The organism is Nodosilinea sp. P-1105 (genome assembly GCF_012911975.1).
GTDB lineage: Bacteria > Cyanobacteriota > Cyanobacteriia > Phormidesmidales > Phormidesmidaceae > Nodosilinea.
This window is the reverse complement of sequence record NZ_SMDQ01000008.1, coordinates 1-115,343: the sequence shown is the minus strand read 5'-3', so window position 1 is coordinate 115,343 and position 115,343 is coordinate 1. Positions and strand designations below refer to the sequence as shown.

The following is a 115,343-nucleotide window of genomic DNA, read 5'->3' as shown; positions in this document are numbered from 1 at the left end:
CGAGATGGAGGTGTAGGCGATCGCCCGGATCAGCGCCCCCTCCAGTTCACGAATGTTGGAGGTGTAGTTAGCGGCGATGTACTCGATCGCCTCTCGGGGCAATTGCACATGCTCGTACTCTGCCTTTTTTTGCAAAATGGCCATGCGGGTCTCATAGTCGGGCGGCTGGATATCGGCAATCAATCCCATGGAAAATCGAGAGATCAACCGGTCTTGCAATCGCTGAATTTGATTGGGCGGCCGGTCTGACGCCAGCACAATTTGTTTGCCCGCTTCGTGCAGGGTATTGAAGGTGTGAAAAAACTCTTCTTGGGTGTATTCTTTGCCTTCAATAAACTGAATATCATCCACCAGCAGAATATCCACATCCCGATAGTGGGAGCGGAAATGTTGCATGCTGTCTTTGCGAATGGCAGCAATCAGGTCATTCGTGAACTGTTCGGTGGACACATAGGCCACCCGCGCCTGGGCAGAAATTTCCTGCCGGTAGTGACCGATGGCTTGCATCAGGTGGGTTTTGCCCAGACCCACACCGCCACAGAGAAACAGCGGGTTAAACTCCCGCCCCGGCGACTCGGCTACCGCCAGGGCGGCGGCATGGGCCATGCGGTTGTTGGCCCCCACCACAAACCGGGAAAAGACCGCCTTGGGGTTAAGGGCGTTGTAAGCGTCCTGCTGGGGGTCTGGGGCAGGTCGGTGGATGGGGGTTGGGCGAGGAACCGGCTTTGGCCAGGCCTGATCAGCCACCGTCGGAGATGGCATCGGGTCGGCGACGGTGTCCGCTACGGTGACTTGCACATCCACCGGCTTACCTAAAATATCCTGCACCACCCGACTAATGGTATCGACATAGTGCTTTTGCACCCAATTGCGGGCAAAGGGGTTGGGGGTAGAAATTACCAGGGCCTGATCGCTCAAGGCCTGGGCCTGGGCTGGCTTGATCCAGGTTTCAAAGGTGGGGCGACTCAGCTGTAATTGCAGCTGTTGCAGCACTTCTTCCCACAATCGATTCAGCGCCTGATCCACAGCCCACCTCTGAACAACGTTGACAAACTGGTGCAGCCCCTGCGGGGATGCCGAGTGCCTGACCCCTACCCAGGGGACACACCCCCCAGGGATCTATAGGGTACTAGATATGGTTACATAAAGTGTCTTTTGGTCTACATATGGTGCCAGTGAGCGGGTGCGCAGCGTTGACCCATCCCCCAAGGGATACCAAAGGTTGATCCATTGGTTTGATGATCCATTGGTGATAGACAGGGAGATCATGGCTTGATATCCCTGTTGGTCTATTCAAGCACGCTAACCTGGAGGTTAGACGAGGATGTTTCAATGGCCTCAACAATGGCCTCAACTTTTTGATCTATGGATCCATCGACACCGTTAATTACCCTCGGGAATCCGATTTTGCGGCGGCGATCGCGCCCTGTGTCCAACCTGGCCGATCCCCAGGTGCAGGGACACATTGACCAACTGCTCACCACTGTAGAAGCTGCCCATGGGGTGGGTATTGCGGCCCCCCAGTTGGGTTGGTCACAGCAGATTGTGGTTGTGGCTTCTCGACCGAACCTGCGCTATCCCCAGGCCCCAGCGATGGACCCCACCGTGCTGATCAACCCCTGGATAGTCGCCCACAGCCCAGACCAGGTGAAAGGCTGGGAAGGTTGCCTGAGTGTGCCCGGTCTGCGGGGGCAGGTGCGGCGCTACCAAACTGTAGCGGTCGCCTATTTAGATCGTTGGGGGCAGCCCCAGCACCAGATCTGGTCAGACTTTGTGGCCCGGATTGTGCAGCATGAGCTGGACCATCTGGCCGGTCACGTTTTCCTGGACCGGGTGGCGTCATCGGCCGATGTGCTGTCAGAACAGGATTACCAGGCCATGGTAATCGACACATTTGGCTCGGTGATATTACAGGATGCAACAACCCCAGCCAGTTCCTGAAAAATATCCAACAGAACTGAGGCATCTCGAAAATCTGCCCTATCCTGGAGTCCAGATTAATCGTCTGACCTGATCACGGGTGTTCAGTCAAAACCTCATGCCGGGAGATGCGGCCTGAGGTTTACGGTTTAAGGTGCAAGGTCTACGGCTGACCGTGAACCGCATACCGTGAACCGTAGCCCCGTTATCTCTGGCTTGACAAACCACTAGCTCACGAGAGAATCACCTTAAAGCCATGGTGCGCTGAAGCAAAGGAGGCAGTTTGAGTTTTAATCAACAGCCCAACATCATCCGGCTCAACATACTAGACACCGACTACGCCAAAATGGCTGCTGGGGAAACTATCCCTGAAGAGAAGAAGCAACGCCTAGCCCAAGACAGCTATGACTTTGACAAGCTAGGGCAGTACATCGCTCGATATCGCTACGGCGGGCTTGATCAGCAGGGCAAGGACGATATTCTCTGCACCATTGCCACCACAGCGGGGCTGTTTACCCTGGCTGATGTTGAAGACATCAACGATCGCCTTCGTTACCAGGGCCGGTTCTACCTCACCCCTGGGGAGCGGCAGCAGGTGGTGAACTGGCTAATAGACGAGCTGGGAATTAGCCTATAATCACTCTCATGTTCCGCTACTGATGTCCCGCTACTGAAGTGTGACGGGTTTGAGCAAGGGTATCAGGCCTTAGGTATCAGGTGTCAGACAGAAACTGTCTGATCGTAGGGGCTGGCAGTTAACCGGAAGGACCCATGGAACGTTTGCTATTGAATGCTCGCCATCTAATTAGTTTGGCGGTTGCTTCAGCTTTGGTAAGCTCAGGCGCTATTTTGGTTTTTGGGGCCATTGTCACTGTCAGAAATGTTGGTAGTATGTTTTTGGCAGCAGAGTTTACCACAGAAGCCTCAAAAAAAGTCGCCCTAGAAGCTATTGAAGTTCTAGACCTTTTGTTTTTAGGCGTGGTCTTGTACATTACTGCGATCGGGCTGTATCACTTATTTATCAGTTCATCCCTACGGTTGCCTCGCTGGTTTGCCATCGAGGAATTTGAGGATCTCAAGGTCACCTTGATCAGTGTGGTAATGGTATTGCTGGTGATTAATTTTGCCAGTAGCGTATTAGAGTTGACGAGTGCTGCAGATGTGTTTAATCTCGGGGCTGGCATTAGCCTGGTCATTGCTTCGATCGCGCTAATTCTCTATGTGCGCAGTAATAGCAGTAATAAAAGTAAAAGAGATTACCTCAATCCGCCTAATCCGCCAAGATTAGGTGGCGATGCCCGATCTGACGCTGATGGTGAAGGGTAGTCTTTGCTCTAAGCTAGGTGTGAGCCGTCACGGTTAAAGCCGAAGATAGCGATGGGTGGGTAGAAGACACAGCTTGTCTGGCAAGCTTCTCACGTTAAATTAAAGTTAAGCTCCTGTTCTAGGAGGTGCATAATAGTGGGTTACATCTCCAATGGTGTGCCACTCGTGATCTATATGCGATGCAGAATCCACTTAATCGGTTTCCTGGATCAGTTGTGAAGCGTCAGCTATGGCTTACTTTTAGGCGTTTTACTCATCGACAGAAGCGGCGGCGTTGGGGCAGATTGCGATCCAGGTCGGGGTTAATGGTTGGGGTGGTGACGGGGGTAGTTTGTGTACTTCTGCTGGCGATCGCTCCAGCCCATCCTCAACCAGAATTAGACTTACCCGGTGCTATGTCTGAAGAATCCGCTGCCCCACCTCCGCTGCGCATTGCCACGCACCTGATGCGCCCCGACGCCTTTGAGCAAGATGGAGAGTTGGTGGGTTTTAGCGTAGATATCGGTCGGGCGGTGGCTGAGCATCTTCACTGGGAGCAAACCCCGGTCGCTATCACTACCCATACCAAAGTGCACGACGTGCTGGCGGCGCTGCGGACGGGCGAAGCCGATTTGGCGGTGGCGGCCATCCCCATTACCAGCCAGTATGAGCGGGAGTTCGACTTTTCTCACCCGATTTTGGCAGCGGGCCTGCAAATTATGGTGCCAGAGCCCTCTCAGCAACGCCGCTCGGCTGAGCAAGAGATTTTGCAGCGCATCACTAGGCCCAATTTGCTGCGGTTATCGGCTGTGGTGGCGTTACTGATGGTGATACCCGCCCATGTGGTCTGGTACTTTGAGCGCAAAAGCCAGAACAGTGTGATTGAGCATACTGCCTACTTCCCAGGGATTTTTGAGGCGTTGTGGTGGACGGTCCTGGCCCTGGTAGGGCAGGCGGAAGAAATGCCCGATGCCCCGGTGGGCAGGCTGGTGGCTCTATTTTGGGTGTTTGTCGGGATTGTTTACCTGACCTATTTCACGGCGGGGCTCACCGCCGAGATGACCCTGCAAGAGCTGCGGGGCGGTATTCATGGTCTGGAGGATCTGCAAAATCGCCCTGTGGCCCTGGTGGCCGACGATACGGTGGTGGAGTATCTGGAGGGGCACAACCTTCGCCGGGTGATTAAGTTTGACCAGCCCGAGCAAGCCTACCAAGCCCTGGCGGATCAGGAGGTGGACGCTATTATTGCCCCGCGACCGATCTTGCTGCACTTTGCGACCTTTGAGCCCGAGGTCAGGTTTGAGGTAGTGGGTACGCCATTTTTGGAAAAATTCTATGCGATCGCCATGCCCGAGGGCAGCCCTTACCGTACTCCGGTCAACCTAGCTATTCTCGCCCTGCGAGAAGATGACACCTATGCTCAGATCTATCGCAAATGGTTTGGGGTGGCTCCCTAGCACTGGAAGGCAGAAGACAGTAGGGCGTAGCCCGTGCGCAGAAGGCTGAAGGCTGAAAGGAAATCCCTTGTGTTTCAAAGCTTTCCAGACGTATAGATAGGGGGTTCATGTCCGATTCTGACCGCTAGGACGGGGCTTTACATACGTTAATGCTGGTTTGCCCGAGCAGAAGACTGCTGGTACCCTGCTGAGGGCTCTAGTCAGGGATAGTTCTTTCCCTCCCAGTGTTAATTCTTCCCTTGGCTAAGAACCCAACCCTTAATTCAACCAAATTATTTCTATGTCTATGCGATCGCGCTACATTGCCCTGGCCCTAGGCGTTTTGCTGCTAGGGCTGATCGGTTTCATGTCTCCATTGACCTTTGCTCAGAGCCCAGCGCCCCAAACGTCCCAGCCCACCGCCGTTCTATTTGAAAACGTGCGGATATTTGACGGCACTGCCGAGCAACTGTCGGCACCCTCCAACGTCCTGGTGGTGGGCAACCAGATTGAAACCATCGATACCCGACCGTTTCCGATTCCGGCGGGCAGTGACCTGACTCGAATCAATGGCGAGGGGCGGGTGCTGATGCCGGGGCTGATCGATGCCCACACCCACCTGTTTATGGAGACCAGCACCCAGGAAGAACTGGAGGCGGGGGCGGGCTCACCGGAGCTGCTGTTTCGCAAAGCGGAAGAAAATGCCACAGCCATGCTGCTGCGCGGGTTCACCAGCGTCCGCGATGTGGCCGGGCCGGTGTTTGAACTGAAGCGATCGATTGATCGGGGCGATGTGGTGGGGCCGCGCATCTGGCCGTCAGGGGCGATGATTTCCCAGACCAGTGGCCACGGCGATTTTCGAGAAGTCGAAGAGCTACCTAGGACGCCGATGTCGCCGCTGAGCCCAGCGGAAGAGATCGGGGTGAGTGCGATCGCCGATGGAGTGCCCGAGGTGCTGCGCCGTTCCCGTGAGCAGCTAATGCGGGGGGCCAGCCAGATTAAGCTGGCGGCGGGGGGCGGGGTGGCCTCAGCCCACGACCCGATCGACGTCAGCGAATACACCGAAGCCGAGTTTAAAGCGGCGGTGGATGTGGCGGAAAACTGGAACACTTATGTGGCCGTCCATGCCTATACCGACAAAGCCATTCAGACAGCGCTGCGGGCAGGAGTTAAAAGCATTGAGCACGGTCAGTTGATGGGTGAGGAAACCGCGCAGATGATTGCAGAGAAAGGCGCCTGGCTGAGTATGCAGCCCTTCCTCGACGATGAAGACCGCAACCCTTACCCAGAGGGATCGGCCAACCGGGCCAGGCAGCTGATGGTGGCTGAGGGTACCGATAGGGCCTATAACCTGGCCAAGAAGTACAACATTAAAACTGCCTGGGGTACAGACACGCTATTCAACCCTCAAGGATCTCCGCGTCAGGGAGCCAAGCTGGCCAAGATGGTGCGGTGGTACACCCCGGCGGAAGTGCTGAAGATGGCCACCAGCACCAATGCCGATTTACTGGCGATGTCTGGGCCGCGCAACCCCTACGACGGCAAGCTCGGGGTTGTAGAAGAGGGTGCTCTGGCAGATTTGCTGCTGGTGAATGGGGATCCGCTGGAGAATATTCAGCTGATTGAGGATCCGGCAGCGAACTTTTTGGTGATTATGAAAGACGGGATCATGTACAAAAACCGTCTGGGCTAATTACTAAAGGTTGACGGGGCCTTACTTTCTCCCTAAAGTACTGGCGGTGGATCGGATATTTTTACTAATACTCCCAGATCCCTAAATCGTTCCAAGTTTGCATGGTCGTTGGTCTTTCTCTAGATATAGGGTTGTTACCTAGGTGACTGTCGTAACAACCCAGGTTTTTATGCAGACTTGTTAGGTGTGAGGATGAAAAAGTTAATGTACCTGATCATGGCTGCGACCCTGGCTGTGGTTTTAATTTGGGCTAATGGTCTTCTGGGGTCGGCTTTTGCTGTTGCCAATGATCCATTGCCCCACTGGAATGACGGCAAGGTCAAGCAAGGCATTATCGAGTTTGTGGCTCGGGTGACTGACCCCGACAGCCCCGATTTTGTCGCCCCAGAGGATCGCATTGCCACCTTTGACAACGACGGCACTCTCTGGGCCGAGCAACCCTACCCTCAACTGCTGTTTACCATGGCAGAGGTGGATGCTCTGGTGGCGGCAAACCCGGAGTTGCGATCGCAGCAGCCCTACAAAGCGCTGTTAGACCAAGACTTTGACTACTTCAAAACGGCCGAAGAAGAGACTCTAACCGAGCTTTTGGCCGCGGTCTATGCTGATCGCACCCAGGCAGAGTACGAAGCCGAGGTGCAGCAGTTCTTTGCCACTGCCGAGTATCCCACCTTGGGGGTGCCTGTGACCGAAGTCACCTATCTGCCCATGGTCGAATTGCTCGACTACTTGCGAGACAACGGCTTCCAAACCTGGATCTGCTCTGGCGGCGGCATCGATTTAATGCGGCAAATCAGTGAGCCTTTCTATGGTGTGCCACCCCAGCAGGTGATTGGCACCCACATCCAAAAAGATTGGCGGGAGCACGATGGCGAAATGGTGATTTGGCGCTTGCCAGAGCTTGTCCTGGTCACCGACAAAGAGGGCAAGCCCATTGGTATGGATCTCCACATCGGTAAGCCCCCGATCTTCTCCGCTGGCAATGTGCGCTCTGGGGGCGACATTCCTCATCTGACCTATTCCCAGCAGCAGCAGCCCTCCATGCAGTTGATGATCAACCACGACGATGCCGAGCGGGAATTTGCCTATGCCGAGCCTGACAATGCTTCCCTAAATGCTTCGGCGGAGAATGGCTGGACGGTGGTCAGCATGAAAGATGACTGGAAAACTATTTTCGCTTTTCAGCAATAGAGCTAGGGATTGGTTCAAATTAGCCGTAGGTTGGGTGGCGCGCTAGCAGAACCCAACAAGCCCTAAATCCTCGACGAGTGTTGGGTTTTCTCCCCTGGAGAGGAGACGCTGAGGGCAAAACACACGCTACGCGAACGCTGCGCTGCACCCAATCGACCCAACCTACAGTAGAGACGTGTCAGGCAATCAGCCTCACGTTTCTTGGCAGCTTGTTTTTCGGGCGTATTCTTTAAGCTGGTAAGCTATGTCCGTCATAGTATTCAGGGGTCAGGATTCAGAATACAAGAAGGGCCTAGATTCTGGCTTCTGGCCTATCTACTAGAATTTACCGACTTAAGTTTAGTTTCACGTTTCTTTATTGTGGTGGAGTGACGACATGGGATTAGATATTAGCCAGAAAGTTAGATCCATATTCGCCGGGGTTGTCTGCCTGGCTACTGCTTTAGTGAGTTCTGAACCTGTCCAGGCTCAAGCCTATGGGCCACGCCAGTTTCTGCCAGCCCCAACTGACACAAATGCTGCTCTCTTTCAGATCAAAAACTTCCAGACTAACACCTCTTTTGATATCAGCGAACCCTTGCCAGAACTGGATATTGATGTCAATACCACGGCTTTTGTATTTACCTATATTCGCAATTTCTCCATTGCTGATACTTCAACTCAGATTGTCCTAACTCAACCCGTCGTCACTGTAGATGCTGGTGCAAGTGCAGGGGAGCTACGTGCCTCTCGTCAGAATACTGGACTAGCTGATGCCCAGGCTGAGCTCCGAATTGGCATTCTTGGTGCCCCTGTGGTTGATATTCCAGAATATGTGCAGTACTACTTTTCCGAAGAAAATCCCAATGTCGTCATGAAAGGGTTATTAAACGTAACCCTCCCTACCGGAAACTACCGCACTGATCAGGTGATCAACATTGGGTCGAACCGCTTTGCTTTTCGGGCAGGGTTACCTACCACCATTAATCTGGGGCCAAACTGGGCACCTGGTAATCGCACGCTGCTGGAGATCATCCCCTCAGTAGATGTTTTCACCAACAATAATTCGCCTTCATTCTCGAGTTTTAATTTCAGACCTAATGTCACGTCTCAAGCGCCCATATTTAGGTTAGAAAGCCAGCTCTCAACAGATTTAGGAGAAAAATATTTTGCTGCACTAGGTGCCTACTACATTGGCGGCGGGGCCACCTCCAGCGATGGTGTTGACAATAACAATGCTCAGTCTTGGCTGGGGGTAGGGGGCACGTTAGGGGGGGCTCTTTGGGAGGGAGGTCTGCTGACAGTTGGCTACGGCGGGGTCGTTCTCCGGAATGACAACAGCCCGAGGGGCACCCTGTTCAATTTATATCTTCGGCAGTCGTTTTAGGGTAAAGGTGTTTGAAAGACAACAATAACTAGAGTCTAACTATGCTCTTTAAACAGTATCGTCATGGGTTAACCATTGCGTTTATATCGGGGCTGGTGGGGTTGGTCAATATCTCACCCTCAGCAGCCTCTACTCAGTTTGCCCAATCAACTTCCCCTGAGTTTGCCTACCGTTGGCATAGGGCGATGTTAGAGGCAGACTTGCCTAAAAATTTTGCCGACCGATTGGCAAAGCCTACTTTTAAGTCAAATTCTGGTGTTTGGAGATTGACAATGTTTTCTAGAGCCCGTTTGCGTGAATCGATGATTGCTATTGCCCTGGGACTGGTGGGGTTGGCCAATGTGGCACCGGTCATGGCCTGCACCAAGCTCACCTATCTCGATGCCAACGGCAACGCCTATCATGGGCGAACAATGGAGCTGGGGGGAGATTTACCCTGGTTGTTGACCTACTTTCCGGCAGGGCAAACTTTTGAATCGGATGTGGACGGCGTTCCACCGTTGACCTACACCGCCCAGTACGCCATGTTTGCGGTGACGATTCCCAACCGTGCGCCCACCGACACCTCTCCCCTGACAGCGAATGAACTCAAGGTGGTCGAAGGGATCAACGAGCAAGGGCTTTCGATCAGCATCCTGGCTTATCCCTCGGCGGCGGGGACTCAGCGACAGCTGGATGTAACCCAGTCGCTGCTCTCGGTTAACGACATGGGGTCTTGGGCGCTGGGGCAGTTTCAGACTGTTGAGGAAGTCAAGGCTGCCCTGGCCGACCAGGCCGTGGTGTTTACCCCGGCGGCCGCGATTGGTGGGGCAGAGGCTCCGGTGCACTTTGTGCTGAACGATCGCACCGGGGCCACCATCGTGGTCGAATTTCACGAAGGTGAGATGGTAATCTACGACAACCCGGTGGGGGTGATGACCAACGGCCCCCAGTTTGACTGGCACCTGACCAACCTCAATAACTACACCCACCTGAGCAATGTGGATCAGTCAACGGGTACGTTTGGCACTTTGCCGGTGAATCAGCCCGACTCGGGCATTGCCACCGCCAGCTTGCCCAGCTCAAATACTTCTGTTGGCCGGTTCGTGCGGGCGGTTTACTATGCCCAGTTTGCCGAGAAAGCGTCTGACCCCGATGGGGCGATTCTCACCCTGGCCCGGGTGATGAATAACTTTGATCGGCCTAAAGATATCACCTACGATCCCCCTGGCAGCGGAGGTGGGGAAGGGGATGCCCTGGCCATGGGGGACACCGAATATACCCCCTGGACGATTCTGGCGGATCTCAGTCAAGCGCGGGTGTTTCTCCGCACCTATTACGGGTTGAACTACACCATGTTTGACCTTAGCCAGCTGGCTGATACCGATGAGCTTAAGGTGATGCCAATCTCTGCCATCGATGGTTTAGGTTCCGATGGCACATCGGCCCTGCTCAGTGTTGACATGCCGCAGTAGGCAAAGGGGGGAGGATCTGTGCCTCCCCCAAGCCCTCTGGGCAGGCTACGCCAACAATCCCCCTCTCCCCAAAATGGACGTAGCTTGCTTCCCGTAGGATGGGGAAGGCCAGACAAGGGTTTCAAAATGGGCAAAAGTAAGACCAGATAAGAGTTTCCGGCTCCCCTACCTCCCGCCCTGGGAGGAAGGGGCTGGGGGATGGAGGGAAAGCCCAAACGGGAGAAACTCGCTCTCGGCTGAGGTCTTCCCTCTCCCCAAACCCCTCTCCCAGAAGGGCGAGGGGCTTTGAAAGCTCTACTCCCCTACCTCCCGCCCTGGGAGGAAGGGGCTGGGGGATGGAGGGAAAGCCCTGCCCACAAGGGTCTCAGGACTTATGTGTACTTAGCAGCGCTCTTCCAGCGATTTTGATGATCCCAAACTGAGGGTTTGGGGTTGTTAAAGGTCAGAGTTTCTATAAACATTTTGTGAGGGTGAACTCATGCGCTTAAATCATGGATTTTTGAAACGAATGTTCTTGGGTGGGGGAGTGTTGGCGATCGCCTTTGCCTCAGCCCAGTCCCCAGCCTCAGCATCCCCTGCCCCAACGATTGAATCCGCTACCGGCGAAGCCCATGGGGATGACCTGGTGCTTGATGTGGGCATCACTGAAACCCCAGAGATCTCTGGGAACCTGGCCGAAATGTTTGCTGAGAGCCTCACGGTTGAATCAGACCTGGGGTCAGCTGACCCCACGGCTATGCAAGCCTTACCCTTGTCCTTTGCTGAGCTACCCGAAAACTACGACAACCCTGACACTTGGGTGGCAACAGCGGAGAGTCTAATCCCCCTAGACCCAGGGTCGACGGTCGAGGAAACGGCGTTGCCCAGTTCCCAGCCTGGGCCTGCCCTGGCCCAGGTGAGACCCGCTAACCGGGGGGATGACTGGGAATTTGTGCTGGAGCCCTATATCTTTGTACCCTTTAGTGTAAATACCGATGTGACGGTGGGGGGCTTCACCCAGTCGGTTTCAACGGGTTTGGGCGACATTCTCAGCCTCGACAAAGTCTTTTCCGGTGCCCTGCGCTTCGAAGCTCGCAATCCCCAGTACGGCTTTTTTGCCGATTTGTCCCACATTTTTGTGCGGGATGGGCGCACTATTATTGACTTTCCCCTGCCTCCTCTAGTTGCAGAGTTAGCCTCGCTGCGGACGGGCCAGCCGATTCCACCGGGCATTCCCTTAGACGTGGATGTGACGGCCACCGGGCGGACGACCACATTCAACCTGGGCGGTTATTATCGAGTCGTCGATCAGTTCTTGGGCACCACTACCACCAATGCCCCGACCTATCCGCGGCTGTTGGTCGATCCCTACCTGGGTCTGAGTCTGGTAGCGCTCAGTAGCTCCCTCGAATTTGACGTTGACCTCGGTCCTGTCGTGCTGAGAGAGCTCAGCCGCAGCGACTCTACGGTGCTGGTGAAGCCGATGGTGGGAGCCAAACTCAGCCTTGAACTGTCTGACCGGTGGGGTCTGGGCCTCCAGGGCGGCATCTCTGGGTTGGCGATTGGGGCCGACGAAGCATTTGCCTGGAACCTGCTGGCTGGTGCTCGCTACCGCTTTACCAACACGTTGGCCCTACAGTTGGCCTATCAGTATAAATACTCCAGGTACCTGATTGGCGAGGGCATCAGCCAATTTGGCTTGGATCAGTCCCAAAGCGGTCTATTGCTTGGGCTGGACATCACCTTCTAACTGGCTCTGGGGCATCGGCAGACCCACCAGCCAGAAATTTTCTGTCAGCCGTGCTGTAAATGCCGCCTGGGGTGCCACACTAAAAGTAATCTTGTTTTCTGATTACGTTAATAAGGACTGCCTATGACCGGCGCTACTATGTCACCCCTAAATTTATCGGCCCTGGAGGACGGGTTGCCCCCCATCGCCGGCTGGGAGGCAGAGATCGCCGCTGCCATGGGGTCTCAGCAGTCGGTGTTTTTGCCCCATACCAATCTATCCCTGGACCAGATTCAGGCCGGGTTTGCGATCGCTCTCCACATGCACCAGCCCACCATCCCGGCGGGGAGTCAGGGGGAATTGATCAACCACCTGCAGTACATGTTTGAGCATCCCTACGATGGGGATAATCACAACGCTGGCCCCTTTGCCTACTGCTATGCCCGCCTGGGGGACTTCATTCCTGAGTTGGTCAACCAGGGCTGTAATCCTCGGGTGATGCTTGACTACTCGGGCACCCTGCTGTGGGGACTACAGCAAATGGGGCGCCACGACATTCTCGATAAGCTGCGACGAATTACCCACGACCCCGCTTACCAGCCCCATGTGGAATGGTTGGGTACCTGCTGGGGCCACGCCGTGGTGCCCTCCACTCCCATCCCCGATTTGAAGTTGCACATTCGCGCCTGGCAGCATCACTTTGCCGCGATTTTTGGCCTGGATGCCCTGGCCCGGGTGCGGGGGTTTTCGCCGCCGGAAATGCACCTGCCTAACCACCCTGACGTGCTTTACGCTTTTGTCAGCATGCTCAAGCAGTGCGGCTATCAGTGGTTGCTGGTGCAAGAACACACGGTGGAATCCCTGGGGGGGCATCCCCTGGCCCAACCTCACCTGCCCCACCAGCTGGTGGCGAAAAATTCTGCGGGCCAGGTGGCCGATATCACGGTATTGATTAAAACCCAGGGCTCGGACACCAAACTGGTGGGCCAAATGCAGCCCTACTGGGAAGCTAAAACCCTGCACCCTGTAACCCTGGGGGATGGCGTTGTACCGCCCCTGGTCAGCCAAATCAGCGACGGCGAAAATGGCGGCGTGATGATGAACGAGTTCCCTAGCGCCTTTATGCGGTCCTGGTACGAGATGCGGGATCAGGGGGGTGGCCGCAGGGGCGTCGTTGGCTTCAATGGCACCGAGTATTTGGAACTGCTGGCCGAGGCGGGCTATGGTCCTGAGGTCTTCCCCAGCTGCCAGGCAATTGGTCAAAGTCGTCTGTGGGCCGAACTGGGCGATCGCACTGGTGCAGAGGCCGTCGCTGCAGCCATTGCTGCGATCCAGCTCCAGGACAGCAACTTTCATATGCAGGGGGGCTCTTGGACCAGCGATCGCAGTTGGGTTGATGGCTATGACAACGTCATGGTGCCCCTAGAGCGGCTGAGTGCCCAGTTTCACCAGACCATGACCCGCCAACCTGAACAGGGGGAAGCCCTAGAGCGACAACCCCGCTACCGCAATGCCCTGCTGCATAATTTGCTGCTGCAAACCAGTTGTTTCCGCTACTGGGGCCAGGGCACCTGGACCGACTACGCCAAGGAAATCTATCAGCGGGGGCAAGCGATCTTGACCCACGATTTTGATTAGGGAGAACGTTTCCCAGAAGTCACCTAACGGCTTCCTCGCCTAGAGGAAGCCACCCCTACTTCTCCCAGGAGGGGATGATTAGGTTGAAAGCTCTTTTTTACTGGAAATCTGTGTCGCCGACATCTATCTAGTACTCTGACGCGGAAGCCCTTGTGTGTCCTGGAAGTCCTTTTCGTTCTTCGTTCTTCTGCCTTGCGGTACTAAGGAGCCTCGGGTTGGGGCTGGTGCATACTGGCCTCAATATCATCCAGCGTTTGCACCACCAGGCGCTTGGCTTGCAGTTCCCAGCCCCACTTTTGGATTTGGAAGGCCAGGTAAAAGCCCACGCCAGTGGCGATAAAATCCAGGGGCTGTCGCCCGGAAATGCCTAGCAGTAGCCCCAGGCCGCCAATGCCCCAAAAGGGTAAGGCGATGGTTTGGCGGTTGCCCTCGGCTAGCTTGGCCACAACGTTGGTTGGCAGGCTGGCGGCCACCTGGTCCCGCACCGCCTTTTGCTTGGGGTAAGGCACAGCAAAGCTAAACTTGCGGCGGAGCTTTTCAATTTTGCGGGCATCGGTACTGTACTCGGTCAGCTCGTCTTCGGCCATCCGAATCAGCTGCTCAGCGATGGTCATAGGGGCGTTCTCGGTCGAGGTCAAGGGTGGCTAAAGCCTAGCCACTGGGTTAATTATCTCACTGTAATGCCACTCCCCTCTATGCCGATCTGGCGATCGCCAAGTAAGTGACGCCCCCCAAGCCACTGTCGCTTGCCATCGGCCGTTGACAAAGACACCTGATCTAGACAATGGGGCCGGGGCGACTGGTTTATGCTGTACCTAGGCCGCCTTCCCCAGGCCACGACGCCACCAGCTTATGGTTGGGGCTGTTCCCTAACCTCAAGCCTCTATCCCTGATTCATCCCTGTACCCTATGTTTGCCACCACCGCCCCGCCCAGTCCCGTCGACCATTCGCGCATTCGCCCAGCCATTCAAGGGTTGCAACCCCAATTGGTGGAATGGCGGCGGCGGATTCACCAGCGGCCAGAGTTGGGGTTTAAGGAGTGGCTGACGGCAGACTTTATTCGTACCCAACTGGACCAATGGGGCATCCCTTACCGGGATGCGGTCGCTGAAACCGGTCTGGTGGCGGTGATTGAAGGTACTTCCCCTGGCCCAGTGCTGGGCATTCGGGCGGATATGGATGCTCTGCCCATCCAAGAAGAGAACCAGGTGCCCTATCGTTCCCAGCACGATGGCATTATGCATGCCTGTGGCCATGACGGCCATGTGGCGATCGCCCTGGGCACCGCCTACTACCTGTCCCAGCATCGCCACAGCTTCAAGGGCACCATCAAGCTGATCTTTCAGCCCGCCGAAGAGGGGCCGGGGGGGGCCAAACCGATGATCGAAGCCGGGGCGCTCAAAAACCCCGATGTGGAAGCTATCATTGGCCTGCACCTGTGGAACAACCTGCCCCTGGGCACCGTAGGCGTCCGTACCGGTGCCCTGATGGCGGCTTCAGAATTTTTCAGCTGCACCATCCAGGGCAAAGGGGGGCACGGAGCCCTGCCCCACCAGACGGTGGATTCGATTGTGGTGGGGGCCCAGGTGGTGAATGCCCTGCAAACTATCGTGGCCCGTAATGTGGATCCGACTAAGTCCGCTGTGGTCACCGTGGGCCAGTTCCATGGGGGCAAAGCACCCAACGTGATTGCCGATAGCGTCACTTTTGGCGGCACCGTGCGCTATTTCGATCAGGCCTACAGCGACTATTTTGCCCAGCGCCTAGAGCAGGTGATTGGCGGGGTTTGCCAGAGCCACGGGGCCAGCTACAGCTTTGACTACAAAGCCCTGTACCCACCGGTGATTAACGATGCTGCCATGGCTGATTTGGTGCGATCGGTGGCCTTGTCGGTGGTGGAAACCCCGGCTGGGGTCGTGCCCGAGTGCCACACCATGGGCGGCGAAGACATGGCCTTCTTCCTTCAGGAGGTGCCGGGCTGCTACTTTTTCCTGGGCTCTGCCAACACTGAAAAATCCCTGGCCTATCCCCACCACCATCCCCGCTTTGACTTCGATGAAACCGCCCTGGGCCTGGGGGTAGAAATGTTTGCCCGCTGTGTGGAAGCCTATTGCCCCTGCTAGCCAGACTGTATCGCTGTACTTGTCGGGGTTAAACCTAGGGAATTACCAGGCTGTAGGCTGAAAAGCGGCATTATTGGCAATGGTGACCGTATCTCCCGTTTGTTTAATCACAAATAGCCCCCGCTGGTAGGCATAGCGGTCGACTCCCTCGTCGATTTCAATGCCCGCCACTGCCCCATAAATTTGGTAGTCCTGGTAGTGGGGAAAGGCCTGCCGAAACCGGGCCATCCGAGCCAAAAAATCCTCGATATCCTGGCGAGACAGCCGAGATTTTACCTCAATCGCCACCGCCACATCCCCATTGACGGCAAAGATGTCAATTTCCATTTCAGCCCCCGGTCGCTGCGATCGCATCCGTCGAGCCGTTTCCTGCACCTCAATCCCCCGCTCTCGAAACAGACGCACCACCGCTGGTTCGACCAGATTTTCCACAAACTGACCCCAGCGGGTGGTTAACCCCGCCACCTCGCGGCTGGTGTTGGCCGCAATTCGCTCTAACCGCTGCAAGCGACGATCAGCCTCAGCATTGAGCTCTGCTATCCGACGATCGGCCTCAGCGGCCCGGCGATCGGCCTCAACGGCCCGGCGATCGGCCTCAACGGCCCGGCGATCGGCCTCAGCCTGGGAGGTTTGAAACAGGGCATAGATATCTTCGAGGGTGACGGGGTCGGCCATAGTCTGAGGGGTAATGCTACGCGATTAGTTCCATTATGAAGCGATTTGATACAAGGGGTGCCAGTCAGCCTAGGGGCTTGCTATGCTTGGCGTTGATCAGATTAGGGCATCACCATGAAACGGTTATTACGGCGATCGCGGCTCCTGATTTTAGTTGGCTTGGCGGTGGTCATTAGCTTAACCATGGGACCTTTGATGCTGTCGTCTAATCAGACTGCTGCCAGGGGTTCTGGGTCAGTTGTAGCCCAGGGCAATCCGCCGCCGCCCACCCTGGCCCCCACCTTGCCCATGGTTAGCGGTCAATACGAAGATCCTCAGGGGCGCTTTCAAGTGGGCATTTTAGACGGCTATCAGGTGAGCACGGTGGCCAACGCCCCCCTGTTGCAAGCCCCCGATGGCAGCCTGGCTTACACCGTGGCTGTTTCCCCTCTCCCCCCCGATCGCGCCGCCCTCTCAGAAGCAGAATTGGTCGCCATGGCTGAGCAAACTTTCCGCCATGGGGAGGGGTTTTTGCTGGGTCCACCGCAACCGATTGCCGGCAATGGGGTCCAAATCAGCTGGACTGGCCGCCTCACCCAGGGCAATGCCCCGCCGCAGCCGATCGCAGGCCAGATCTATGCCCGCCAGCGGGGAGACTCAATATTTTTACTGCTGGTGGCCGCCACTGACGCCGCCCAGGCCCAGGTCAATGATGCGATCGCCGCCTTGGGCAGCACTCTAACTGTTCCTTAAATCGGACATTTAATCGGTTTGTTTTTGGCTCAGAAAGGCGTCTTTCATCACCCGTGATTTAATCGGCTGGGCCGGATTGCCAGCATAAATGGTCATCGCCGCCAGCGACTGACCCGCCACCCCCCCCAGGGCCAAAATCGCCCCCGCCTCCACCGTCACCCCTGGCCCCACCACCGCCTTTGCCCCCAGCCAGCACCCCGCTTGCAGGTGAATCGGGGCGGTGCCCAGGGCAAAGTGGGGATGGCTCCAATCGTGGTTGCCAGTACAGAGGTAAACCCCCTGGGAGATACAGCTGTGGCTATCGATGGTGACCGGGGCCAGGTTGTCTATCCAGGCGTCTTCGCCAATCCACACATGGTCCCCTACGGTCAACCGCCAGGGAAACTTCACCCGCACCCCCGGCTTGATCCGCACCCCCTGGCCAAGGGTGGCCCCAAAGGCCCGCAGCAAGGCCACCTTTAGCCCCGACATCGGTAACCAGTGGGCCTGCACCAGGGGCTGGCCGACAAAGTACCACAACACCTGCCGCCAGAGGGGAGCCCCAGGGCTATAGGTGCCGTTGGTGTAGCGATCGAGCTGGACTGGGGAGGAGGGGGACATGGCAAAAATTGGGCACAACAAATTGGGGCCATCCCCAAGGATGGCCCCATGATCGTATCGATTGTTGGTTGAAAAATATCGGTTTAGAGAGTTCCAACTAAATACTTATCTGGAGTCTCACCGCAACCGGCCCGTTGGGCCAAGTTCGCATCTTTGGAAGGGATGTTTTTTTAGTTGGGATATTCTTAAGCCTGATCTGATTGGTCTTTAGCTTCGTCGGCTGGCCCTTGCCGCTTTTTGCGGATCGCCGCTGTACCCAGACCAATCAACCCTGGCAAAACCGCCCCAGGGGTGCACCCTCAGGGCACGCAAAAAATAGTCGTCATCGGTACCCAAGGCGGGCACCGAAAAGTCAAAAATTTTCCCAGTGCGTTGGTCGGTGACAATGCCCGCTTGCTCAAAGTCAAACTCGGGATTGGGAGTGTCCATTTGCTCTCGGGTTTTAGCCTGAATGATTTCAGACCCGTCCCCATGGTTGAGGGTGAAGGAGGAGTTGTCTTTGGTGGACCCAAAGGTGACCGACAGCAAGTGAACCGATTGTCCTTGAAAACTCAGCCGCAGGGTTTCGACCCAGTTGCCGTGGTGGCCGATTCCGAGACCGTCAGATCCCGAGACGCCAACGCCATGTTCACTAATGGTCACGTTTTGCGGTTGGGTGTCTCCAGTGTTTGGGTTGACCCTGGTGGCTGTCATCACCAGAGTTAGACCATCTACGGTGAGTTCAAACGATTCACCATTTTGGGAATTGCCACTGTACAAGCTCATAAAGTCGTAGATAAGCGGAGGTGGAGGACTATAGGTCGATCCGGTTTGGCTGATCTTTTGGATGGCATAGTGGACGGGCTCCGCCCCAGGGGCGACGGGGCGTACGGCATCCTGCCACTGAAAGACGGCGCGGCGGCGGACAATTTCTGTGCGCAGGTCCTCGGGTTGAATCAGGTCAATCCGCTGGGGCATGGGTCCCCAGGCGAAGCGCACACATTCCACCTGGCCGGGGTGACGCTGGCGCAGGAGCCCATAGGCGGCCTCGGTAGCCGGGGTGACGGGGTCTTCGACAATATCCACCGTCAGTACGACCGGGTCGGGGGAGGGCTTGGCAGTTTCATCCTCTGGCTTGTCCTCTGGCTGGACAGAAATTTCATCCTTTGTCTGGATCGTGAGCTGAAACTCGAGCACGGTGCCGGTGGTCAGGGACGCCACCTGGTCCCGCTGACTGTGGAGACGGAGGTCCGCCAGGGGGAGTTGAATGAGCTGGCGGGGAGCGAGTTGGTCAAGGGCGAGATTAGAGGAGGGCCCTGGCACTAGCGAGGTGGTCACCCCGGCCCGAGTTCGCCGGATGGTCAGGATGGCCTGACCGCTTTTGGTGTCATCATCCCAGTCGTAGCGCAGGGCCAGGGTACTGTCGGGGTTGTATTCGGTGCGATCGCAAGACAGCTGCACCGAATGGCTGGCCGATTCAGACTGGTCATTCGCAGCAGGAATCAGCACTTCCTGGGTGGCGTGGGCGGCGGCAGAGGCCAGTTGGCGGTTATATTCTGGATCCTCAAACTGAATGAAGTATGGTTCCAGGGGCAGGGGAGAGCGGTCAAAATCCGTTAGCCGCAGGGGAAAGCTGAGGGTCTGGTAAAAACCAGAGCCGGACCCCGGGGGCGTGACCTGGGCTTGCAGGGTCAACACATCTCCTGGCACTTTAGCCCGTAGCAGGGTTGCCAGGGTCTGCTGCTGGGTAGGGTCGAGGCTGTAAGTCTCATTCTCCGAGCTGTAAACCAGGGGTTGATCTGGCCCTAGTAGGCTTAATCGGACGGCCCATGACGCCGGGGAATCAGACGGGTTTAGGTCCTGGAGTTGCAGACACACCTCCTCTGTCCACTCCCCATCGATTTCACCCCTTGCCAGACGCACCTCCCCTGTCCACTCCCCATCGATTTCACCCCTTGCCGGAGGTACCAGGGTAATCAACAGCCCCTGGGCCGGTTGATTACCGCCATTCTCCCTCACCACCTCGGCAAAAAAGGCTGTGTCAAAGGGGGTTTGGTTGATGGCCTGGCCCTGGCCTGGGGCAAAATAATGCGCCCAGGGGCGCAGGGCCGTGGTCGGGGCCGTGTTGGGGGGCAGGGGCACGGGGCGGGGAACGCGATGCTGCACCGGCACACTACCGGAGGCCAGGGTGTCATGGGAGCCAAACTGGTTCACAAGCTGATGGCGCAGGCTTAAAAATACCCCGGCCCGGTCGCCGGTGAGGAAGTAGCGCAGGGCACCGGGCAGCACCGGCTGCCAGCCAGTGTCATCCGCTGTGGTCGGGGGCAGCCGGAGGTTGGGGCAGGTGGGCAGCAGGCCCTTGATCGCCGGGGCTCGAAAATAGGGCGGCAGACCAGCGGCTGGTCCGTCCTCAGCCAGGGCAGAACGGAATTGCACCTGATAGTGGGGGGCTTGCCACCAACGGCGGTAGGGGGGATCGGTCTTGCCCTGCTGGTCTTGATTCCGGTCCTGGTTGTCAGGATTCTGGTCCTGGTCTTGGTTCTGGTTCTGGTCCTGGTCGTCGGGATTTTGGTCCTGGTCTTGGTTCTGGTTCTGGTCGGGATTCTGCTTGACGGCAGGGTAGAACATGCCAAGGATCCCCTGCTGCTCTTCGGTGTAATTTACGCTAAACCGGAGGGCGCTGAGGCCCCAGGGCCAGGGCTCAATGGAGGGGGTGGCTGACTCGGTATCCACTACCGGGGGACGTTCAGTCAGATAGAACGGTTGCACCCCAGTCACCTGGGGCGGAGCGACTTCAAAAGCCTTCAGACCTTCAGCCAGGGGAGGTCCGCCAAATTGCCCCTGGCGAAACCGCAGTTGGTCTACCCGCGATCGCAACTGAAATACCCGCTGGGTCAGTTGGGCCGGTAGGATCAGGGCTGGCACCACCTGGAAATCGTAGGTGGTGGTGAGGGGGGCCACTGGGGGAGTGAGCCTGTCTGGTGCCGTTGTGGTCTCAGGGGTTGAATCAGGGGGAACCAGGCGATTGATCTGGCGATAGCGCAAGATCGCCACGGAGGACTGGGGGGCCAAGCGCAGGTGGGTCTGCTGCGCCCAGGTCGCAATTTGCTGCTCCGGGGGAGTCGGGTTTGAGCTGTCTGGGCTGGCGGCATCCTCCCACAGGTGGCTGGCCACGGGGCGCAGTTGCCGCGCCGCCGGGTTCAGGCACAGCAGCTCGGCGGACACCAGTTGCCGGGTGTAGTGCCCTGGGGCCGGGCGAAACTCTAGCCCCAGGTAGGGACTGACCGCCAGGCTGACCGGTAAAGCATAGGGCTGGCTTGGGTCGGGGGATAGCACCGACAGTTGGGTGGCGGCGGCGTAGCGGTTGACCTGGGCCGTTTCTGGCGCTACAGCCCACAGCTTACTCGTACACAGGTGTAAGCCGGTCATCTGCCAGGGGGGGGAGGCATGACTCTGGACCCCGGCTTGATGACGTCGCTGCACCTCCTGGGCAGACCAGGCCAGATTATAAATGGCCACCTGTCGATATTCCCCCCGCCAGGCCCGTTGTCCGATGATTTCATCCCCCAGGGCCAGACGAAAGTTGCGTTCATTAGAGGCTTCAGGGAACAAGTTCCCTCCCACAGTGCCCCGCCCGCGTTCTACACCGTTGATGTAAATGCGCACCGCTCCCTGAGAGTTGCGGGTATAGACAATGTGGGAAAGGCCTGCCCCCAGACTGCGATCCGCCGTGGTCACACTGGGCATGCCATTGGCACTGTTCTGTCTGCTGGTGCGCAATCGTCCATTGATTACTGCCCCTCCCCGATGCCCATCGAAGCCATGGCCCAGGGTAACGTAGCGGTTATCGTGGTCGAGAGACAGCGTAACAATGCGTTTGGGCCCTTGCCCCTGCGAGGTCACCTGGTCATCGGTCAGGTAAATCCAGGCCTCCAGGGTGATTTCGTTGGTTTGGCGGCAAGCGTCGACTAACCGCTGGGGGAAGGCGGCGGAAGCAATCAGGGTGTCACCCGTCAGGCGCAAGCCACTGGAAGACCACTCGACCCTGCCGGGCTGTTGAATGGTCAGGTCGATGGCTGGGCTGAGGCCCGATTCGTCTTGCACCCGGTTCCGATCTATACCGGCTTGAAACTGATAGAAGACTTGTAACCCGTTCTCACCTTCCTCCAGGTTGGGTACGACCAGCAGACTAGGCGTGGGTAGGTCTGGAGGTGAATCGAGACTGGGCTGGGGCGGATAACTCTGACGGTTGGGATTAAAGGCTTGCTGGAGGGCGGTGGCCCGACTGAGGCGGGCGGGGGTATCGGGCCGGGTGGCCATCACACTCTGTAGGCCCTCCAGGCTGGGTTCTGGCTGGGGGTTTTGCAGGCGGAACCAGCTTTCTTCCAGGGAGAGGGGATCTAAGCGAGCCCAGGTGCGGCCCAGGGCGGTGTCGAAGCTGGACACCACCCTGGTGAGCGGCTGGGTGTTGCCCCAAGCGGCTAGCAGGTGGGCCAGGGAGAGGGTGTCCCCGGCAGGTTGGGCAGCGATCGCCACGATCGGATCTACTTGCAGTCCACTGGGCAGGATATCAGCGGCTGCAGGCAGATCCCGACCTTGATGCTGCAGACGACCGACAAAGGGCAGGGCCAGCAGGAGCCAGAGGGGGTCGTGGGGGTCAGAGCCTACGTAGTCTTGGGGATTGCTGGGAATGCCCAACTGGGCTCCGTTGGGTAAAAATTGCAGGGTGGTCGGGGACCCTGTGGGGATGGGGGCCTGGCGAATCCAATGGGGATTGCTGAGATCCACCAGCAGGGTTTTGGCCATTAATTGATCCAGGGCGGAATTGTCTCCGGTGGCCAGCACCTCCCAGAGATCCTTCCCCAGGGAGCCCCCCAGGGCCTGGTCCAGGGGTTGCACCCCCTGGGCTGGGTCTACGGTTCGGTGCGGCCGCTGGGCCAGGGCAAACTGCTTTAGCTGGGCCGGCAGCCCCAATCGCACTGTTTGGGTGACGGTCCAGCGACGGTCATCCCGCAATTTGTGGTGGCTCAAATCCAGGGACTGGGGTAGCACGGTAATTAACTGGTGCTCTACCACCGCCAAAAATTCCCACGGGCGATCGGGCGCAAAGTCAAATAGCAGTTCCTCTGGCCCCGGCTGAAGTAACGCGGCCTCCGGGACATGCTGGTTAAACAAGATCCGGGCCGTGTGGCGCACATGTTTTAGGAGTTGGGGCTGGCCTGCGGCCATGGCGGCTGGCAGGGTGAGGGTGGTCTGGTTCTGGTCTGTGGCCACGGCCATGTCCAGGGGCCAGGACAGCAGGTTCTGCACCTCTAAAAAGCCGTTAATCAGCAGTGATTCTTGCCAGGGGGGACTGCTCTGGTCTGACCGGGAGACATCCCAGCGGGCCGTATAACCCACCGCTAGATTTCCGGCTGAAGAGCGATACACCTGAGACCGATCTGCCTCGGTTTGCCCCCCCTGCTGCAACCCCTCTCCCCACTGGCAAAACAGCAGCATTTCCATAAAGGCGGTGTCTAGTTCCAGGGTCACCAGCTGCAGCCGCGAGTCAGCGGTTTCTGGGGTAGTCACGCTGGGGGTAAAGGTGAGGGCCGCAAAGCCGGGAGCCTGGTCGGAGCCCTGCAGGTGCCACCCCGGTAGCAGTTGCAAATCCTCGGCTTGATACAGCTGGGATTGGGCCTGGTAACCCTGCCACTGAAACTGCAGGGTGCCGGGCCAAAACACCACCTCAGGGCGATCTTTAGGGGTTTCTCGCCCCTGCAGATCACCAAAGAAAAAGTCGGCGGTTTCCCAGGTTTGGGTGTGCTGCAGTAAGTCAAACCGCACCTGGGCTAGGAAGGCTGATTGTGGCTGATTACCAGTGCTGTGTCCCCGACCAATTTGCACCTCCAGCACCAGGGAGACCTGGTGGTGCCAGTCCTCTAGATCCAGAGACAGATCCACCTGTAAGGGGGCCAGGTGAGTGAAGGCAGTGGGGGCTGGGAAGTCATAGGTAAAGACTGACCCAGGGGCGGCGGGCAGTTGAAACGGGGCGAAGGGCACCGACCAGATCTGGTCAAACAGGACAAATCGCAGCCACACCTGGCCCCGTTCCCCCGCCGCTGGATCTCCCAGTTGAATCACCGGCTCCCCGTCCCGGTAGGTCAGCCCCATGGCCGTCCAGGAGAGCATTGGGGCATTGTCCAGTTCTCCCTGGGTGGTGCCCAGGGGCCATTCCGCCACCTCAGATTCCAACTGGATCTGGGTTAGGGTCAGGGATGCTTCGGTCTGGCTGGAACTAAAGTGCAGGCGCACGGCGTTGCTCACTTCCTCCAGCTCGCCCGTGGCAGGCACCAGGGGCAATTGCAGCCGGCCCACCATCTCCACGGTGGTGACGGTGTCGCCCTCGATATCCACTGCCTCCAGGGTGAGGGGGTAAAAATGCAGGCCCAACAGCTCTAGATAGGCCGGGGGCTGCTCTGGAGATTGCTCTGGAGATTGCTCTGGGGGGTCTTCTGGGGGGTCTTCTGGGGGGGCACTCTCCCCCAGCCGCCATTCATAACCGTTGAGGGCGTTGTAGAACTGCGATCGCGCCTCTGGGTCATTCACATCGGTGTTCAGCTGGGTCGCCAGGGGAGACAGGGTGTCGCGGCGGCGGAAATGCTGGCCCTCGCTCTGGCAGGGCAAATCCCGAAACCAGAACTGCCAGGTGTGGTGGCCCACCTGCAACGCCATGGGCTGCTCTAGAGAGGTGAGGGTGTAAGCCACAGTGGTGTTGCGATCGCGCTGCAGGGTCAGGGGCGATCGCACCAGCAGATCGGTCTGGGTGGTGACAAAACGGGTCCAGCCCCGCTGATCTTGCAGTCCCCCACCGTCGGGGTAGGCGGCCAGGCTACCGGCGGTCAGGGTATAGGGGGACAGTCCATCTGGGGACAGTCCATTCGGCAGCAGCCTGAGGCTACCGTCTACCCGTTGAAACTGCCCAGAAATGCCCTCCAGTGCCGCATCCCCAGTTAATTCCAGGGTGTGGCCGTCGGTTAGGGTAAGCTGGCCCGGGTAGGACTCGAGATCCACCGCCACCTCAACCGGCCAGGGGTAGGGGTGGATCAGCCCCATCACCTCCCTGGGGCCTGCCTCCACCGCGAAGGCGAAGGTGCCATCGGCCTGGGCCAGGCTGGCCAGATTGCTCAGGGTCTGCCAGTGGGCCGCCAGGGTTTCTCGGGTCAGGGGAGGCGGTGGCTGGGGCGGTTCCCCAGCGGGCAAAGGGGACAGGGCATCCGGGTCGGGGATCACCTCCGGCAGTTGGGCCAGGGCCTGCACTTCGTCGGTGTAGGGCAGGTCGTAGCGGTAGTCAGCCGTCAGGGTATCGGCCTGGGGTCGCAGCATTAAGCCCGCCAGGGATAGAGAAACCCAGGGTAAATCGGCCAGGGTGCGCCATTCCTGGGCTGGACTGAGAGTTGTTTGGGCCTGGGGCCAGGCCGCCGCCCCGCTGTCTCCGGTGACGCCAAAAATCCAGTCCTCGGGTAGTCCCTGGTCAGACACCGGTAGCTCATAGGGGATGAGCTGGCGGCTGGCACTGGGGTAGTTGGGCGGAGACTGGCTTTGGGTCAGGGGCAGGGCCTGCACCATGGGTAGGGCACTATGGCGCTGCCACACCAGGGGCAGGTAAGCCTGAAATAGGTCAGTGGGCAGCACCCCCATGGCTATCAACCGTTGCAGAGGGGGCGTGGGTACTGACACCTCAGGGGCCGTTTCAGAGGTGTCATCCGCCAGCCAGACCTGGGAAACAGGGTTGACCCCATAGGTAAACTGCCAGGGACCTAACTGGGCCGACGCCGGTTGGCCTGGGCTGTGGCGGCAGGTCAGGGTGAGGCGATCAAAGGTGCAGACCAGGGGCGGCGGGAAGACATCACTGGCGGCATTGATGGTGGTCAGTGCCTGGGGGCGGAGGCCGTCTACCCAGTCGTCAAAATCCGGCAGGGCATCCTCAAGGCGGGGTTGGCCGGTGCTCAGCCAAAACAGGCCATTCAGGGTGAGTTGGGGCTGGCGCAGGGTGAGTTCAACCTGGCTCAAGCGCCGGGGTAGGGCAGGGTTGACGTCCGGATCCTCTGGCTCTGCTTCAGGGGGCACCTGCAAAATCCAGGAACCGCTCAGGGCCTGGCCGTTGGTTAAGACCAGGTTCCACGGTTGCTCGTGGCGGTGGGCAGTTCGCAGTAGGGGCTGGTGGTTGCCCAACGACACCGCCCCCTGGATTAAGCTCGAGGCCCTAGGGGGGACATCGGTTTGGGGCGGACGGGCCACCCGACTATCCAGATAGATCTGCTCGGTCAGGTTCACAATCGGCAACTGGGCCCAGCCATTCTCTAGGGGCATAAATCCCCAGAGCAAGGGTTCGCTCAGAGGTGTAGCCGCTTCCCCAGACCACAGGGGCCGAGGTTGCTGCTGGCGCGATCGCAAAAAGCGCGGCACGCCCACTGGGTCAAAGGCGGTGGTCAGGTTGGTGAGTTGAATAGTCTCCTGCCAGGGCTGGTGGGGACTGGTTTCCACCCCCCTGTATCTGTAGGTCAGGGTAGGGGCATCGTCATCAGGGGCCTCCGCTGTAGCCTCGGGGGCCGTGGTGAGAAACAGTTCTATCGCCTCAGCTATGTTAGGAGAGGCTTGGACCTGGACCACCTGGGGCGTAATTTGAGCCAGGGAAGTGGGGGGATGGGTCTGACTACTGGGGGGTTGGTCGCTGAGGGTGAGGCTCAGTTCATCGGCGGGCAGATGCAGGACCGGGGTTGTATCCCAAGCGGTGATCTGCCAGAACAGCGGCGGCACCGCCTGGGGGTTGATCACATCCAGGGTGACCCAGCTGGGTACTGGGGGCACTGCCGACCCAGGAGCCGGGTTGAGCGGATTCAGGGGATTTAGCATTTGACCCAACTGGGCCCAGGCCGCTGTTAGGGCAGCGGCTTCCTCCTGGGTGAGGCGGTCTAGCTCCAGGCTCAGGCGAAACTGTTGGCGACCCGGGAAAGTCTGGGCCAACTGTAAGGGGGCCGCCAGGGGCTGAGACTGCCAGGGCAAAGAAAAAGGGCTGTAAAGGGACAGGCCGCTGCTGTGTACCGATACCAGGCTGAGCAGGCGGGCTGCCCCTTCTCCGTCATTAACCCGATCACGCCGCTGTTGCCAGCTGGTGGCCCTGGGCAGGGACAGCCTCAGGGCCTGGTACAGAGCCTGGGTAGCGGCCTCGGCATCGGTGGCACTGGTGGCCAGGCGGTCCAGGGGAATGGAGCCATTCAGGCAGGTCAAAGGGGGGAAAAACGCCTCTCCTGCCCTGGTGGGAAACGATTCGGGCCAGGCCTTGGGGTCTGCCTGCACCAGCAACAGGCACAGATCCCCATTATTCAAGTGGTGCCGCAAGACCTCTGGCGGCAAGGCCGGAGGAATCACCACCGTCTGGGACCAGGTGAAGGCGACCCCAGGACTAGGCTGAACCGTCACTCGTCGGGCCCAGCCCAGTAAAATCATCGTCCCTGGCAACAGCAGCCGCTCCTGCCCCAACCGCGATCGCGGCTGCAGGTCCAAAAACAGTGAGCGAAATGCCCAGTTGGTACGGGGATTAGCCAGCTGAATTACCTCTATTTCCGCTGACCAGAAGGGGCCGGTGACGGTGACGGAGTTCATAGCGGTGGGGGGGATGGGGGGCATGGGAGTGGGGTGGGTGGGGGAGATGGGGAGATGGGGAGATGAGGAGTGGGGGAGATGGGGAGATGAGGAGATGAGGAGATCAGGAGATCAGGAGTGGGGGAGATGGGGAGTGGGGGAGATGGGGAGTGGGGATTTTAGGTGGTGGGTATCGGGTTTTCTGTCTTCTGTCTTCTGCCTTCTGTCTTCTGCCTTCTAGCTTCTGCCTTCTGCCTTGTGCTTTCTGCCTCATTCCTCCTTGACACTAAGATCCCTCAGAGGGCTAGGCTGGGCGCTGCCGCGGCGGGCGCGGATTTGCAGTTGGTTGCCCTGGAGGCTTAGGGATTGCTCGAAGAGTCGTTGGATGGCTTGCTGGTCGGGGGCTGAAGGAGAGACTAGGTCGCGCAACGCTCTGCGCTCGGTCAGGGTGATTAGGCCGTGGTAACGGATTTGGGTGCGGCCCAGCAGCAGTTTGGCCTGGAGGTTCTCGGGCAACTCGGTGGGGAGGGGACGCCGGGGGGCGGGGGTATCAAAGGGGATGGTGCTCTCTTGTTGGCTGAGTTGGGTATGGAGATCGGCGATCGCGGTTTTGAAGGCGGCATCCCCAGGCAGTTGGGCCAGGGCGTCTAATTGTTCCTGGTGGTGGACTGGCCCCAGCCAGCTCACCCGGTCTGGCTGAATCACCAGTTGGTGAGTCAGCAGGGTGCTGGCTGCCTCAGGGGGAATAAAGTCGGGCAGCTGGTCGGCAAACTGGGCCGCCAGATCCGGCGCTTTGAATAAGTCGGGCCGTTGTTGGGGTTGGGGGCGGGGATCTAGTCCGGGGGCTGCGATCGCTACCACCGGAAATTGCTCTGCCGGGGTAGTCAAGAGGGCGTCTATGGCCCCTGCCAGGGCGGCATCGTCGGCTGCTGTGTCCCGCAACCTGGTCAGAGCCTGCCATTGGGGGCTGGTTAACAGGTCTCCTGTCCATACCAGCTTATTGGGGTACAGGTGCAGCCGTCCTTGCAGGGGCGTGGGCAAGCTGTAGTCGGGCAATTCCCGCGACAGCACCAGCCCCTGTCGCTCCTGGATCAGGCGGCGAACCACGGGCACCAGGTCGGCGGTTTGAGCCCAGTTTTGCAGGGTGGCCATGGCGGCATCGGTGAGGGGGCCGGTCCAGGTGAGCTGGGTATAGGCGGAGCCGTCCTGATTCAGGGAAAGCTGCACCTTGTCAGCAAGGGCCGCTGGAATTTGATCCAACCCCTGGGGAGCCACAGCCCGAGCGGTGGCCGGTGCAGGGGCAATGGCGATGGGGTCTATAACGACTGACTCGGTAGATTCCGCGGTTGCGATCGCCAGAGCAGTCACCAGATCTCCCAGGGCTCGGTGGAAGGCCTCGTCCCCTGGAATTTCCCGCAGGGCATCGAGCTGCGCCTGGGAGGGGGGATCTCCCTGCCAGCTCAGGGTTGAGGCCTCTGGATCAAGCCGTAACTGGTCCTGGAGGACCGCAGATAAGTCCCCCTGGCGGGGGCGGGTCAATTGTCGCAGGGCGGCTTTGAATTCTGCATCCCCTGGTAGGTTCAGCAGGGCATCGGTCTCCGCCGCCGTCAAGACTCCAGTGCGTACCAGCACCAGCTCCTCTGGCTCTGGAAAATCAACCACGGCCTGCAAGTCAGGGTCAAGTTCGGCCACCCGGTCAGCAGCAGGCACTGTAGCAATAGCATCCTGGCTGAACCAGGTTTGATACAGCTCGTCTATGGCCTGGCCATCGGCCCAGTCGTCAAACAGGGGCGTCAGCTCAGTGGGCTCAAACCGCTCCGTCAGGACATCTCGTTCTGTGGCGGTCAGGCTCTGCCGCAGGCGCAGGTATTGGCGGCCCAACGCCACCGTAAATACGGCCTGATCAAGCTGGTTCATTAACCGCTGGAAGGCCTCCAGGAAGGGATCCCCAGGCCGTAGCACCACCTGCACCCGCTGCCGCAAATCGGCGGTGGAGGTCGGCACTACCCCCTGCCAGCGTAAGCGGCTGGCTTGAATTTCTAGATGGCTGAGGTCTGCCTGGATTTGGGCGGCTAGCTGGTTGCGATCGACCCGAGGCCAGACAAAGTCAGCATCGTCCACCCGTTGTTCAAATTCAATGGCCTCGCTGTCCCGGTTACTGGGGTACTGATCGGCTGGAAACTGTGGCCGCACTTCTTCTTCGATCAGCGTCTGGATAGTTGAAGTGAAGAACTCTGATAATCCTTCGCCCCACTGCTCTAACTGCTGCTCCTGGCTGGGGGTCATAGGACCAGTCCAGATCAGGGTGTAGGTAACTAGCTGGAAGACACTAGACCTCTGGCGAATGGTGAGCGGTAGTCCCTCTGGCACCGCTGGGGTGCTGATGGGCGTGAGCGGAGACGTGGTGGCTGAAAACTCGACATATGTTGCATTAATCTGCTCGATCAACTGAGTCACCGCCGTGGTGAAGGGGGCATCCCCCACCAACCCCTGCAGCGCTTCCTGCTCCAGGGTAGAAAGGCCGTTGCGCCAGCCCAAAACCCAGCCAGGGTCAGCCGCTGGGGGGTAGGTCAGCTGAATGGTTAGAGTGCCCGGTAGGGGGGCATCGGGACGGGGGCGCACCGGCACCCTGTAGGCGCTGGTAACGACAGACTGTCTGATTTGCTGACTCAGGTTTTCCACCGCTTGATGGAAGGACGGTAAGTCTCGATCATAGGCGCGCAGTTCTTGATCCTGGGTGCCTGAGAGAGCACCCCGCCAGATCAACCGTAGCTGCTGATCGCTGGGGGTAGCTTCGGGTAGGGCTGCCCGCAAACACAACTGGTTCTGGAAAGACAGGGGCAACACCAGCCCTGACACCAGGTCGGGGCGGTAGGGCAGTTCGGGATAGTCCACCTTGGCTAGCAGGGCGGGGGGCAAGTCCGCCAGGCTATGGGCGGTGATCGGATGGCTGGAGAACCAATCATCCAAAACAGTGGCGACCTGGTCGTCGGTTAATGTCAGCCCCTGATTGGCTAGTTTGGCTGGGCTCAACTGGCCAGCGATCAGGGCCAGCCACAGGTTGTTGCGATCGCGGCGGGTCAAGACGCTAATCACCGACAGCCAGTGATCTGCAAAGGCTACCTTACTGGCGGTGGGCGATCGCAAATCGCTCAGGCTGTCGTGTCGCAGCTCGATTTCGCTGAGCTGCTGCAGGGTGGTTTCCAACCAGTAATCCCCATGGGGCCGATCGGCTGTGGGCGAGTTAAGCTGCACCACTGCCGCCAGAAAGCGCTGCCCCAACTGGCGCCGGGTGTAGCGGGCTGGGCTGGAGGATCCATTGCCGTTATCGGCCTCCGGGGTGGCTGGCTCAAAGACATATTCCGCCTGGACTTCGATGTTGCCGCTGAACCGCTCCGCAATTTGATATACCACCTCTGGGTCGGGCAGCGAGGCGTACTTTCTCACCAGCCCAGCCGTCCCTGAGTTCCCTGGGGTGTCTTTGTCCAACGGTGCTTCCGCCTGCCACCGTTCCTGGGCATCCTCGGGCATACAATCCCAAAACCGCCGCAGGGGAATCTGAACACGGCGGGTGCGCAGAGACACTGTCTCGCCCTCGAAGGGGGCGACCGGCGTCCAGTTGAGGGTCAGGGCATCCACCCAGGCTTCTGGATCAGGAGACCGGTACTCAAAATCCTGCTGGGTCGTTTCATTGGTTCTGGAGACGAGGGTAGAGGTCTGGGCCACGGCCAGGAACCGGTGGTGATAGAAATAGGGCAGGGCCTGCCACTGCAACACCATGGCCCCCTGCTGGAAGGGGCTGAGGCGATGGGGCAGATCGAGGCTGCGGGCCACCTCTGCCTTGACTTGGGTCAAATCCACATGGTCTGGCTGTGCGGGGTAGGCCGCAGGCAGGGCCGGATAGACCTGTTCAACCGGGGCCAGGGTCCAATCAAGATCGCCAGTACTGGCGGCCCTCAGTTGGTCAGGCCAGTCGGGATCGGCCAACTGCCGCAGCAGGGTAAAGGCTACGCCCCGGAAGTCTAGCTGGCGGGCCAGGGTCTGGTTGCGCTGGGCCAGTCGTTGTTCTGGGTGCTGGGCCAGCATCACTTCCCAGGTGCGGCCAGGGGGGGCAGACTGGCCAGGGGTGCTGGTGTTATCTAACCGCTCAGAATGGATGATCAGCGGGGCATCCACTGGCTGGGTGCGATCCAGCACCACATCCAGGCCACCCACCTGGGGATCAGGGACAATGTCGACCATCACCACCGCTACCTCTGGCCGTTCCTCTGGAAACAGTATGGGCGATTGCAGCAGCCCCTGCCAGAGCAAGTCGTAGCGGCTGTAGGGGCGAATGTAGTAGCGGTAGTTGTGGGCCCAGCGGCTTTCGATCAGGTGGTCGTAGCGCAGGCGACCGCTGGGGTCGGGGCTGGCGTAGGCGGGGGTACCCCGCTGGGGATAGGCGGTGACTAACCAGGGGCCCGGGGCCGTTTGGTTTAGGCCGTTGACCTCGGTCGTGACCATGCCACTGGCGTCAAAGAACCGTTGGGCCCAGGCCAGCACATCGGGCAGCAGGGCGGCAATGTCACCTTCTCGGGATGGGCCCACAGGCAGGTGAATCCGGTTGGGGCCGGGGGTGTCGTCGGGGTTGAGAAATTCCAGATAGTCTCGCAACTGCTGCCACTGCTGCCCCGCCAGGGTGGTGGAGTTGGCCCACTGGGAGGCCAGGGTTTCGATGTCCACCGCGAAATAGGCAGAGCGTTCGTCCGTCGGCAGGAAGGAGGTGACAGCACCAACCTCTGGGGGCTCGGTCCCCTCAGACGGGCCTTCCATATTCAGGGTCACGGTGGGTAAGGCCGCACTGCGAAACAGCAGCGTGGTTTCCCCGGTTAAGGGCAGCACCACAGAGAACTGTATCGGTTCATCGGGGGCGGCGGGCAGCTCGATCTGGCCGCGATCGCGATCCGACTGGTCGATCACACTGCAGGGACCCGGCAGGGTCAATTGTAGGGGTACCGGGGTACCCGCCCGTCCCCGAATGTGTACTTGGCCGTAGCGTTGCCGCTGCTGAATCCGGGGCCGCAGACTGATCTGGACCATGGCTAATAACCCATCCAGTTCCAGGCTATCCGTCGGCTCGGGGCTAATGCTGTGGGAGGGCTGCACCAGCAGTTCAAGATACAGGTGGGGCAGATAGTCCTGCCAGTCTCCCAATGCCCCCGAGGCGATCTGCAAGGGCGCCAGCACCGTTTGCAGCGCGGTCACCAGAGTCGGGCCTGTGAGCAGGTCGTTGGTGGTTTGCGATCGCAACGACAGCCCCACCGACAGCCCCAGCCGCTGCAAAATTCCCCAGCCGTAGGGATCGGCTTTATAGGCCGTAGTGTTGAGGAACCCGGCCAGGTCCACGGGCTGCATCGGCGGAGTGGTCTGCACATCCAGGGTGTAATCCGCCTCCAGGGCCCGCAGGATCTGGGTCAGCAGCGGGTGTAGTCCCTCCGTCTGGGTCCGGCCTGGGTTGCTCAGACCAGGCCAGGCAGGCCACACCAGCACCGATTCCCGCCAAGAATACCAGGGACCCAGGTCAAGCTCAGACCGCTGCTGGGCCTTAACCTCTGGACGGCGGCGGCGGACCATGGCACTGGAGTACCAGGCCTCCCAGACACTGCCATTCAGAGTATCTTCCGGGGTCAGCCACAGGTCCTCTGCCGGCAGCATCTGCACTTCCTGCACTGGCTTCAGGGCTCGGGCAAAGGCCTCGGGATCTTCCCCTTGCAGCACCCGGTCTGTATGGGCATCCACATCCAACTGCAAGATGTGATAGCCCCCTGTCAGTTCCAGGGGGTACTGGCTTTGGTCGCTGGGTCCCTGGTTCCAGCGAAAGCGCACCAGCCGTAAATGGGCTGGGTGCTCACCATAGCCCATGGCTAAGGCGAGATTCCCTCCCTGCCGCAGGTGGTCATAGGCGGGCTGGGGCATGGGCACATGGGCTTTGCCCGTGCTTGCCCGCAAGTCTTCTGGTGGCAACACCGGCAGGCGTATGGGCTGGGGCAGCCATTCCAGTTCCGACAACTGCCGCTCTTCGCCGCCATCAGGGGTGTCTAGCCGCAACAACAGTTCCACCGGGGCCAGGGCCGAAGGCACCCCATTGGCCGACTCGGTTTGGATGTAGACCCGCCAGGACAGGGGTTGCCACTGGGGGCGCTCCCCAGGTTCCCCAGGCGGGAAAATGCCTACCGCTTGCAGATCCCCCAGGGGAATCCGGGCCTGGCGTCGGCTCTGGGAGCCCCTGGCGTCTAGGGGAATCACAATGTCGGTGGGCAGTGGCCGGGCATTGCTGGTGGGTAGGGTCTTGGTGCGCGGCCCCTGAATGGAATTGTCCAGGCCATAACTGCCAATGGGTAGCAGGGTTTCGCGGCGGAAAATCAGCCGGTAGTCGGCAATGGGCACCAGGGGCCCCTGCAAGGGAGGCGCCGGGTCGGTCCAGCTCACCAAAATTCCCTGACCGGCCCCCGGTTCCTGGGTCGCCTCATCTGCGGGCAACTGGGGCAGCAGCAGGGGCGGGGCCACCGGGCGATCGCTAATCGGGGTTAGCAGGGGCTCTGTTCCCTGACCATTGGGGATATCAATCACCAGGGTTTGGTCCTCCTGGCGCCTCAACCGATAGCTGACCCGCAGTTGGGCATCCACGGGCACCCGGGGCGGCTCGTTGGGGTAGCGGGTGGCCACCAGGGTGAGGGGACGACCGCGATGGTTGGCCAGATCGATGGGGGTAATGGTGTACACATAACTACGACCAGTGACGGGCAGGTTCGCCTGATCCGCCAGGGTTTCAGCATTGAAATGGTCGACCACCTGGAAGCGGGGCTGGAGGTGTTTGAGCACCCCATCGCTGTCCTTGTCCTTAGTGTCAAAGTGCAGCACTTCGGCCCCTTTCACGGTGTAGGTCGTCTCCTGTTCGCTGCCGTCTAGGGAGCGGCGCAACACCTGGTAGTGAATCAGGTGTTGCTCTGGGGCAGCCTGACAGGCACTACAGTTAGCATCAGGGCGGTCTGGCCACACCAAATCCCAAGCAAAGGCGATGGTATTGGCATCGGTAAATTGCTCCACCCGCTGAAACTGGGGGGGATTGGTGGCAAAGTTGGTGCTAGCCACATTGAAGCTGCGCACCTGGCGCGCCTCTTGCAGATCAGGGCTGGTGCTGCTGGGGCCGAGCCGCTGGTAGATCTTGGGCAGGGCGGTCTCCTGCTGTGCGGGGGGAATTGCGTGGCTGAGCCAGTGGGGGGGCGGACCCTGGTAGCGGAACACCAGCCCCATCTGAAAGCCAATCATGCCACTGATTGAGGGTTTTTGGTCCACCGGGGCCACAGCATAGTCCCGCAGGTCACTGACCAGATCCTGAACCACCAGCCCCCGCAGTTGATGGGCCTGCTGGTTCAGATTCGAGATGGCGAGATCCGAGATGGCATCGGCCTCGCCAGAGTCGTTGTAGACCGTGGTGTTGGGCTGGAAGGCGGCTTCCAGGGCCTGGTCGTAGGCCGAATTGGGATCTCGCTTGAAGAAGGGCGATCCACTGAATTGCTCCACCGCCCCCCGCACCGCCGACTCAAAGGAATCAGCGGTGGGGTTGTGTACTCGCTCATCCGTCAGGGACTGGTCATGGTTGCGATCGCTTAGCAAATCAGGATCCCCTTGAGGCAGGTCGTTCTCATCGACAATGAACCCAAACACCAGGTAATTCTTCAGGGCTTGGGTACCCTGCTGTGGTTCGCCGTTTTCTACCACTGGCTGTTCTGTGTGGGAATCAAAAAGGGTGCCCGAGATCACCGTAGCCTCCCAGTTCACCCGCCAGTCAAAGCGCTCACCCCCAGAGCGGGATTGCCAGTCCCCCAGCAGGGGGTCGTACTGGTCTAGAGCCAGAGCGTCGTCCCTGGGCAGCTCTAGAGTAAAATCTGCCTCCATCGGATTGGCCTCATCTGAAGCGGGGGGAACCGGCAAAAAGCCCTGCTCCTCGATCGCCTGGCTACCCACCGGCGGTTCTCCCCGGGGAACCAGGACAAAATAGCCATAGGGGTCCTGGGTCGATCCATCCTCTGTTTCCTCTGGGGCTTCGATCCAAAAGACATCGTAATTGGGGGCGGTGAAGCTGCGATTGCCCAGGAAGTCTTGCAGCTGGTCTTCCGTCTCCTGCTGGGTTGGGGGCACTTCAACTGTGCTGCCCTCGGGAACCGCCGCCATGGCCACCGGACTAGCCATGGCAGCCGGGCTGGCCGTTACTGCCGGACTAGCTGTCATAGCCATGGGCTGAGGAGATGACGCGACCTCTGGGGTCCCACCGCCTACCCCAGGCACCGCCTCCACGTCCGTCGCTTCCAGGCCCATATTCAAGAAGGGTTCTGTGCGACTGCGGGCAATTTGGATATTGTGTTCTCGGAAGCCCACCCGCACGCCTAGTTGAATCCCCCGACCCATGAACCGCACCGATAGGGTGCCCTGGGCCCGGAACCCAGCCCCATTGGGGTTGACCCCGGCTAACCCAATTTCTGCCGCGGCAGTAAATTCCAGGGAGAAGCTGAGGCGGAAACGACGGGTGACAAAAATAAACTTGATCCAAAACTCAATCGCCACCCGAATCCGCACCTCCAGGCCAATGGCGGCATAGAAGGCTGACCCGCCAATCGGGTCGTTAAAGTCCATCAGGCCGATGTAGCGAGCCCCAAAGGCAGCATGCACCTCCGCTGAGACCCGAGCCCCAAACAGGCGCAGGTTCTTTTCTGCTTCAAACCTGAAACCCCCCCGGGCATAGAAACTGACCCCAATCACCAGGTTGTCGGTGGAGGTGCGGAAAATCGCCCCGCCCCGAATATCCACTTCCAGCGGCCCAATCTTGGTGGACCAGCGCAGCATGTTGGGCCAGCCCAACTCTGCATGGACCAGCCCCGGTTCAATCAACAGGGTGGCCGAAAACTGACCATTGTTGACAATCCGCTCCACCATGGGAGGAACCGGCACCAAATGCCCCAGGCTGCCGTCGGGGTTAGAGGAAATTTGGGCAATGAAGCGCTTTTGTCGCACCGACAGCAGCACAAACCCGCTAAACAGGGGTCGCTCCCGCAATCCCTGCTGATTGGTGACAAAGCCCCAGTAGTTGGTGTTTAACCAGCAGCGCACCGCCATGAAGAAGGTTAAGTCACTGCGGAAGGCGATGATCGCATCCATCACGTACAGGCAGGGCAGCACCTTCTCGGCCGCCTCTATCCACTTAAGGGAGTTGGGGGAGGCCGACGTTTGGGAAATCAAGGCCCGCAGCACAATGGTCCACCGCAGGGGTTCCCCGGCTTTTTCCAGGTCTACGGCCCAGCGATCGCGGCGGGTCAGATCCCCCTGGGTTCTAGACAACTGCCGTAATTCTTGCAGCAGGGAGCGCAGATCCCCCGCCTCATCGGCGGCCCGAATGCTGGCAATGGTGTAGCGATAGCCAAAGCCCAGGCCCACCTCTCGAAGATAGAGTTCCACATAGGGAATACGGAAGGTGACCTGCTCAATTTGCAGGAAAATGAACCAGGCCCGCACCCAGGGCGCGGTTTCATCCCGCCGCACCCGCAGGAACGAAAAACTGGCCGCTATCACGGGCATACCCTTGATTTCCAGCCGCCCTTCCCCGGCAAACCCAGTGGCGTCGGGTTCGTCGATAAACTCCACTACCCCATACAGGTTAAAGGCTTTACCCGCACTGATTTCGACGGTCAGCTCCCGCAGATGGAGGCGGGGAATAAAGCTCCCAGGCCGGGGCAGTCCGACATACAGGTCATGGACATCAATCCGGGCACTGATGGCGTCTCCGCCCCCCTGGGCAAACTTCACCTGCCCGGCAATGCGCATGGCCCCGGCCCCATCGAACTTGTCAAACTGGGGTACAAAGCCAAAGCCACGAATCTCCATTTCAAAGCAGCCCAGCAGGTTAAAGGACACCGGCTTGGGCAAATCAATCAGGAAGTTGACGTGACGGGCGATGACACTCATATCCCCAGTTAGGGGACAGTCCACCATTTCAATTTTGATTGCACTGAGCAGGGCCAGGGGGCCATCCGGGCTATCCCCAGGGGCCAGGCGGAACTGGGCGCTGCCAGTGAGGGTGAAGTAAAGGTGAAACTTGCCTTCGTTGACAAATTTCAGCCCAATGGCATCCACCGCAAACGCAAACCGGGTGCCCTTACAGCTGAGTAGCTTGTCTTTACTGAGGCGGGCACTGCCCTCCACCAGGGTGAGGTTGCCCTCCCGCTGGGCAAACTGGAGCGACACATCCACCATGGCATCGCCCACCAGAGCCGGTGGCAGGGGGCCTGACCCCGCCAGGGTAAACGCCTGGATGCGATTTTCCACAATGGACAACCGGCTGCCATGGAACCGGAAGCGGGTGTCTACCCCATTCAGGCGAGCAGGGCGATCGGTGACAGCGGCGGTAATGCTCAAGCCCTTGGCGGAAATGGCCAGGTCGCTGATGGCAAAGGTGATGGGGTCATCGCTGGCCCGGGTGTAGTCCACCTCAATCACGGCCCCTGTGCCCTGGATCAGCTTGTAGTCGTAGTTTTGGGTGATCAGGGTGAGGTGGTGGTAGCGGTTATCCCCACTCAACTTGCCCCCCTTGAATCGCCAGGTGAGGCCCAGAAACTGCTTTTCCGGTAGCTGCTCTTGATCTGAAAGCAGGCGAATGCCGCCACTGTGCTCGACCCGGAAGGCAAAGGTTTCCCAGTTGAACTTCAAATTAATGCTGGTGTCAAATTCCAGCTCACCGATCAGCACCCCAATGGCCAGGGGCATGGAGATTTCGCGGGTCCCAAAAGTGGCATGGCCCCGAAACTTCCGGCTATTGTGGTTGACCCGAATCCGCTGTTTGGGCACCCGACTGTTGCCGCTGCTGTCTTTGCTGTCGTCTGCCGGGCGATTCAGGAAAGGCAGGATAAAGGGGTTCAGGGTGACGGTGAGACCGGGTTCCAGGGTGTGGTTAGCGGTCAGGTCTTGGATTTCGTCGGGGGTCTTGGGGGCTGGGGTAGCGGGTTCGCCACCCCAGTCATCTCCCCGCAGGGGAATGAAGTCTCGGAAGCTTGTGACGGTTTTTGCCGCCAGGGGGTCGGTGCCGTTGCGATCAAAGCTCAGGGCCGTTAAAGGTTCGTCGAGCTGTCTGAAAAAGCCCGGCAGTCCCCCCTGGTCTAAACGTATCTGTAACAGCACCAGGCTGACCGGTGCCCCTGGCATCGCATCCAACTGCAAGAAGGGGGCCTGGCCATCGGTGGGTTCGCTGTTGTCGTCACTGGGGGGTTGCAATTCGCGATCGCTCTGCCCGGGGCCGTTCTGCCGCTCCCAAGCAAAATTGGTGTAGGCTGTAAATCGCTGTTTAGGATCGAGCTTCTCAGGGTCTTGCGGAATCCGAGGATCTAGGGTGAGGATGAAGGCCAGGTTGTCGAGGCGCTGGGGATTCTCTAGGGATTGCAGCAGTAGGGTAAACTTTGCCCGTTCGGGGGTCACCAACTTAAACCCTGGCAGGGTGAAGGTTTTCTCTACCCCTGAGGCCTGCCAATCCAGCCGAATTTCTGGAATTGGGCGACCAAACAGCACCCGCAGGGTGGTGATGGTTTCCATCGAGGCACTCTGGTCAAAAAAGTTGGGGGCCAGCCCCCGCAGCCAGTAGTTAATCCGGGTTTCCTTCCAACGAATGGCGAAATACGCTTCGGTTAACCGCAGCCCCTCCAACTCCAGGGGGATGGTGTCACTGGCCCCCGCCTCCAGTCGGTTAAAGGCAGAATCATCCAGGGAAAGCACCTGGTTCAGGTTAAAGCACAATGTCAGGTGCCCGGCGATTTCAAAGCCGGGCACCAGGGCGGTGCTGAGGCGCAGATCGTGGATGTCCAGGCAAATCTGGGACACGGCCTGGTCTGGATTTAAGGCGAACCGTAGCCGCAGGCTGGTCCATGCGATCGCTACCCCAATCTGACTCAACTGAAAGGTCCGGGCCGGAAATTCCAGCACCTGATTCAGTACGGCAGTGGGTAAGAGTTCTCCCTGGGCACCTATATAATCCCCCGGAATCAGCACTGCCACACCCTGGGGTAACTCCAGTCCCAGGGAGGCCAACTGGATACCCGTCACCGTGACATCCCCCGACCCAGCACCTCGTTCCCCGACTAAACTTAGGGACAAGTCGTCATAAATCGGGATGTTAACCATATTGTGACCTGAAAAAAATTGGATATTCCTAGACCTAGCCCCCAGCGCCCTGATCACTCCTGGACAGGACCACCCCATGCAATGGTTGGCCCATGGCATCGCAGATCGATCGGCACAGCCTGCAACAGCTGTACCAACGGCAAATAATTCAAAACCAACAAACCTAAGCAGACGTAAACCAGTCAACCGTTAACCAGTCAACCGTCAGGGATTAACCCCAGCCCTAAGCGCGGCTGGAACCAGTGGGTGTCGCAGCGACCAACCGTGCCCACAATACCCTCGACATCAACAACCTTGGCCTCCAGTAGCGAGAACGCCTAAAGCCTAATAAACCAATCAGAATGGCAGGAACTCAAGCTAGTCAAGCTTAAGGTGGATTATACGGAAGAATTCTGCCAATCCGGATTTATTTTGATCTATTTGATTCAATTTTACCTTTCGACTGACTTCGTAATATAAGAACATATTGCTCCTATGCCAAAGACTCTATGGGTCTGGCTGGGTCAAGGGGTGAACGTTGCAGAGACTGGGTCATCTGCGACCTGGGTCGGGGGAGAGATTGAATTTTGTCATGGATTATGAACTTATCTAGCTAATTTAAGCCAGGGAAACGGCCTTTTTGTAAAAATGGATACAGAAATTCCATCCTCTCAATTGCAGGGGATGCGCTGATTGCCTTCATCCCCGTTGACAGGAGACGATTCCATGGCCCCTCAACTCCAGACCCAGACCGAAACCACGGCTGCCTACGACTGGAACCCGGCTTGCCACATCACCTATACCCGTGACACCTGGGTGCAGTTGACGGATTTGCCCAGTGCCTATGCCGCCGATGCGGCCCAACTGCTATGCCAAGAGTCGCCAGACTATTGGGTGACTTGGGTGCCTGACCATGGGGAGGTGGTGTTGCACCGGAGCCAGTTTTATATCTAGATAAAACTAGATAAGGTGATCTTCTAGAAAAGGTGATCTTTAGGAAAGATTTTCCTTTGATGTAGCCCGGGCAAAGGGCCTTGCCCACGCTCATCAGTTATAGAGCGATCGGTAAAGCTTGTGCACCCATCCTATGACGGTATTTTGTTATCCAGAAATCGCCTAAGTCCCTCAGCGTTGAGTTGATCAGTCGGTGAGTACCAATACAGGGTGCTGTAAGGGGCGGCTTAATCGGGCTGGGGTATGGTATCCCGTAGGGAAGGACGCTGATGCAGTTGATCAAACCAGTGGGCCAGACGGGGGTAGCGAGACTGCCAGCCCAAGCCAAAGCGCAGGCTGTAATAGCCCAGGCCAGATACGGCGGCAATATCTACAGCACTGAGGCGATCGCTGAGTAGATAGGGCGTCAGCTGTAATTGCTGCTCAAACACTGTCAGCAACCGATCAATTACCACCTGGTGCTGGGCCTGAACCTGGGCATCGGCGCGATCGCCTTTGCGGGTTTCTAACCAAAGGGCCACCACTTGGTCGGTCATAGCATCCGCCAGTTCTTCCCCCTGGCGGCAGCGCCATCGCTCCAGGCGATCGCTGGGGTAAAAGGAGGGCTCGGGGTAGGTGTCGTCTAAGTACTCGACAATCAAAGTCGAATCCCAAAACACCAGGCCATTGTCATCCACTAGCACTGGAATCTTGCCAATCGGGTTTAGGCGCAAAAACTTGGGAGACTTTTGCCGAATGTTGGTGTCCACATGTTGGTAAGAGAGTTGTTTTTCAGCCAGAACAATGCGGACTTTGCGGGCATAGGGCGATCGCCCGCTGTAGTAGAGTTGTCGAGCCATGATCTACCGATGAATTAGGTGAACGTGTTCATTTTGCCGAATCAACCCTACGACTCCAAACCAATGGGAACTCAGGTTGATTTCCGTAGAAGCCTGGGTCCACAATAGACATAGCCTAGTTTTTAGGGCCTTGTTCGTGCTTCGTTAGCCTGTATGACCACTACTCCATCCCTGCGCCAGCCTCAAGATCATGTCCAAGACCGTGCAGCGGCGGCTGATTTAGGCCCAACGTCTCTGTCTGCTGTGACTGTGGATGTGGTGATTGTCGGGGGTGGCATTGTTGGTTTGACCCTGGCCCTAGGCTTGAGCCCTTCAGGGATGCAGGTGGCTGTGGTAGAAGCCCAGACCCCAGAGGCCGCTGCGTCCCGGCAGCGGGCCTATGCCTTTTCCCTCACCTCTGGGGATATCTTTAAAGGGTTAGGGCTCTGGCCGCAGGTGGGGCCGCAGATTACTCATTTTCAGCAGGTGCGTTTGTCTGATGGCGACTATCCTCGGGCCGTGCGGTTTGTACCTGCGGATTTGGGCACCGAGGCGGTGTATTACGGGGCAGAGCACCCGGTGCTGATGCGGGCGCTGCAGCAGGCGGTGGAGCAGGCGACCAACATCCACTACTTTAGTTCGGCCAACCTGACTGTGGACCTGCAACCGGGCAGCCACCAGGTGATGGGACGATTGACCACTCCCGCAGGCGATCGCCCCTTACAGGCTGCTCTAGTGGTGGCCGCTGACGGTAAGCAGTCTCCCCTGCGGCGGCAAGCCGAGATTCAAACCTTTGGCTGGCAGTATTGGCAGTCCTGCATTACCACTGTGCTAGAGCCAGAGGCAGACCACCAAAATACAGCCTATGAGCGGTTTTGGCCCAGTGGGCCGTTTGCAATTTTGCCCCTGCCGGGCCAGCGGTGCCAGATTGTCTGGACGGCCCCCCACGATCAGGCTAGGGCTATGGTTGATTTGCCAGAAGCGGAATTTATGGCCGAGTTAGAGCGTCGCTATGGCAGCCAAATGGGGCGACTGAAGCGGTTAACCCGGCCTGTGATGTTTCCGGTACAACTGATGCAATGCGATCGCTACGTGCAGCATCGCCTAGCCCTAGTGGGCGACGCCGCCCACAGTTGCCATCCTGTGGGGGGGCAGGGCCTAAACATGGGCATTCGGGATGCGGCGGCTTTAGCTGAGGTGCTCAGTGACGCCTTTGGTCGAGGGCTAGACTTGGGTACAGTGAACGTTCTATGCCGTTACGAGCGCTGGCGGCGCTGGGAAAATTGGGTCATTCTAAGCTTCACTGACCTGCTCACCCGCAGTTTTTCCAATCATATTTGGCCTTTAGTGATTTTGCGTCGCCTTGGCATCGAGGTGTTGAATGCCATTCCCCCGCTGAAACGCCTCGCCCTACGACTGATGACAGGTCGACTGGGGAAAGTTCCCCGGTTGGCTAAGGTTGGGCGGCGTTAGTATTGGTACTGTACTTGTGACTGGGTGTAGTCTTGCAGCGGAACCGCCCGATTAAGCGCTAAGTTCTTGGCAAATTTCCGCAGGCTTTCATAATTGTGTTGGCTACAAACTAACCGACCTTGCCCAAAGTACTGACTTTGATCGTCTCGTAGTTCAACGGCAAAGTCTGATATGTACACTGAAAAGATTTTAGTGGTGAGTTGCATGGGAATTCCTTCTCTTTCGAGATTAATTCTTTCGAGATTGATCTTTCAATAGCTCAGATGACATCAATGACTGGCCAGCCCAGCTATGAAAGATATTGGCTAAAAGCGGTCAAGATACTGATGACGCGATCGCCGTTGTCAATGAGGTTAACGTTAGCCCTTTGGCCCTTATTGACGAACTGAGGTGACTTCTGGAAGACGTTCTACCGATTGATGGGCTGGACTTGGCATAGCCTATGCTAGCTCTGGGGAATTGTCGTGCAGGTTAGCGGGATCAACGTAATAACAAGCTGCACTGTCCAGGCAAATGCGAGCCCAACCAGCATCGCTTACCCCTACCAATTCATAGGTGGAATCTTGAACAAAATAGCCCCGATGATCTCGTGTACCAGGAAGTACGGTAACGGTATAGCGATCTTGAATGAGGATGTTCATTGTGTTTTTTTGTAAAGAGCGATTAAATTTTGATCAAACTTTATCGAGTTATCCTCATCTTATATGAAGAAAAGATGAGGTAGTTATATTTTTCGATAATGGTTTTTAATCTTTACTTTAAAGGCAAGACAATGTTTCGCCTGCTACGATTAAACCAGAATCTTGATAAACATTTGTAACAGTAACGTTCGTGGTTTTGGCACTCTCCGGCAGGTCGTTGAAGCCACCAAATAGGTCAAAGCCTAACTGCTGGAATTAGACTTTGAATTAGGCGGCGCTCTTCATCGGCCATCGCCAACTGATGTTCGGCGGTGGAGAGGGGCTTAAGCTTGTTGTCATCAGGCTTGACCGGCTTGAACTATTTGGGTTTGCGAGGGTGCACAGTGGTCAGTGGTGGTTAGGTATTAATCCTGATGTCCCCCGATGCCTTTGAGGCAAATGGTCAACGGGTGGGCTTTAGTATCGACTGATCGAGTCTCCCTCGCAGTTTGAAGCGCTGGGTCGTCCGGCAAAGCGATCAACCACCCAGCCCAAAATATATACTGCCGTATCGTCACGGGCATCGTGGGAGGATCCGGGATAGCGGGCAAACTGTACATCCTCGCTGGCCTCACAGCGACGGGCGGCTTCTGCTTCGCTCAGCTCTATGGGAATCAGTGGGTCGGCAGTGCCGTGGGCAATGAGAATTGGTACGTCAATCGGGGCACGGGGTGTATTTTCCTCGAACAGGGTGCTCCAGTGGAAGTAGCCGCGTACCGACACCCCATCGGCGGTGGCCCGCTGGAGCTGGGTGAGATAACTGCGCAGATAGGTAATGCGATCGGTATCGTAGACATGGCCCTGGTCGTCGGGGGAATCGCTGGCGCTGCATCTGCTCTCGGTGATGTAGATAGCTTGAACGTTCCACAGCGACTGCACGAATCGCGGTGCCCAGTATATCGCCTCGGGGGTCACCCGGTGCCAGGGCGAAGCGGTGCGGGGGTGGGAGTCGTTAATGGGCACGAATTCATAGCCAGGGGCAGTGTCGATCGCCTTGGCATAGGCCGCCGCCAGGTAGACGTTGATGCCGACAAAGTCGAGGGGGCTGGCGATAATCCGCAAATCCTCCTCGGTGAATTTGGCCGCATTCTCTCCCTCTGCCACCAGATGGGCGTCGGTGTAGCGTCCTTCTAGCATGACCGTCAAAAAGCTGGCATTGAGTTCGTGGGTGGCCAGCTCGGCGGCTTTGATATGCTCCGGGGTTTCGATCACGGATACGGCCACGTTACTTTATATAAGACCTGATATAAGACCTGCCCAGAGGGTATCGCCGCCGCTCTTGGTTAATCAACCCATACCTTTCCAGTGAATTGAGATGATAAGGCGAGAGTCAGTTCATTCCCCAGAGATTTATTGCCTGGCCGCTTGCTTTTCATCTCGTAAATCCTCAATTAGCTGGGCCAGTTGGTCACTATTGGTGTGGTACACCTGGTTGCAGAAATGACAGGTGGCCTCGGCCCCGTTATCAGTTTCAATCATGTCCCTCAGCTCTTCTTCTCCCAATAGTTTCAATGCCCCCAACATCCGCTCAAAAGAACAAGGGCAATTGAACTGAACCAATTGAGATTCAGGCAAAATTTCGAGACCCATGTCTCCCACCAACCCATCAAAAATTTGGGGTAGGGTCTTGTGGGCGCGGAGCAGGGGGGTGAATCCCGTCAGCGACGATAGACGACTTTCCAGCAGCGACACCATTTCGGCATCTTCAGCCGCCCGCGGCAAAATTTGCAGCAGCAGCCCACCAGCTGCTTCGACCCCATCGGCCCCCACAAATACCCCCAGCACCAGGGCCGACGGAGTTTGTTCAGAGTTCACCAGATAGTGGGTTAAGTCGTCACCAATCTCCCCTGATACCAACTCGACGGTGCTGGAATAGGGGTAGCCGTAGCCTATATCTCGCACCACGTAAACATAACCCTCGCGGCCTACCGCTCCGCCCACATCCAATTTGCCAGCCGCGTTGGGGGGCAGCTCAATGGTTGGATTATCCACATACCCCCGCACGGTGCCGTCTAAACCGGCATCGACCAAAATGCCCCCCAAGGGACCATCGCCGCGCACTCGAATATTGACCCGAGACTGCGATCGCTTCATGCTAGAAGCCAACAACAGTCCTGCCGCCATGGTGCGCCCCAAGGCTGCTGTAGCCACATAGGATAGGTGATGCCGTTGCCGGGCGACTTCCGTTAGCTTACTGGTGATCACCCCGACCACCCGAATGCCTCCATCAGCGGCGGTCGCTCGAATTAGTTGATCTGCCATGCGTTGCCCCAGTGTTACTTAACAATCCTTATTGAATATTGTAGAAGGTCTAGGGTGGCCCAGCTTTAGTTGCCTGCATATAGGACTGCGGTGGCTGGTCTTCTTTGGCATACTGAGAGGTGTTGTTTGCCAACAAAGCTATGCTAGGGACCCTTCAACAAAGCCATCTACGCATCGAAGTAGACGCCACCCAGCCACAGATTAAAGCGAGTTTGCTCCAACCGGGAAAGTTTCGTCAATGGCTTTGGCCCCAACGCTTTGCCGAAGGCTTGCCTGAGCAGCTCCATGAAGGGCTTGTGTTTAATAGTTACCTAGGCTTGGTTGAAGTGCGTCACCAGGTTCAACAGGTAACCGATCACAGCTTACAGATGGTGCTAGCTGGGGGAATTGATGGATTTCACCAGTGGTATTGGGGCGATCAATGGGTCCAGTCGCGCCTAGAAGGGGTTTCTGCGTTACCGCTAAATCTTGGCCAAACCATAACAATGTGGCGGCTTCGGCAGTTTTTGAGCCATCAAAACCAACATCAAAATCAACCTATCGCCAGTTAACCCAGGACCCTGCAGGTCAACTGACTAACCCCGCCTATCCCCTGTCCTCTGTCCCCTATCCCCTGTCCCCTTGGCCTCTTGGTTTAACCACCATGACCGTACAGGGGGCCTGTTCCAGGACCTGGCTGCTAACTGATCCTTCAATAATGCGATTCACCCCCTGGAGGCCACGGCTACCCAACACAATCAAATCAACTTGATAAATATTAGCCAGCCGAATGATTTCCCGGTCGGGCTCCCCCGGGACCACCTCGATCACAGGAGAACTATCCACCAGTCGCTGGGCACAAGCACTGAGGTGTTGCTCAATGTCGTAGTGGGGAAAGTCGTGATTGGCAGGCAGCGGTCGAGAGGCATCTTGGCCAGCCACATCATCGGCATAGGGCAAAACATGAACCATAATCACCCGTGCTTGGGGGGCAAGCACCAGATTTCCGGCAGCTTCTACAATGGCGTTGTCAGAAGGGGAATTGTTGAGAGCAATGAGAACAGTGGCAAACACAGGTAATTTGCTGAATGGTTGGCGCTGAGTCGCTATTGTAAGCCTTTCCCCTCGCCCCAAGAGAGGTTCCTGAAGCCAAGGCAGCAGAATTGCAACATTCCTTAGCTTTAGCGCAGCCCTATCACAGGCTGTGCAAAGCCGACAAATCATTTAGGCCCCTCTCCTTAAGGCAGCTACCGTGTATACACATCTCGGCCCTCACCCCCAAGCCCTCTGGGCAGGCTACGCCAACCGTCCCCCTCTCCCAAAAATGGGCGTAGCTTGCTTCTCGAAGAGTGGGGGATGTAGAGCTTGCGCTTCCTGCAGAGTGGGAAAAGCCCTGGCGGCAAAGGTTCTGGGACTTACGTGTACACAGTAGCCTTAAGACAGGGTTTAAGGCAAGGTGGCCTGAGCCTGGTCTACGGTAACGACTAAATCCTCTAAAAACTGCGCCTGCGCTTTAATAATCCGCTTTTTAGCTTCTTCCAAGCAAAACCAGGCGGCCCGATCCACCTCTGGGAATTCTTGCATTTGCCCAGAATGGGGAGGCCATTCTAGAACAAAAGTATTGCTATGCAGCATCGCTGGATCAAAATCACCTTCAAAGGCCCAAGCAAAAACCAGCTTTCCTCCTGCCTGCCGCACCGGACGCAATCGGTAGAAAACCCCTTGGGGAATTTGCCCTGTTTCTTCTTGAAATTCTCGCTTGGCGGCTTCGAAGGTGTCTTCACCCGGATCAATTTCCCCCTTAGGAATAGACCAAGCCTGCCAGTATCGTTTCACCCAATAGGGACCGCCAGAATGCACTAACAATACTTCCAGCTGTCCAGACTGGGTGCGGTACATTAGCAGCCCTGCACTTTTTTTGGCCATAGGTCGTTGTTGCACAGTGCCAACCGCCACCCCGCGGGATGGCTTGGCGGTTTGCCTTCAATCAGGTCTAATGGTCAGTCAGGATAGTTTTAGGTTACCTCAGGGACGCGCCTCCAGTGGAAGTACTGGCTAGAACAATGCCCCCACAATTACCTCCCGCCTACGCTGGATGATAGAGATCATCGGGGTTCGTGGGCTATCCAGTTAAAGGTATTGGGCTGACAGGGTGCACGGTTTACGGTGAGTGGTCTACAGCTCGCCTTAAACCGTGTACCGCTGACCGTTCATCCTAGATCCCCTTTTTCGTCATTGATTGTTTTGGCTCAACCCTAGATCTTAAGAGAAAGGTGAAACTCGGCGACATTAGCGTCAAACCTTTCACAATGGTAACGGTAACTCATGACCCTTGTACTATGCCCTATCGCTGTGATCTTGGTCCTGGCCATTCTATTTATCTAGATAACCAGGGCAATGCCACGATTATTTTGGTTTCCAGCACTGGCGCAGGCCAGCAACAACAGGCCAGCAATACTGTACACACAGGACCCTGGACAGACGTGCCCCAAGTAGCCCAAGTGGGGAATGGGGTTTTAATTCGTTGTGTGTCAGCCCAGGGGGTCGTGATGGTTCAAGTCCAAGGCAGCCAAATTGGCTTGGCGACTAGCGCTGCTGCCTGGGCCAGCGGTCAAACGATAGCGGTGCAGCCGACAGACCATATGCCTGTGCCTAAAATGCGACCGATGGAACCGATGCAGCCCATGGAACCCATGGAACCCATGCAACCGATGCAGCCGATGCGCATGGGTAATATGCAGATGTCTGCTAATCCCATGGCCATGCGCATGGGCAATATGGAGATGCAGATGGGGAATACTGAGGCTACCCCGAAGGGGCAACGACAGTTTTGCACCCAGTGTGGGGCCTCAGTTAGTCCAGAGGATCGCTTTTGTGGGAGCTGTGGTCACCAATTGAAGTAATGGGCTTAGTGATACCCTATGGGCCTAGTCAACATCCTAGTGTTCTGTCATTCTGTTAAGCCAGAGGTGACGGGTCAACAGGGTCTACGGTATACGGTGCAAGGTCTACGGCTCGTTTTGAACCGCATACCGCAAATCATGAACCCTAAGTCAGCAGGTTTAGGCATCCAAGGAATGCTAGCACGATCACCGTTACCGTCAGCCAACTAACGCGATCGCGCAGAGAATTAATTTCAGCCGCTTGCTTTTCGACCAATGGTGGCAATGTATTTTGCACAGGCACCACATCAATCAGGGTGACCTCATCGTCTGTTGGCTGGGAAGCAGACGGCTTATCCTCAAATTTCACCTGGTTAAATAGCCAGCGGGTGATCAGCCAGGGACTGTTCTTCTTGAACCAGCGGAGGGCAAAAATGCGAAAGACGGGTTTTGTAAACCGAGCAATACCCTTGAGCGGACCACGGAGGGCTTTAATACTCACCTTTTGATTAATTAACCGGATAGAACCCACATCATAAAGGCAGTCAAGCACTGACTTAACTGTCGCTTCTTCTCGATTAAATAAATTATCGAGTAGCAGCATGACCTCTTGGATGCACTCAATTTCGGTCTGGCGCTCTTGATTACTAGGCGATTGTTGTTGACGTTGAAGATTCTGCATGGTCTGGCGACGACGGCACCGGCTCTAATCTTAATTGTAAGGTCAGGTTCATATAGCTTAAGCTCACATTGCAATGGAAATTAGCGCAATAGCTACCATAACGATGCCCTTACCTAGGATAGGGACGGGGGATCAAGGGTTGCTGCAATCACGGGTTCTAGGGTGATGGTCACAGGCGATTCGGCTTCAGTTCCTTGGTTGCCAGACGCACTTGTCTGACCATGGGCTAGGGCAGAGCTATGATCTGGGGGGTTCAACATCAAATCAAACCAGAATGTCGTCCCGACTCCCACTTCACTCACCAGCCTCACCTGGCTGTTGTGCTTTTCAATAATATTTTTCACGATGGATAACCCTAGACCGGTTCCTTCCAAGGTATGAACCCGATTTTCTACCCGGAAAAAGCGATCAAAAATAGCTTGTTGGTCTTCTAGAGCAATACCTATACCCGTATCTGAGATCTCGACCCGAATACAGTCCATGGCCCTGGTATTATCGTGGCAGTTGGAGAGTTGGTAAGCTCGTAGCATCACCTGTCCCCCAGGCTCAGTAAATTTCAGGGCATTGCCCACCAAGTTGCTAAAGACCTGCAACAGCAAATCATAGTTGCCAAAGACTGGTGGCAAGTTAGGCTCAACATCTTGCAGAAGTTCGATTTGCTTGTCCCTGGCGTTCAGTCTATGGGTGCGCAAGGTTTGTTCAATCGGTTGGCTGATATCTACCGCATCAAGCTGATACTGACGGTTTGATTCAAGGCGCGACAAGTCGAGAACGTCATTCACTAAACGGGTAAGGCGATCGGTCTCGTGGTTGGCGGTTTCCAGGAATTCTTTACGTTCGTTATCACTCAGATCTTCACCGTATTCATGGAGAGTCTCAATAAATGACTTGATGTTGAACAGCGGTGTGCGTAACTCGTGGGAGACATTGCTGATAAATTGAGCCTTAGCTTCGTTGAGGGCCACTTCTCGGGTGATATCTTGCACCGTAATGGCGAGCCCTTTGACATTTTCTTTGGCCTGGTCCAAGACGGTGTTCAGCAAGATGCGTAGGGTACGGTTACTGGGCTCAGTTAAAGGCACCCGAAATTCCATGGCTTCGGCATCCCCCTGAACCGCTTGAAACAGGGGCCGGGTCATTTGCACCCTGACTGGACTGGGAAAATGTTCAAGGATGTTTTGCCCTTCTAGGGACTGGTTATCCCAGCCGAAGATGCGGCGGGCTGTGGGGTTAACCAGCACCGCGTGCATGTCGCTATCGAGCAAAATAGCGCCATCGGCGATAGTGGATACCAGGGTTTCTAGTTTGGCTTTTTCGGCCGTCAGCTCTTCAATGTTTTGCTCTTCGTAGCGCTCTAGGCGCTCAGCCATATCGTTAAAGCTATAGATCAGTTCGCCTAACTCACCGCCCAGGGGCAAGTTAATTCGCTGTTTGAAGTTACCGGCGGCAATATTTTTCACCCCAGTCAGCAGTTCTTTGATCGGCTGGGTAATTGTCAAGGCATTGAAGACCGCTCCTAAAATAACCATCACCCAAATGGAGACAAAGACAGCAATGGTGACATCGCGAGTCAAATGGGAGGAGGCTACAACGGTGGGGTTGGGGTTAATTCCCAGGGCCAGCACCCCCAGATGATCGCCGTTGTAGTTGAGCGGTACGAACACATCGGTGACTTCCCCGGCGGGGGTAATGTGCTGGCGAACCAAGGGGCGATCGGTGTTTTGGGCGTACCCTTCGGGCAGCTGCATCCGTCGCCGCAGGGTCAGAGAGTTTTGCACCGCAGCTTCAGAAAAAGGAATGCCAAAGAAAATATCGCCATTTTCGTCGGCATAGAGCATGTAGCGTACACTAGAGGTGCTTTGGTAAAAGCTGTAGGAAAAGCGGGCCAGTTCAGTGCGATCGGCCTCGTTTACCAAAGGTGCGACATTGGCCGCCAATAGCAAGCCCAGGTCTCGGGCAAAGCGAGTGTCGTTGAGACGGGCATCATGCTGGATGGTGTTGACCGCCCAAAAGGTAAGCCCACTGGTAATTAAGGACACCACTAATGTTGCCCCCGCCATTAGTCGGGTCTGCAGGGTAAAGTCTCCCCACCAGCGGAGAAACACATCGCGGATTTTAACGAGTAACCTGATCAACGGTGCCTTAAAATGCCAGCAGTAACCAACGTCGCCTTAAGAATATCGCCTTAAGCACATTCCAACTCAACCTTGACCAGGGGATGGTCCCTGTACCTAGCTCAAAAGGCAAGGAAGGTTTACCAAAATTCTGGATCAAGCATGGGCTAGAACACTCTTATTCTGGCACGTTCTTCGTGATCATAGCTTCCGAACCGCCTCAATCGTCAAATAGAGCCTCAAATTCGTGGCGTAGGCTGGTGTAGTTGACTACCCGGGCAACCACCAGGTGGTCACTACCCTCAGTGGACGCAAATTGTTGTTTCCAGTGGCGGACGTTGTCTTCTTGGTTTAGCCAAAACTCCACCATCTTATTGACAATGGCGTCCCAGTCCCAGTCGGGTTTATGATGAACGATTTCAGTGGCCTCGATAAACCCATCTAGGGTACAGCAGTAGCTGCCTAGATAGGCTTGGCTGCGATCGCGGCTGGTTTCAACCCGTTGTTGGTGGCTAAAAAATTGCAGCACCGGGGCAATACCAATAATGTCAAAGCTATAACTCATAACTGAAAAAAGGAATTTAATCACCTTAGCGTCAGGAGCGGCCAGCTAAACCACTACCTAGCGCGTTAGCTGAACCAGCAAACCCGCCAGGCGAAGCGTCCAAGCCACGCACCCTGGCTTAGTTGGTAATACTTAGGGATTATTTTAATGACTACCTTTGAGGCCGTTGTTACTGGGAAACGGTTTTTCATAAACTTTAGATTCTGTCATGGCTAACTTCTACCTGCCGGACTGCGGCCCCGTGATCTTGAGGGTCTAACCAAGGCAGGGGGGCAAGATGGTAATCAGGACATGGGCTGCATAAAAAAAGCCAGGGGGAACTCCCTGGCTCTTGAATTGCTTAAATTGTGTTGATCTAAGAAGGTGATGCCCACCTGCCAACCGGTGGTAGGGTGGCCCCTCAACCCCCTGCAACAGCAGGGACAATACTCACTTCATCACCGTCACTAAGGGCCGTGTTTTTGCCATCTAAAAAGCGAATATCTTCGCTGTTGACATAGAAGTTAATAAAGCGGCGCAGTTCACCCGTATCGTCGCACAGACGAGCTTTGATACCAGGACAGTTCGTTTCCAAGTCATCCAGGAGTTCCACAATGGAATTCCCTTTGCATTCTAGGGCGGCCTGGTTATTGGTGAATTTCTGCAGCGGGGTAGGAATCAGTACTTTTACAGCCATGTTGATGAAATAGGTAAAGCGAGAAAAACGACAGGCAGAAGAAATTGTAGAGCAGGGGGTGGATATTGGGTATGGGATACCGGCATCCCCTCCTGGGAGGGGTAGGGGTGGGTTTCTGGGGTATCGGGTATCGGGTATCAGCTACTAAACCAGCACCTGTTGCCATTCCAACCGATCCAAGGTGCGAGCCCGCTCTAGAGCCCGCTCAAAGCTGTCTAGTTTGGGTTCAATGGCGAGAGGTTCGCCGATGTAACCCTGAACGGCTTCTTGGGTCTTGAGGCCGTTGCCTGTGATGTAGGCCACAGTGCACTCATCCGGGTCAATTTTGCCGGCTTCAGCCAGCTTTTTGAGCACGGCAATGGTGGTGCCCCCGGCCGTCTCCGTAAAGATGCCTTCGGTTTCGGCCAGCAGCTTCATGCCGTCCACCACTTCCGCATCGGTGACTGATTCAATATTGCCATTGGTTTTGCGGGCAATGTCGAGGGCATAGATACCGTCAGCGGGATTACCAATGGCGATGGACTTGGCGATGGTGTTGGGCTTGACCGGCGTGACAAAGTCGCGACCCTCTTTGAAGGCTTGGGCGATCGGCGAACATCCTTCGGCTTGGGCACCGCTAAAGCGCACATCTTTGGCGTCTACCAGGCCCACTTTGGTAAATTCCTGGAAACCCTTGTAAATTTTGGTGAACAGGGAACCAGAGGCCAAGGGGGCCACAATGTGGTCAGGCAGACGCCAGCCCAGTTGCTCGGCCACTTCAAAGCCCAGGGTCTTGGAGCCCTCAGAATAGTAGGGACGCAGGTTGATATTGACGAAGCCCCAGCCGTAAGTGTTGGCCACTTCAGAACACAGACGGTTGACCTGGTCGTAGTTGCCGTGCACAGCCATTACCGTGGGGCCATATACCAGAGTGCCTAGCACTTTACCGGCTTCCAGGTCAGAGGGAATAAACACACAGCAGTCTAGACCAGCATGGGCGGCGATCGCAGCGGTAGAATTCGCCAGGTTCCCGGTACTGGCACAGGACACCGTAGTAAAGCCCAACTCCCTTGCCCGGGTCAGGGCCACGGATACCACCCGGTCCTTAAAGCTCAGGGTGGGCATATTGACTGCGTCATTTTTGATGTAAAGCTCTTTCAGTCCCAGACGCCGAGCTAAGCGATTGGCCCGCACTAAAGGGGTCATACCGGTACCCACATCAATCGGATTGTCCGAACTGACCGGCAAAAAGTCCTTATAACGCCAGATGGACAACGGCCCCGCCTGAATCGTACTGCGACTGACCCGCTGGCGAATCGCATCATAGTCATAGGCAACTTCTAGCGGGCCAAAGCACACATCTTCACAGACGTGCTTAGCGCCGAGATCATAGGTTTCCCCGCATTCTCGACATTTCAGGGCAGAAAACGTTTGAGCAGCAACGGTGGGGCGTTCAATGGACTGGGTCATAACAGGGCCTGTGGGTCTCTACAGATCTAAACAACTTAAGCAAAACTTTGAAAGTCTTGGAATATCAATGATTCCGACGATGGAACGGAGTCTAGCACGGAGAGTAAAATCAGATCAAACATACCCGACAAAAAAAGTCGGGTATGACCAAGCACTACTTTAGTGCAGTGTGCTACGGCGTACATCGTGTTGCGGCAAATGTCGGCAACTAATCCTGTCACCTAGAACCTGACACTCTCAGCACAGGTCGTCATAGTTCTGCTAGCCAGCACTAGGCTATGGTCATACCCGCTTGCATTTTGTTTTGGCTAAAAGAAAAGAGGGATGACCGCAGCCTAGTAGTGTGTTATACAAACGTCAGCCTCGTAGTTAAGGTTAAGTGTTCTAAAGTCATGGAATGCTCGCATTACAGAATGCATCAAGTTGGCAAAGTTGCTTTATGCTTAATGTCCAAACACGCTTTTCAGTGAGCCTTGGTGACATGCAGCGGTGACCGTTGTTCTGATAATGATCGATTCCCCGTGATGCTCTCAGCGTTGATTTCCCGTAATGCTCTTAGCAAAACGTTATGGTAGTGACCCAAGATAAGCCGCTTGCCAGTGTGTTTCGTCAACTCTCCGGTGGGGCATTTCCCCCGGTAATTGAGTCCTATGAGCGCGGAAAAACCATTTTCTTCCCTGGGGATCCGGCAGAACGGGTCTACTTTTTATTAAAGGGAGCTGTCAAGCTATCCAGGGTGTATGAGGCTGGCGAAGAAATCACCGTCGCTCTCCTCCGTGAGAATAGTGTTTTTGGGGTTCTCTCGCTGATTACTGGGAACCGTTCCGATCGCTTCTATCATTCCGTTGCCTTTACGCCAGTTGAACTGTTGTCAGTACCGATTGAACAGGTAGAGCAAGCCTTAGAAGAAAATCCTGAACTGGCTCTGCTGATGCTTCGAGGCCTATCGTCTCGTATCTTGCAAACCGAGATGATGATTGAAACCCTGGCCCACCGTGACATGGGATCCCGCTTAGTCAGTTTTTTATTGATTCTCTGCCGCGATTTTGGGGTGCCCAGCCAAGACGGCATCACCATTGACCTGAAGCTGTCCCACCAGGCTATAGCCGAAGCGATTGGGTCTACCCGGGTAACGGTGACTCGGCTGTTGGGGGACTTGCGACAGGAGGGTATGATTTCTATCTACAAAAAGAAAATCACCGTCCACGACCCCGTAAATCTGAGTCAACAGTTCACCTAGGGCTGTCTTGGGCGTATTCCTCAAGCTGGGACGTATCAGATAAGGTTGGGGATAGGTGGCCTCAAGCATGTCACTGTTGATTAAGCCATACAGTAGAGTGTATGCAGGTTTTGTAATGGCTAGTGAATGCTTCCTGGGTACGTACTGATACTGGCGGTTTTGATGTTGGGGGGGGTGATTGCCACCCTGGGCGATCGCATTGGCATGCGAGTCGGTAAAGCTCGGCTGAGTTTGTTCAACCTGCGCCCTCGTCAAACTGCAACGGTCGTCAGCATTGCCACTGGCAGTATAATCTCGGCCTCGACCCTGGCTATATTATTTGGCGTGAGCAGCCAACTGCGCACTGGCGTTTTTGAATTGGGCCGTATTCAAGCGGACTTAGCCAGCGCTCAAGCAGATTTGGAAGACGCCCGAGCTACCCAGACAGAAGTCGAAGATGATCTAGAGTCGGCCACTCGCGAACGGCAGCGGGCTCTAGAGCGCTTGCAAGAGATCAATCAATCCCTAGACCAGGCCGTAACCCAACAAGAGCTCACCCAAGCCCAACTGCAACAAACCCGCGAACAACTCCAAACCGTCTCCCAACAAGCCGAGAGCCTACGCCAGTCCACCGACGACCTGAGGGCCGAACGAGACCGGTTGCAGCAGCAGCAGCAAACCATTCGGGCCCAAATTGCCGAGCGCGACCAGGAGATTACCCAGCTCGACCAAACCATTGCCCAGCGGGATCAAGACATTGCCCAGCGGCAGCAGCGACTGGCGGATCTAGAGGCTCAGCAAGAGCGCTTAGAGCTCCAGGTGAGTGATCTACAGCGCCAATTCCAGGGCCTATTTTTAGGCAATATTGCCCTAGCTCGTAACCAAGAAATTCTATCCGGCATTGTGCGGGCCGAAAACCGGGAGCAGGCCACCGAGTACATGGGCCAGTTCTTATTTGAAGCTAACCGCCAGGTCCTGCAAGCGGTAGCTCCCGGTACGACGCGAGACCACCAGGCGATTTTCATTGGTAGTCGCGAAGTCGAACGGTTAATTGAGCGACTGGGTACTGGCGATGAGTACCTGGTTCGTCTGCTGTCAGCGGCTAACTACGTCACGGGTGAGCCCTGTGTTACGCAAGGAGCTGACCCCTGTATCCAGGTCTTTATTGATGCATCTCCTAACCAGCAGGTGTATCCTGTGGGCGAGCGGCTGGCCACCATTGCCCTCGACTCCCCACCATTTCGGGACCAGGAGCTGGTTGAACGCCTTAACCTATTGATGGTGGCAACTCAGTTTCGGGCCCGTCAAGATGGTGTCGTCGTGGACAACCTGCAGGTTGCTGACAACCGTACCGAAACCCTTTTGCAGTTTTTAGAGATGATTAAACAATCAGGACAAGCGGTTGATCTACAGGCGATCGCCGCTAGCGACATCTATACTGCTGGTCCCCTCCATATTGATGTTGTGGCCGTGCGAAATGGCCGGGTGGTCCTCACCACCCGAGCCCTAACCTCCCCAAATCCTGACATTCTAAGGCCCTAACCCTAACCACCCCAACAGTAACAATGGCCGTTGCTTGCTACCTGGATGACTCCCCCATTTCTAGCTTGTCAACCCCTAGGGCCAGCTAGTACTGGAAGGCAGAAGTCAGAAGGATGAAGGCAGAAAGGGAACCCTAAGCCCATCAAGGCTTTCCAAAGGAATCAGTGGTAGGTTTATTTCCGCCCTAGAGTGCTAGTGCAGCGTCAAGTTTTAATTTTAGGGTTGGCATCTGTAGAAAATTGGCATCATTAAGTCCGAAATCCCCTCCTTGGGAGGCCTGTGCTGAGCTTGTCGGAGTACCTGTGCTGTATACCTGCGGCATGGCTTCGCTAGCGCGTAGCGACCCCAGACGATGTCCTGAGCTTGTCGAAGGAAGGGTAACCTGTCGAAGTAGGTAGGGGTGGGTCAACTCAAACACGAAGAGACCCACCTCGCCCTCCTAGGGAGGGGATCGGAAGTCTTGCTGCTGTGATGAGGCAACCCCGCTGAAGATAAAAGGCTTTTGCAAAGCACTTATCCTAATTTCTAGCTTTGACAGACCACTAACCAATATTTTTTCTGGTTAGAATTTTGTCGACTGAAAATTCTTTGGCGGCGAATATTTAATAATGTCTAAAAAAATTTGCAGTTAGTTACCATCTGGGGCCACATCAACCCCGTGGGGATCACCTGTGATTAGAATTAACCTACAAATCTGACCGGCATCCTAAAAGAGTATTTTCTTTTGGATCCAAAACTAAAGCCGCAATCAAGACCACCCATCTCAACTGATGGCTGGACTCCTTGGTTATCCGGTTAACTGCTCCATCGTTGGAGTGGGTTAAGTCGGCTGGCATCGTCAGACTTGCTCCCCCTGCCTGGTGCGACATTCAGTGTTGACAAGCTGGATGAATCCTTGCCTCAAAACACCATGGCTCCATTGGCTGGTTTAGCAGTGGTCCAGGGTTCGTTTTGGTTTACCGGTTCAGGCAGATCAACCTATAAAATACCTGGAGCGATCCCATGAAATTTGAGGATATATACCAGTTTTTCGAGGATCCACCGCCGATCTACCTGAACAAGGAATTGGCCGTATGTTACGTACTGGCCGTACTGCTGCAGCAAGACTCCTACGGCACCGAGCTGATTCAGCGTTTGAGCCAACAGTATACCCACCACCGGCTCTCCGATACCGTGCTGTATGGTGCCCTGAAGTTTCTAGAAGACGAAAACGCGATTGACGGATACTGGAAGAAAGTTGAAGGCCGTGGTCGCCCCCGGCGCATGTATCGGCTTAACCCCGACTGGCGTCTACAGGCTGAAGAATTGGCCGAATTTTGGTGCACCTACATGGGGGACTCGACCAAACTAGCCTATGAGGTCAGCCCTGCCATGTGGTCCCCTAGACCCTAAGAAGCAGTACCCTAGACTCAGTACTCTAGGGACTAGCAAGGTTGTGACCAATACCGTTACCTATTCCACACTGTTTCTAACCCTGCTAATGATGGTAGGGTTATTCTTTTTCATTCGGGCATCCACCAAAGATCGCACCGAAACGTTGGTCTTACACCGTAAAACTCCCCCACAGCTATTGTTACAAGAGTTGAGAACCTACTTTGAAGCTCGAGCCTACACTACCCAAGACGTCAATGGTGAGGCCAACACTCTAGCGCTTCAAGGCTTTGTGCGGCCTAGTTGGTTTTTAGCCATTTTTCTGACCACCTTGGCTGCTGTAGGAGCGTTGTGTTTGGCCCTGGTGTTGGCAAGTCTATTCCCCCTCTATGGACGAGTTTTTATGGGGTTAATTTTGCTTGCCCCAGCTGCTGGGCTGTACTACTGGCAGCGGGCCGGTCGAGAAGAGCAAGTCACCGTACAGGTCTGTCCAGAGTCATTGTCCGCCCTAGAGCAACACAGCCAACTCACTGTCATTGCCCATCGCGATGAGTTAATTGCGCTACAAAAATCCTTGGGAAAGTCATAACGTTAACCCTAGATCAAGAGCTGTTACCCATCCATGCCTCTCAATCCAACCCTGGTTAGTGCCAACGGCAGATCAAAAAGGGCTAGCCTTTAAGACTAGCCCCTTAGGGTCATTCCATCTAAAAAAGCATCCTGATCTAGGCTATTGAGCGCAGCCTATATGGCTGATTACATCAAAACCTTGAATAGGCTTTTAGCTGGAACACTCTCTTATCAGGCCCTATGGCGTTTGCCAGATATGTGGCGCAGCCAGATGTTGTGATTGAGTCATACTATGACTCAATCACCGTTATCGAGTCACCGTTATCGAGTTACAGCTTCTACTGCAGCCGCATCCTCTTCCTCACCCAGTAAGACTCTCAAGCTGGGGAAAAGAAAGTGATTCTCCTCAACGTACTGAGCACCGAACAGACCTTTTTCAGCCCAAAAGTATCTATCGGTAGTATGCTCGTTACGCTTAACCAGCAGTAACGCTGGGGGAGCGATGCCTTCAGAGTGAATGAAGTTGCGAGCAGCGGTTACAGGTTTTTCATTGCCACTCTCGATACTATACTGAGGAACAGCCTCTAAGATACGGCGCCCTTCTAACCGACGGCGACTCTTGCGCTTGCGTCTCCTTGCCAAGTTGCCTACCTCCCTCTCTATGGATATTTGGATGTAGTTTTGGTTACAAAAATAGTTAACCAGGCCAAGTATATAGGCTCAAAATAAGAATTTCAACTTCTCTTAAAAATTACCCTTATTTACGTATGATCATTGCTAAGCAAGGGTTACAGCGATAATTTCCCGGGTTATCCTTGAACAGAACTGTTAGAAATTTGACAAAACTTTAATTTTCCTTCCGTCACACTTCATTGTTGCCCCTATGATGGCGTCCGCCAGTCCAGAGTTTATTGCCCTATGCCAGTCACAGGTTCTCCTGTTGACCCAGGCCTTGGGGGCAACCTCTACGGTGGTCTACTTAGCTGAGCCATCGGTCAGCCCAGTGAGTCCGACCCTGGTTCCCTTGGTCGCTTATCCAGATACAGCAGCCACCTGGACTAGTTTGAACGAAATACTGGCCACAATGGCCGGGCCAGATGGGGCGCTCCAAGCGAACCCCCAATCTGGGGCCAGTAATTTGCTAGGAACATCTGAGACGGATTCCAGATCACTGGCCTCAGCATCGTTATCAGCTGACCACCCCCCCCAAAAAAAGCCGGAGGATGACGTGTCGCCCGAGGCTGACGATACCCTAGATGATACTCCATTGGTCTTGCCCATCGCCCACGAAGGCGCGATTTTAGGGGTGATTGTGAGCACTCGCCCAGCCTCCCCCTGGAGTCAGGCGGAATACCAGCAGGCGGAGCGGGTGGCAAATACCCTGGCGATCGCCTGTGTGATGGATCGGCGAGGACAGTGGCTACAACGACAATTTAGCCAGCAGCAACTGACCCAAGCCAACCAGTCAGCCACCTTCCATGATCTGTTGCATCAATTTCGTAATCCCCTGACGGCGTTGCAAACCTTTGGCAAGCTGATGCTGAAGCGGATGGGGGCTGACGACCCTAATCAATCCATCGCTGAGAGCATCGTGCGAGAAAGTCGGCGGCTCCAGGACCTGGCTGAGCACTTTGATGACGCGGTCGCCCAGGGGGACGAGGCCCGTCATCCCCCTGGCGCGATGCCTCCCTTAGCAGGACTATTGCCCAGTCATCCGGAGGACCTTACCTTTCCCCCTGCCAACGTCGTAACGGAGGTTAACGACCCCAGTCATCCCCTGGGGCGCACCTTAGCCGTAAGGGCAGGTTCCATGGCTGAGGTGGTTACTCCACTGGTTCAGTCAGCCATGGCGCTACTGCCCGATCGCGATTTGGAACTAGTGCAAGATATTCCGCCAGACTTGCCAGATGTCTGGTTGGATCCTCAGGCGATGCGGGAAGTGATTAGTAACTTGTTAGATAATGCCGTCAAATATGCCTTGCCAGGGTCGCTGATTTGGGTGACCGCTGGGGTGGTCCAAACCATTAACGGCGAGGTGTACCAGGGTATTGCGGTGGGGGATACGGGGGCGGGTATTCCCCTGGAAGATCAGCCCCATATTTTTGATCGTCATTATCGGGGGGTACAGGCGGATAGTGATATTCCGGGCACCGGGCTAGGGCTGGCGATTGTACAGGATCTGGTGCAAGCGATGGGTGGCCACATCGAGGTAATTAGCCCGGTACAAATTGACCATTGGGTCAACCCTGTCCCGGCAGAGTTTACCCAGGGGTCAGGCACCTTATTTATGGTTTGGCTACGGACGGTTTAGATGCAATGGCTACGGTTCCATAGGAGAATGGCTACACCATTACCTGCGGATGTTGAGAGATCCTAATCACCATGGCAACTACAGTTTCTTCGAGTACCCCCATTATTAACCCAGGGAGTTTACAGCGGCTAGAACCGCTCCAGGTGCCCCAGCGGTGCCTGCTCGGGCCTGGCCCGTCCAATGCTGACCCCAGGGTAATTGCTGCCATGAACCACCAGCCTATCGGTCACCTGGACCCGGCTTACCTGGCGATCATGGACGAGGTACAGGGGCTACTGCGTTATACCTGGCAAACTGAAAACCCGTTGACCTACGCTGTAGCTGGCACCGGATCAGCGGCGATGGAAGCCACCCTGGCCAATGCGATTGAACCGGGCGATCGCGTTTTAGTCGCCGTCAATGGCTACTTTGGTCATCGGCTGGTGGATATGGCCCGTCGCTATGGGGCTGACGTCAGCACCATTCACCGTCCCTGGGGGGAAGCCTTTAGCCTCGATCAACTAACCACCGCCCTAGAGCAGTATCAGCCAGCGGTGCTGGCCATTGTCCATGCCGAAACCTCAACCGGGGTATGCCAACCCCTGGCTGGCTTAGGGGCCGCCTGTAGAGCCCAGGATTGTCTGCTGGTGGTCGATACGGTTACCAGCTTGGGGGGAGTGCCGATTTTTCTGGATGAGTGGCAGGTGGACCTGGCCTACAGTTGTGGCCAGAAAGGGTTGAGCTGTGCCCCTGGCATTTCGCCATTTACCATGGGGCCAAGGGCTGTGGCTAAGCTAGAACAGCGTCGGCAGCCGGTGGCCAACTGGTACCTTGATGCCGCTTTACTGCGCAAATATTGGGGACCAGAGCGGGTCTATCATCACACCGCCCCCGTGAACCTCACCTATGCATTACGTGAGGCCTTGAGGCTGCTGGCCGTAGAAGGGTTAGAAGCCCGTTGGCAACGACATCAGCAGACCGCAGAGTATTTTTGGGCCGGTTTAGCAGATCTGGGGCTGACCTGCCATGTGGCCCAAGAGTGGCGTCTGCCCACCCTAACCACGGTACGGGTACCCGATGGGGTCGATGCCAAGGCCGTTGGCCGTCAATTGTTGATGGACCATAACATTGAAATTGGCGGCGGACTCGGGGATTTAGCGGGCAAAGTTTGGCGAGTTGGTCTCATGGGCTACAACAGTCACCGAGCTAATGTCGATACCCTGCTTCAGGCTATGGCTGAGGTGCTGGCCCAACACCGTTGATGGCCAAAGGGCTGGGGAATGACTACGACATAACGCCTAGGCTGGACGCTTAGGCGGTTAAATTAAGATGGGCCCCTGACCGGCTTGGGCATACTAGATGAAGTGGATACCCTGAAAATAGAGGTGACTTAGCAACCAGGCTTAACCAGTTTACCGGGTTAGGCTGGGTTTGCGTGGTCAGGGGCGATCGCAGTTACCAAGCAGCCAGGACTAACTAAGAAAGGCGATGGTCAAGGGGGGCCTACCAGCAGAATATCAGGCGTTTCAGCTGCTGCAAACGCCCATTTGGATCTATCAACTTGACCCGTTTACCCTGCTATGGGCCAACCCTGCCGCCGCCACCCTGGGGCCAGACGCCACCCTGGCGGCTCACCTGAATCGGTTGAACCAGCGGCAACCCAATCTTCTCGCCCAGCGTTTGGCCCAGTACCAGGCCCAGCTGAGCCAGGGGAACACCATTCAGGAGACAGTCCTTGACGACCAGGACCCGGAAGTTGTGGGTTGGACAGGCACAGGACTACCCCTGGGCAATGGGGGGCAAGGGCTACTGGTGGAAGGACATCTGTCGACCTGGGCGGCCCAGACCACCGCCCACCAGGCCTCGACCCACCGGGCCATGGTCGAAGCCACGCCGGATTTACTGATGCGCATGAATCGCCAGGGTATGTGCCTTGATTTGATTACGGGCGGCAATGTTCAAATGTGGCAAGGGGTGAAAGATCGCCGTAATGGTTCAATCTATGACTTTTTGCCCGCCCCCCTGGGGGACTTACGAATTGAGTATGTGCGGCGATGCTTAGACACAGGCCAGCGCCAAATTTACCAGCAGGACATTGCCATCGAAGACGCCCTGCGGCACGAAGAAGTGCGGATTGTGCCCATGCAAGGGGATGAAGTGTTGGTGCTGGTGCGGGATGTGACCCAGTCCGTGGTGGCTAAAGCGGCCCTGTGCAAACAGGCGGAAACCCTACAAGCGGTTTTTGACAACATTCCCCTGATGCTGTCGATTTTTGATGCCCAGGGGCGGATTGAGTACATTAATCAAGCTATGGAAGCTGAACTGGGTTGGTCATTGGCAGAGTGGCAGCAGCAGGATCTGATGATCGCCTGCTATCCTGACCCGGCCTACCGCCAGGCGGTGCTAGAACATATTCAACGGGCCAACGGTCAGTGGCGCGATCTCAAAACCCACACCGCTGCAGGTGATGCAATTGATGTGGCCTGGGCCAATATCCGTCTGTCTGATGGTCGTATTATTGGCATCGGTCAAAATATTTGCGATCGCAAACGCACCGAACGACAATTTCAGCACCAGGCCCAGCGAGATCGGCTGATGGCCCAGGTCACCCAGCGCATTTCTCAATCCCTGGATTTGCAAGATGTCTTAAACCAGGCGGTGGTAGGGTTACACCAGATCCTGGAAGTCCAGCGGGTTTTAGTGTATGCCCTGGATGTCGCCCAAGGAGGCCGGGTCGTGGCTGAATCTGTCAGCCAGGGCTATGGGTCGATTCAGGGACGGGTGATTGTGGACCACTGCTTCCACCGCGATAGCCCGATCATGGCGGAGTATCGCCAGGGACGCTGCCAGATCACGGCGGACATTTACACCTCGGGATTAGCGGACTGCTATGTCAACGCCCTGGCGCAGATCCAGGTCAGGGCCAATCTGGCTATTCCGATTATCCAGGATGATCGGGTGTGGGGCTTGTTGACTTGCCAGCAGTGCGATCGCCCCCGACAGTGGCAGCCATCGGACATCGATATGCTAACTCAGTTAGCTAACCACCTGGCGATTGCGATTCAGCAGTCGGAGCTATATCACAAGCTGCAACAGGCCAACCAAGAGCTGCAACATCTAGCCACCCACGATAAGTTGACGGGGTTGCCCAACCGACGCTACTTTGACGACTATCTTGAGCAAGAATGGCGCCGCCTCAGCCGCGAGCAGGCCCCCCTGGGGCTAATTTTCTGCGACATCGACTATTTCAAACAATACAATGACGCCTATGGCCACCTGGTCGGAGATGACTGTTTAGTGGTGGTGGCCCAGGCCATCACCCGCTCTATCAAGCGACCGGCAGACCTGACAGCCCGTTACGGCGGAGAAGAATTTGCGGTAATTTTGCCCAACACCGACATGGCCGGGGTGATCCGGGCCGCCCAGCGCATTCGCCGGGAAATCGAGGCCGCCAAGATTCCCCACCGAACGTCACTGATCAAGCCCTACATTACCCTAAGTATGGGGTTGGCCTGTTGGCACCCTGCCCCCTCCCTGTCCCCCGATGTGCTCAAGGCCATGGCTGACCAGGCCCTTTACCAGGCTAAACAAGCAGGGCGCGATCGCTATTGCTTGCCTTCTTCTTCTCCCCCCTAAACCCTTAGATATAACTCTGCCGACACTGGGCACCCTAAAATCATTAAATGTTATAACCTTGCCCCCAAGCAGCGACGGCCCCAGATGGTAACCGTTACGTCTCCCTATCTCACATTTATTGTGGTGGATCGTGTTGCCCCACCATCCCATCACCCTGTCCTAGGAGCCTGGGATCAATGACCCAACAGGATAGTCAGATCACAGAGGATGACGTCAGCCACAGTCGCAATAGGGTTGCTGCCAGTGTCTCCAACCGTTCATTGGGGTTAGACGACATCGAGCAAGGCCAATACCACAGCCCCGCCTTTATCCTGGCCTTAGATGCCATGGTGGTGACCAGCGATCAGGGGTATTGCGTAGCCGCGAACCCAGCCGCAGGGGATCTTTTTGGTGTACCGCCCGAGGCAATTGTTGGTCGTTCTGTGCTCGATCTGTTCCCCCCGAAGGCGGTTAATCCCGCCAACTGGGTATCGTTGCCAGCCCTCAGTCAACGGCGTGGCAAAACCACCATCCAGCGGGCTGACGGAGCCCGGCGTCAGGTGGAATTCACGGTTACGGCCCAGGGGGCCGCTCACCGCCACTGGTTGATTTTGCGCGACATTACCGATCGCCAGCAAGCCGAAGCCCAGTACCAGCAACTGGCCCAAGATCTGGAGCAACGGGCCCTTGATCGGGCTCAAGAATTGGCCATTACCCGATCGCAACTAGAGCAGCAACAACAGCGGCTAGACAGTATCTTAAACTCCGTGGAAGGGGTGGTATGGTCTATCCACCCCATCACCCATCAGGTGCTTTACAGCAATGATGCCACTGAGCACATCTATGGCTATCCGGCTGCCGCCTTCCGGGCGGATCCGAACCTCTGGTTAACCCTGATCCATCCGGCGGATCAACCCCAGGTGCAGCAGGCCATCCAGCACCTGCCTCAAACCGGCACCGCCAGTTTGGAATATCGCATTCGCCTGGCGGATGGGCAAACCCGCTGGCTGCGCCACACCATGTGTCTGGTCTACACCCCGGAGGGCCAGGCGCTACGGATTGACGGAACAATCACTAATATCAGTAAATTCAAGGCATTGGAAGCCGACCTGCGGGCCAGTGCCGCAAAAAATAGGGCGATTCTAGACCAGGCGGCCATTGGGGTGAACCAGGCCAGCCCCGAGGGTCAGTTTTTGCGGGTCAACCAGGCCTTCTGCCGGATGTTGGGGTACAGTGAAGCAGAACTACTCAGTCTGGGGTTTCAGGATGTCACCTGGGCTGAGGATTTACCGGCTTCTAACGAAGTGCTGCAAGCCCTCTACCGGCGTGAAATGACATCGGCTACCCTCGACAAACGCTATATCCGCAAGGATGGCACGGTGTTTTGGGGCCGAGCGGTGCTATCGGTTCTTTGGGATCAGCAAGGTCAACCCATTGCCGACATTGCCTTGATCCAAGACATTAGTGAACAGAAGCAGCAAGAAACCGAGCGCCAAGCGGCTGAGCAAGCCCTGGCCGCCAGTGAACATCGCCACCGGGTTCTGGTTAATGCTATCCCCGATTTAGTGTTTCGGATCAACCAACAGGGCACCTATCTGGATTACCACGCCGCCAATCCAACTTTAATCTACGGCCCCATTGACCAAATTGTCGGCTACACCTTAGACGAAATGTTTCCCCCCCCGATTGCAGACATGTTTAGGGGGCATATTAACCGCACCTTAGCCACCCAAACCCTCCAAGAATTTCAGTACACCTTGCCGATTGACGGCAAAGAGGTGGTGTTTGAGGGGCGGATGGTGCCCTCAGCAGCGGATGAAGTCACCTATATTGTGCGAGATATCACCGCCCGTAAGGCCACAGAACAGGCCCTAGAAGATAGCGAAGCGACCAAACGGGCGATGCTAGAAGCCATCCCTGACTTGATCATGCGGGTCAATCGGCAGGGGGTAGGACTGGATGTGATCTCTGGGGGGGAGGTGAAACTGCTGCCCAACACCTTTGGCTGTGACTCTCGCTCAATGTACGACATCCTGCCGCTGCCCCAGGCCCAAAAGCGGATGGATTATGTGCAGCGCGCCCTGGATACCGGCAAATATCAGCAGTATGAGCAAGTTCTGGAGGTGAGTGGGGAACTGCGGTACGAAGAAAACCGGATTGTGCCTTTGACCCAGGACGAAGTGCTGATTTTGGTGCGGGACATTACCGATCGGGTTAAGGCAGAGGCGGCGCTTTGGGAAAGCGAGCAGCGCTTTCAGGCAATTTTTCACCAGATGTATCAATTTATTGGTTTGTTGTCCCCCGACGGCACCTTGCTGGAAGCCAACCAAACCTCCCTGACGTTCATTGGCGCCACCCGGGAACAGGTGATCAATCGTCCCTATTGGCAAACCCCCTGGTGGCGAGATCACCAGGCCGCCCAGCAACAACTCCAAGCCGCGATCGCGGCCGCTGCCCAGGGGGAGTTTATCCGCTATGAGGTAGAGATTAAGGGACAAGCAAACCAGGTGATCACCATTGACTTTTCCCTGCGGCCAGTGTTTGGCCCGACCGGTGAGGTAACGTTGCTAATCCCTGAAGGGCGAGATTTGAGCGATCGCAAGCAGATTGAACGGGAACTGCGGCGCACTAAAGAATTCTTAGAGCAAACTAACCGGGTGGCCCGGGTGGGGGGCTGGGCCTTAGACCTGGTCACCCAGCAGTTGACCTGGACGGGAATTACCCGCGACATCCACGAAGTCGGCCCCGACTTTGAACCCACCCTAGACCAGGCGATCGCCTTTTATAAGCCAGGACCTAGTCGAGATACCGTTAGCCAGGTGGTAGACCGATGCATTGCCACAGGGCAACCCTGGGACATTACCGTGGAATTAATTACCGCCAACAGTTGCACCCGCTGGGTACGCACCCAGGGGCAAGGGGAATTTGATGGGCAAACCTGCCTGCGGTTATACGGCTCGATTCAAGATATTGATGCCCAGGTACGGGCGGAGCAGGCCCTGGCGGCATCCGAAGAGCGGTTGCAGTTGGCTCTGAGGGCCGCCAACGACGGCTGGTGGGATTGGGATGTGCAGCAGGGGACGATTTATTACTCCCCCCGCTGGTTTACGATGCTGGGCTACAGTCCCAGCGAACTGCCCCAACAGCCTGAGCTATGGAGGCAATTGCTGCACCCAGATGACACAGCCCGGATCGAAAAAACTATGTCTGAGGCGCTGTCGTCGCACCAGGAGGTGTTCACAGTGGAGTCGCGCTTGCAGCATAAGCAGGGGCACTATGTACCGGTACTCACCCGGGGCCTAATTGTGCGCGACCAAGATCAGCAGCCGGTGAGGGTGTCAGCGGTAAACGCCGACCTCACCTATCAAAAACAGGCCGAAGCCCGCCAGGCGGAATTACATCGGCAACTGCGCCAGGTCAATGCTGAGCTAAGCCGCCAGGCTACCATCGATAGCCTCACCCAAATTGCCAACCGTCGCCAGTTTGATCAAGTGCTGGGCAAAGTCTGGCGACGGTCCCAGCTGAAGCAAACTCCGGTCAGCTTGATTCTGGCTGATATCGACTTTTTCAAACCCTACAACGACAACTATGGTCACCCTCAGGGCGATCGCTGCCTGTGTCAGGTGGCCGAAGCCATCAGCGAAGCTGTGCGCCACGATAAGGATTTAGTGGCCCGCTACGGTGGGGAAGAATTTGCCATTTTGTTGCCTGAGACCGATGCCCCAGGGGCGATTCAGGTGGCCCAGCGAATTCGCGACAACATTGCCGATCTGGGGATACCCCATGATTTTTCCCAGGTTAGCCCCCACATTACTATCAGTATGGGGGTTGGTTGTTACTCCCCCCAAACCACCGACCAGCCCTATGGGTTCATCAGCCGGGTAGATGCTGCCCTCTATCAGGCCAAACACTTAGGCCGAGATCGCTTTTGTTTGACTGATTGAGCCTTGCAGAGCATTGGCCCCAATGGAAATTGGCCGATACTAGCTTGAGGCCATCTGAGGGATAGGGTGTAAATCGACCGCCGCCTGAAAGGCATCCCAGGCTAGGATATCGTTGAGCAAGGCTCGGTAACCGGCCACGTTCGGGTGTAAACCATCCGGACACAAGCAGGGCTGCCACCAGGCATCTCCCCGCCCTAGCCAAAGGTTAAGAACATCCAAATAGGGAATGTTGTAGTGGGTGCAGGCCAGTTGGGTGGCCTCTTTATAGCGCCACTGCTCGCTATGAGAGTAATGCAACACTTCGGCAAAGGGCATCGCTGACTCATTTACCGGTGTCATGCCTACAAACAATACTGGGCAGAGTTGACGCGCTTGGGCGACTAGAGCCCCAATCTTGTCTTGGAACTCGTCATAGTTCGTGTAATTACGCCCTAGGGGACGGCCCACTCGGGCCGAATCATTCACCCCCACCGACAAGACAATTAAGTCAGGCACCCGATTGCGAATTTCGCCCCGCTGACGAAATTCGTGGTGCAGTCGCTGCATCACCTGGTTAACCCCGTCACCTCGGACACCCAGGTTATAGAAAACGGCTCCGGGGTGTCCTGGCACCATAGCCTGACGACGCAGACGCTCTACCCAACCGCCCCCTTCTGGGTCGCCAAACCCATACACCAAGCTATCCCCCAAAACCACCACCTTTTGGGGATGAACCTGCTTGAGATTGAAACTAGAGTGGGAGAACTGGGGAACGGCAACCATAGAACTCATTCAGGAAGATGAAGCAAAATAAAAAAATAAAAAGCAATCAGAGCGATAGGAGTTAATCGACAATTGTTATAAATTGTTTACATATTAGCCCCATAACCGCCGATCCAAGCACTGAATTTTCCAGAAAAGGCAGAAATTGATGGCCTTCCTACCATTGGCCTCATCTCAGATCGAGCTTACTCTAGCCAAGAGAGGTTTACCCTAAAAGCCGAGAGAGGTTCATCCTAGAATCATATGTGTAAAGCACCCTACCCACTACCTATCTCTATGGCCCTGTGGCTGAGTCTATGACCCCATCTGGTAAACCTGTGTCCAAGAGTTGGCTGTCTCGTTGGTGGGACAAGCTTACCCCCATTGCCCAGTCCACCGTCGTCTTGCTAGCTACCCCACTGCTGGTACTGAATGTTTGGGCCGTATCCATCATTTTTGGTTATTTTCGCTCCATCTTGGTGACCGTGCTGATTGCCGCCCTGCTGGCTTTTTTGCTGAGTTACCCCATGGCTCGGTTAGAAAAGGCTGGGCTGAAGCGTAGCCAAGCCGCCTTATTGGTGTTGGTACTGACTTTGGTGGCCGTGACCGGGTTAGCCCTGACTGTTTTACCCTTTGTGATCGATCAAGCCCAGCAGTTAGTGACAAAGTTGCCTGAGTGGTTTGATTCCGGCAAAAACCAGCTGATGATGTTAGACAGCCAGTTTGCCGAATGGGGCTGGCCGGTGAATCTAGATGGGTTGATCAGTCAGACCAGCGATCGCCTCAAGCGAGAAATTCAATCCATTGCTGGGGAAGCCTTGAATCTTACCCTCAATGTGGCCTTTTTCACCGCTAGCAAGCTGCTGGATGTGGTGCTGACCATCGTCCTTACCTTCTATTTGCTGCAACATGGAGAAGAAGTCTGGCAAGGCCTCGTCGGACTTCTTCCTGGTCCAATTCAGGGTCCCTTTTCCAGTACGCTGCGCCAGAGCTTCCGTAACTACTTCTTGGGCCAGCTGATTGTAGCCAGTTGCTTTGGTACAGCCCTAACGTTAATTTTTGGGCTCCTGAATGTTCCCTTTGGCTCTTTGTTTGGGTTAATGGTAGGACTACTTGCCCTGATTCCCTTCGGCGGTACGGTGGGGGTGATTATCGTTACCCTGTTAGTGGCACTGCGGGATATTAAAATTGCCATCCCGATGCTGATTGCCTCTGTGGTGATACAGCAACTGGTGGAAAATGGTTTAGCGCCACGGGTCTTGGGTAGTGTCACCGGGCTGAATCCCTTTTGGGTGTTTATTGCCATTCTGTCAGGGGCCAGGGTGGGTGGATTGTTAGGGGTGATTGTGGCCGTACCCGCAGCGGTGGTGATTAAAGAGGCCCTAGGGTCGCTACGCTATGCCGATAGCGATAGCGCTGAAACGATTGTTCTACCTACCGGAGAAGAAACCCCGGTGGAAATTGGCCAATCCTAAATTAGGGAATACTACGCCGACCACTGGGCAATACCGTGGACCAATTTGTCCGTGCCAGGGCCAACTGATCATCGGACACCAGGGCTCCAGACAAATCTGCCCCGCATAGGTTAGCCCCCCGCAGGTTGGCATTAGACAGGCAAGCATACTGAAGGTCGGCACCCCGCATATCAGCCCCTTCCAGGTTGGCATAGTTGAAATAGGCCCGAACTAACTTGGCATTGCGGAAACTGGTCCGGCTCAGATTAGCCCGGCCAAAGTTAGCTTTGCTCAGATCAGCGCCCTGGAAATTAGCGTTGGGTAACTTGGACTGATTAAAGTTGATATCCTCCAAGAAGGTACGCTGTAGATCAAGTGTTTTAAATGTTTGCAGCGAAAAATCACGACGACCCTTGGTGTACTTTTGCTTAATATCATCGGCGGTCATGGGATGAATCCGATGGGGCATCTTGGCAGACTGAGCCCCGGCGAGGGAGCTGTACCCATTCCGGGGATGCCCGCCGGTGGGTCCAGATTGAGAGCTGGCTCGCTCCCGTCGAGCCCGGATCGCTGCGGCCATGCGAGAGGAGGGGGAACCGCCAGAATGACTACTACCCAGTTGAGACATGGGGCTAGGGACGGAGCCATGGCTGCCACTATGGCCATTTAGAGGAGAAACCCCCTGGGCCGGGAAAGCCATATTATGGGCTAGCCCTTCTAAGTAGGGTTCCAAATCCAGATCGCGATGGATAGCCTCAATCCCCTGGTAGCGATGGCGGACTGAAATCTCCAGCATTTTTTGCAAGACCTTAGCAAAGTGATCGCTGACATGTACCTTGCTTTGCCATAGCATTTCCCCGGTGGTGGGGTCATAGTTTAGATCTTTAGGTGCCTTGCCCGATAACAAATAGATGCAGGTTACCCCCAAAGCATAGATATCGCTGGCATAGACTGGGCGCATGGCCATCTGCTCTGGCGGGGCATAGCCTGGGGTGCCAATCGCATAGGCGGTCAGGGCTGTTTGTTCGGAACTGTTGGCCAGTACAGGGCTAACTTTGTCTTTAACGGCACCAAAGTCAATTAACACCAGCTTTTTATCTTGCTGGCGGCGAATGATGTTGGCTGGCTTAATGTCTCGGTGGATAACATGACTTTCGTGCAGGAACTGCACCATGGGTAAAATTTCGCTCAGGAACTGTTTGACCCCTGCTTCGGTGAAGGGTCCGCCCCGCTTAACTTCCTGCTGTAGGGTGGCACCATTGATGAATTCTTGGACTAGGAAGAACTCTTGCTCAATTTCAAAATAGTCTAGCAGCCGGGGCAGCTGGGGATGGTTGCCAATTTTGCCGAGAATTTTCGCTTCTCTCTGGAACAAATCCCGGGCCATATCCAGCACTTGGGGGGCTTCGGTGGAGGGACATAATTGCTTGATCACACAGGGGGGTTTACCAGGTAAGACCTCGTCCCTGGCCAAGAATGTAGCCCCAAAACCACCTCGTCCTAGGGCGCGAATCATCCGATAGCGATCGCGCAACAAAAGCGGTGACCCACAAGCCTGACACTGATTTACTGTGGGTGGGTTTTTAGGTTTTGGACAATCGGGATTGATACAGTAGCTCATGCGGCCCAGTGGGGTGGGTGTCAGACGTTAGCCAAACTTAGACTAGGCATTCATGGAAGGCGGCCAGTTTCCAGGGCAGTCAGAGGCTAAACCCCATCGGGGTAACAACACAGCCCATTGTTACGGTTTACCCTAAAAGATACTGCCACCTTAGCCTAATTGTTCCCTCTTTCAGAGAGGGGTTAAAGCATTCATTAGCAGGGATACACACTTCTGATGGAAATCTGTGGTCAATGTGAAAACTCCATGAATTTAATCATTGGCTCAGCCCAGTCAACGGTCTAAGGCTGGGGATCACGCTAAAGGGGGCCAGGATCAATAGACTTTTGGCAAAGAAAATCCCTGGCTCCCGCCTCGCGACACCTCCCAGACAGCGGAGGCTAGGGGGTAGAATGTTTGGGCTAGATATAGCGTTCCCCATATTCACCCGAGTCAACCCTAGTCCTCGTTATGCGTATTTCCCTGAACTGGCTGAATGAATTGGTTACCGTCCAGCTGTCGCCAGTAGATTTGGCTGATGCCCTGACCATGGCAGGGTTTGAAGTAGAGGACATTGAAGACCGACGCACCTGGGCAGATGGGGTAGTGGTGGGGCGAGTAGTGGAGCGTACCCCCCACCCCGATGCCGATAAACTCAGTGTTTGCCAGGTCAACATTGGCCAAGCCCAGCCATCCACCATTGTCTGTGGGGCAGCCAATGTGCGGGCCGATGCCTATGTGGCTGTAGCCACCGTCGATACCTACTTGCCCGTGGTCGATTTAACCATCAAGCCTCGTAAGTTGCGGGGGGTGCCCTCGGCTGGCATGATTTGCTCTTTGGCGGAGCTAGGGTTAGCTAAAGAGTCTGAAGGAATCCATATTTTTGAGGTCGATGCCTTTGAGTCAGAAGCCCTGGAGCCGGGGCAAGATGTGCGGCCCCTGCTGGGTCTAGACGACGTGATTTTAGATGTGACCTCCACCGCTAATCGAGCTGATGCCTTGAGTATGGTTGGGATCGCGCGGGAAGTAGCAGCCATTACTGAGGCTACCTTGCGATTGCCCGCCACGGATGCTCCCCCCCTGGCGGTTAGTCATCCGACGCTTGCCATCGAGCTCAAGGATGAGAAAGCTTGTCCTATCTATATAGGCACTGTTCTGGAAAACATTACCCTGGCCCCATCCCCCCTTTGGTTACAGCAGCGTCTCCAGGCCTCTGGCACCCGGCCCATCAACAATGTGGTGGATATCACCAACTACGTGCTGCTGGAGTGGGGGCAGCCCTTGCATGCCTTTGATCGGGAGCGACTGCTAGCGGCCAGTGGCAACAAAGGTTTGACCCTGGGGGTCCGCTATGGCCGACCGGGGGAATCGCTGGTGACCCTCGACAGCCAAGATCGCCAGCTGCAGCCTGAAACCCTACTGATTACCGCTAATGATCAGCCTGTAGCCCTAGCTGGGGTGATGGGGGGAGAGGCGACGGAAGTGGGGGATGATACCCAAGCTGTTGTGCTGGAAGCCGCCTATTTTGATGCCGCAGTGATTCGGCGATCGGCCCGCAATCAAGGGCTACGTACCGAAGCTTCGGCCCGCTACGAGCGGGGGGTGAACCCGGCAGAGCTACCGTTGGCGTGCAACCGGGCGTTGCAGCTGCTGCAAGACTTGGCCGGAGCCACTGTGGTGGCTCAGACGGTGGGAACGACCCCCCTTGGGGAGGCCCTACCGGAGCGGGTGATCACCCTGCGGCTAGACCGGGTAACCCAGCTGCTGGGGCCGGTGGTGAACCTGGGGGATACGCCCCAACCCATACCGGCAGATAGGATTCAGCCTTTGCTAGAAACCTTAGGGTGCCAGGTGATCCCTGGGGACGTGGCCGGGACTTGGGCGGTGACAGTGCCCCCCTACCGCTACCGTGACCTGGAACGGGAGATTGACTTAATTGAGGAAGTGGCTCGGTTGTATGGCTACAATCATTTTGCCGATACCCTACCCCAAAAGTCGGCGGGGGGCTACCTGTCGGTGGAGGCGGCTCTGAGCCGGCGGGTACGGGAAACCTTTCGGGCTGCCGGGTTAACGGAGCTGTTGCACTATTCCTTAACTAAGCCGGTGTCCGATCGCCAGGTGACCCTGGCTAATCCGCTGTTTCCCGAGTATTCGGCCCTGCGCCAGGATCTGATTGATGGCTTAATTGAGGCCTACGAATTTAACCTGAACCAGGGCAACGGCCCCCTCAACGGCTTTGAAATTGGCCACATTTTTTGGCAAGACGACCAGGATATTCATGAAGTTAAAGCGGTAGGGGGCATTGTCGGCGGAGACGGACGGTCCAGCCAGTGGGTCACCAGTGGCCAAGAACAGCCCCTCACTTGGTACGAGGCTAAGGGGATTTTGGCTGGCGTCTTTCAGCGGCTGGGGTTAACCGTAGATTATCGTGCCGATGCCAGTGATCCACGCTTGCACCCAGGTCGCACAGCCACCTTATGGGTGCGGGGCCGACTGGAGCTAGGCCGGTTTGGCCAACTGCATCCCCAACTGCAACAACAGCGGCAGCTACCGGCAGAGGTGTATGTGTTTCAGCTGAACTGGGAGGTACTTGAAACTTGCCTGGTGCCAGGATTGCAAAAGTCTGTGAAGTTTGTCCCTTATTCGACCTTTCCGGCCAGCGATCGCGACTTAGCCTTTTACGCTCCCCTGGAAACCCCTGTCGCTGATCTGGAAGCGGCCATGCGTAAGGCCGGAGGTAAACTGCTGGAGTCTGTGGCGTTATTTGATCAGTACCGGGGAGAAGGGGTACCCCAGGGGCAGCGCAGTTTGGCCTTTCGGTTGGTCTACCGGTCCCCTGACAAAACCCTGACTGATGATGCGGTGGAGCCGGTGCATCAAAAGGTGCGCACCACCCTGGAGAAGCAGTTTGGGGTTACCCTTCGCAGCTAGTGGTCTGTTTCTGGTGCTAACGTCTGGGGCGGACGACGTTGCCAAAGACGATAGCCCCCATAACCCATGGCCAGCAGCAGCAGCCAGTAGGGGCTATAGGCCAGAATCCAGAGGGCTATTTTTAAGCCAGTGACGGTAAAAGCCTGCACCGATTGGGTGGCCATTTGCCAGGTGCTATCCAGAGTTTCATGAACCGGTCGCAGGGGCGACATGGCTGGGACAGGACTGGCCAGAAACAGCTGGATCTGGGCAAAGGCCACCTGGCGTTCCAGGTTTTGCTGCTGGGCGGCCAGACGCTCAATCGACTCTCTGACGCTATTGAGCTCCCGCGCCACTTCTAGCACATGGGCAATTTCCCCCGATCGTGCCATGATTTCTAGCAGGGCGGTTTCGGCTTGACGCAGGTTTTTCAGGCGGGCCTCTAAGTCGACCTGTTGGCTAGACACGTCTTCGGCGGTAATCGACTGCTGCTGCACTGTGCCCAGGCTACGCAACCGTTGCAGGGTGGCATCGAGTTCTGCTTGGGGAACCCGCAGGGTGATCGACACCTGCTGAGCCACTCCCGCTGCCGAGCGCTGATCCTGTAAAGTCAGCAGGTTGCCCTGGGCCGCCTGCATCGTTGCTTGCACCTGCTCGACAGCGTCATCAATATCTGTTAGCAACAGTTCCAGGCTGGCCCGCTTCACCAGTTGGGGGGTCAGCTGACCGATGTCATGCCCAGGGAAATCTCCATTGGCGGGGGGAACTGGACTCGACTGAGCAGGCGCGGCATCACTGAGCACAGCCATCTCGGTATCGGCGTCTTGCCTCAAGACGATCTCTGGCACATCGGCACAACCAGCAGTCAGGGTTGCCCCTAGAATGACTCCCCACAGGGGTAAATGGCGGGGCCAACGCCAATACAACGGGGATAGAGAAGAAGGTGTCATCGCGTTACCTGAGCCTATGATCGTTTTCACTATGGCCGAAACTGGCGGGAACTGAAGCGGCGTTACCGATAGTGAAACCGTTCTAGAATTGAGATTAGCGCTGGAGGATTTATGACGAACACCCCGCAGCAGGAGCCCACCCTGGCTGACATCGCCCAACAGATTAGCCATTTGAGGATCGAGCTGGAGCAGAGCCAGCAGGATTTAAAGGGCGAGCTGGAGCAGAGCCGGCAGGATCTAAAGGGCGAGCTGGAGCAGAGCCGGCAGGACCTGAAAGCCGAAGTGCAGCGTTGGGATGAGCGGTTTTTTCAGTTCACCCGAGACAACCTGGGCACAGCTCGGACGATCATCATTACGGCGGGGAGTGTGGTGATTTTGTCGCCAGTATTACAGGCTTTTGCCCCGGTGTTGCAGTCGGTGGTGGCCCGTCTACTGGGGACCGATGCCCCCCGCTGAGGGGAATCCAGCATCCCCACCCTAGATATTCCCTGTAGATTTGTCGTGTGATGGAAACCCCTGAAGCTATGTCTGAGCCACTGACGGTAAACGTAAAGTTGTTTGCCATCTATCAAGAGGCCTACGGGGTGCCAGAAATACAGTGGTGCTTTCCCCAAGGGGCAACTGTAGGGGCTGTGCGCGATCGCGCCCTAGCCGATCATCCCCAGCTATCACCCTGGCGCGATCGCACTCGCCTGGGCCTGAACCTGCAGTTTGTTGCCGCCGATACCCCCCTACACGATGGCGATGAGGTGGTGCTGATCCCCCCCGTGAGTGGGGGCTAGCCTAGCCTGGCAGAAGGATAACTTCCCTGACAAAGGGGGTTAGGTGACAGGGGTTAGGTGACAGGTGATGGGTGACAGGTGATGGGTGACTGATGCCGTGGGATGTTAAGTAGTACAGAAAGACTGCAATCGACTCGCGCCTTAATAAAAATTGACAGATAACAGGATCCCTGTTCCTGGGGCGATCCCCGTTTTGTTTTTGGTCATAGGGTTTTCAGCCTCAGCGAAATGTGATCGCCAATCCCGATCGATCCACTCCTGTAGCGTAGAGTAATAAAAATTGCCCCTACATATAGCGTTTATGTCTGGAGCCCATTGCTATGGACTGGTTCCCTCGCCGCCATGCCATTGTGTTAGCCCGCAGTAGTTTAGGCCGGTTGGCCTATTTAGAAAAGACCGGCATTATTGTGCCCCAGCGGGCGGGGTTACCCCAGCGGCCCACCGTGCTCTATTCTTGGGAACAAATTTTAGAAATCAGAGCCATTAGTCGGCTGCGACAACATCTCTCCTTTCAAGCCATACGCAAAATTATCCAGTACTTTGACGACCACGGCTTCGATCGCAGCCTGCGAGATAAACACCTGATTATTGGTCCGACTGGGGTCACCTGGATTTGCCCGGGGAGTCATGCCACGCCACAACTGATTTATTTAGCCGGCAAGCGAAACAGCCCCATGGGTCAATTTGTGTTAGCTCCCCTTGACCCCTATGACGCTAGCTCAAGCGGAGTGATATCTGAGACTAAGGGGGCAAAGGTTATAGATATCGATGGCTTTAGAGAAAAGCTGCGATCCCGGTAATTGCTTAGGCCTCTAACCGAGTAGCTTAGGGGGTAGCAGCCAGAGTAACGTACCCCGGCCATACCCGACTTGGAGCCAGGTCGCTACCTCAAACTCTAAACAGGCCATCGCTGCTGTGGGCATACGTACCGCCCCCCCTTTGGTGAAATAGGACACGGCATCAGACCAGGTGGGTTCGTGCCCCACTAGCATCAGGGAACTGTAGTGGTTAGGCACCCGATGAATCACTTCTAGCACCTGATCTATGGAGGCTTCATAGAGGTCATCTGTAATGTTGGTGGGGCAAGACCACTGCCCGGCTTCGATCGCTATGTCCAGGGTCGTCCGAGCCCTGACCGCAGAGGAGGTAATGGCTAAATCCGGGACTTTGCCTGCGATCGCCAGTTGTTTGCCCATAGCCTTTGCGGCTTTTACGCCCCGTTCTGCTACAGAGCGATCGTGATCTCTGCCGTAGCTGGCACTCCAGTCTGACTTGCCATGGCGAAAAAGAATGAGCTGTTTTGTCATATGGGTTAAACAACAATCATCTCGTCCCAGATAGGGGCTTTTCCTGACACCTTAGGGGATTCAGCCGATCGGAATCAATATCTTAGGCTAGATACAGCTCTACTGTTCTATCTAGTACTGCCTGGCAGAAATCTGACCATCTTTGCTGAGGGTGTCAGGTGTCGGGTGTTGGCATCCCCTCCTGGGAGGCCTGCGCTGTATAGCCTGCGGCATGGCTTCGCTAGCGCGTAGCGGCCCCGGAGGGGCAACTTGTCGAAGTGGGCAGGGATGGGTTATTCAGGTGTCAGGAGTGGTTGGTCAACTAATACCTCAGAGTCCTAGACCCATTGCAGCTCGGTAACTGGCGCTGTCCCATCGGTAAAATTCCGCGTCTGAACTTGACGTTGGTTTAGCCCTGACGCATCGACAAGCCAATTCGCTTCAACTGCGTATTCACCTCCAATACTCGTACCGTCACCACCTGGCCTACCTTAACGATGTCGTTGGGGTCGCTGACAAAGCGATCGGCCATTTGAGAGATATGTACCAACCCGTCCTGGTGTACCCCCACATCCACAAAGGCGCCAAAGTTGGTGACGTTGGTCACCACCCCTTCTAGGGTCATCTCCGGCTTCAGGTCAGTGATTTCGTTGATGCCATCCTGAAATTTGGCATAGGTGAACTGGGCACGGGGGTCGCGACCGGGCTTTTCCAACTCCTGCAGAATATCTTGTAAGGTCAGTTCACCAGCGGCCTCAGTGGTGTACCGCTTGATGTCTATCTGTTTTAGCCGATCGGCGGCTGTGGAAATTTGGGCCAGGGGGAGAGCCAGATCAGCGGCGATCGCATCGACAATCCTATAGCTTTCTGGGTGTACTGCTGTATTGTCCAGGGGGTTTTGGCCGTCCCGAATGCGCAAAAAACCCGCCGCCTGTTCAAAAGCCTTTGGCCCCAGCTTCTTTACCTTAAGCAACTGCTGGCGCGAGCGAAAGGCCCCATGGGTGTTGCGATAGGCCACAATGTTGTTGGCCACCGTGGGGGTAATGCCCGACACATAGGTCAACAGCTCTCGGGAAGCCATATTCAGGTCTACCCCCACATAGTTCACACAGCTTTCGATGGTGTCGTCCAGCTTTTGTTTCAGCCGCTTTTGGTCTACGTCATGCTGGTACTGGCCCACCCCAATGGATTTGGGGTCAATTTTGACCAGTTCCGCCAGGGGGTCTTGCAGGCGGCGGGCAATGCTGATCGCCCCCCGCACCGTTACATCCAGCTCAGGGAACTCCGCCGCGGCTACTTCACTTGCAGAGTAAATGGAGGCTCCGGATTCGTTCACCAACACCTTCACGGGGGGATGAGAGACGGTTTTCAGGACTTCCCCCACAAAGGCATCGGTTTCGCGGCTAGCGGTGCCGTTGCCAATGGCAATCAGCTCAATCTGGTGCTGGCGAATCATGGTCCCTAGGGTGGTCGCTGCCTGTTGCCGCTGCCGCTCCGACTGGTGGGGGAAGATCGCTTGATACTCCAGAAACTTGCCAGTGCCATCCACCGCTGCTACCTTGCAGCCGGTCCGAAAGCCGGGGTCAATGCCCAGGGTGGGTTTCATCCCGGCCGGGGGCGACAGCAGCAGATTTTTTAAGTTGGCCTCAAAGGTCTGAATCGACACGTCATCGGCCCAGGCCTTTTTCTCGGCCATCACTTCGCTGGTCAACGAGGGCTTCATTAACCGCTGATAGGCGTCTTGAATCAGATCTCCATAGAACTGGCGTATCTCTGGCACCGAACTTTTGATCAGCCGCTGCTCTAGGGTGGGCAAAATCCTCTCCGACTCCAAATCCAGAGCCACCTTCAGCACGCCGTCCCGCTCTCCCCGCAAGATGGCCAACAGGTTGTGGGAGGCGATCGATCGCACCGGCGTCTGATAAGCACGGTACATTTCATACTTAGTGCTGCCTTCGGCATGCCCTTTCTTAACTTGGGCGGTCACCTGCCCCCGCTTTAAGAGTTGATCGCGCACATAGCGCCGCAGGTCCGCCCGTTCCGCCACCTGCTCCGCCAAAATATCTGCCGCCCCGGCCAGGGCATCCGCCTCGGTCTGCACCCCCTGTTCAGGGTTGACGAAGGCCTGGGCGATCTGGGTCAAGGGGCGACGCTGACCACTCTGGTTTAGGGTCTCGATTTGCTGGGCCAGGGGTTCTAGGCCCTTTTCTTTAGCCATGGTGGCTCGGGTACGCCGCTTTGGCCGGTAGGGCAAATAAAGGTCTTCCAGTTCGGTCTTGTGCTGGCAGGCCAGAATGGCTGACTTGAGCGCGGCCGTGAGTTTGCCCTGGGCCTCGATTTCACTCAGCACGGTCTGGCGGCGATTCTCCAATTCCGTTAGGTACTGGTAGCGTTCGGCAATCTGCCGCAGCTGCACCTCGTCCAGGTTGCCGGTACGCTCTTTGCGGTAGCGGGCCACAAATGGCACCGTCGCCCCTTCGGCAAACAGGGCAAGGGTAGCTTCAATTTGGGCCGGGCGTAAGGAAAGTTCGGTAGCCAGGGTGGCGGCGATCGAGGTCATGGGTTAACTATCTAAAGCTCAGCTTCCTATGGTATCGGCAGAAATGCCCTCCTTCACAGAAGGCGATAGCCCCTAAAACTCACTACAATTGTTATGCTTTGTCGGAGCAACCCACCCAACGAAGCTGCTGTGGTAATAGGAGGATCTTGTGAATATACCTGAGCTATTTGCCCGGGGCGGCATTGCCATGTGGCCCCTGCTATTGCTCTCGATCCTAGCGGTAGGAACGATCTTAGAGCGGATCTGGTTTTGGTCACGGATTTTAACCCGCGAGCGGGAAGTCTCTGGCCGGGTGATAGAAGCGGCCCGTCGCGACTGGCCCGCTGCCGCTGACATTGCTGTGCGCTCTGGCATGTTGCCCATGGGACGGTTTTTATCGGCTCCCCTGCGGCTACAATCCCCCGAACCGGAGGTATTTCGGCTGGCCCTAGAAACGGCCGCCAACGAAGAGTTGGCGGCTATGGGTAAAGGGGACAAAATCCTGGAAGCCGTAATTGCGCTGTCTCCTTTGCTGGGGCTACTCGGGACGGTATTGGGGCTAATCAACTCCCTCGGCTCGATTCAAATTGGCGACCTAGGTAGTGGCGACGCCACGGCTGGGACCTCCCTGGGCATTGCTGAGGCGTTAATTAGCACGGCGGCTGGCTTGGTGATTGCGATTACCGCTTTGGCATTTTATCGCTTGTTTCAAGGGTTTATCTTTGGCCAGGCTAAAATGTTTCGCCAGGCTGGCAGTGAATTAGAGCTGCTGTACCGTCAAAGCTGGGCCCAAAATCAGGAAACCCCGGGTAGTGTTGTGATGCCTGGGCCAATCACGGCTCCCCCCCCGGCCCCGGCTGAGCCCACTGCCGAACCCGTCACCCCCTCTGATTCAATGTCGTCTCCCGAATCGTCTTCCCTATGAAAGTAGATCTACTTGAAACCCCGTCCGAAGACGTACGGCTGGAGATTGTGCCGCTGATTGACGTCATTTTTTGTATTCTCACCTTTTTTATTTTGGCAGCGGTGGGTTTAACCCGTCAGCAAGCCATTGAGCTAGATTTACCGGCCGCAGAGACCGGCGAGCCCATCCCCGGGCAGGTAGACGGGGCGGTTGGCGATCGCCTCTATGTCAGCATTGACAGCCTGGGCCAAACCTATCTCGATCAGCAACCGGTAACCCTGGATCTGCTCTATGACGTCTTGCTGCAATTTAGTCAGGTCAATCCTGGGGGGCTGATTGTGCTGTACGCCTCTCGGGATGCCCGCTATGAAGACGTGGTTACCGTGCTTGATTTGTTGCGGTCTGTGGGGGGCGATCGGGTTGCCTTAGCCACATTACCTAGAGATGCGGACCTGGGGGATCCTGAAGCCCTCGATCCTTTTCCTGAGGATTTTGAAGATTTTCCAGGAACGGATCCCTTTTTCCCGGAAGATGAACCTTTTCCCCTTGAGCCCAGCGACCCATTTAGCGACCCTGCCCCCTCTCCCCAGAGCCCCTTTGAGGTCCCTCGAACCCCCCAAGACCCCAATAACTAAGCAGGGTTGTTTCATTGTTGAAAAGGAATATTGCCTGTACAGGCTTTGGCCCCCAAACTCCCAAACTTGGGGGCTTCAGATCCCCCCAGAATTAGGGGGCGGGGGGCAAAGCTGTGGCCTAGCTTTCTGCTCACAACCATGAAACAGCCCTACAAGATCCTAATAACTAAGGGGATCTGATGCAGGCTACTCTTAACGATCGTAGGGTGGGTGGCCCACCGCTGAGGAAACCATTGTCCAGACAACGGCGCCAGTCCGACCAGCGCTATGACTGACCGGACCAGCGTAGGTTTAGATGGCTACCGCTCCATACCCCAAAAATTGATCAAGTCTCGGGCCCGTTCAGCCCCGGCATCATCCCCTTGGCGTTCGTACAGATAGGCGGCTGTTTCTATGTTGGTCACCGCCTGTCCTTGGAACCCCTGGCCCCAAAGGGCTAAGCCGAGGTTGTAATAGGCCGCTGGATCGCTGGGTCTAGCATTGACCACCGTCCGATAAGAGATCACCGCTTGCAGATAACGCTCCCGTTCCAGCAGCATTCCCCCCAGCAGGGCATGGGCTGTCACCAGGTCAGGATCAAGGCGCACCGCCCGCATCAGATAGTGGTAAGCTTCGTCGCGATCGCCCGCTTGATAGAGCAAATAGCCCATTTGATGTTGAGCCTGGGCATTGCCCGGTTCAGCCGCCAGGGCTCGTTCTAGATTTTCTTTGGCGGCTTCTGGGTTGTCTTGAATCAGGTAGATATTGGCAATGCTGGCATATAAGCTACCTTGGCCTGGGTTCGCCTGCAGCCCCTGGCGTAAGTAAGACAGAGCTTGGTCGTAGTTTTCTTGCTGAACATAGAGGGTGCCCAGGGCTTCATAGACCTTGGCATTCCCCGGGGCGATCCGAGTCAGGGCCCGATAGGTGGCTAGGGCTCCCTCGTAGTCTTGGCGTTGTAGCTGAATGCCACCGATACCCAAGTGGGCATCGGCTTCCCGAGGGTTAATCTCTAAAATGTCGCGATAGGCCTGCACCGCCTCGTCCAGTTGGTCGTTGCGATACAGACTATGGGCCAGCCCATAGCGAAACGCTAGATTGCGATCATCCAAAGCAATAGCGCGACGATAGGCCGTAGCGGCTTCGCCATAGTTACTTTGCTGAATGTGCAGATAGCCGATGCCAGAAAACAGCCGAGGGTTTTGGCTATCAATGGCAGCCGCCTGCTCGTAGATCGCGATCGCGCCAGCATAGTCCCTCGCCTCAACCCGTTCTTGACCTTCAATTAACAAGTCGTCAACTTTTTCCTGATCGGCCTCGCTGAGGTTCGACGAGCCATTTCGGGCTAGCCACATTACCTCCACGGCAGTAGGTTGAGGTATCGCGCTGGCCTGAACTGATGGGGCTGCCACAGCCGCTGTTCCCCAACCACTGAGCAGGGTAACCAGAACACTTGCAATACCGTAGCTCCGTTTCACAGGACATCTCCTTGCCAACTAGGCTGAGGGGTTCAGAGGTAACCGGTCCAGCCGCTAATGGCTGGACCGGGGTGATAGTTGTTTGCAGTCCTTAATAATACCGTTTTGGTTGTCCATTGTGGGAGGGGTGGATCCGGAGGTGGGGAGGTGGGGAGGTGGGGAGGTGGGGTGATGGGGTGATGGGTGGATGGAGTGAAGAGGTGGAGCGGCTTTCCGGAGGGTAGAGGTGGGGGAGGTGGCGTAGGGGCGGACCTGGGTGTCCGCCCTGGGGGGGAATGGGAAAATGGGTGGATGGGTGGGGAAGGGGGGGAATTTTGGATTTTGGATTTTGGATTCTGCCGCTTGCTGCGCACGGGCTACGCCCTACGTTTTTCGTTTTTCAGGGGCGGACCTGTGTGTCCGCCGGGGGGAATTTTGGATTTTGCCCGTTGCGAAGGGTATCTTGAATTGTTTCTCGTCATGCTGCTGCGTACAGGCTGAGCCATTCCTTCTTCCCTTTGCTGCGCACGGGCTACGCCCTACGTTTTTCGTCTTTCGTTCTTCGTTCTTCGTCCTTCTCATCTGTGGCTTTCCAACGACTGAACTTATCGACGTTAAACCCTCTCGGCTTAGGTCTGATGGCCATAGGCGGCTTGGCCCTGGGGCTGAGACTGTGGGGCTTGGGTCAGCTGCATACCCTGGTGTTTGACGAAATCTACTACGTTCCCTTTGCGTTGGATTACCTGGATCACATGCCTCGCTTTGATGCCCACCCGCCCCTGGGGAAATACCTGATTGCTCTGGGCATCTGGCTGAGTCGGGGGCCTGCGGTCTGGCTCAACTGGCCTACGATCGCTGTCCAGAATCAGGCGATTAGCCCCCTGAGTTTTCGTTGGTTAAACGCTGCTCTGGGGGCGACGGTGCCGCTGGTAGGGGCATGGCTGGGGTGGCAACTTAGTGCTGCCTATCCCCGCCAGCGGCGGGTGGGGTTTGGCCTGATGGTAGCCCTGCTCCTGAGCCTGGAAGGGTTAACCCTGGTGGAGTCACGGCTGGGGTTAATTAACCTGTTTGGGCTATGGCTGGGGTTGTTGGGTCAGGGTTGCTGGCTGCGGGGACGGCGATCGCCCCTTGACCCCAGACCATCGTGGCTTTGGACTGGGGCGGCAGGGGTTTGTCTGGGGGCAGCCATCAGCGTCAAGTGGAATTTTGCTGGGTTTTGGTTGGCGGTGGTGTTGCTGGGGATGGGCCGCTGGCAGCCGCAACCTGGGGCTGAATCCCGAGTTGCTCAGAGGAGGGGATATCTGGTAGCCCTGGGCCTGGTTCCCCTGATCACCTATGGTCTCCTGTGGCTGCCCCACCTAGGGTTGACCCAGACATCACTGCTGGAGGTACACCAGCAGCTGTGGCACTATCACCAATCTTTAGAGGGGGGGAATGCCATCCATCCCTATTGTTCTAGCTGGTACACCTGGCCATTGCTGCTACGGCCTGTGGCCTACTTTTACCAGGGGGTGGGACCCTGGCCCCCAGAGACGATTCTGCACCCTGTGGTTATCCCAGGCACTGTCTATACTCTGCATGCCCTGGGTAACCCGGTGTTGTGGTGGCTATCGACGGCAGCGGTGCTGGCGCTGCTACTGGGGTATGGCAGTAAGGTCATGGCCAGCTGGGCTCAGGGGTACCGGTCTCAGAATCACCGGCCCCAGAATCACTGGCTTCAGGGGCTCAGGGCTCAGGGCATGTCTCCACCTGTCCCTAGCTTTATTTTGGTCAACTACGCGGCCCACTGGTTGCCCTGGGCCCTGGTCAGCCGCTGCACTTTTTTCTACCACGCCCTGGGGATCGGGGTGTTCAGCACGATCGCCCTGGCTTGGCTACTGAGCCGCTGGTGGCTAGATCCTCGCTATCGGGTTTGGGGCTGGGTGGTGTTGGGGGCGATCGCCCTCAGTTTTTGGTTTTGGCTCCCCTTATACCTGGGTCTGCCCCTTTCTGCCGAAGCCCTGCAGCGCCGCTGGCTGATCCCATCCTGGCCCTAGCCATAGCCATGCTCCACTAAAAAGTCAGGGGAAATCATGTCGCGGCCCGGCCCCTCACTCTGTGCCCCGTTGAGGCCTGGTTCTGCCTGTAGAAACTTCTCCACATACTTACCCAGCACATCCCCTTCCAGGTTGACCGATTGGCCAGGGCGCAGATCCTGTAGGGTAGTTTCCCGATAGGTGACAGGGATCACGGCCACCGCAAACCAGTCACCACTGGGGCTACAGTCGGCCACGGTAAGGCTGATGCCATTCACCGCAATACTGCCCTTGGGCACAATGTAGCGGGCGACCCGGCGATCGGGCACCGTAAAGCTCAGGGTCCAGGCGTTATCCGTGGCGGTGGCGGCTTCTAAGACCCCCTGCCCATCAATGTGGCCAGTGACAAAGTGGCCACCAATTTTGCTACCCACCCGCAGGGAAGACTCTAGATTAACCCGGCTACCGTCGGCCAGCTTCCCTAGGGCCGTGCGATCCAGGGTTTCTGGAGAAACGGTCGCCACAAACCCCTGGGGAAGAACTGTTTCTGCGGTGAGACAGATACCATTCACGGCAATGCTGTCCCCCAGGGCAATGTCAGCCATGGCCGGATGGCTAGCCCCCGCCCACTGAATGGTCAGTTGGTTGGGGCTGCTGTGGGTGAGGGTGCCAATCGCTTGAATGAGGCCGGTAAACATGACTAAAACACTCTTAATGAAATTCTCAGGGAAACCACTGCCCATAGACGGTCAGATCGGGGCATACTTAGGATCAATAATTTTCTTCTTTAGGGTATTGTTTTCAATCTATTCCTGGATAAGCTCAGACTAAACTAGTACAAGTGGCCACCTTCAAGTTTTGTTCACGGTCGCTTAGGGTACGATGACTTCGTTATAGATGACTTCGTTATAGATGACTTCGTCATAATAGACTTAGGGATGATTCAATATCGGTTGACAGTCGGCCAGATAATCTCACCAGTCACCCTATCCCGGGGCCGTACCCCTAGATTAACGAGTCACGCTGGAGCACCTTAATCAACGGATCCAAGAGGCCAAGTCAATGATTGAAATGAAAGTCGCCGGGATTGCCCTTGATGCGGTATCTCGAAGTCCGGTAGTTTTACTGCGGGATACCACTGATCGGCGGCAACTTCCCATTTATATTGGCCGTGAGCAAGCTAACTCGATTATTAGCGCCTTAGAGAATCAAGCGTCTCCTCGTCCCCTGACCCACGACCTGTTTGTTAACTTACTTGACGAATGGGACATGAGCCTCGACCGAGTCGTGGTTCATGCCTTGCAGGACAATACCTTCTATGCGCTGTTGTCTTTAGTGAAGGGAGAAACCCGGCGGGAATTAGATGCTCGCCCTAGCGACGCGATCGCCATTGCCCTGCGCCTAGACGCCCCTATCTGGGTGATGGAAGAGGTGGTGGCTGAGGCCTCTATGCCAGTGGATCGCGATGCCGATGAGGCGGAAAAGCAGGCGTTTCAGGAGTTTTTGCAAAATATTAATCCGTCAGACTTTGCCCAGCGGGGGCAGTCTTCTACCAGCAACGATACCTTCGAAAGCTAGGCCTGATGCAGTATCGTCGGTTTGGACGCACCGGTTTGCAGCTGTCGGTGTTCTCTTTAGGAACGATGCGGGCATTGCGCGATCGCCCCACCTTTGAATCTACCCTAATCGCGGGTTTTGCCCTAGGCATTAACCACATCGAAACGGCCCAGGGCTATGGCAGCAGCGAGGATTGGTTAGGGGACTTTCTTGAAACGGGTGACGTGCCTAGCGACCTGGTGATTACCACCAAGGTGCCTCCCCAGCCTGATGCCGCCACCATGACCCAGCGACTAGAAGCCTCTTTGGCCAGGCTAGGGGGGAATGTCACTCCTTGCCTGGCGATTCACGGCATCAATACCCCAGAACACCTGGCCTGGATCAGTGATCCCCAGGGCTGCATGGCCCCGGTGCGGCAGCTGCAAGCTGAGGGACGGCTTGGTCCTGTGGGCTTTTCAACCCACGGTAGTCGGGAGGTGATTGAGGGCGCGATCGCCACCGACCAGTTTGACTTCATCAACCTGCATTATTACTACTTTTTCCAGCGCCACGCCCCCATCATCGACCTGGCCAGCCAACGGGATATGGGCATTTTCATCATTTCCCCTGGCGATAAGGGGGGCATGTTATACCGTCCACCCCAACGGTTGGCAGAACTCTGCGCCCCCTTTTCACCCCTAGGGCTAACCTACCGCTGGCTCCTGGCCGACCTGCGCATCACTACCCTCAGCACCGGCCCCGCAATTCCCGCAGAATTGGCCCCCCTCAGCCCCCTAGTCAACCAAACCCACCCCCTTACCGCTGAGGAATCTGCCGCCCTCGATCGCCTCACCACCCAGGCCGACACCACCCTCGGCTCCGATCGCTGCGCCCAATGCTATGCCTGCCTCCCCTGCCCCGAAGCCATTCACATCCCGGAAGTTCTGCGGTTACGTAATCTGGCTATGGCTTACGACATGCAAGCTTTTGGGGAATATCGCTATCGCATGTTTGAAAACGCCGGTCACTGGTTCCCAGGCCGCAAAGCCAATCGCTGTACCGACTGCGGTGACTGCCTACCCCGCTGCCCCGAACACCTGGATATCCCGACGCTACTGCGCGACACCCACGATCGCCTCAAAGGGCCAGCCCGCCGTCGCCTCTGGGACGAGTGAGCAGACCCCCCGGCATCTGAAAAACGGAAGAACGTAGGGCGCAGCCCGTGCGCAGCAAACGGAAGAATCCAAAATCCAAAATTCCCCATGCCCTCCAGGGCGGACACCCAGGTCCGCCCCTACGCCACCTTCCCCCATCACCCCATCCACCCGTTTTCCCATTCTCCTCCCAGGGCGGACACCCAGGTCCGCCCCTACGCCCTCACCCTACCCTGCGGGAAGCCGCTCCGCGTCTACCCCCCATTTTCCCATTCCCCCCCAGGGCGGACACCCAGGTCCGCCCCTACGCCACCTTCCCCACCTCTTCACCTCTTCACCTCTTCACCCATCCACCCCTCACCTCCCCACCTACAACAGGTTGCTATACTTATCTCCAGGGCACTCCGCCATCAGCCGTTACCCAGACCCAAGCACACCGTGGAAGAACAAAAGCAACCCTCCGAAGTCATCACTCTGCTCTCTAGCCGCGAACTAGAAAAAATGCGCAAAGCCTGTCAGTTGGCGGCTCAATTGCTTGACTACCTCACCCCTTATGTCAAGCCAGGCGTCAGCACCCTAGAGCTTAACGATTTGGCCGAAGCGTGGACCCAAAAGCATGGGGCAATCAGCGCTCCCTTGGGCTATGCCGGTACGGTGATGCCGTTTCCCAAATCCATTTGCACCAGCATCAACGAGGTCATCTGCCACGGCATTCCCAATGCTGAGGATGTATTGCGGGATGGCGACATTATCAACATCGACGTCACCCCGATCCTGGATGGCTATCACGGCGATACATCTCGCACGTTTTTGGTGGGGGATGCTTCCCCTGTTGCTCGACGGTTGGTGGAAGTCACAGAAGAATGTATGTGGCGCGGCATCCAGACGGTGAAGCCAGGGGCACGGGTCGGCGACATTGGAGCCGCTATTCAGGCTTATGCTGAAGCAGAGGGCTACTCGGTGGTGCGCGACTTTGTGGGCCATGGGGTGCACCGGATCTTCCACGCTGCACCGCAGATTCCCCACTACGGTCAGCGGGGTAAGGGTAAGAAGCTGCGCCCCGGCATGGTATTCACCATTGAACCCATGATTAACATTGGCAGCCACGAGGCCGAAATTCTGGTAGACGGCTGGACTGCAATTACGGTGGATCGGCAGTTGTCAGCCCAGTTTGAGCATACGGTGGCGGTGACCAAGGAAGGGGTAGAGGTGCTGACGCTGTCGCCAGCCAAGGTGGTGGCTTAACGGCTAGTATTGCCTGGCAGAAATATGACCACCGTTGCTGAGGGTGTCAGGTGCTAGGTGTCAGGTATCAGGAATGGTTGGTCGACTTATGCCTCAGAGTACTAGGCTTGGTTGACATAGACATACCCTAAGTGGGCTCTTGGCTAGATGGGTCAGTTTGGTAGCCTAGAGGGTCGTCTTGGGCAAGCAGTATATTGGCCACCTCTGGGAAATGTTGGCGCATACAGCGATCGCAGACTCCGTGGGTAAATTCCACATTGGCATGTTGTTCCATGAAGGATTCAACCGTCGACCAATACCCTTGGTCGTTGCGGATGCCCTTGCAGTAGGAGCAAATGGGGACTAACCCAGCCATCAACTCGATCTGGTCTAATGCCTCGGCCAGCTGGGCTGAGACCCGCTGCAGCTCCATCTGCATGACCACCTGCCGAGCCAATGCGGCCAGGGTTTTTTTCTGGGTATTGGATAGATCCCGAGGCCGATAGTCAATTACACATAGGGTGCCCAGTTGATAGCCATTGGGGGTTGTCAGGGGCACACCGGCATAAAAACGAATCCCTGGGTCGGAGGTGACCAGGGGATTTTGGGCAAATCGCTCATCCTCAAGGGCATCATTGACGACCATGATGTCTGGGTTCAAGATGGCATGGGCACAAAATGAAATATCCCGTGGGGTCTCCCGCACGTTCAGCCCCACTTTTGACTTAAACCACTGGCGATCGGCATCAATTAGGCTAATTAAGGCGATGGGCACATCACAGATATAGGCGGCCAAGGCCGTAATGTCATCATAGATTTGTTCTGAGGGAGTATCTAAAATGTTGTACTCCCTCAAGGCATTCAGCCGGTCAATTTCTTGAACATACCCCTTTTTTTTCATCCTAAGACCGCCCTCCTTAATCCTTCAGCCCAGCTAATCCTTAAGCCAAGCTCTCAAGACCCGCCCTAAACCGGGTGACTCTTTAGCATGAGCCAACCAACTAATTTTAATGCTCCCAGCCTCGCACCTGAAATCAGGCGCTAGGCTGATCCTGTCAGATGGTCTGGGCTACCAGCCAGGCTTAGGGCTCCATCGTCAATTACATATTAAGCCCCGACAGCTTCTTTAGCGGCGTACAGCACCTCGGCTGTGATCTGATCGATCCCCTGGTCCCGGGCAAATTTCTCGGTATTGCGCTTGACTTTACCCCGCACAAAGCCAGGGATTTTTTGGAGTTCGGCCAGCCCGTCATGGCTCCAACCCAAGTCAGCATCAGCGGACATGGTTTTGGTAATTACATCTTTGGTGTCGTGGCCGCCAAAGATCTCCAACAAGTGGTCCTCCATGCCTAAGGTAAAGGAGTTATACACCAAGTCAACAATTTGATTGGCCCCCTCATAGCCCATAAAGGGGCGGTAGCCGACAGGGAAATTTTGAATATGGATGGGGGCAGCAATGACGCCACAGGGAATATCCAAACGCTTACCCACATGGCGTTCCATTTGGGTGCCAAAGATGGCGGCGGGTTCTAACTGGGCAATGCGATCGCCGATTGCCCCATTATCATCGCTAATCAGTACCTCGTCACAGTACTCACTCACCTGGTCTTTGAACCAGTCGGCGTCGTACTGGCAGTAGGTGCCTGCCAGTACCACATGGATGCCCATTTCTCGGGCCAGCACCCTGGTGATGGCGGCCGCGTGGGTATTGTCGCCAAACACCACAGCCTTTTTGCCCGTCAAGTTCTGACAGTCGATGGAGCGAGAAAACCAGGCAGCCTGGCTGACGAACCGGGTTTGCTCGTCGATGAACGCTTCGTAGTCAACCTCAGCCCCCTGCTGGTTCAGCACCGCCTGAATGGCGCGAATACAGCGGGCGGTGTCAACAATGCCCATGGGAGCGATGTCCACGCAGGGCATACCTAACTCAGTATTCAGGTATTCGGCGGTGGCAGGGCCGACTTCCCGGTAAGGCACCAGGTTAAACCAGGCCCGACCCATGTCTTTGATCTGGTGAACGGACGCCCCATCGGGCATCACCATATTCACCTCAATGCCCAGGTTGGCCATCAGGGTGCGCAGTTCCCGATTGTCGTGGATGTTGTGGAACCCCAGGGTGGTGAGGCCAATGATATTGACCGAAGGTTTTTCGGTTTTGCCCTCAGGCAGGGTGCCCTGCTTACGGGCCTTTTCGATGTAAAACTGCACAATCTGCTGCAGGGTGCGATCGGCGGCTTGCAGCTCGTTCACCCGGTAATGGTTCACATCGGCCAGCATCACATCGCCTTTGGCATCCAGGCTGGCCCGCTGCACAAAGTTCTCCAGGTCTTCCTGCAAGATACTGGAGGTACAGGTGGGGGTGAGCACAATCAAGTCGGGGTGCTCTTCGCTGTCTTTGCGAACGATGTTGTCCACGACTTTTTCTTGGGAGCCCCGAGCTAAAACGTTGCGATCGACAATACTGGCTGTGACGGGCGTAAAGTCTCGCTCCCGCTCTAGCATAGACCGCATGACATTAAAATAATCGTCCCCTAGGGGGGCATGCATAATCGCATGCACGTTCTTAAACGAACTTGCAATGCGCAGGGTGCCAATGTGGGCAGGGCCGGCATACATCCAGTAAGCCAGTTTCATACCGTCAGTCTCCTTCGGGGCAGTGGTCAGCGTGAGTTTGCCGAAACACCCTGAACTGGCCGCCACCGGGTCGAGCCATCGGTACGGGTCTTATTGTCGCGAACTATAGAGCTTGACGGGTAGCTGTCGATAACATTCTTTACCTGCCGACCCTAGTCAAAAACCAGGGGCCAGAGGTCACTAATGGCCACCTGCCACCCCGGCAATAGATCAGCCACCGTCAGGGTATCGCCATCCACCAACACCTCTGGCCCACGTCCCAGACGATAGACCTCTACCCAGCGCGCTTCAGGATTAATTAAAATCCCCACCTGGGTACCCAGGGCCAAGAAGTCCTGAATTTTAGCCCGCAGCTTCGTCACGCTGTCTGTGGGGGATTTCACTTCTACCATCAGGTCTGGGGTCAGCTCCGCAAAGGAGCGAGGACTTTGCCGCAGCCGCTCGGCCTTGACGAAAGAGACATCCGGAGCGCGGGTGTCAGCATTGGGCAGCACAAAACCAGCACTGGAGCCAGTGACCCGTCCCAACTGGCGAGGTCTGACCCAGTTGCGCAACTGGGCCGCCAACTCTATGGAGACTTCATCGGCTTCATAGCCAGATGGACTCATGACCTGCACCTCACCATTGATCAGTTCCATCCGGTAGTCAGGATAGTCAGCCTGTAATTTTTTCAGGTCTTCTAGGGTGAGGGACATGACACCACTCCAATGTCAGCCGACGCTTTGGGAAGTTTTTACCTGGGCTTGGGGCTGGGGCTGGAACTGGAATAGGGTGTACACCACATTCCGGCGAATGCCGGTCATCATATCCAGGAAGAGTTCGTAGCCTTCGCTCTTGTACTCAATCAGGGGGTCCTTCTGGCCGTAGCCCCGCAGGCCGACGGTTTCCCGCAGGGCATCCATCTGTTGCAGGTGGTCGCGCCAGAGGCTATCGATCTGCTGCAGGATGAAGAAGCGTTCGGCCTCCCGCATCAGCCCAGGCTTAATTTGGTCTACCTGGGCTTCCTTGATGTCGTAGGCAATCCGGGCCTGCTCGTGCAAAAAAGTGCGCACTTCCCCCACGGACAGGTCTTCCATTTGTTCGGGAGTAAGGTCTGACAGCAGGTAGACAAACTCTTTGACTTTCTCTACCATCTCTGGCAGTTTCCACTCTTCCGGAGGCAGTTCGGGGTTGATGTAGGCCTGCACGATGTCGTCCATGGTTTGCTCGGCGTAACCAATCACCATCTCCTTGAGCTGGTCCCCTTCCAACACCCGCCGCCGCTCGGCGTAGATGGCGCGCCGCTGGTTATTCATCACTTCGTCGTACTCAAACACCTGTTTGCGGATGTCATAGTAGTAGGTCTCTACTTTCTTCTGGGCCCCTTCTAGAGAGCGGGTGAGCATACCGGATTCAATCGGCATGTCTTCTTCGACCCGGAAGGCGTTCATCAGCCCGGCAACGCGATCGCCGCCAAAGATCCGCAGCAGGTTGTCTTGCAGACTGAGGAAAAACTTGGTGGATCCAGGATCCCCTTGGCGCCCAGCCCGGCCCCGCAATTGGTTATCAATGCGGCGTGACTCGTGACGCTCGGTACCAATCACATGCAGGCCGCCCCGCTGGATCACGTTTTCGTGTTCGGCGCTGGTGAACTGTTCGTATTCATGGCGAATCTGGTTGTACACATCCCGCAGCTTTTGCACCACCGGATCTTCGGTGGGGGCTTTTTCGGCGGCCACAGCCAGCTTATCTTCGGCCTGGAGCTCTGTCAGACTACGCTCGCCATAGGTGGACACGGCCAGATCTACAGCAGATTTAAGATTTGCGATCGCATCGGCAGACAGCTGAATCGGAAAAATATCTGGCGAGGCTTTCCAGGTCTTCACCTTTTTATCGGAACCAAACCCCTGGGCCTGACCTCGCCCCTTAGCCCCAGGTACAGCGGTAACGCCAAACTCGTCTTCATCCTCAGGTTTGACAATCCGGGGCATCAGATATTCCCGCACCTTCAGGCGGGCCATATAGTCTGAGTTCCCCCCCAAGATAATGTCAGTGCCTCGCCCGGCCATGTTGGTAGCGATGGTCACCGCCCCACTGCGCCCCGCCTGGGCCACAATTTCTGACTCCCGCTCTACGTTCTCGGGCTTGGCATTCAGCAGGTTGTGGGGCACCCCCCGCTGGCTCAGCAGGGCAGACAGCACCTCAGATTTTTCCACACTGGTGGTGCCCACCAGCACGGGCCGACCAGCCTCGTGCATCTCAGCACATTCCGCTGCCACCGCCTTCCACTTGGCCTCTTCATTTTTGTAGACCACATCCGACATGTCCCGCCGGGCCAGGGGCCGGTTGGTGGGAATCACCGCCACTTCCAGATTGTAGATCCGCTCGAATTCCGCCTCTTCGGTCTTGGCGGTGCCAGTCATCCCCGACAGCTTGGGATACAGCAAAAAGAAATTCTGGTAGGTAATGCTGGCCAGGGTCTGGGTTTCGGGCTGAATTTCCACATGCTCTTTGGCTTCAATCGCCTGGTGCAGGCCATCACTCCAACGGCGACCAGGCATCACCCGTCCGGTAAACTCGTCCACAATCACAATCTCACCGTTACGGACGATGTAGTTGACGTCCTTAGTGAATAACTCCTTGGCCTTAATCGCATTAAAGATGTAGTGGGCCCAGGGATCTTTGGGATCAAACAGATCCTGCACCCCCAGCAGTTCTTCCGCCCTGATAAAGCCTTCGTCGGTGAGCAACACATTGCGGGCCTTTTCGTCCACTTCGTAGTGGTCTTCGGCATTCAAGCCTCGACCCACTTCGGCGGCGCGGTTGTACTTTTCGCTGGGCCGCTCCACCTGGCCCGAGATAATCAGCGGGGTGCGGGCCTCGTCCACCAAAATCGAGTCCACCTCGTCAATGACGCAGTAGTTGAAGGGACGCTGCACCACATCTTCAATGGAGGTGGCCATGTTGTCGCGCAGGTAGTCGAAGCCAAATTCGCTGTTGGTGCCGTAGGTGATGTCGCAGCTGTAGTTTTTACGTCGCTCTGCCGGGGACATGCCCTGCTGGATCAGCCCTACACTCAGGCCCAGGAATCGATGCACCTGGCCCATCCATTCGGCGTCTCGTCGGGCCAGATAGTCGTTCACGGTGACGACGTGAGCCCCTTTACCTGACAGAGCATTGAGATAAGAGGGCAGGGTGGCCACCAGGGTTTTCCCTTCCCCGGTCTTCATTTCGGCAATTTGACCATCGTGCAGCACCATGCCGCCGATCAGCTGCACATCAAAGTGGCGCATCCCCAACACCCGCTTTGAGGCTTCCCGGACGACGGCAAAGGCTTCGGGTAGGAGGTCATCTAAGCTTTCCCCCTGGTCAAGCCGCTGCTGAAACTCTGCGGTTTTACCCGACAGGGCCTCATCGGACAACTGCTGAATCTCTTCCTCCAGCAGGTTGATCTCGACCACGTCAGGCCGGTATTTCTTGAGCTTGCGGGCGTTGGGGTCACCTAGAAGGTTCTTCAGCATGAATTAAACAGCCAGGTCAACGTAGGGGGATATTGTTTCTCAGTAAATCGTAAGGGGAGACCGCCCCACAAGGGGCAATGTCCGCACTTCCGTTATGTAAGACCGCTCTGTAACAGATAAAAGTGCTTTTCTATCCTATCACCCCTATCACCTGGGCCTTGGGTGCCTGCAGCCCCTGGCTGGTGATTGCCGCCTGGGCTGGCCTGGCGCTCTTATCCTGGGGTTCCTAATTAAAGTCGCTGGGGTTGGGAAGGCACTAAACTATAAATCTGAGGCTCCGAACCGTACACTCCATACCGAACATTCACGAGGCTGGCCATGGCCGTAGCTCCAACAGCATCCTGGACGGTGACCTGGGAACGGTTACCCGATGATTTTGTCCTCGATGATGACCCTGTGGATAATATTAATCAGCCTGCCCTGGCTGCCGCTTTAACAGAGAGTTTAGAACTGGCTGGGCGATTACCGTCCCAGGCCCTGACCATGACGAACTATGGCCTCTGTGCCACCCTGGATGGGCAACTGGTGGTCAAAGCTCCCGATTGGGGTTACGTACCAGCCATTCGGGTACCGCGATCGCAGATTAAGCGCAGCTATACCCCCCAGTTACAGGGGGACTTTCCTTTAGTCGTGATGGAGTTTCTGTCAGATACCGAAGGGGGTGAGTATTCCATCAAGCCCACCTATCCTCCTGGCAAGTGGTTTTTCTATGAGCAGATCCTGCAAGTTCCCTACTATGCCGTTTTTGAACCCGATAGCGGCAGCCTGGAAGTATATGCCCTGAACGAAGCCTGCCAGTACACCCTGCAATCCCCCAACGATCAAAAGCGCTACTGGATTGCGCCTATGGGACTATTTTTGGGCGTCTGGCAAGGCCGCCGTGAAAATCGGACAGGTTACTGGTTGCGCTGGTGGGACCCGCAAGGGCAACGCCTACCGTGGGGAGCTGAACAAGTGGAGCAGGAACGCCAACGGGCCGAACAGGAGCGCCAGCGGGCCGAACGACTCATAGCCCAACTCCGGGCAGCGGGAATTGACCCAATTGACCCAGACGATTAATGGCAACCACATAGGGCAACCACCGACTCTTTTATTGAATCTGGACATTGGCCATGGACGCCCAACAGCAAGAAAAAGCGATCAAAGCGCTACAGGACTGGAGTAAGTGGCTGGTAGGGCTAAACGTATTCGCTGCCACAGGATGTGTGATTGTGCTTGAGCGGGGGATCGATGGTGGACTTCAGCCTTTCATCGTGACGGCGATCCTTTGCTTTGTTCTGGCGACTTTAATGGCAGCCCTGTTGATTGGGGTGCTAGCGATCGCGATTCAGCAAGTACCCCTCTGCGATCGCCACGGCATGCTGACCAACCTGACCAACCATCGTGTCCAGGGGGGAATCACGATTGGTCGGCTAACCCAGTGGCAGTTTGTGTTGTTTACCGTGGGGGTGGTTAACTTGCTCCTGTGGGTGGCCTTAAAGCCAGCTTAGCCCAAGGGTTTAGAGGTAATCTGCGAATTCTGCCAGACCCTAGTGGTGGCAGGTGGCAGGTGGCAGGTGTCGGCATCCCCTCCTGGGAGGGGTAGGGGTGGGTTAAATAGGTAACAGGACGGGTTGGCCGATTATGCCGCCGGGCACTAGAGCATCGGTACAGTACGTCAAGATCCCAGGGTTCTTGAGCTAGTTAGCCAGGAGTTTTGGGGTATCCGAGGGCAGAACCCTGGGATCTGTACCGGCGTTCTAGTGAATGTCAGAGTTTCTTGGCAATGTCAGGGAAAATTCCGTTTTGGTATCGCACATTTCAGAAAAACTGTTTATTCTGTTTGGGGAAAGGTTCAATTTTGACAGCCTGGTCATTGCCCGTTAGCCTGTGTTGTTTATCTCTACCTCGATAGCGTATTCCAGGTTTACCTGTCCAGGTCTTGTACCGAGTCCAGCTTGGAATCTGGCGCTTTCCCACAAGCAGAATTCCAGGTCTGGATTTAGATTTGTTTTAGCCCTATTCACCCATAGCCCTTGTCGGGAAGCCATAGGTTTCTGATGGATTGCAGTACCATTCAGTTCAAATATGCCGAGCAATTTTCCCCGTCTGATCTGGCCCAGGTGATTCATCTGTTTCGTGCCGCTGCCTTTTGGGCTCAGGATCGCTCTGAACAGGACATGGCGGTGGCGATCGCCCACAGCTACCCCATCGTCACTGCCTGGGATGGGGAACTGATGATTGGTTTTGCCCGGGCCACCTCTGATGGTGTGTTTCGAGCCACCATTTGGGATGTGGTGATTGATCCCACCTACCAGGGGGGTGGTTTGGGGCGCAAAATGGTAGAAACCTTGGTGAGTCATCCCCACATGAGTCGGGTGGAGCGGGTTTACCTGATGACCACCCACCAGCAAGGCTTTTACCAGCGCATTGGGTTTGAAGAAAACTCGTCCACCACGATGGTGCTTTACAACAACGCCGAGGTAGAAATGCTACCCGCCCTGGGCCAGCCTGCAGATGCCCTGGTGGGGCAACCCTGACCGGTACAATGGGTAAGGTAAGTTACCATTTTGAATAGGCTGTTTCCCTGCATCGCACGCTACTGAGTCAAGTTCATGTATCAAACTCAAGATCTTCACGTTGTCGAGACCCGTCCTTTGGTCAGTCCGGCCCTGCTGCACCACGAGTTCCCCATGACCTCGGAGGCCGCCGCCCTGGTGGCCGAAGCCCGCGATCGCATTCGTCACATTCTCTACAACGAAGATCGCCGCCTGCTGGTGATCGTCGGCCCCTGCTCGGTGCATGACGTTGATGCTGCCTACGAGTACGGTCAAAAGTTGGCCAATCTGCGCCATGAGCTGTCGGGCCAACTGGAAATTCTGATGCGGGTTTACTTTGAAAAGCCTCGCACCAATGTGGGTTGGAAGGGGCTGATCAATGATCCCCACCTGGATGGTAGCTACGACATCAACACTGGGCTGCGCCTGGCCCGTAAGCTGTTGTTGGATTTAGCCCATCTGGGGCTGCCCGCTGCCACTGAACTGTTGGATCCAGTCACTCCCCAGTACATTGCCGACGTGATTGCCTGGACCGCGATTGGGGCCCGCACCACCGAAAGCCAGACCCACCGGGAAATGGCTTCAGGGCTATCTATGCCCATTGGCTTTAAAAACAGCACAGACGGTAGCCTGCAAGCGGCGATGAATGCAATGCTGGCCGCCAGTCAACCCCACCATTTCCTGGGCATTAACCAGCATGGTCTGGCCAGTATTGTCACGACCACCGGTAACCCCGACTGCCATCTGGTGCTGCGGGGGGGTAAAGGCGGCCCTAACTTTAGCCAAGACCACGTGGCCAAAGCCGCGGAAGAAATGGCGAAGCTCAACCTGAATCCACGGATGATGGTGGATTGTAGCCATGCCAATGCCAACAAAGACCACAACCGTCAGGTGACGGTGCTAGACGATGTGGCCACCCAGGTACAGAGTGGTGCTCGTCATATTCTGGGGGTGATGATTGAAAGCCACCTGAAGGCCGGTAATCAGTCCATTCCTAAAGACTTGCGGGATCTGGCCTACGGCCAAAGCATTACCGACGCCTGTGTGGACTTTGACACCACCGCCCAACTCCTCCGCCAGCTGGCCAGTGCCGTAGAACCCTCCCTGCAGGCGGCAAGTTTGGGATAGATTACAGCAGCCACTCTGTAAGTCACAACAGCCACTCTGTAAGTCACAACAGCCACTCTGTAAATCACAGCAGCCACTCTAAGGAGAGGCCCAGGCGGCTATCCTGGCCGAACTGGGAGTTTTGGAACTGCAGGTCGGTGCCCAGGCGCAGTTGGCGGGTGACCGCATAGCCCAAGCTAAATTGGGTGACGCCTACTTCGCGATCGCCGCCGACGGCAACCCACTGGTGGCTAATGGCTAAGTCCGCTGCCCCGCCCCGGGAGGGTACCAGCATCAGGCGTAGCCCCAGGCTGATGCCGTCGGTGTTGTAGGCCGGGGTGGTGAGAGCACGGTAGCCCACCGTTGGAGCCAGGTTGACATAGCCCCCCAGGGGTAGCAGGTAATATCGGGCTTCAGCGCCGTAGTCTTGCCGCCGTCCGCCCCCACCGCGACTGTAGCTGCCGCTGAGGGTTAGCCCTGTGCCGGGCCATACAAACAGATCGTCAACCCCCAGGGCAATGCCGCCAATGCCATCCGTAGATGGGAAGTGGGCATAGCCAACCCGCAATCGGGGCCGAAAGCTGGGCTGGTGCCGAATCTCATGGGTAATGTCTGGCGGCCCCTGTAACCACCGCTGCAGCACAGGACTGCCCTCAATGATGGCGGGGTCGAGATCGAGGTCTGGGGCTGACTGCTGGGCGATCGCGGGTTGATGCCCTCCCGTCTGGAGTTGTTCAGGGGGGGCTGTTTCATGGTCATGGGAGAAAAGCCCACGGTGCGACTTTGCCCCCCCGCCCCCCAATTCTGGGGGGATCTGAAGCCCCCAAAGTTGGGGGTTTGGGGGCCAAAATCCGTACAGGCCATATTCCTTTTCAACAAGGGAACAACCCTGGGTCTGGAGTCGTTCAGGGGGGGAGGTGGTTAGGGCATGATCAAACGGTGGAGACTCGGCAACAAAAAAATCGACCTGGGAGCGTTGCAGCGGCGGGTGATCAAACGTCAGCCCCTCCAGGGCAGGGGAGGGGTCCACGGTAAAGGCTTGACTCCAGAAAGTCGGGGCCTGGGTATTCTGGGCCATGGTGTCCTGAGGAGCTATGTCCTGAGGAGCTATGTCCTGGGCCAGCCCTGGCTGCGGCCCCAGGGGCAGGCCCACAACCAAAATTGTGGCCAACCAGAGCTTGAGCCCAAAGACGCGATCGCCCTGGCCCAAGCCGTTGTCGGCCAGGGGAAGCACCAGCCAATGCAGTGGGTTCAGCACATTACCATCCATAACTCGAACAGTTTGAAAAAAACGGCTTTGCTCAAAGAACAAAGCCGCTGGGGGAAACGAGGATAGCACTTAAATCAACGCTTGGCAGGGCAGGCGACTTACCTAGCGAACCTGGCCATGGGCGGTGGTCATATCGATGGGCTTCATGAAATAAAGCTTCACCATCTGCCAGCCGATGGCGGCCACATGGGGCAGCTTCCGCAACTGCTGTATAACCTTGGGTTGGTTAGACTCAGCCACAGCGGCCATCTTGGCATTAGCAGCGGCAGCCACATCCAAGCCCTTAAAGAAGTCGGGGTGATCGACGTTCAAAATCACTGGAAAGACTCGTCCAGCGGTTTCATTGGTTTTTTCAATCACATGGATGTCATAGTCCCGAGCATTGAGCCCCAAAGAGGCATAGAAACCACTCCGCTGTAGGTCATTCAAGTACATGGTGGCAAACACCGACAGCAGGAAGAACCGGCACCACAGCTTGGCCTTCCAATCATTCAGGATCTCAGGCTGAGCTTTCATCAAGGCCGAGAAGAAATCGCCGTGGCGGTTTTCATCCTGGCACCAGTTTTCAAAGAATCGGAAGATGGGATAAATCTCGTTTTCTGGATGAGATTCGAGGTGACGATAGATGGTGATATAGCGCCAGTAACCGATTTTTTCGGACAGGTAGGTGGCGTAGAAGATGAATTTGGGCTTGAAGAAGGTGTACTTTTTGCTCTTGGTCAAAAAGCCCAGATCAAGCTGCAAGTTGAAGTCTGACATGGCCTTGTTGAGGAAGCCAGCATGGCGGGCTTCATCTCGGGACATGAGATTAAAGCACTCGGCCAGCACCGGGCTTTTGCCCTTAAGCCGCCGACCCAGCTCTTTATAGAGTAAGAACCCAGAAAACTCGGCTGTACAAGAGCGCTCTAGAAACTCCACAAACAGGCGACGGGTCTCACCACTCATGCTGTCCCAGGACTGATCAAAGGACTCATCCCGCACAAAGTGATGGCGGTTATAGTCAGCCCGGAATTCTTCTAGAATGGCCATCAACTCATCTTCGTTGATGGAGATGTCCATAGCGGCCATCTCGTCGAAGTCGGTGGTGTAAAACCGAGGCGTCAGAATGGTGTCTTTAGCTGGAGTTTTCACCCCCGGTCGGATTTCTTGAAATTCAGGCTTTTTAAGGGAATCTACCATGAGTTCGTGATTGCGCGGTTGATTTAGATGTGTCTAGTCCTATTACACACGGCTATAAGCCATTCACACAGGACTATGAGCCATAAAGCCTCGGGCCTAGGCCCTATCTGCTCAAGGCAGAATCTGGAGAGGTTATTCAAATCGCTGAGTGCTAGTTTATCAGGGCTTTTGGGAGATCTGACAGCACTTTAAGTTTTGCAACAAATAATCTCAGAAGTTGTAGGGGTTTTGGGTTTCGGGTTGCGGGTGTACGGCAAGCCGTGAGGTTAACCCACCCCTGCCTACTTCGGCAAGTTGCCCCTCCGGGGCCGCTACGCGCTAGCGAAGCCATGCCGCAGGCTATACAGCACAGGCCTTCCAGGAGGGGACGTACCGTGTACCTTGTACCGTAAGCCGCCAACCCAGAATCCTCTCCCCCACCCTGCGGGAAGCCGCGATCGCATCGACACCCCACCTTCCCCATTCCCCTCAAGGGCGGACACATAGGTCCGCCCCTACGGATCTTCTAAAGAACGAAAAAAGAAAAGAGAAGAACGAAAACTGTCTAACATTCGTTCCGCTGCTACGTACGGACTATACTTTATTCCTAAACCGCCTGATCTACGTTACGCATTCAAAATCCCCTTCAGGAAGGTCAAAGCCCTACACAATTCAAAATTCTCCCACCTTCCCCATCTCCCCCACCTTCCCCACCTTCCCCACCTCTTCTACCCATCCACCCATCCACCCTACCCTGCGGGAAGCCGCTCCGCGTCTACCACCCATCCACCCTACCCTGCGGGAAGCCGCTCCGCGTCTACCACCCATCCACCCTACCCTGCGGGAAGCCGCTCCGCGTCTACCACCCATCCACCCATCTACCTCTCTAGCGAAAGGCCGCAATCGTCTGCACCACCAGGCAAAACGGGCCAGGGGTAAAGTGGGGATTCAGGGCTTTGTCATACTCAAACTTGCTGAGCATCAGCTGCAACGAGCGAATATTACCAGGGTCCAAAGGTTGAGCCTCCGGCTGGGTCTTGGCCCGAAAGACTGGCGTTAACTCGGTGAACGGAATCTGCACCGTGACCCACTCATTAGGGGTGGTGTCAAAGGAATAACCATAGGCGATCGCATCCCAGCCATCGCGATCGCGCAGAAAGAACTTATACCGCTGACCATCCCCCTGCACCCGCAGTTCGATACCCCGGTAGGTGGCTAGGTTCAGGGGTGGGTCAAAGTTGCGGGTGCGGATCGAGGCAAAACCGCCAGAATTTTCAGTGGAGACTGTCCCCGTGAACCGGGCAGCCCCGTCCCCGGCCTGGAAGCCACTGTCACTCACCCCCCCCATGACCACGTCATCAAGAGCACCCCAAATTGCCACCTGCTCAGGGTCGGCCTGGCTAAAGTCAAACAGCACGCCATCTTGTACCTGGGGAGGCTGAGGGGCCTGGGAACCAGACATCATAGCTTGTACCCAACTAACAACTGGAATAGAGTCGAAAAAATCCAGGGTTTGAACAAAGCGACCGAAGTCCCAGGAACGCTTGGACTGGGTCATGGAAACCTCCTGTAGGGATGTCATCTAGGATGATCCTATCGCGGGCCTTTGGGGAGTAGCATCCCCTATCAGGCGGGTGACCTGGGGCGGCCTTTAGGGATCCACCCAGCGATCATCGGCTTTGATCAGGTTGATCAGTTCTTCAACTCCGTTGGCTTCCGGCACTTTTTTAATTTCTTCCCGGCCCCGGTAGAGGGAGATATAGCCCGGCGTCTTACCCACATAGCCGTAGTCGGCATCGGCCATTTCCCCCGGCCCATTGACGATGCAGCCCATCACCGCGATGTCTAGCCCGGTCAGATGCTTTGTCGCTTCCCGCACTTCGTGCAGCACGTCCTCCAGGTTAAACAGGGTGCGGCCACAGGAGGGACAGGCCACATATTCCACCATGGTTTTGCGTAGACCCAGGGCCTGCAAAATGCTGTAGCACACGGGGATTTCTTTCTCTGGGGCCTCGGTCAGGGAAACCCGGATCGTGTCGCCAATGCCCTGGGCTAGCAAGGTACCAATGCCTGCAGTGGATTTAATCCGGCCATACTCGCCGTCGCCAGCTTCGGTCACCCCCAGGTGCAGGGGGTAGTCCATGCCCAGTTGATCCATCCGCTGCACCATCAGCCGATAGGCGGCAATCATCACCGGCACCCGAGAGGCTTTCAACGAAATCACCAGATTGCGAAAGTCTAGGGATTCGCAAATGCGGATAAATTCCAGGGCCGACTCCACCATGCCTTCGGGGGTATCGCCGTAGGTAAACAGCATCCGTTCGGCCAAAGAGCCGTGGTTGACGCCAATGCGCATAGCTTTGCCCTGATCCCGCAGAGATACCACCAGGGGTTCCAGGGTGCTGCGAATTTTAGCGCCAATCTCCTCAAACTCACTTTGGGAATAGTCGGTGCGGCCGGTCTGGGGTTTTTCAAACACGTACAGGCCAGGATTAATCCGCACTTTATCCACATGCTTGGCCACCTCTAGGGCGATCTTCATGCCGTTGTGGTGCACATCGGCCACCAGGGGAACGGGCTGATAGGTGTCTTCTAAAATTTTGCGAATGTCCGCCAGGGCCTTGGCATGGGCCATGCTGGGAACGGTAACCCGGACAATTTCGCAGCCTAGCTCATGCAGGCGACGAATGGCCGCAGCGGACCCCTTAATATCCAGGGTGTCTTCATTAATCATCGACTGAACTACCACCGGGTGGCCACCTCCAATGGTGACATTGCCCACTGGCACTGGCCGAGTTTGGCGGCGGTGGATGGTGGTATCGATGGGGGCAACGTCGGTGGTCGATGAACCCTGGGAGACGGGATTAGGAAGCGTTTGCATAGCCGTAGCTCTATGGTTACCAGTGCGGAGAAAGTCGGTTAAGTGCAGTTGCGACAACCATTTCCCAGGGTGCCACAGAATGGGCCAGTTAACACTGAAATATAGACCTTCCCCGCCACCTCAAGTCCCCAGGGTCGATCTAGTTGATGATGCTGTAGGTGAGGCTGCTAATGGAGCCAGTGCGGTTGTTAAACACGCAGTTATAGCTAAACGTATGCCAGCCGTCGGTTTGCCTAAATTGGCCACGACCCTGGTAGCGGGTTTCGGCGTTGGAGACGAAGCTCTCGGTGGCGGTATCTGTCAGCCACTGCACCTGATCCACATTGGCATACTCTCTCTGGACTCTGGGCTTGAGGCTAGCTTGACACGCTTGCAGACTAGGGTTGTCATGGGCTACGGGCTCTGCTTGGGCGGTGGACCAGGGAAGCAAACTGGCGGCGGTTACTGCGGCGATCGCTGCAGCTTTGGTCATTGCTTTTACTGGGCTCATAATCATTCTCCTCAAAATAGTCAAATTAATTAAACACAGACAGGGAACAGACTACGCTGTACCGAGGTATGGCTCAAGTCAGCGCACAAAATTAACGATGGTAGGGCTCGAATCGCAAGCATCTAAGCTGTCTTGGTACAGGTAGATGATTGATTGATCGACCTTATCCTATCGTTAAACCTTCGATTGTCTAAGGCGATTTTAAGTTTCTCTTTTGATTTATTCCTAGGGCCAGTAAGTGACTTCAGAGCTTATTTGGCTCTACATGTCTGACCATATGATTTTCAGATATTTGTTCGATACTATACCTGCGCTGGTATTTGAAGTACCATGCTTTCAGTTATTTATGAGGAGGAACGGATACCTGTGAGTGTTTGCACATTTAGCAAGATCATTACTCTTTCCGCATTAGCCAGTATGGCGGTGCTTCCAGCAGCCCAAGCTGGTACTGACGTAGGTGATGAAGAGTTCCAACTTGGTCGCGCCCGAGAGACCTGCCAACAGCAGGCCGGACGACAGGGACTCACCTTTAATCGTGTGGTAGAAAGCCACTCGGTAACTGGTAGCGGTGGCCGGATGATCGGGGCTGACGTGATTATGAGTGTGACCCGAGGTGGACAAACTTACAATGTCCGGTGTCAATACGACAACATGTCCAGGGTGGCCACCATTGTAACGATTGAAGACCAAAATGCCCGCCGGGCTACAGTCAACGCCAGCTTGGCCAACGTACGGATAGGCCCAGGTCAAAACTATGCTATGGCGTATCAGTTGCGCCGCGGGGCTGAGGTGTTGATCTTGGCCGAGCAGTGGCAGAGTGATGGGGTTTGGTACAAGGTCAGACCTGCCAGCGGCGCTATGACTGACCAGGTCGGTTGGGTGTTAGGTGATCTGCTGGCTTACTAAACGCAGGGTCTGCGGTTCATGGTCTACGGTGCAAGGCCTACGGCTGGCCTTAAACTGCGTACCGTGAACCGTAAGTCACATCTCCCGTCACTATTTTTTTGACTGACCAGTTGTTAGGTCCATTAAACAGTAGAGCTTGTAGACCGCCCTGGCGCCCACATTGCCATCCCACTCGCCATCGCCTACTTCTGACAGATCGAACCCAATAATCTGACGTCCACTACGCACCACCTGACGTAACAGGCAAAATACTTCTTCTAATTCCAGGCCTCCGGGTACCGGGGTGCCCGTGTGGGGGCATAGCTTGGGGTCAAGACCATCCACATCAAAGCTGATATAGACCTGCTGGGGCAACGCTGCCACGATCGCTTCGCACTGCTGCATCCAGGCAATACCCCCATAGGTGTTTTCTTTCAGAACAGTGTCGTAATGGGTAATGATTCGCCCTTTGGACTGCTCGATCAATGCTACTTCGTCATGGCACAGGTCGCGGATGCCCACCTGCACGAGCTTGCTAATCTGGGGCAAGCCCAGCAGGTTGTACATAATTGAGGCGTGGGAATAGAGAAAGCCCTGGTAGGCCTGGCGCAGATCGGCATGGGCGTCAATGTGCAGGACGCCAAAGTCGGTGTAGCGTTCGGCGAGGGCTTGCAGGTAGCCCAGGGGGACGCTGTGGTCGCCGCCGATGATTCCCACTCGTTTTCCCTGATTTAGAGCGGTGGTGGCCTGGGCATAGAGCCAGCCGGTCATTTGTTCGCAGCCGTGGTTTACCCAGTCAAGGTCTGCTTGTAATAAGGGCTGGGAGGCGATCGCAATGCCCTCCTCTGTGGCCTGAATCACCCGATTGGCCGACTCCCGCACCGCTTGATTTAACTCATACAAATGCTCTGGAAGCGGGGGCATAAAGATCCCCTGTCGCCAACCATCGGGGTTATCGCGATCGTACAGATCTAACTGGGGGGAGGCTTCTAGCACCCGCCGCGGCCCCTGGGCGGTGCCAGTGTGGTAGGACACGGTAGCTTCCCAGGGGATGCCAAAGATAATCATGTTGGCGGTGTCGTAGTCGCAGGGCAAGCCGTAGAGGTTGCCATTATCCAGGCCAACCCCACTGGGATTAAAGGTTTCTAGGGTATCTTTGCCAACAATCATAGACGTGGGGGAGAACCGTTGTTGGACAGCCAGTAGCCCAGAGCAAGGCTGGGATTTTGGCACTTTATATGGATGTTCTAGAGCCAGTGAGCAGGACTTCATGGCTCTAACATCAGCGCTCTAAGACAACTTGATTGGCGATGCCCCTTAGTCGTTCTGTTTCAACATCCTTTGCACAAAGGTGGGCAAGGCAAAAGCGGCCTGATGCATGCCGACATTGTAGTACTGCAAGTTGTGCTGAGCGGCAAAGGCGGCGGATCGATCTGCATCCAGGCCCTCTATGGGGTGGGCGGCCCCCTTGGTGGCGTAGTTGAAGCTCCACATGCCGGTCGGGTAGGTGGGGATAAAGGCTAGATAGCAATGGACACTATCTGCCCCAAAAATTCCCTGTAAGCAGCGATGGATATCCACAAACGCCCGCTGGTTAAACCGGGGAGACTCGCTCTGGGCGGCGATCGCCCCACCCGGCCTCAGGCAGCGGTAGACCTGCTGGTAAAACTCGGTGCTAAATAGCCCCTCTGATGGCCCTACCGGGTCAGAGGAATCAATTACAATCAGGTCGTAACTGGCATCGGCAGCATTGGCCACAAAGGCGATGCCGTCTTCGATGCGCAGGTCCAGCTTGGGATCATCGAGGGCCTCAGACAGGGAGGGCAGGTGTTCCCGAGAAGCGCGCACCACCACCTCATCAATTTCCACCATGGTGACCTGTTCGACCTGGGGGTGGCGCAAAATCTCCCGCACGCTGCCGCCATCGCCACCACCGATCACCAGCACATCTTTGAAGCTGGGATTGAGCAGCATCGGCACATGGATGATCATCTCGTGATAAGCGTTTTCATCCTTTTCGCTGCACATCACCATGTTGTCGATGGTCAGCATTTTGCCGTAGGCAAAGGTGTCGAAAATTTCTACGGTTTGGTAAGGGGATTTTTCGCGGAAGACGCGATCGCCTTTGTGGCGAATGGACAGGGCAATGTCGTCGTTTTTGTCGGTAAACCAGACGCTGCGGCTTTGTTTGGGGGTAATCAGCTTGTTGGTGGCCTCATCCCGCAGTTCCCCGAGGTCAATGTCGATGCGCTCAAACAGTTCGAGCTGGCCACGGTTGAGCTCTAGGGCCGAACCATAGTCAGCATGGAAGGCGGCCTTCAGCTTGTCGAAGGAGATCCAGGGGTTAACCGTATCGCCGCAGGTGAACAGATCCACCGCTGCATAGCGGTACTCGGGCCAGGTGTGAATCGCCAGGTGACTTTCTTGTATCACCACCACCCCCGACACCCCAAACGGGGAAAAGTGGTGGAATACGGAACTAATGACCGTAGCCCCAGCATCGGCCGCAGCGGTCACCATGCTGCTTTCGATCAGCGGCACGTCGTTGAGAATGTCTGCGGAACAGCCGAAGAACTCGACCAAAATGTGTCGTCCAAGCGAATTCATACCCTGATTACCCCGTAAATGTCGGTCTAGCCCATCGTGATCAATAGCGGAAAAGGATTTTATCAGACCAGGGCTGACCCACGATACATTTTAGGCGGCAAAGGAGAGTTTTTTTGGGCTCACTAGTGCAGCGTCAAGTCTTGAATTTAGGGGTAGCAGATTAGCAGATGTAGAGATTTGGTGGCATCAAGGTCCGAAATCCCCTCCTTTGGAGGGGTAGGGGTGGGTCAAGCAAGCCCGAAGAACCCACCCCGCCCTCCGGGCACCCCTCCGTGGGAGGGGATGAAAGGTTCTGATGTTTTGAGTGGGGGTTGCCAATACTATGATTGGCTTACAAGCAAGCCCCAAGCCGAGGAGGACTCACCTACGCTACCCAGTGACCTGTTGATCTATCGCTATCAGGGGGAGGCGATTCAGCCCAAGCGGCTGCCCCTGAATACCACCTATTTAGACATAGCAGCGGATTTGATCCAGCTATTTCAGTCCCAGGTGGGCCACCCCCAGGGAGAGCTGAACCGCCACCTGCAAGAGCTGGAAGGGGAAGATACCAACTACCGAATTAAGCGGGGGTTGGCCCACATTTTGCGTAACAGCTTTGCCAGCTTTGAGGTGGTTAGTCCCCTGGAACCCATAAAATTGCGGCGACGGGTGTTTTCCCAGGCCGCCCAGGTGGCCCCATCCCCCACGGCGGCCCAAGGACACCTGGCCACCTTGAGTCAGCAGTTAAGCCAGGAATGCGATCGCGCCATTACCCCCGACCACATCCGCCAGGGTCTCTATGCCGACCTGCCCGACAATCGCATTTTGATCGAGTTCGAGGCTCCCACCCCCGAAGCCCTGATCCACCGCTATAACCTCTCCCAGACCCAGGGGGTGTTCTATAAAGCCAGCGACCTGGTGATGCACCTGTACCGCAACGACCCCGGCGAGTACAAGCTAATGTTCCGCTACCTGAAGCTGTTTCGGCTGATGACCTACATCGAAGGGGACGCCGACCAGGGCTTTACCATCACCATCGATGGCCCCGCCAGCCTGTTCCAACCTAGCACCCGCTATGGGGTCGATATCGCCAAGCTAATTCCTGCCATCCTACATGTCAGCCGCTGGCGACTGACCGCCACTCTACAGATGAAAGACAGCTACAGCCAGCAGGTTAAAACTCGCCAATTCAGCCTTGACAGCCGCTGCGGCCTGGTCACCCACTATCCCCCTGGCAAGACCTACGACAGCATGATCGAAGAATCCTTCGTCAACCGCTGGCCTACGGACAAAACCCCCTGGCGGCTAGAACGGGAGGTGGACCTGGTGCCCCTGCCCGGCAGTGTGATGATTCCCGACTTTCGCCTGGTACACCCCGACGGGCGCGAGTACCTGCTGGAAATTGTCGGCTACTGGCGACCAGAATACCTGCGTAAAAAGTTTGCCCAGGTGCACAAATCCGAACGGGATAATTTGATTTTGGCGGTGTCCGAACGGTTGAATTTAGAAAAAGCTGGGGTTGACATTGCCAAGGTCCCAGCTCAGGTCGTGTGGTTTAAGCACAAGTTGCAGCCAAAGGCTGTACTTGATTTGCTAGCGTAGTCAATACGGGTCAACGCCGCTGGTTACCCCCAAACTCGGGGTAAGCTTCCATGGCGTGTTCCCCCAGATCTAGTCCTTGCATTTCCTCGGCCTGGGACACCCGAATTCCAACTATGGCCCGAATTAACAGCCAACTCACTAGGCTAAACAGGCTAGTAAATACGCCTACGGCGACAATGCCGAGTAATTGAATTAGCCCCTGCTGCACGCCACCTCCCATGAAGGCTCCAGCTAAGGGACCCTCTCCTGGGCCATACCAGGGGAAAGTTCCTGGGGCAACACTAAACAGACCTAAGGCTAGGGTGCCCCAAATGCCGCACACCAGGTGCACAGAAACAGCCCCCACCGGGTCATCAATTTTGAGCCGATCCAGCAGCGTCACCGAAAACACCACAATTACCCCAGCTACGGTGCCAATAATGGCCGCACTGCCTAAGTTCACATAGGCACAACTCGCCGTGATCCCCACCAGGCCCGCCAAAACCCCATTGATGATCATCGATAGGTCTGGCTTGGATAAATAAATCCAGGCGGTTACGGTAGCCGCCAAGCCCCCCATGGCGGCGGCCAGGTTGGTGGTTAGCACAATGTGGCTAATGGCAAAGGGATCAGCGGCCATGGTAGAGCCAGGGTTAAACCCAAACCACCCTAACCACAAAATTAAACAGCCCAGGGCGGAAATGCTGAGGTTGTGGCCCGGCATGGCCACGGGGCGGGTTTGATACCGACCTAGCCGAGGACCGAGCAAGACAGCCCCCACCAGGGCCGCCCACCCCCCCACAGAATGCACCACGGTAGAGCCAGCAAAGTCATAGAACCCTAGATTCGCTAACACCCCATCTCCCCAGATCCAGTGACCGGTAATGGGGTAAGACAGGCCCACCAGCAATAGGCTGAAGATAAAGAAAGCGAGAAACTTGATGCGCTCGGCTACGGCCCCTGACACAATGGTGGCGGCGGTCCCTGCAAACGCCAGTTGAAAGAAAAACTTGGCTTCTAGGGGGACTCCAGCCCAGTCTAGGGCCGTAAAGACGCCATTGTAGGCTGCCCCAGTGGCGGGACTGTTATCCAACCCTTGTAGCCAAAAGCCAGACAACCCCATCAGGGGGGTGCCATCGCCAAACATCAGACCAAAGCCCAGCACCCAGAACGCTACTGTGGATAGGCCAAATACAATCAGGTTTTTGGCCAGTAGGTTAACGGCGTTTTTGCTACGGCAAAAGCCGGTTTCTAACATACAGAAACCGGCGTTCATGAAAAATACCAGAAAGCCTGCAACCAACACCCACAGGGTGTCGATCGCCACTTGTAGGTCGGTCGTTTCGAGTCCTGGTCCTTGGGCTAGGGCGCTAGAACTTAGGACCCCAAGCCCCCCTAACGCTAGCCAGGGGCTGAGCCGGAGCCCATATAGTTTCTTTAGTCTTGTCCTTAGTCTTGATTGTCGTATCGTTCCCACAGCGTGTACTCCAAAGCGGTCAGCTATAACCCCATAGAGTGGCACGAATTCTTGTCAACGACGCAAAAGTTTAAGCCGCTGGAAGGCAAGGTCCAGGACGAAGCCTGCACCCTAAAACCAGTCACCTAAACCCAACATTCAGGTTAATCTGTCACGTTGACTCGCCCCATGCGAATGGCATCGAATAGTTGGTTAATCTGCTGGCGGTCCGTTGTGGTGAGTACCGGATTACTGAGCATGGCGGCGGTCAAGGTTAAGTGATCGCGACGGGTTAGGGTGCCTTGGTCAAGGGCAGTGGTGACTAAAGACTCGATGGTCTGAGGAAATTGAGCTTGAACCGGAGAGGGCTGGGGCGACGGTTTCCGGTGCCAAGGGGTATGGTGGGCAAATGATGAAACCACGGCTGTAAATCCTTATGGGCAAGGGATGAAAAGAGCTTACTTAGGGCAATTGGGCAGCATTAAGTGTGATGTATCAACAACTACAAAACACCTTGGACTCTGCCTTAATCATGCCCAATTCCTGAATTACCAAAGGGTTCATCCCTTAAAGATTCGATGAATCTGCATTAAACATGGGTTAAGGAGCCGTCTGCTACGGTGGTACTACTGAAATCGCCTGGGGCAGAGCCGCGCCTTTGGCGCTAGGTACCCTACTCGGGTTTGAGGGTGTTTTAAGCTAGACGTATACCGCAAGTCAATTGAGGGCATTTGGCAACGTCAGGTTTGCCATGGTTATGGATATTTACCGACTTAACGCTTTTCACGATAACTATATCTTTGTACTGCACGATCGCGATCGAGGCACCGCTGCGGTGGTTGACCCTGGGGACGCTACTCCGGTGCTACAACACCTGACGTCCTTGGGCGCTAACCTCAGGGTCATCTTTAACACCCATCATCATAGTGACCATGTGGGCGGCAACCGTACCCTACTGGCCCAATTTCCTGAGGCAGCCGTCTATGGCAGCGCTGAAGACCACGGGCGCATCCCAGGTCAAACTGTCTTTCTAAACGCTGGAGATTGGGTCAGCTTTGGCGATCGCCAGGCGGAGGTTTTATTTGTGCCAGGGCACACCCGGGCTCACATTGCCTACTATTTTCCGCCCACCGATACTGACCCATGGGGTGAATTGTTTTGTGGCGACACCCTGTTTGCTGGCGGTTGTGGCCGCCTATTTGAGGGCACCCCCCAGCAGATGGTGACCTCCCTGGAGCAATTGCGGCAGTTGCCCGATCAAACTCGGGTGTGGTGCGCCCATGAGTACACCCTCAACAACCTCAAGTTTGCCATGACTGTGGATGGCGGCAACCCGGACCTAAACCAGCGACTGCAGGCGGTGCAGGCGGCCCGAGCCCAGCAACAACCCACTGTACCGTCTGAGTTAGGCTTAGAAAAACAGACAAACCCCTTTCTACGTTGGGACCAACCGGCCCTGCAGCAAGCGGTTAAGGGGCAGACCCCGGTCCAAACCTTTGCCCGGTTGCGCGGTAAAAAGGATATGTTCTAGTGCTCAGCCAATCTGATAATGATGGGGTCTGCGACCTGCGAGTTAAGGCCAGCCGTAGACCGTAAACCCTGACAGCTTGCCATCTTTAACTTGATGGACCACCAGTTATGTCTACCTCTGATATGGATACGGCTATTACCCTCAAGACTCTCATCGCTCGGCCAATTACCCCTGAGGGCTTTGCCCCCTTTGGGCAGGTGATTTTTCCCAGCCCAGATGGCCAAGCCTTTGGGGCCAATGATGCCCAATTGGTGCTGGATGCCGGTACCCCCAGGTTTTACATTATGACCCTCACCCATCGGGGGCAGCGGTTTCGGACCATTACCCGTCATCGTCGCTGTACTCAGTGTTTAGGGGCGTTAGGAGGCAAAGACTGGTGGCTGGCCGTAGCCCCCCCAGGGCCAGCCGCTACCCCCGACCCAGCCACCATCCAGGCGTTTCACATTCCCGGTCATTGCTTTGTCAATTTGGCGGTGGGCACCTGGCATGCTGGCCCTTACTTCGGCCATGACCAAGTGCACTTTTACAACCTGGAGCTGAGCGACACCAATATGACCGATCACCAAACCTGCCATTTAGCCCAAACCTTTGGGCTAGAGTTTGCGATTACACCAGCACCCTGATGGCCACAATCAGGGCCAACACCCAAACATAGTAGGCAAAGTACCGCATTCGGGCCTGGTAAAATACGATTAAAACCAGCTTTAGGGCGATCGCACCAACGATCGCGGCGGTCACAAACCCAACTAACATGGTCAGCCAGTTGGTGCCCACTAGCGGCCCATGCCGCAAAACCTCAATGCTTTGCACCAGGGTGGCCCCCAGGATGGTGGGGAAGGCAATTAAAAAGCTGAACTCAGCCGCCTGGGGACGCTGCAGCCCAGTAAACAAGGCAAAGGAGATCGTCATACCACTACGGCTCAGCCCCGGAATCAGGGAAAGCCCCTGGGCAAACCCCACCACACTTGCCCCTAGGGGGGAAAAATTCTCTAAGGTTTTCTTTTGATGCTTCAGTTGGTCTGACACCCACAGCAATATGCCGGTAATGGTCAGGGTCAGACTCATGGCCAGGGGAGTGGCAAAAATCAGCTCAAATTGTGATTTCAAGCTAAACCCCATCAGGGCCGTCACCAGCACAGAGAGCCCGCCTAACAGCCCCAGCCGACGATAGAACGGCCAAGCCAGGGCCGGAGACAATTCGCTTTCCAGGCCTAAGTCTGTGGCCAGGGTTGTCGGCTTTTGCGGCGACAGCCGCTGCCCTAACCATTGCCCCATTGACCCCAGAAATCGGCTTACCCCTTCATGAAACACCAGCAAAATAGACACCAGGGTACCCACATGCACCACCAGGTTAAAGAGAATCATTTCCCCTGACTCGGGGGGAGGCAGGGCTGAACCACGCTCAATCAGCCAGTGTTGGGTCAAGGCTAGATGGCTGGTGGAGCTCACCGGGATAAACATGAAGGCACCTTGGACAATGCCCAAGATAATGGCTTCCAAAATACTCATAGACTCTGTCTTTAGGCCGCACTGCTCTATGGTACGGGCTGAAACCCGATCAACGGTGGCAAATTTGATAAGGCTTTTGTAAGGAATAGTTCGGAAAATGTTGCCATTTATCCTTTACCAGGTGTAATCCTGATTGGCTGAACTACGACAGCCTCTATCCCGTTATCCGGGAATGCTTTGCGCAAGATATTGTAGCTACCGTTCACGTCAGCATTGATGAGGCAGCCCTTCGCGGTGCGATAAAGGCCCCTGGCAATGCGCCGACGGGACTGTAAATTAGTTTGTGTCAGAGGTCAAAACAGGATCTAATGAACTAACTACCAAAGGTAAGCCCAATGACCT

General features: G+C 56.2%; 83 protein-coding genes and 1 pseudogene (1 of these 84 running past the window's edge). 43 read left to right on the top strand and 41 right to left on the bottom strand.

The window, feature by feature from the left end; translation table 11 throughout:
* On the bottom strand, window positions 1-1,026 hold the 5' portion of the coding sequence (gene dnaA / locus E1H13_RS05725; RefSeq protein WP_169612444.1) for a chromosomal replication initiator protein DnaA. Its footprint begins 354 nt before the window's first position; the window shows 1,026 of its 1,380 coding nt (coding positions 1-1,026); its start codon is at window positions 1,024-1,026; the stop codon falls past the left edge of the window.
* A 339-nt stretch (window positions 1,027-1,365) separates the two neighbouring features.
* Between dnaA and def the strand changes: the two genes are divergently transcribed.
* The 10 genes from def (at window position 1,366) to E1H13_RS05675 (ending at window position 13,711) form a co-directional block, all read left to right on the top strand.
* Window positions 1,366-1,941, top strand: coding sequence for a peptide deformylase (gene def / locus E1H13_RS05720; RefSeq protein WP_169612443.1), 576 nt, complete (start codon window positions 1,366-1,368; stop codon window positions 1,939-1,941).
* A gap of 262 nt (window positions 1,942-2,203) precedes the next feature.
* Complete coding sequence (locus E1H13_RS05715) at window positions 2,204-2,557, top strand: hypothetical protein (RefSeq protein WP_169612442.1); 354 nt, start codon at window positions 2,204-2,206, stop codon at window positions 2,555-2,557.
* A 134-nt stretch (window positions 2,558-2,691) separates the two neighbouring features.
* Complete coding sequence (locus E1H13_RS05710; RefSeq protein WP_169612441.1) at window positions 2,692-3,246, top strand: YqhA family protein; 555 nt, start codon at window positions 2,692-2,694, stop codon at window positions 3,244-3,246.
* 305 nt (window positions 3,247-3,551) lie between these two features.
* Complete coding sequence (locus tag E1H13_RS05705) at window positions 3,552-4,682, top strand: transporter substrate-binding domain-containing protein (protein WP_169612440.1); 1,131 nt, start codon at window positions 3,552-3,554, stop codon at window positions 4,680-4,682.
* A gap of 286 nt (window positions 4,683-4,968) precedes the next feature.
* Window positions 4,969-6,354: an amidohydrolase family protein gene (locus E1H13_RS05700; RefSeq protein ID WP_169612466.1), complete on the top strand. Its 1,386-nt coding sequence runs from the start codon at window positions 4,969-4,971 to the stop codon at window positions 6,352-6,354.
* A gap of 192 nt (window positions 6,355-6,546) precedes the next feature.
* Window positions 6,547-7,545: an HAD family hydrolase gene (locus E1H13_RS05695; RefSeq protein ID WP_206070081.1), complete on the top strand. Its 999-nt coding sequence runs from the start codon at window positions 6,547-6,549 to the stop codon at window positions 7,543-7,545.
* Window positions 7,546-7,921: 376 nt separating this feature from the next.
* Window positions 7,922-8,911 carry a transporter gene (locus E1H13_RS05690; protein ID WP_169612439.1) on the top strand — a complete coding sequence of 330 codons (990 nt, stop codon included), beginning with the start codon at window positions 7,922-7,924 and terminating at the stop codon, window positions 8,909-8,911.
* 272 nt (window positions 8,912-9,183) lie between these two features.
* Complete coding sequence (locus E1H13_RS05685; RefSeq protein ID WP_206070079.1) at window positions 9,184-10,365, top strand: linear amide C-N hydrolase; 1,182 nt, start codon at window positions 9,184-9,186, stop codon at window positions 10,363-10,365.
* 478 nt (window positions 10,366-10,843) lie between these two features.
* A complete protein-coding gene (locus E1H13_RS05680; RefSeq protein ID WP_169612438.1) occupies window positions 10,844-12,094 on the top strand; it encodes a hypothetical protein in 1,251 nt (416 codons plus the stop codon).
* Between the two features lie 123 nt (window positions 12,095-12,217).
* Window positions 12,218-13,711, top strand: a complete 1,494-nt coding sequence (locus E1H13_RS05675) for a glycosyl hydrolase family 57 (protein WP_240966476.1) — start codon at window positions 12,218-12,220, stop codon at window positions 13,709-13,711.
* A gap of 200 nt (window positions 13,712-13,911) precedes the next feature.
* Here the strand turns inward: E1H13_RS05675 and E1H13_RS05670 are convergent, their stop codons facing one another.
* Window positions 13,912-14,325, bottom strand: a complete 414-nt coding sequence (locus E1H13_RS05670; protein ID WP_169612437.1) for a hypothetical protein — start codon at window positions 14,323-14,325, stop codon at window positions 13,912-13,914.
* 295 nt (window positions 14,326-14,620) lie between these two features.
* On the opposite strand from E1H13_RS05670, the gene E1H13_RS05665 reads away from it, so the two are divergent.
* Complete coding sequence (locus E1H13_RS05665; protein ID WP_169612436.1) at window positions 14,621-15,835, top strand: M20 family metallopeptidase; 1,215 nt, start codon at window positions 14,621-14,623, stop codon at window positions 15,833-15,835.
* Between the two features lie 42 nt (window positions 15,836-15,877).
* Here E1H13_RS05665 and E1H13_RS05660 read toward each other — a convergent pair whose 3' ends face one another.
* Window positions 15,878-16,510 carry a hypothetical protein gene (locus E1H13_RS05660; RefSeq protein ID WP_169612435.1) on the bottom strand — a complete coding sequence of 211 codons (633 nt, stop codon included), beginning with the start codon at window positions 16,508-16,510 and terminating at the stop codon, window positions 15,878-15,880.
* 114 nt (window positions 16,511-16,624) lie between these two features.
* Between E1H13_RS05660 and E1H13_RS05655 the strand changes: the two genes are divergently transcribed.
* Complete coding sequence (locus E1H13_RS05655; protein ID WP_169612434.1) at window positions 16,625-17,242, top strand: hypothetical protein; 618 nt, start codon at window positions 16,625-16,627, stop codon at window positions 17,240-17,242.
* 9 nt (window positions 17,243-17,251) lie between these two features.
* Here E1H13_RS05655 and E1H13_RS05650 read toward each other — a convergent pair whose 3' ends face one another.
* From E1H13_RS05650 to E1H13_RS05640, 3 genes are all read right to left on the bottom strand, one after another.
* Window positions 17,252-17,842, bottom strand: coding sequence for a WcaF family extracellular polysaccharide biosynthesis acetyltransferase (locus E1H13_RS05650; protein ID WP_169612433.1), 591 nt, complete (start codon window positions 17,840-17,842; stop codon window positions 17,252-17,254).
* A gap of 207 nt (window positions 17,843-18,049) precedes the next feature.
* Complete coding sequence (locus E1H13_RS05645; RefSeq protein ID WP_169612432.1) at window positions 18,050-27,466, bottom strand: LamG domain-containing protein; 9,417 nt, start codon at window positions 27,464-27,466, stop codon at window positions 18,050-18,052.
* A gap of 249 nt (window positions 27,467-27,715) precedes the next feature.
* Complete coding sequence (locus E1H13_RS05640; protein ID WP_169612431.1) at window positions 27,716-39,646, bottom strand: hypothetical protein; 11,931 nt, start codon at window positions 39,644-39,646, stop codon at window positions 27,716-27,718.
* Window positions 39,647-40,351: 705 nt separating this feature from the next.
* On the opposite strand from E1H13_RS05640, the gene E1H13_RS05635 reads away from it, so the two are divergent.
* Window positions 40,352-40,579, top strand: coding sequence for a hypothetical protein (locus E1H13_RS05635; protein WP_169612430.1), 228 nt, complete (start codon window positions 40,352-40,354; stop codon window positions 40,577-40,579).
* 227 nt (window positions 40,580-40,806) lie between these two features.
* On the opposite strand, the gene E1H13_RS05630 is transcribed toward E1H13_RS05635, so the two are convergent.
* Window positions 40,807-41,418, bottom strand: coding sequence for a glutathione S-transferase family protein (locus E1H13_RS05630; RefSeq protein WP_169612429.1), 612 nt, complete (start codon window positions 41,416-41,418; stop codon window positions 40,807-40,809).
* 153 nt (window positions 41,419-41,571) lie between these two features.
* On the opposite strand from E1H13_RS05630, the gene E1H13_RS05625 reads away from it, so the two are divergent.
* On the top strand, window positions 41,572-42,870 hold the full coding sequence (locus tag E1H13_RS05625) for an FAD-dependent hydroxylase (protein ID WP_169612428.1): 1,299 nt from the start codon (window positions 41,572-41,574) through the stop codon (window positions 42,868-42,870).
* Here the strand turns inward: E1H13_RS05625 and E1H13_RS05620 are convergent.
* The 4 genes from E1H13_RS05620 to hslO form a co-directional block, all read right to left on the bottom strand.
* Window positions 42,867-43,076, bottom strand: coding sequence for a hypothetical protein (locus E1H13_RS05620; protein ID WP_169612427.1), 210 nt, complete (start codon window positions 43,074-43,076; stop codon window positions 42,867-42,869). The two genes, E1H13_RS05625 and E1H13_RS05620, sit on opposite strands and share 4 nt — an antisense overlap.
* Window positions 43,077-43,310: 234 nt before the next feature.
* Window positions 43,311-43,511, bottom strand: a complete 201-nt coding sequence (locus E1H13_RS05615) for a hypothetical protein (protein WP_169612426.1) — start codon at window positions 43,509-43,511, stop codon at window positions 43,311-43,313.
* Window positions 43,512-43,967: 456 nt separating this feature from the next.
* Window positions 43,968-44,774, bottom strand: a complete 807-nt coding sequence (locus tag E1H13_RS05610) for a family 1 glycosylhydrolase (protein WP_169612425.1) — start codon at window positions 44,772-44,774, stop codon at window positions 43,968-43,970.
* A gap of 126 nt (window positions 44,775-44,900) precedes the next feature.
* Window positions 44,901-45,812: an Hsp33 family molecular chaperone HslO gene (gene hslO / locus E1H13_RS05605; RefSeq protein ID WP_169612424.1), complete on the bottom strand. Its 912-nt coding sequence runs from the start codon at window positions 45,810-45,812 to the stop codon at window positions 44,901-44,903.
* A 140-nt stretch (window positions 45,813-45,952) separates the two neighbouring features.
* On the opposite strand from hslO, the gene E1H13_RS05600 reads away from it, so the two are divergent.
* Window positions 45,953-46,363 carry a hypothetical protein gene (locus E1H13_RS05600; protein WP_169612423.1) on the top strand — a complete coding sequence of 137 codons (411 nt, stop codon included), beginning with the start codon at window positions 45,953-45,955 and terminating at the stop codon, window positions 46,361-46,363.
* 55 nt (window positions 46,364-46,418) lie between these two features.
* Here the strand turns inward: E1H13_RS05600 and E1H13_RS05595 are convergent, their stop codons facing one another.
* Together E1H13_RS05595 and E1H13_RS05590 are read right to left on the bottom strand one after the other, a co-directional pair.
* Window positions 46,419-46,865, bottom strand: coding sequence for a universal stress protein (locus E1H13_RS05595; RefSeq protein ID WP_169612422.1), 447 nt, complete (start codon window positions 46,863-46,865; stop codon window positions 46,419-46,421).
* Window positions 46,866-47,237: 372 nt separating this feature from the next.
* A complete protein-coding gene (locus E1H13_RS05590; RefSeq protein ID WP_169612421.1) occupies window positions 47,238-47,717 on the bottom strand; it encodes an NUDIX domain-containing protein in 480 nt (159 codons plus the stop codon).
* Window positions 47,718-48,130: 413 nt separating this feature from the next.
* Here E1H13_RS05590 and E1H13_RS05585 point away from each other — a divergent pair, with 413 nt between their 5' ends.
* Window positions 48,131-48,694: a zinc ribbon domain-containing protein gene (locus E1H13_RS05585; RefSeq protein ID WP_169612420.1), complete on the top strand. Its 564-nt coding sequence runs from the start codon at window positions 48,131-48,133 to the stop codon at window positions 48,692-48,694.
* A 145-nt stretch (window positions 48,695-48,839) separates the two neighbouring features.
* On the opposite strand, the gene E1H13_RS26825 is transcribed toward E1H13_RS05585, so the two are convergent.
* From E1H13_RS26825 to thrC, 5 genes are all read right to left on the bottom strand, one after another.
* Window positions 48,840-49,355 (bottom strand): hypothetical protein, encoded by a 516-nt coding sequence (locus E1H13_RS26825; RefSeq protein ID WP_206070077.1) that lies wholly within the window; start codon window positions 49,353-49,355, stop codon window positions 48,840-48,842.
* Between the two features lie 113 nt (window positions 49,356-49,468).
* On the bottom strand, window positions 49,469-51,490 hold the full coding sequence (gene nblS / locus E1H13_RS05575) for a two-component system sensor histidine kinase NblS (protein WP_240966474.1): 2,022 nt from the start codon (window positions 51,488-51,490) through the stop codon (window positions 49,469-49,471).
* A gap of 199 nt (window positions 51,491-51,689) precedes the next feature.
* Complete coding sequence (locus E1H13_RS05570) at window positions 51,690-52,034, bottom strand: hypothetical protein (RefSeq protein ID WP_169612419.1); 345 nt, start codon at window positions 52,032-52,034, stop codon at window positions 51,690-51,692.
* Between the two features lie 400 nt (window positions 52,035-52,434).
* The gene (locus tag E1H13_RS05565; RefSeq protein WP_169612418.1) at window positions 52,435-52,710 is read right to left on the bottom strand and encodes a MoaD/ThiS family protein; all 276 of its coding nucleotides are present in this window, start codon (window positions 52,708-52,710) and stop codon (window positions 52,435-52,437) included.
* A gap of 144 nt (window positions 52,711-52,854) precedes the next feature.
* On the bottom strand, window positions 52,855-54,159 hold the full coding sequence (thrC, locus tag E1H13_RS05560; RefSeq protein ID WP_169612417.1) for a threonine synthase: 1,305 nt from the start codon (window positions 54,157-54,159) through the stop codon (window positions 52,855-52,857).
* 568 nt (window positions 54,160-54,727) lie between these two features.
* Between thrC and ntcA the strand changes: the two genes are divergently transcribed.
* The 4 genes from ntcA to E1H13_RS05540 all read left to right on the top strand — a co-directional run bounded on the left by ntcA (window position 54,728) and on the right by E1H13_RS05540 (window position 58,880).
* Entirely contained in the window at window positions 54,728-55,399 is a 672-nt protein-coding gene (ntcA, locus tag E1H13_RS05555; protein WP_169612416.1) for a global nitrogen regulator NtcA, read from the top strand.
* Between the two features lie 126 nt (window positions 55,400-55,525).
* Window positions 55,526-56,920, top strand: a complete 1,395-nt coding sequence (locus tag E1H13_RS05550) for a DUF3084 domain-containing protein (RefSeq protein WP_169612415.1) — start codon at window positions 55,526-55,528, stop codon at window positions 56,918-56,920.
* Window positions 56,921-57,922: 1,002 nt separating this feature from the next.
* Window positions 57,923-58,312: a PadR family transcriptional regulator gene (locus E1H13_RS05545; RefSeq protein ID WP_169612414.1), complete on the top strand. Its 390-nt coding sequence runs from the start codon at window positions 57,923-57,925 to the stop codon at window positions 58,310-58,312.
* A gap of 43 nt (window positions 58,313-58,355) precedes the next feature.
* A complete protein-coding gene (locus E1H13_RS05540; RefSeq protein WP_347404124.1) occupies window positions 58,356-58,880 on the top strand; it encodes a cofactor assembly of complex C subunit B in 525 nt (174 codons plus the stop codon).
* Between the two features lie 302 nt (window positions 58,881-59,182).
* On the opposite strand, the gene E1H13_RS05535 is transcribed toward E1H13_RS05540, so the two are convergent.
* The gene (locus E1H13_RS05535) at window positions 59,183-59,503 is read right to left on the bottom strand and encodes a DUF3155 domain-containing protein (RefSeq protein WP_169612412.1); all 321 of its coding nucleotides are present in this window, start codon (window positions 59,501-59,503) and stop codon (window positions 59,183-59,185) included.
* A 241-nt stretch (window positions 59,504-59,744) separates the two neighbouring features.
* On the opposite strand from E1H13_RS05535, the gene E1H13_RS05530 reads away from it, so the two are divergent.
* The 4 genes from E1H13_RS05530 to E1H13_RS05515 all read left to right on the top strand — a co-directional run bounded on the left by E1H13_RS05530 (window position 59,745) and on the right by E1H13_RS05515 (window position 68,710).
* Window positions 59,745-61,172, top strand: a complete 1,428-nt coding sequence (locus E1H13_RS05530; RefSeq protein ID WP_169612411.1) for a GAF domain-containing sensor histidine kinase — start codon at window positions 59,745-59,747, stop codon at window positions 61,170-61,172.
* Between the two features lie 71 nt (window positions 61,173-61,243).
* Window positions 61,244-62,413 (top strand): alanine--glyoxylate aminotransferase family protein, encoded by a 1,170-nt coding sequence (locus tag E1H13_RS05525; RefSeq protein ID WP_169612410.1) that lies wholly within the window; start codon window positions 61,244-61,246, stop codon window positions 62,411-62,413.
* 226 nt (window positions 62,414-62,639) lie between these two features.
* The gene (locus E1H13_RS05520) at window positions 62,640-64,787 is read left to right on the top strand and encodes a diguanylate cyclase (RefSeq protein WP_169612409.1); all 2,148 of its coding nucleotides are present in this window, start codon (window positions 62,640-62,642) and stop codon (window positions 64,785-64,787) included.
* Between the two features lie 176 nt (window positions 64,788-64,963).
* A complete protein-coding gene (locus E1H13_RS05515) occupies window positions 64,964-68,710 on the top strand; it encodes a PAS domain S-box protein (protein WP_169612408.1) in 3,747 nt (1,248 codons plus the stop codon).
* A gap of 39 nt (window positions 68,711-68,749) precedes the next feature.
* Here the strand turns inward: E1H13_RS05515 and E1H13_RS05510 are convergent, their stop codons facing one another.
* Entirely contained in the window at window positions 68,750-69,472 is a 723-nt protein-coding gene (locus E1H13_RS05510) for a GDSL-type esterase/lipase family protein (RefSeq protein ID WP_206070075.1), read from the bottom strand.
* Window positions 69,473-69,789: 317 nt separating this feature from the next.
* Between E1H13_RS05510 and E1H13_RS05505 the strand changes: the two genes are divergently transcribed.
* A complete protein-coding gene (locus tag E1H13_RS05505; RefSeq protein ID WP_347404123.1) occupies window positions 69,790-70,926 on the top strand; it encodes an AI-2E family transporter in 1,137 nt (378 codons plus the stop codon).
* Window position 70,927: 1 nt separating this feature from the next.
* On the opposite strand, the gene E1H13_RS05500 is transcribed toward E1H13_RS05505, so the two are convergent.
* Window positions 70,928-72,526 (bottom strand): serine/threonine-protein kinase, encoded by a 1,599-nt coding sequence (locus E1H13_RS05500; protein WP_169612405.1) that lies wholly within the window; start codon window positions 72,524-72,526, stop codon window positions 70,928-70,930.
* A 450-nt stretch (window positions 72,527-72,976) separates the two neighbouring features.
* Between E1H13_RS05500 and pheT the strand changes: the two genes are divergently transcribed.
* On the top strand, window positions 72,977-75,436 hold the full coding sequence (pheT, locus tag E1H13_RS05495) for a phenylalanine--tRNA ligase subunit beta (protein ID WP_169612404.1): 2,460 nt from the start codon (window positions 72,977-72,979) through the stop codon (window positions 75,434-75,436).
* Here the strand turns inward: pheT and E1H13_RS05490 are convergent.
* Window positions 75,433-76,365: a DUF4349 domain-containing protein gene (locus E1H13_RS05490; protein WP_169612403.1), complete on the bottom strand. Its 933-nt coding sequence runs from the start codon at window positions 76,363-76,365 to the stop codon at window positions 75,433-75,435. The genes pheT and E1H13_RS05490 overlap by 4 nt on opposite strands.
* Window positions 76,366-76,476: 111 nt before the next feature.
* Here E1H13_RS05490 and E1H13_RS05485 point away from each other — a divergent pair, with 111 nt between their 5' ends.
* From E1H13_RS05485 to E1H13_RS05475, 3 genes are all read left to right on the top strand, one after another.
* Complete coding sequence (locus E1H13_RS05485; RefSeq protein WP_206070073.1) at window positions 76,477-76,821, top strand: hypothetical protein; 345 nt, start codon at window positions 76,477-76,479, stop codon at window positions 76,819-76,821.
* 68 nt (window positions 76,822-76,889) lie between these two features.
* Window positions 76,890-77,147 carry a MoaD/ThiS family protein gene (locus E1H13_RS05480; RefSeq protein WP_169612402.1) on the top strand — a complete coding sequence of 86 codons (258 nt, stop codon included), beginning with the start codon at window positions 76,890-76,892 and terminating at the stop codon, window positions 77,145-77,147.
* A 320-nt stretch (window positions 77,148-77,467) separates the two neighbouring features.
* Window positions 77,468-77,947 (top strand): hypothetical protein, encoded by a 480-nt coding sequence (locus E1H13_RS05475; RefSeq protein ID WP_169612401.1) that lies wholly within the window; start codon window positions 77,468-77,470, stop codon window positions 77,945-77,947.
* A gap of 12 nt (window positions 77,948-77,959) precedes the next feature.
* Here the strand turns inward: E1H13_RS05475 and E1H13_RS05470 are convergent, their stop codons facing one another.
* Window positions 77,960-78,454 carry a histidine phosphatase family protein gene (locus tag E1H13_RS05470; RefSeq protein ID WP_169612400.1) on the bottom strand — a complete coding sequence of 165 codons (495 nt, stop codon included), beginning with the start codon at window positions 78,452-78,454 and terminating at the stop codon, window positions 77,960-77,962.
* Window positions 78,455-78,842: 388 nt separating this feature from the next.
* On the bottom strand, window positions 78,843-80,993 hold the full coding sequence (locus tag E1H13_RS05465; protein ID WP_169612399.1) for a Tex family protein: 2,151 nt from the start codon (window positions 80,991-80,993) through the stop codon (window positions 78,843-78,845).
* Between the two features lie 148 nt (window positions 80,994-81,141).
* Here E1H13_RS05465 and E1H13_RS05460 point away from each other — a divergent pair, with 148 nt between their 5' ends.
* Window positions 81,142-81,897: a MotA/TolQ/ExbB proton channel family protein gene (locus tag E1H13_RS05460; RefSeq protein WP_169612398.1), complete on the top strand. Its 756-nt coding sequence runs from the start codon at window positions 81,142-81,144 to the stop codon at window positions 81,895-81,897.
* Entirely contained in the window at window positions 81,894-82,511 is a 618-nt protein-coding gene (locus tag E1H13_RS05455; RefSeq protein ID WP_169612397.1) for a biopolymer transporter ExbD, read from the top strand. The genes E1H13_RS05460 and E1H13_RS05455 overlap by 4 nt, the downstream gene beginning before the upstream one ends.
* A 299-nt stretch (window positions 82,512-82,810) precedes the next feature.
* On the opposite strand, the gene E1H13_RS05450 is transcribed toward E1H13_RS05455, so the two are convergent.
* Window positions 82,811-83,968, bottom strand: a complete 1,158-nt coding sequence (locus E1H13_RS05450; protein WP_169612396.1) for a tetratricopeptide repeat protein — start codon at window positions 83,966-83,968, stop codon at window positions 82,811-82,813.
* Between the two features lie 617 nt (window positions 83,969-84,585).
* On the opposite strand from E1H13_RS05450, the gene E1H13_RS05445 reads away from it, so the two are divergent.
* A complete protein-coding gene (locus E1H13_RS05445) occupies window positions 84,586-85,983 on the top strand; it encodes a phospholipid carrier-dependent glycosyltransferase (RefSeq protein WP_169612395.1) in 1,398 nt (465 codons plus the stop codon).
* On the opposite strand, the gene ribE is transcribed toward E1H13_RS05445, so the two are convergent.
* Window positions 85,980-86,660 (bottom strand): riboflavin synthase, encoded by a 681-nt coding sequence (gene ribE, locus E1H13_RS05440; protein ID WP_169612394.1) that lies wholly within the window; start codon window positions 86,658-86,660, stop codon window positions 85,980-85,982. The two genes, E1H13_RS05445 and ribE, sit on opposite strands and share 4 nt — an antisense overlap.
* A 364-nt stretch (window positions 86,661-87,024) precedes the next feature.
* Here ribE and E1H13_RS05435 point away from each other — a divergent pair, with 364 nt between their 5' ends.
* The 3 genes from E1H13_RS05435 (at window position 87,025) to map (ending at window position 89,897) form a co-directional block, all read left to right on the top strand.
* On the top strand, window positions 87,025-87,540 hold the full coding sequence (locus E1H13_RS05435) for a bifunctional nuclease family protein (RefSeq protein WP_169612393.1): 516 nt from the start codon (window positions 87,025-87,027) through the stop codon (window positions 87,538-87,540).
* Between the two features lie 5 nt (window positions 87,541-87,545).
* Window positions 87,546-88,673, top strand: coding sequence for an aldo/keto reductase (locus E1H13_RS05430; protein WP_169612392.1), 1,128 nt, complete (start codon window positions 87,546-87,548; stop codon window positions 88,671-88,673).
* 417 nt (window positions 88,674-89,090) lie between these two features.
* The gene (map, locus tag E1H13_RS05425; protein WP_169612391.1) at window positions 89,091-89,897 is read left to right on the top strand and encodes a type I methionyl aminopeptidase; all 807 of its coding nucleotides are present in this window, start codon (window positions 89,091-89,093) and stop codon (window positions 89,895-89,897) included.
* A gap of 127 nt (window positions 89,898-90,024) precedes the next feature.
* On the opposite strand, the gene E1H13_RS27645 is transcribed toward map, so the two are convergent.
* From E1H13_RS27645 to secA, 4 genes are all read right to left on the bottom strand, one after another.
* Window positions 90,025-90,777, bottom strand: coding sequence for a GAF domain-containing protein (locus E1H13_RS27645; RefSeq protein ID WP_169612390.1), 753 nt, complete (start codon window positions 90,775-90,777; stop codon window positions 90,025-90,027).
* A 206-nt stretch (window positions 90,778-90,983) separates the two neighbouring features.
* Entirely contained in the window at window positions 90,984-92,510 is a 1,527-nt protein-coding gene (bchB, locus tag E1H13_RS05415) for a ferredoxin:protochlorophyllide reductase (ATP-dependent) subunit B (protein WP_169612389.1), read from the bottom strand.
* A gap of 152 nt (window positions 92,511-92,662) precedes the next feature.
* Window positions 92,663-93,205 carry a Uma2 family endonuclease gene (locus E1H13_RS05410; protein ID WP_169612388.1) on the bottom strand — a complete coding sequence of 181 codons (543 nt, stop codon included), beginning with the start codon at window positions 93,203-93,205 and terminating at the stop codon, window positions 92,663-92,665.
* 15 nt (window positions 93,206-93,220) lie between these two features.
* Entirely contained in the window at window positions 93,221-96,010 is a 2,790-nt protein-coding gene (secA, locus tag E1H13_RS05405) for a preprotein translocase subunit SecA (RefSeq protein ID WP_169612387.1), read from the bottom strand.
* A 318-nt stretch (window positions 96,011-96,328) separates the two neighbouring features.
* Between secA and E1H13_RS05400 the strand changes: the two genes are divergently transcribed.
* From E1H13_RS05400 to E1H13_RS05385, 4 genes are all read left to right on the top strand, one after another.
* The gene (locus E1H13_RS05400) at window positions 96,329-97,069 is read left to right on the top strand and encodes a Uma2 family endonuclease (protein ID WP_169612386.1); all 741 of its coding nucleotides are present in this window, start codon (window positions 96,329-96,331) and stop codon (window positions 97,067-97,069) included.
* 53 nt (window positions 97,070-97,122) lie between these two features.
* A complete protein-coding gene (locus E1H13_RS05395) occupies window positions 97,123-97,500 on the top strand; it encodes a hypothetical protein (RefSeq protein ID WP_169612385.1) in 378 nt (125 codons plus the stop codon).
* A gap of 549 nt (window positions 97,501-98,049) precedes the next feature.
* A complete protein-coding gene (locus tag E1H13_RS05390) occupies window positions 98,050-98,529 on the top strand; it encodes a GNAT family N-acetyltransferase (RefSeq protein WP_169612384.1) in 480 nt (159 codons plus the stop codon).
* Between the two features lie 75 nt (window positions 98,530-98,604).
* A complete protein-coding gene (locus tag E1H13_RS05385; protein WP_169612383.1) occupies window positions 98,605-99,675 on the top strand; it encodes a 3-deoxy-7-phosphoheptulonate synthase in 1,071 nt (356 codons plus the stop codon).
* A 64-nt stretch (window positions 99,676-99,739) separates the two neighbouring features.
* On the opposite strand, the gene E1H13_RS05380 is transcribed toward E1H13_RS05385, so the two are convergent.
* From E1H13_RS05380 to E1H13_RS05360, 5 genes are all read right to left on the bottom strand, one after another.
* Window positions 99,740-100,993 (bottom strand): hypothetical protein, encoded by a 1,254-nt coding sequence (locus E1H13_RS05380; RefSeq protein WP_169612382.1) that lies wholly within the window; start codon window positions 100,991-100,993, stop codon window positions 99,740-99,742.
* 33 nt (window positions 100,994-101,026) lie between these two features.
* Window positions 101,027-102,103, bottom strand: coding sequence for a magnesium-protoporphyrin IX monomethyl ester (oxidative) cyclase (acsF, locus tag E1H13_RS05375; protein ID WP_169612381.1), 1,077 nt, complete (start codon window positions 102,101-102,103; stop codon window positions 101,027-101,029).
* 865 nt (window positions 102,104-102,968) lie between these two features.
* Window positions 102,969-103,640, bottom strand: coding sequence for a CIA30 family protein (locus tag E1H13_RS05370; RefSeq protein WP_169612380.1), 672 nt, complete (start codon window positions 103,638-103,640; stop codon window positions 102,969-102,971).
* 93 nt (window positions 103,641-103,733) lie between these two features.
* Entirely contained in the window at window positions 103,734-104,963 is a 1,230-nt protein-coding gene (gene ispG / locus E1H13_RS05365) for a (E)-4-hydroxy-3-methylbut-2-enyl-diphosphate synthase (RefSeq protein ID WP_169612379.1), read from the bottom strand.
* Window positions 104,964-105,102: 139 nt separating this feature from the next.
* The gene (locus tag E1H13_RS05360) at window positions 105,103-105,453 is read right to left on the bottom strand and encodes a DUF930 domain-containing protein (protein ID WP_169612378.1); all 351 of its coding nucleotides are present in this window, start codon (window positions 105,451-105,453) and stop codon (window positions 105,103-105,105) included.
* 417 nt (window positions 105,454-105,870) lie between these two features.
* On the opposite strand from E1H13_RS05360, the gene E1H13_RS05355 reads away from it, so the two are divergent.
* A complete protein-coding gene (locus tag E1H13_RS05355) occupies window positions 105,871-106,359 on the top strand; it encodes an SH3 domain-containing protein (protein WP_169612377.1) in 489 nt (162 codons plus the stop codon).
* A gap of 90 nt (window positions 106,360-106,449) precedes the next feature.
* On the opposite strand, the gene E1H13_RS05350 is transcribed toward E1H13_RS05355, so the two are convergent.
* Window positions 106,450-107,508 carry an agmatinase family protein gene (locus tag E1H13_RS05350; RefSeq protein WP_169612376.1) on the bottom strand — a complete coding sequence of 353 codons (1,059 nt, stop codon included), beginning with the start codon at window positions 107,506-107,508 and terminating at the stop codon, window positions 106,450-106,452.
* A 147-nt stretch (window positions 107,509-107,655) separates the two neighbouring features.
* Window positions 107,656-108,945, bottom strand: coding sequence for a polyamine aminopropyltransferase (gene speE, locus E1H13_RS05345; protein WP_169612375.1), 1,290 nt, complete (start codon window positions 108,943-108,945; stop codon window positions 107,656-107,658).
* 381 nt (window positions 108,946-109,326) lie between these two features.
* Between speE and E1H13_RS05340 the strand changes: the two genes are divergently transcribed.
* A complete protein-coding gene (locus tag E1H13_RS05340; RefSeq protein ID WP_256378495.1) occupies window positions 109,327-110,526 on the top strand; it encodes a DUF790 family protein in 1,200 nt (399 codons plus the stop codon).
* A 10-nt stretch (window positions 110,527-110,536) separates the two neighbouring features.
* Here the strand turns inward: E1H13_RS05340 and E1H13_RS05335 are convergent, their stop codons facing one another.
* A complete protein-coding gene (locus E1H13_RS05335; protein ID WP_347404125.1) occupies window positions 110,537-111,973 on the bottom strand; it encodes an ammonium transporter in 1,437 nt (478 codons plus the stop codon).
* A 152-nt stretch (window positions 111,974-112,125) separates the two neighbouring features.
* Entirely contained in the window at window positions 112,126-112,383 is a 258-nt protein-coding gene (locus tag E1H13_RS05330) for a hypothetical protein (RefSeq protein ID WP_169612372.1), read from the bottom strand.
* A gap of 335 nt (window positions 112,384-112,718) precedes the next feature.
* On the opposite strand from E1H13_RS05330, the gene gloB reads away from it, so the two are divergent.
* On the top strand, window positions 112,719-113,492 hold the full coding sequence (gloB, locus tag E1H13_RS05325) for a hydroxyacylglutathione hydrolase (protein WP_169612461.1): 774 nt from the start codon (window positions 112,719-112,721) through the stop codon (window positions 113,490-113,492).
* Window positions 113,493-113,614: 122 nt separating this feature from the next.
* Window positions 113,615-114,115: an ureidoglycolate lyase gene (locus E1H13_RS05320; RefSeq protein ID WP_169612460.1), complete on the top strand. Its 501-nt coding sequence runs from the start codon at window positions 113,615-113,617 to the stop codon at window positions 114,113-114,115.
* Here E1H13_RS05320 and E1H13_RS05315 read toward each other — a convergent pair.
* On the bottom strand, window positions 114,099-115,001 hold the full coding sequence (locus E1H13_RS05315) for an undecaprenyl-diphosphate phosphatase (RefSeq protein ID WP_169612371.1): 903 nt from the start codon (window positions 114,999-115,001) through the stop codon (window positions 114,099-114,101). The genes E1H13_RS05320 and E1H13_RS05315 overlap by 17 nt on opposite strands.
* Window positions 115,002-115,108: 107 nt before the next feature.
* A pseudogene (locus E1H13_RS28270) lies at window positions 115,109-115,264 on the bottom strand (RNA-guided endonuclease TnpB family protein); the annotation flags it as partial.
* Between the last annotated feature and the right edge of the window lie 79 nt (window positions 115,265-115,343).

Bases quoted from the DNA above. Each gene is read 5' to 3' on its own strand.
- def (WP_169612443.1), top strand. From the start codon at position 1,366: ATGGATCCATCGACACCGTTAATTACCCTCGGGAATCCGATTTTGCGG.
- E1H13_RS05710 (WP_169612441.1), top strand. From the start codon at position 2,692: ATGGAACGTTTGCTATTGAATGCTCGCCATCTAATTAGTTTGGCGGTT.
- E1H13_RS05705 (WP_169612440.1), top strand. From the start codon at position 3,552: ATGGTTGGGGTGGTGACGGGGGTAGTTTGTGTACTTCTGCTGGCGATC.
- E1H13_RS05700 (WP_169612466.1), top strand. From the start codon at position 4,969: ATGCGATCGCGCTACATTGCCCTGGCCCTAGGCGTTTTGCTGCTAGGG.
- E1H13_RS05695 (WP_206070081.1), top strand. From the start codon at position 6,547: ATGAAAAAGTTAATGTACCTGATCATGGCTGCGACCCTGGCTGTGGTT.
- E1H13_RS05690 (WP_169612439.1), top strand. From the start codon at position 7,922: ATGGGATTAGATATTAGCCAGAAAGTTAGATCCATATTCGCCGGGGTT.
- E1H13_RS05685 (WP_206070079.1), top strand. From the start codon at position 9,184: ATGTTTTCTAGAGCCCGTTTGCGTGAATCGATGATTGCTATTGCCCTG.
- E1H13_RS05680 (WP_169612438.1), top strand. From the start codon at position 10,844: ATGCGCTTAAATCATGGATTTTTGAAACGAATGTTCTTGGGTGGGGGA.
- E1H13_RS05675 (WP_240966476.1), top strand. From the start codon at position 12,218: ATGACCGGCGCTACTATGTCACCCCTAAATTTATCGGCCCTGGAGGAC.
- E1H13_RS05670 (WP_169612437.1), bottom strand. From the start codon at position 14,325: ATGACCATCGCTGAGCAGCTGATTCGGATGGCCGAAGACGAGCTGACC.
- E1H13_RS05665 (WP_169612436.1), top strand. From the start codon at position 14,621: ATGTTTGCCACCACCGCCCCGCCCAGTCCCGTCGACCATTCGCGCATT.
- E1H13_RS05660 (WP_169612435.1), bottom strand. From the start codon at position 16,510: ATGGCCGACCCCGTCACCCTCGAAGATATCTATGCCCTGTTTCAAACC.
- E1H13_RS05655 (WP_169612434.1), top strand. From the start codon at position 16,625: ATGAAACGGTTATTACGGCGATCGCGGCTCCTGATTTTAGTTGGCTTG.
- E1H13_RS05650 (WP_169612433.1), bottom strand. From the start codon at position 17,842: ATGTCCCCCTCCTCCCCAGTCCAGCTCGATCGCTACACCAACGGCACC.
- E1H13_RS05645 (WP_169612432.1), bottom strand. From the start codon at position 27,466: ATGAACTCCGTCACCGTCACCGGCCCCTTCTGGTCAGCGGAAATAGAG.
- E1H13_RS05640 (WP_169612431.1), bottom strand. From the start codon at position 39,646: ATGGTTAACATCCCGATTTATGACGACTTGTCCCTAAGTTTAGTCGGG.
- E1H13_RS05635 (WP_169612430.1), top strand. From the start codon at position 40,352: ATGGCCCCTCAACTCCAGACCCAGACCGAAACCACGGCTGCCTACGAC.
- E1H13_RS05630 (WP_169612429.1), bottom strand. From the start codon at position 41,418: ATGGCTCGACAACTCTACTACAGCGGGCGATCGCCCTATGCCCGCAAA.
- E1H13_RS05625 (WP_169612428.1), top strand. From the start codon at position 41,572: ATGACCACTACTCCATCCCTGCGCCAGCCTCAAGATCATGTCCAAGAC.
- E1H13_RS05620 (WP_169612427.1), bottom strand. From the start codon at position 43,076: ATGCAACTCACCACTAAAATCTTTTCAGTGTACATATCAGACTTTGCC.
- E1H13_RS05615 (WP_169612426.1), bottom strand. From the start codon at position 43,511: ATGAACATCCTCATTCAAGATCGCTATACCGTTACCGTACTTCCTGGT.
- hslO (WP_169612424.1), bottom strand. From the start codon at position 45,812: ATGGCAGATCAACTAATTCGAGCGACCGCCGCTGATGGAGGCATTCGG.
- E1H13_RS05600 (WP_169612423.1), top strand. From the start codon at position 45,953: ATGCTAGGGACCCTTCAACAAAGCCATCTACGCATCGAAGTAGACGCC.
- E1H13_RS05590 (WP_169612421.1), bottom strand. From the start codon at position 47,717: ATGGCCAAAAAAAGTGCAGGGCTGCTAATGTACCGCACCCAGTCTGGA.
- E1H13_RS05585 (WP_169612420.1), top strand. From the start codon at position 48,131: ATGCCCTATCGCTGTGATCTTGGTCCTGGCCATTCTATTTATCTAGAT.
- E1H13_RS26825 (WP_206070077.1), bottom strand. From the start codon at position 49,355: ATGCAGAATCTTCAACGTCAACAACAATCGCCTAGTAATCAAGAGCGC.
- E1H13_RS05570 (WP_169612419.1), bottom strand. From the start codon at position 52,034: ATGAGTTATAGCTTTGACATTATTGGTATTGCCCCGGTGCTGCAATTT.
- E1H13_RS05565 (WP_169612418.1), bottom strand. From the start codon at position 52,710: ATGGCTGTAAAAGTACTGATTCCTACCCCGCTGCAGAAATTCACCAAT.
- thrC (WP_169612417.1), bottom strand. From the start codon at position 54,159: ATGACCCAGTCCATTGAACGCCCCACCGTTGCTGCTCAAACGTTTTCT.
- ntcA (WP_169612416.1), top strand. From the start codon at position 54,728: ATGGTAGTGACCCAAGATAAGCCGCTTGCCAGTGTGTTTCGTCAACTC.
- E1H13_RS05550 (WP_169612415.1), top strand. From the start codon at position 55,526: ATGCTTCCTGGGTACGTACTGATACTGGCGGTTTTGATGTTGGGGGGG.
- E1H13_RS05545 (WP_169612414.1), top strand. From the start codon at position 57,923: ATGAAATTTGAGGATATATACCAGTTTTTCGAGGATCCACCGCCGATC.
- E1H13_RS05530 (WP_169612411.1), top strand. From the start codon at position 59,745: ATGATGGCGTCCGCCAGTCCAGAGTTTATTGCCCTATGCCAGTCACAG.
- E1H13_RS05525 (WP_169612410.1), top strand. From the start codon at position 61,244: ATGGCAACTACAGTTTCTTCGAGTACCCCCATTATTAACCCAGGGAGT.
- E1H13_RS05520 (WP_169612409.1), top strand. From the start codon at position 62,640: ATGGTCAAGGGGGGCCTACCAGCAGAATATCAGGCGTTTCAGCTGCTG.
- E1H13_RS05515 (WP_169612408.1), top strand. From the start codon at position 64,964: ATGACCCAACAGGATAGTCAGATCACAGAGGATGACGTCAGCCACAGT.
- E1H13_RS05510 (WP_206070075.1), bottom strand. From the start codon at position 69,472: ATGGTTGCCGTTCCCCAGTTCTCCCACTCTAGTTTCAATCTCAAGCAG.
- E1H13_RS05500 (WP_169612405.1), bottom strand. From the start codon at position 72,526: ATGAGCTACTGTATCAATCCCGATTGTCCAAAACCTAAAAACCCACCC.
- pheT (WP_169612404.1), top strand. From the start codon at position 72,977: ATGCGTATTTCCCTGAACTGGCTGAATGAATTGGTTACCGTCCAGCTG.
- E1H13_RS05490 (WP_169612403.1), bottom strand. From the start codon at position 76,365: ATGACACCTTCTTCTCTATCCCCGTTGTATTGGCGTTGGCCCCGCCAT.
- E1H13_RS05485 (WP_206070073.1), top strand. From the start codon at position 76,477: ATGACGAACACCCCGCAGCAGGAGCCCACCCTGGCTGACATCGCCCAA.
- E1H13_RS05480 (WP_169612402.1), top strand. From the start codon at position 76,890: ATGTCTGAGCCACTGACGGTAAACGTAAAGTTGTTTGCCATCTATCAA.
- E1H13_RS05475 (WP_169612401.1), top strand. From the start codon at position 77,468: ATGGACTGGTTCCCTCGCCGCCATGCCATTGTGTTAGCCCGCAGTAGT.
- E1H13_RS05470 (WP_169612400.1), bottom strand. From the start codon at position 78,454: ATGACAAAACAGCTCATTCTTTTTCGCCATGGCAAGTCAGACTGGAGT.
- E1H13_RS05465 (WP_169612399.1), bottom strand. From the start codon at position 80,993: ATGACCTCGATCGCCGCCACCCTGGCTACCGAACTTTCCTTACGCCCG.
- E1H13_RS05455 (WP_169612397.1), top strand. From the start codon at position 81,894: ATGAAAGTAGATCTACTTGAAACCCCGTCCGAAGACGTACGGCTGGAG.
- E1H13_RS05445 (WP_169612395.1), top strand. From the start codon at position 84,586: ATGGCCATAGGCGGCTTGGCCCTGGGGCTGAGACTGTGGGGCTTGGGT.
- ribE (WP_169612394.1), bottom strand. From the start codon at position 86,660: ATGTTTACCGGCCTCATTCAAGCGATTGGCACCCTCACCCACAGCAGC.
- E1H13_RS05435 (WP_169612393.1), top strand. From the start codon at position 87,025: ATGATTGAAATGAAAGTCGCCGGGATTGCCCTTGATGCGGTATCTCGA.
- E1H13_RS05430 (WP_169612392.1), top strand. From the start codon at position 87,546: ATGCAGTATCGTCGGTTTGGACGCACCGGTTTGCAGCTGTCGGTGTTC.
- E1H13_RS27645 (WP_169612390.1), bottom strand. From the start codon at position 90,777: ATGAAAAAAAAGGGGTATGTTCAAGAAATTGACCGGCTGAATGCCTTG.
- bchB (WP_169612389.1), bottom strand. From the start codon at position 92,510: ATGAAACTGGCTTACTGGATGTATGCCGGCCCTGCCCACATTGGCACC.
- E1H13_RS05410 (WP_169612388.1), bottom strand. From the start codon at position 93,205: ATGTCCCTCACCCTAGAAGACCTGAAAAAATTACAGGCTGACTATCCT.
- secA (WP_169612387.1), bottom strand. From the start codon at position 96,010: ATGCTGAAGAACCTTCTAGGTGACCCCAACGCCCGCAAGCTCAAGAAA.
- E1H13_RS05400 (WP_169612386.1), top strand. From the start codon at position 96,329: ATGGCCGTAGCTCCAACAGCATCCTGGACGGTGACCTGGGAACGGTTA.
- E1H13_RS05395 (WP_169612385.1), top strand. From the start codon at position 97,123: ATGGACGCCCAACAGCAAGAAAAAGCGATCAAAGCGCTACAGGACTGG.
- E1H13_RS05390 (WP_169612384.1), top strand. From the start codon at position 98,050: ATGGATTGCAGTACCATTCAGTTCAAATATGCCGAGCAATTTTCCCCG.
- E1H13_RS05385 (WP_169612383.1), top strand. From the start codon at position 98,605: ATGTATCAAACTCAAGATCTTCACGTTGTCGAGACCCGTCCTTTGGTC.
- acsF (WP_169612381.1), bottom strand. From the start codon at position 102,103: ATGGTAGATTCCCTTAAAAAGCCTGAATTTCAAGAAATCCGACCGGGG.
- E1H13_RS05370 (WP_169612380.1), bottom strand. From the start codon at position 103,640: ATGACCCAGTCCAAGCGTTCCTGGGACTTCGGTCGCTTTGTTCAAACC.
- ispG (WP_169612379.1), bottom strand. From the start codon at position 104,963: ATGCAAACGCTTCCTAATCCCGTCTCCCAGGGTTCATCGACCACCGAC.
- E1H13_RS05360 (WP_169612378.1), bottom strand. From the start codon at position 105,453: ATGAGCCCAGTAAAAGCAATGACCAAAGCTGCAGCGATCGCCGCAGTA.
- E1H13_RS05355 (WP_169612377.1), top strand. From the start codon at position 105,871: ATGGCGGTGCTTCCAGCAGCCCAAGCTGGTACTGACGTAGGTGATGAA.
- E1H13_RS05350 (WP_169612376.1), bottom strand. From the start codon at position 107,508: ATGATTGTTGGCAAAGATACCCTAGAAACCTTTAATCCCAGTGGGGTT.
- speE (WP_169612375.1), bottom strand. From the start codon at position 108,945: ATGAATTCGCTTGGACGACACATTTTGGTCGAGTTCTTCGGCTGTTCC.
- gloB (WP_169612461.1), top strand. From the start codon at position 112,719: ATGGATATTTACCGACTTAACGCTTTTCACGATAACTATATCTTTGTA.
- E1H13_RS05320 (WP_169612460.1), top strand. From the start codon at position 113,615: ATGGATACGGCTATTACCCTCAAGACTCTCATCGCTCGGCCAATTACC.
- E1H13_RS05315 (WP_169612371.1), bottom strand. From the start codon at position 115,001: ATGAGTATTTTGGAAGCCATTATCTTGGGCATTGTCCAAGGTGCCTTC.